This is a genomic window from Gemmatimonas phototrophica (assembly GCF_000695095.2).
Classification (GTDB): domain Bacteria; phylum Gemmatimonadota; class Gemmatimonadetes; order Gemmatimonadales; family Gemmatimonadaceae; genus Gemmatimonas; species Gemmatimonas phototrophica.
On record NZ_CP011454.1, the window covers coordinates 745,432 to 860,774 of the forward strand.

82 protein-coding genes and 1 pseudogene (2 of these 83 only partly in view) are annotated in these 115,343 nt (G+C 62.9%); 39 read left to right on the top strand and 44 right to left on the bottom strand.

The features are described from left to right. Positions 1-1,022 carry the 5' portion of an ABC transporter substrate-binding protein gene (locus tag GEMMAAP_RS03225; protein WP_026849399.1) on the bottom strand. Its footprint begins 46 nt before the window's first position, so only the first 1,022 of its 1,068 coding nucleotides appear in the window; it begins with the start codon at positions 1,020-1,022; the stop codon falls past the left edge of the window. A gap of 489 nt (positions 1,023-1,511) precedes the next feature. Here GEMMAAP_RS03225 and coxB point away from each other — a divergent pair, with 489 nt between their 5' ends. The 9 genes from coxB to dacB all read left to right on the top strand — a co-directional run bounded on the left by coxB (position 1,512) and on the right by dacB (position 11,617). Next, entirely contained in the window at positions 1,512-2,801 is a 1,290-nt protein-coding gene (coxB, locus tag GEMMAAP_RS03230) for a cytochrome c oxidase subunit II (protein WP_075071398.1), read from the top strand. Positions 2,802-2,841: 40 nt separating this feature from the next. Next, positions 2,842-4,725, top strand: a complete 1,884-nt coding sequence (ctaD, locus tag GEMMAAP_RS03235) for a cytochrome c oxidase subunit I (protein WP_026849400.1) — start codon at positions 2,842-2,844, stop codon at positions 4,723-4,725. Position 4,726: 1 nt separating this feature from the next. Beyond that, positions 4,727-5,416, top strand: a complete 690-nt coding sequence (locus GEMMAAP_RS03240; protein ID WP_026849401.1) for a cytochrome c oxidase subunit 3 — start codon at positions 4,727-4,729, stop codon at positions 5,414-5,416. A gap of 7 nt (positions 5,417-5,423) precedes the next feature. Further along, positions 5,424-5,747, top strand: a complete 324-nt coding sequence (locus tag GEMMAAP_RS03245) for a cytochrome C oxidase subunit IV family protein (RefSeq protein WP_053334009.1) — start codon at positions 5,424-5,426, stop codon at positions 5,745-5,747. A 220-nt stretch (positions 5,748-5,967) separates the two neighbouring features. After that, entirely contained in the window at positions 5,968-6,873 is a 906-nt protein-coding gene (locus GEMMAAP_RS03250) for a cytochrome c oxidase assembly protein (protein WP_053334010.1), read from the top strand. Continuing rightward, positions 6,870-7,778 (top strand): SRPBCC family protein, encoded by a 909-nt coding sequence (locus GEMMAAP_RS03255; RefSeq protein ID WP_145978973.1) that lies wholly within the window; start codon positions 6,870-6,872, stop codon positions 7,776-7,778. Before GEMMAAP_RS03250 ends, GEMMAAP_RS03255 begins: the two co-directional genes overlap by 4 nt. 401 nt (positions 7,779-8,179) lie before the next feature. Next, positions 8,180-8,755 carry a hypothetical protein gene (locus GEMMAAP_RS03260; protein ID WP_026849403.1) on the top strand — a complete coding sequence of 192 codons (576 nt, stop codon included), beginning with the start codon at positions 8,180-8,182 and terminating at the stop codon, positions 8,753-8,755. Then, on the top strand, positions 8,752-9,948 hold the full coding sequence (locus tag GEMMAAP_RS03265) for an acyltransferase family protein (protein ID WP_043580209.1): 1,197 nt from the start codon (positions 8,752-8,754) through the stop codon (positions 9,946-9,948). The genes GEMMAAP_RS03260 and GEMMAAP_RS03265 overlap by 4 nt, the downstream gene beginning before the upstream one ends. 4 nt (positions 9,949-9,952) lie before the next feature. Continuing rightward, positions 9,953-11,617 (top strand): D-alanyl-D-alanine carboxypeptidase/D-alanyl-D-alanine endopeptidase, encoded by a 1,665-nt coding sequence (gene dacB / locus GEMMAAP_RS03270; protein ID WP_082821016.1) that lies wholly within the window; start codon positions 9,953-9,955, stop codon positions 11,615-11,617. 347 nt (positions 11,618-11,964) lie between these two features. Here dacB and GEMMAAP_RS03275 read toward each other — a convergent pair whose 3' ends face one another. From GEMMAAP_RS03275 to GEMMAAP_RS03285, 3 genes are all read right to left on the bottom strand, one after another. Continuing rightward, positions 11,965-15,720, bottom strand: a complete 3,756-nt coding sequence (locus GEMMAAP_RS03275; RefSeq protein WP_158514708.1) for a beta strand repeat-containing protein — start codon at positions 15,718-15,720, stop codon at positions 11,965-11,967. 222 nt (positions 15,721-15,942) lie between these two features. After that, positions 15,943-18,861 carry an Ig-like domain-containing protein gene (locus tag GEMMAAP_RS03280; RefSeq protein WP_026849406.1) on the bottom strand — a complete coding sequence of 973 codons (2,919 nt, stop codon included), beginning with the start codon at positions 18,859-18,861 and terminating at the stop codon, positions 15,943-15,945. A gap of 31 nt (positions 18,862-18,892) precedes the next feature. Further along, positions 18,893-20,797, bottom strand: a complete 1,905-nt coding sequence (locus GEMMAAP_RS03285) for an aspartate ammonia-lyase (RefSeq protein WP_082821017.1) — start codon at positions 20,795-20,797, stop codon at positions 18,893-18,895. A gap of 297 nt (positions 20,798-21,094) precedes the next feature. Here GEMMAAP_RS03285 and GEMMAAP_RS03290 point away from each other — a divergent pair, with 297 nt between their 5' ends. The 6 genes from GEMMAAP_RS03290 to GEMMAAP_RS03315 all read left to right on the top strand — a co-directional run bounded on the left by GEMMAAP_RS03290 (position 21,095) and on the right by GEMMAAP_RS03315 (position 33,059). Then, entirely contained in the window at positions 21,095-22,138 is a 1,044-nt protein-coding gene (locus GEMMAAP_RS03290; RefSeq protein WP_026849407.1) for a glycosylasparaginase, read from the top strand. Between the two features lie 294 nt (positions 22,139-22,432). Beyond that, complete coding sequence (gene leuS, locus GEMMAAP_RS03295; protein ID WP_053334014.1) at positions 22,433-24,865, top strand: leucine--tRNA ligase; 2,433 nt, start codon at positions 22,433-22,435, stop codon at positions 24,863-24,865. A 25-nt stretch (positions 24,866-24,890) separates the two neighbouring features. Then, positions 24,891-26,780, top strand: a complete 1,890-nt coding sequence (locus tag GEMMAAP_RS03300; RefSeq protein ID WP_158514709.1) for a hybrid sensor histidine kinase/response regulator — start codon at positions 24,891-24,893, stop codon at positions 26,778-26,780. Between the two features lie 392 nt (positions 26,781-27,172). Further along, positions 27,173-28,372 carry a PDZ domain-containing protein gene (locus GEMMAAP_RS03305; RefSeq protein WP_026849410.1) on the top strand — a complete coding sequence of 400 codons (1,200 nt, stop codon included), beginning with the start codon at positions 27,173-27,175 and terminating at the stop codon, positions 28,370-28,372. Positions 28,373-28,716: 344 nt separating this feature from the next. Then, the gene (locus GEMMAAP_RS03310; protein WP_053334015.1) at positions 28,717-29,886 is read left to right on the top strand and encodes an efflux RND transporter periplasmic adaptor subunit; all 1,170 of its coding nucleotides are present in this window, start codon (positions 28,717-28,719) and stop codon (positions 29,884-29,886) included. Continuing rightward, on the top strand, positions 29,883-33,059 hold the full coding sequence (locus GEMMAAP_RS03315) for an efflux RND transporter permease subunit (RefSeq protein WP_082821019.1): 3,177 nt from the start codon (positions 29,883-29,885) through the stop codon (positions 33,057-33,059). Before GEMMAAP_RS03310 ends, GEMMAAP_RS03315 begins: the two co-directional genes overlap by 4 nt. 553 nt (positions 33,060-33,612) lie before the next feature. Here GEMMAAP_RS03315 and GEMMAAP_RS03320 read toward each other — a convergent pair. Further along, entirely contained in the window at positions 33,613-35,532 is a 1,920-nt protein-coding gene (locus GEMMAAP_RS03320) for a PAS domain-containing hybrid sensor histidine kinase/response regulator (protein WP_158514710.1), read from the bottom strand. 230 nt (positions 35,533-35,762) lie between these two features. Then, positions 35,763-37,895, bottom strand: coding sequence for a potassium transporter Kup (locus tag GEMMAAP_RS03325; RefSeq protein ID WP_238588178.1), 2,133 nt, complete (start codon positions 37,893-37,895; stop codon positions 35,763-35,765). Between the two features lie 94 nt (positions 37,896-37,989). Here GEMMAAP_RS03325 and GEMMAAP_RS03330 point away from each other — a divergent pair, with 94 nt between their 5' ends. Next, positions 37,990-39,108 carry an outer membrane beta-barrel protein gene (locus GEMMAAP_RS03330; RefSeq protein ID WP_158514711.1) on the top strand — a complete coding sequence of 373 codons (1,119 nt, stop codon included), beginning with the start codon at positions 37,990-37,992 and terminating at the stop codon, positions 39,106-39,108. A gap of 154 nt (positions 39,109-39,262) precedes the next feature. Here GEMMAAP_RS03330 and GEMMAAP_RS03335 read toward each other — a convergent pair whose 3' ends face one another. The 16 genes from GEMMAAP_RS03335 to GEMMAAP_RS03410 form a co-directional block, all read right to left on the bottom strand. Next, positions 39,263-40,609 carry a TolC family protein gene (locus tag GEMMAAP_RS03335; RefSeq protein WP_158514712.1) on the bottom strand — a complete coding sequence of 449 codons (1,347 nt, stop codon included), beginning with the start codon at positions 40,607-40,609 and terminating at the stop codon, positions 39,263-39,265. A gap of 17 nt (positions 40,610-40,626) precedes the next feature. Continuing rightward, positions 40,627-41,022 (bottom strand): hypothetical protein, encoded by a 396-nt coding sequence (locus GEMMAAP_RS03340; protein WP_026849414.1) that lies wholly within the window; start codon positions 41,020-41,022, stop codon positions 40,627-40,629. A 12-nt stretch (positions 41,023-41,034) separates the two neighbouring features. Beyond that, a complete protein-coding gene (locus GEMMAAP_RS03345) occupies positions 41,035-41,421 on the bottom strand; it encodes a hypothetical protein (RefSeq protein ID WP_145978975.1) in 387 nt (128 codons plus the stop codon). Between the two features lie 47 nt (positions 41,422-41,468). Beyond that, entirely contained in the window at positions 41,469-42,032 is a 564-nt protein-coding gene (locus tag GEMMAAP_RS03350; RefSeq protein ID WP_082821022.1) for an RNA polymerase sigma factor, read from the bottom strand. An 80-nt stretch (positions 42,033-42,112) separates the two neighbouring features. Continuing rightward, positions 42,113-42,733, bottom strand: a complete 621-nt coding sequence (locus GEMMAAP_RS03355) for an HDIG domain-containing metalloprotein (protein ID WP_026849416.1) — start codon at positions 42,731-42,733, stop codon at positions 42,113-42,115. A gap of 78 nt (positions 42,734-42,811) precedes the next feature. After that, positions 42,812-44,443, bottom strand: a complete 1,632-nt coding sequence (locus GEMMAAP_RS03360) for a DHA2 family efflux MFS transporter permease subunit (protein ID WP_145978976.1) — start codon at positions 44,441-44,443, stop codon at positions 42,812-42,814. A gap of 12 nt (positions 44,444-44,455) precedes the next feature. Continuing rightward, complete coding sequence (locus tag GEMMAAP_RS03365) at positions 44,456-45,487, bottom strand: HlyD family secretion protein (RefSeq protein WP_026849418.1); 1,032 nt, start codon at positions 45,485-45,487, stop codon at positions 44,456-44,458. A gap of 165 nt (positions 45,488-45,652) precedes the next feature. After that, positions 45,653-46,996: a TolC family protein gene (locus tag GEMMAAP_RS03370; RefSeq protein ID WP_026849419.1), complete on the bottom strand. Its 1,344-nt coding sequence runs from the start codon at positions 46,994-46,996 to the stop codon at positions 45,653-45,655. Continuing rightward, the gene (locus GEMMAAP_RS03375) at positions 46,996-47,646 is read right to left on the bottom strand and encodes a TetR/AcrR family transcriptional regulator (protein WP_053334019.1); all 651 of its coding nucleotides are present in this window, start codon (positions 47,644-47,646) and stop codon (positions 46,996-46,998) included. Before GEMMAAP_RS03375 ends, GEMMAAP_RS03370 begins: the two co-directional genes overlap by 1 nt. Positions 47,647-47,740: 94 nt before the next feature. After that, the gene (locus tag GEMMAAP_RS03380; RefSeq protein ID WP_026849420.1) at positions 47,741-47,926 is read right to left on the bottom strand and encodes a hypothetical protein; all 186 of its coding nucleotides are present in this window, start codon (positions 47,924-47,926) and stop codon (positions 47,741-47,743) included. Between the two features lie 36 nt (positions 47,927-47,962). Beyond that, positions 47,963-48,424 (bottom strand): peptidylprolyl isomerase, encoded by a 462-nt coding sequence (locus GEMMAAP_RS03385; RefSeq protein WP_026849421.1) that lies wholly within the window; start codon positions 48,422-48,424, stop codon positions 47,963-47,965. A 480-nt stretch (positions 48,425-48,904) separates the two neighbouring features. Then, a complete protein-coding gene (locus GEMMAAP_RS03390; RefSeq protein ID WP_053334020.1) occupies positions 48,905-49,603 on the bottom strand; it encodes a sugar transferase in 699 nt (232 codons plus the stop codon). A 187-nt stretch (positions 49,604-49,790) separates the two neighbouring features. Beyond that, positions 49,791-50,618, bottom strand: a complete 828-nt coding sequence (gene nth, locus GEMMAAP_RS03395) for an endonuclease III (RefSeq protein WP_202969184.1) — start codon at positions 50,616-50,618, stop codon at positions 49,791-49,793. Positions 50,619-50,822: 204 nt separating this feature from the next. Then, the gene (locus GEMMAAP_RS03400; RefSeq protein WP_053334021.1) at positions 50,823-52,604 is read right to left on the bottom strand and encodes a PHP domain-containing protein; all 1,782 of its coding nucleotides are present in this window, start codon (positions 52,602-52,604) and stop codon (positions 50,823-50,825) included. A 913-nt stretch (positions 52,605-53,517) separates the two neighbouring features. Beyond that, positions 53,518-53,973 carry a hypothetical protein gene (locus GEMMAAP_RS03405; RefSeq protein WP_026850234.1) on the bottom strand — a complete coding sequence of 152 codons (456 nt, stop codon included), beginning with the start codon at positions 53,971-53,973 and terminating at the stop codon, positions 53,518-53,520. Positions 53,974-53,988: 15 nt separating this feature from the next. Continuing rightward, positions 53,989-54,858: an alpha/beta fold hydrolase gene (locus tag GEMMAAP_RS03410; protein ID WP_026850233.1), complete on the bottom strand. Its 870-nt coding sequence runs from the start codon at positions 54,856-54,858 to the stop codon at positions 53,989-53,991. Between the two features lie 70 nt (positions 54,859-54,928). Here GEMMAAP_RS03410 and GEMMAAP_RS03415 point away from each other — a divergent pair, with 70 nt between their 5' ends. Continuing rightward, positions 54,929-56,581, top strand: coding sequence for a HEAT repeat domain-containing protein (locus tag GEMMAAP_RS03415; protein WP_082821024.1), 1,653 nt, complete (start codon positions 54,929-54,931; stop codon positions 56,579-56,581). A 355-nt stretch (positions 56,582-56,936) separates the two neighbouring features. Here the strand turns inward: GEMMAAP_RS03415 and GEMMAAP_RS03420 are convergent, their stop codons facing one another. After that, positions 56,937-58,010, bottom strand: a complete 1,074-nt coding sequence (locus GEMMAAP_RS03420) for a M42 family metallopeptidase (protein WP_026850231.1) — start codon at positions 58,008-58,010, stop codon at positions 56,937-56,939. 29 nt (positions 58,011-58,039) lie between these two features. Between GEMMAAP_RS03420 and GEMMAAP_RS03425 the strand changes: the two genes are divergently transcribed. Next, complete coding sequence (locus GEMMAAP_RS03425) at positions 58,040-58,396, top strand: sulfite exporter TauE/SafE family protein (RefSeq protein ID WP_026850230.1); 357 nt, start codon at positions 58,040-58,042, stop codon at positions 58,394-58,396. A gap of 252 nt (positions 58,397-58,648) precedes the next feature. On the opposite strand, the gene GEMMAAP_RS03430 is transcribed toward GEMMAAP_RS03425, so the two are convergent. Further along, a complete protein-coding gene (locus tag GEMMAAP_RS03430; protein ID WP_053334309.1) occupies positions 58,649-59,554 on the bottom strand; it encodes an ABC transporter substrate-binding protein in 906 nt (301 codons plus the stop codon). Positions 59,555-59,915: 361 nt separating this feature from the next. Here GEMMAAP_RS03430 and GEMMAAP_RS03435 point away from each other — a divergent pair, with 361 nt between their 5' ends. Continuing rightward, positions 59,916-60,644, top strand: a complete 729-nt coding sequence (locus GEMMAAP_RS03435; RefSeq protein WP_158514713.1) for a PEP-CTERM sorting domain-containing protein — start codon at positions 59,916-59,918, stop codon at positions 60,642-60,644. A gap of 217 nt (positions 60,645-60,861) precedes the next feature. On the opposite strand, the gene GEMMAAP_RS03440 is transcribed toward GEMMAAP_RS03435, so the two are convergent. Continuing rightward, the gene (locus GEMMAAP_RS03440; RefSeq protein ID WP_026850228.1) at positions 60,862-62,541 is read right to left on the bottom strand and encodes an amidohydrolase; all 1,680 of its coding nucleotides are present in this window, start codon (positions 62,539-62,541) and stop codon (positions 60,862-60,864) included. A 924-nt stretch (positions 62,542-63,465) separates the two neighbouring features. Here GEMMAAP_RS03440 and GEMMAAP_RS03445 point away from each other — a divergent pair. Beyond that, on the top strand, positions 63,466-63,834 hold the full coding sequence (locus GEMMAAP_RS03445) for a GxxExxY protein (protein ID WP_053334308.1): 369 nt from the start codon (positions 63,466-63,468) through the stop codon (positions 63,832-63,834). Positions 63,835-63,988: 154 nt separating this feature from the next. Here the strand turns inward: GEMMAAP_RS03445 and GEMMAAP_RS03450 are convergent, their stop codons facing one another. The 5 genes from GEMMAAP_RS03450 to GEMMAAP_RS19925 form a co-directional block, all read right to left on the bottom strand. Continuing rightward, entirely contained in the window at positions 63,989-66,142 is a 2,154-nt protein-coding gene (locus GEMMAAP_RS03450; RefSeq protein ID WP_053334307.1) for a hybrid sensor histidine kinase/response regulator, read from the bottom strand. Then, entirely contained in the window at positions 66,139-67,008 is an 870-nt protein-coding gene (locus GEMMAAP_RS03455; RefSeq protein ID WP_053334306.1) for a transporter substrate-binding domain-containing protein, read from the bottom strand. The genes GEMMAAP_RS03450 and GEMMAAP_RS03455 overlap by 4 nt, the downstream gene beginning before the upstream one ends. A 156-nt stretch (positions 67,009-67,164) precedes the next feature. After that, a complete protein-coding gene (locus GEMMAAP_RS03460; RefSeq protein WP_026850227.1) occupies positions 67,165-67,653 on the bottom strand; it encodes a fasciclin domain-containing protein in 489 nt (162 codons plus the stop codon). A 422-nt stretch (positions 67,654-68,075) separates the two neighbouring features. Next, positions 68,076-69,290 carry an endonuclease/exonuclease/phosphatase family protein gene (locus GEMMAAP_RS03465; protein WP_158514714.1) on the bottom strand — a complete coding sequence of 405 codons (1,215 nt, stop codon included), beginning with the start codon at positions 69,288-69,290 and terminating at the stop codon, positions 68,076-68,078. A gap of 210 nt (positions 69,291-69,500) precedes the next feature. Then, positions 69,501-70,097, bottom strand: coding sequence for a YggT family protein (locus tag GEMMAAP_RS19925; RefSeq protein ID WP_053334305.1), 597 nt, complete (start codon positions 70,095-70,097; stop codon positions 69,501-69,503). A gap of 345 nt (positions 70,098-70,442) precedes the next feature. On the opposite strand from GEMMAAP_RS19925, the gene GEMMAAP_RS03475 reads away from it, so the two are divergent. Next, complete coding sequence (locus GEMMAAP_RS03475; protein ID WP_082821027.1) at positions 70,443-72,074, top strand: amino acid adenylation domain-containing protein; 1,632 nt, start codon at positions 70,443-70,445, stop codon at positions 72,072-72,074. Positions 72,075-72,076: 2 nt separating this feature from the next. Beyond that, entirely contained in the window at positions 72,077-72,307 is a 231-nt protein-coding gene (locus tag GEMMAAP_RS03480; RefSeq protein ID WP_043581113.1) for an acyl carrier protein, read from the top strand. A 627-nt stretch (positions 72,308-72,934) separates the two neighbouring features. On the opposite strand, the gene GEMMAAP_RS21195 is transcribed toward GEMMAAP_RS03480, so the two are convergent. The 4 genes from GEMMAAP_RS21195 to GEMMAAP_RS03500 all read right to left on the bottom strand — a co-directional run bounded on the left by GEMMAAP_RS21195 (position 72,935) and on the right by GEMMAAP_RS03500 (position 77,912). Next, positions 72,935-74,050, bottom strand: a complete 1,116-nt coding sequence (locus GEMMAAP_RS21195) for a serine hydrolase domain-containing protein (protein WP_075071399.1) — start codon at positions 74,048-74,050, stop codon at positions 72,935-72,937. Positions 74,051-74,064: 14 nt separating this feature from the next. After that, the gene (locus GEMMAAP_RS03490; protein WP_026850224.1) at positions 74,065-75,369 is read right to left on the bottom strand and encodes a UDP-glucose dehydrogenase family protein; all 1,305 of its coding nucleotides are present in this window, start codon (positions 75,367-75,369) and stop codon (positions 74,065-74,067) included. An 18-nt stretch (positions 75,370-75,387) separates the two neighbouring features. Then, positions 75,388-76,671, bottom strand: a complete 1,284-nt coding sequence (locus tag GEMMAAP_RS03495; RefSeq protein ID WP_053334303.1) for a VanZ family protein — start codon at positions 76,669-76,671, stop codon at positions 75,388-75,390. Positions 76,672-76,742: 71 nt separating this feature from the next. Then, the gene (locus GEMMAAP_RS03500) at positions 76,743-77,912 is read right to left on the bottom strand and encodes an acyl-CoA dehydrogenase family protein (RefSeq protein WP_026850223.1); all 1,170 of its coding nucleotides are present in this window, start codon (positions 77,910-77,912) and stop codon (positions 76,743-76,745) included. A gap of 311 nt (positions 77,913-78,223) precedes the next feature. On the opposite strand from GEMMAAP_RS03500, the gene GEMMAAP_RS03505 reads away from it, so the two are divergent. Next, entirely contained in the window at positions 78,224-80,218 is a 1,995-nt protein-coding gene (locus GEMMAAP_RS03505) for a M30 family metallopeptidase (RefSeq protein WP_026850222.1), read from the top strand. A gap of 287 nt (positions 80,219-80,505) precedes the next feature. Next, complete coding sequence (locus tag GEMMAAP_RS03510) at positions 80,506-82,422, top strand: formyltransferase family protein (protein ID WP_053334302.1); 1,917 nt, start codon at positions 80,506-80,508, stop codon at positions 82,420-82,422. On the opposite strand, the gene GEMMAAP_RS03515 is transcribed toward GEMMAAP_RS03510, so the two are convergent. After that, positions 82,417-83,511: a glycosyltransferase gene (locus tag GEMMAAP_RS03515; protein ID WP_026850221.1), complete on the bottom strand. Its 1,095-nt coding sequence runs from the start codon at positions 83,509-83,511 to the stop codon at positions 82,417-82,419. The genes GEMMAAP_RS03510 and GEMMAAP_RS03515 overlap by 6 nt on opposite strands. An 8-nt stretch (positions 83,512-83,519) precedes the next feature. Between GEMMAAP_RS03515 and GEMMAAP_RS20245 the strand changes: the two genes are divergently transcribed. Then, entirely contained in the window at positions 83,520-84,791 is a 1,272-nt protein-coding gene (locus GEMMAAP_RS20245; RefSeq protein WP_238588224.1) for a glycosyltransferase family 4 protein, read from the top strand. 25 nt (positions 84,792-84,816) lie between these two features. Beyond that, complete coding sequence (locus tag GEMMAAP_RS03525) at positions 84,817-87,174, top strand: outer membrane protein assembly factor BamB family protein (RefSeq protein ID WP_026850219.1); 2,358 nt, start codon at positions 84,817-84,819, stop codon at positions 87,172-87,174. 11 nt (positions 87,175-87,185) lie between these two features. On the opposite strand, the gene GEMMAAP_RS03530 is transcribed toward GEMMAAP_RS03525, so the two are convergent. Both GEMMAAP_RS03530 and GEMMAAP_RS03535 read right to left on the bottom strand, forming a co-directional pair. Next, complete coding sequence (locus tag GEMMAAP_RS03530) at positions 87,186-89,315, bottom strand: NAD-dependent epimerase/dehydratase family protein (RefSeq protein WP_082821030.1); 2,130 nt, start codon at positions 89,313-89,315, stop codon at positions 87,186-87,188. A gap of 47 nt (positions 89,316-89,362) precedes the next feature. After that, positions 89,363-91,672, bottom strand: coding sequence for a hypothetical protein (locus tag GEMMAAP_RS03535; RefSeq protein WP_075071401.1), 2,310 nt, complete (start codon positions 91,670-91,672; stop codon positions 89,363-89,365). A gap of 235 nt (positions 91,673-91,907) precedes the next feature. Between GEMMAAP_RS03535 and GEMMAAP_RS03545 the strand changes: the two genes are divergently transcribed. Beyond that, positions 91,908-92,957 (top strand): glycosyltransferase, encoded by a 1,050-nt coding sequence (locus tag GEMMAAP_RS03545; RefSeq protein ID WP_158514718.1) that lies wholly within the window; start codon positions 91,908-91,910, stop codon positions 92,955-92,957. Between the two features lie 36 nt (positions 92,958-92,993). Here the strand turns inward: GEMMAAP_RS03545 and GEMMAAP_RS03550 are convergent, their stop codons facing one another. The 3 genes from GEMMAAP_RS03550 to metH form a co-directional block, all read right to left on the bottom strand. Then, on the bottom strand, positions 92,994-93,662 hold the full coding sequence (locus GEMMAAP_RS03550; RefSeq protein WP_026850216.1) for an exosortase C-terminal domain/associated protein EpsI: 669 nt from the start codon (positions 93,660-93,662) through the stop codon (positions 92,994-92,996). Then, the gene (locus GEMMAAP_RS03555) at positions 93,663-94,625 is read right to left on the bottom strand and encodes an exosortase/archaeosortase family protein (RefSeq protein ID WP_026850215.1); all 963 of its coding nucleotides are present in this window, start codon (positions 94,623-94,625) and stop codon (positions 93,663-93,665) included. Between the two features lie 120 nt (positions 94,626-94,745). Further along, positions 94,746-98,444 (bottom strand): methionine synthase, encoded by a 3,699-nt coding sequence (gene metH / locus GEMMAAP_RS03560; RefSeq protein WP_026850214.1) that lies wholly within the window; start codon positions 98,442-98,444, stop codon positions 94,746-94,748. Between the two features lie 16 nt (positions 98,445-98,460). Here metH and GEMMAAP_RS03565 point away from each other — a divergent pair, with 16 nt between their 5' ends. The 10 genes from GEMMAAP_RS03565 to GEMMAAP_RS03610 are packed head-to-tail and all read left to right on the top strand — an operon-like array spanning position 98,461 to position 109,246. Further along, positions 98,461-100,365, top strand: coding sequence for a bifunctional homocysteine S-methyltransferase/methylenetetrahydrofolate reductase (locus tag GEMMAAP_RS03565; RefSeq protein ID WP_053334300.1), 1,905 nt, complete (start codon positions 98,461-98,463; stop codon positions 100,363-100,365). Positions 100,366-100,375: 10 nt separating this feature from the next. Then, positions 100,376-101,536, top strand: coding sequence for a carboxylate--amine ligase (locus GEMMAAP_RS20250; protein ID WP_145978979.1), 1,161 nt, complete (start codon positions 100,376-100,378; stop codon positions 101,534-101,536). Then, positions 101,536-102,234: a PHP domain-containing protein gene (locus GEMMAAP_RS21200; RefSeq protein ID WP_053334299.1), complete on the top strand. Its 699-nt coding sequence runs from the start codon at positions 101,536-101,538 to the stop codon at positions 102,232-102,234. The genes GEMMAAP_RS20250 and GEMMAAP_RS21200 overlap by 1 nt, the downstream gene beginning before the upstream one ends. Continuing rightward, entirely contained in the window at positions 102,234-103,391 is a 1,158-nt protein-coding gene (locus GEMMAAP_RS03580; protein WP_082821032.1) for a glycosyltransferase family 4 protein, read from the top strand. Before GEMMAAP_RS21200 ends, GEMMAAP_RS03580 begins: the two co-directional genes overlap by 1 nt. A gap of 24 nt (positions 103,392-103,415) precedes the next feature. Next, positions 103,416-104,369, top strand: coding sequence for a glycosyltransferase family 2 protein (locus tag GEMMAAP_RS03585; RefSeq protein WP_075071405.1), 954 nt, complete (start codon positions 103,416-103,418; stop codon positions 104,367-104,369). A 12-nt stretch (positions 104,370-104,381) separates the two neighbouring features. Next, positions 104,382-105,290: a glycosyltransferase family 2 protein gene (locus tag GEMMAAP_RS03590; RefSeq protein ID WP_026850208.1), complete on the top strand. Its 909-nt coding sequence runs from the start codon at positions 104,382-104,384 to the stop codon at positions 105,288-105,290. Then, complete coding sequence (locus GEMMAAP_RS03595) at positions 105,287-106,162, top strand: XrtA system polysaccharide deacetylase (protein WP_026850207.1); 876 nt, start codon at positions 105,287-105,289, stop codon at positions 106,160-106,162. The genes GEMMAAP_RS03590 and GEMMAAP_RS03595 overlap by 4 nt, the downstream gene beginning before the upstream one ends. After that, on the top strand, positions 106,155-107,186 hold the full coding sequence (locus GEMMAAP_RS03600; protein ID WP_043581108.1) for a FemAB family XrtA/PEP-CTERM system-associated protein: 1,032 nt from the start codon (positions 106,155-106,157) through the stop codon (positions 107,184-107,186). Before GEMMAAP_RS03595 ends, GEMMAAP_RS03600 begins: the two co-directional genes overlap by 8 nt. A gap of 10 nt (positions 107,187-107,196) precedes the next feature. Continuing rightward, positions 107,197-108,369, top strand: coding sequence for a DegT/DnrJ/EryC1/StrS family aminotransferase (locus GEMMAAP_RS03605; protein ID WP_043581107.1), 1,173 nt, complete (start codon positions 107,197-107,199; stop codon positions 108,367-108,369). Between the two features lie 16 nt (positions 108,370-108,385). After that, the gene (locus tag GEMMAAP_RS03610) at positions 108,386-109,246 is read left to right on the top strand and encodes a hypothetical protein (RefSeq protein WP_043581105.1); all 861 of its coding nucleotides are present in this window, start codon (positions 108,386-108,388) and stop codon (positions 109,244-109,246) included. A gap of 7 nt (positions 109,247-109,253) precedes the next feature. Here GEMMAAP_RS03610 and GEMMAAP_RS19940 read toward each other — a convergent pair whose 3' ends face one another. The 3 genes and pseudogenes from GEMMAAP_RS19940 to GEMMAAP_RS03625 all read right to left on the bottom strand — a co-directional run. Further along, positions 109,254-110,594, bottom strand: a complete 1,341-nt coding sequence (locus GEMMAAP_RS19940) for an O-antigen ligase family protein (RefSeq protein ID WP_145978980.1) — start codon at positions 110,592-110,594, stop codon at positions 109,254-109,256. After that, positions 110,591-111,988 carry a glycosyltransferase gene (locus GEMMAAP_RS03620; protein ID WP_026850203.1) on the bottom strand — a complete coding sequence of 466 codons (1,398 nt, stop codon included), beginning with the start codon at positions 111,986-111,988 and terminating at the stop codon, positions 110,591-110,593. The genes GEMMAAP_RS19940 and GEMMAAP_RS03620 overlap by 4 nt, the downstream gene beginning before the upstream one ends. A gap of 208 nt (positions 111,989-112,196) precedes the next feature. Further along, positions 112,197-112,992 (bottom strand): annotated as a pseudogene (locus tag GEMMAAP_RS03625) (IS3 family transposase); the annotation flags it as partial. 140 nt (positions 112,993-113,132) lie between these two features. Between GEMMAAP_RS03625 and istA the strand changes: the two are divergent. Together istA and istB are read left to right on the top strand one after the other, a co-directional pair. Continuing rightward, the gene (gene istA, locus GEMMAAP_RS03635; protein WP_075071409.1) at positions 113,133-114,143 is read left to right on the top strand and encodes an IS21 family transposase; all 1,011 of its coding nucleotides are present in this window, start codon (positions 113,133-113,135) and stop codon (positions 114,141-114,143) included. After that, positions 114,140-114,964: an IS21-like element helper ATPase IstB gene (gene istB / locus GEMMAAP_RS03640; protein WP_026850202.1), complete on the top strand. Its 825-nt coding sequence runs from the start codon at positions 114,140-114,142 to the stop codon at positions 114,962-114,964. The genes istA and istB overlap by 4 nt, the downstream gene beginning before the upstream one ends. Positions 114,965-115,104: 140 nt before the next feature. Here the strand turns inward: istB and GEMMAAP_RS03645 are convergent, their stop codons facing one another. Beyond that, positions 115,105-115,343, bottom strand: partial view of a transposase gene (locus GEMMAAP_RS03645; RefSeq protein ID WP_145978982.1) — the 3' portion only. The gene runs 133 nt beyond the window's last position; only the last 239 of its 372 coding nucleotides appear in the window; its start codon lies off the right edge, out of view; the stop codon is at positions 115,105-115,107.

Genomic DNA, 115,343 nt, shown 5'->3' on the forward strand with positions numbered 1-115,343 from the left:
CCGGGCACCCGGGTAATGACCACCGTGCGTCCCTTGATGTCATGGTTCTTCTCGAAGGCAATGCGGCCCACGACGCCATCCACCGACGGCGCCCCGTTGCCAACTTGCTCCAGCGCGAGCCGCAACGCCGCCCGCGTACGCACCCCATTCGCCACGGTGCGCCCAACCACGATCGCGGCGTCGTAGGCCAGCGCCGCAAACATGTCGGGGGCGCGGCCAAAACGGGCCTTGTACGCGGGCAGGAAATACTGGGCTTCTTTGCTGGAGGCCCGGGACTCATCGAAGAAGGCCACGTAGCGCGCACCGGCGGCATCGCCGTCCTCTTTCATGTTCTCCGTGCCATCGCCTCCAATGAAGGGCACCGTGATGCCTTTGCGGCGCAACGCGCGCATGAGTTCCAGAGCATCAGCGCCGTCACCGGGAAAGAGCAGCACATCGGGGGCGAGCGACGCAATGAGCGCCGCGTAGGCGTCAAACTCCACGACGCCGGTGAGGTACGGGTCACGCATGACCACCGCGCCCCGCCCCTGTTCGAACGTCTGGGCGAAGGTGGCGGCCCAGTCGCGGCCGTAGGAATCGTTGCGATACACGATGGCCGCACGGCGGGCACGCAACGTGTCGAGCACCCACTGAGCGGTGTACATCGCGGCGTTGGCGTCCGAGGGCGATACCCGGAAGAACCACGGGCTGATCCCGCTCAGGCGCGGCGACGACGAGGTGGGGGAGATGGCGACCACGCCGTTGGCGCCGTCGTGTTCGGTGTCGGCGTACACCGGAATCGCTTCGAGCGTATTGCCGCTTTCGGGGTGTCCCACCACGGCAATCACGGAGGGATCTTCGCGCAGTTGCTGGGCGACCCGCACTGCACTGTTGGCGGTGGAGTCTGGCAGGCGCACGCGAAACCGCGGGCCACCGCCCTGTTCATTAAGCCGGGCGACCGCGACTTCGACCCCGTGCACCACCTGGATGTAGTTCGGCGATCCGGGAATGGCACCCACGCCAATCGCGAGCGGGCCGGACATGGCACCGTCGTCTGCCCGCCGACAGCCGGCGCTGGCAAGGGTGAGCGCCCAGGACGCCAGCAGCGCTAGGGGAACTCGACCGCAGTGGGGACGGCGCGCTACCGCGGCGAAGGGCGTCGGGGGCCCGGAGGGGCGGGAAGGTGGCACGGAGGATTTCACACCGAAAAGACGATCCGGACGGCCCCCCGGAAACGGCATATAAATCTCCGATTTTTAGCCGTTTTCGACCGGTTCATTAGGACCGCTTTCGGACTGAAAAACCCTCTAAAAATTGTTTAGAAAGTTATGGACTCAAGAAAAGTCTGACAAACCCCGAAAAGACTCAAAGAATTGCTTGCGAGGTTTTGAAACCACGGTTTAGCTTCGCTTCAGTAGTCCCACCACCCCTCCCTTTGCCTCGTGCCCGGTTCCTCAAAAACCGCGCACGGGGTGAAGGGATCCCACACTCCCTCAGGAACCGGCATGGTTGGCACGTTCCGCCCGCGGCGAATGGCTTCCGCTGCGCTGCTGGGCGCTCTGGCCCTCGGGCTCGCAGCCTGCGGCGGCGAGTATCCGAATTCGACGTTCAATCACAACACCGACTTCAACGCGGACATCGACGCGTTGTGGGACAAGCTCCTGTTCTGGGGCACGATTGTCTTTGTCGGCGTTGAGGCTGCTCTCGTCTACACGATTTTCCGTTTCCGTCGTCGCCCTGGTGCGCCGACGCCCAAGCAGGTGCATGGGAACACGGTGCTGGAGATCACCTGGACGGCCATTCCCGCCGTCATCCTGATCTTCATCGCCATCCCCACCGTCCGCACGATCTTCAAGACACAGGCGAAGGCCGCTCCGGACGCATTGCAGGTCGAAGTCATCGGCCATCAGTGGTGGTGGGAGTTCAAGTATCCCCAGCTGGGCATCACGACGGCCAACGAGCTGTATCTGCCCAATGGGCGGACGGTGAACTTCCAGCTCAAGACGATCGACGTGCTGCACTCCTTCTGGATTCCCCAGATGGGCGGCAAGCGCGATTTGATCTCGAACCGCACCAACTACCTCTGGTTCACGCCGAACAAGGACCTGCCGTCGTCGGCGTGGAACGGGTTCTGTGCCGAGTTCTGCGGCCCGTCGCACGCGAACATGAAGTTCCGCGTGTACACGGTGACGCCGCAGGAATTCGACCAGTGGTCGGCGCACCAGAAGCAGAACGCGATCTTCCCGACAGTGGCAGCGGCACCGGCACCGGCTGCCGTGGCTCCGGTCCCGTCGGGAACGGGTGCGACCCCGGTGTTGCTCGCCTCCGTGCAGGGCGCGCAGCCGGTGGCGGCCGATTCGGCCGCTCCCGCCGCGGCTCCTGTCCCGGTGTGGGCATTCCCCCGCGAGAAGTTGGAGTCGGAATTCAAGTACACCATTCCGACGGCCAAAATTCCGGTCTCGGTCACCTTCGATGAGTCGCTGCTGGCCAAGGGCGACGCCGAGAAGGGGCGTCAGCTGTACAGCAAGTCGACCTGCATCGGCTGCCATGCCATTGGTGGCACGCCGTTCAACATGGCGAACGTGGGCCCGAATCTGACGCATGTCGGGACGCGCTACACGATTGCTGGTGGTCTCTACCCGAACGACGCGAAACATCTCGCCTACTGGATCAAGAACGCTCCGGCGCTCAAGCCGGGCAGCCTCATGCCCACGCTCGGCAAGGGGCTGACCGATCCGAAGACGAAGATGGTCGTGACGATGGGCGGTCTTACCGACGCCGACATCGCGGACATCGTGGCGTACCTGCAGGCGCTCAAGTAAGACGCCGTCACCGACTCACGCTTACCTGACTCTCGACACGATGGCTACCATCGCTGCTGCGCCCCCATACACCCAGGCCAAGGCCGCACCCGTTGATACCGGGTTGTGGTCCTGGCTCACGACGGTGGACCACAAGCGCATCGGGGCGCTCTATCTCATTACGGGGTTGTTCTTCTTCGTCGTCGGTGGCCTCGAGGCCGCCGTCATTCGTGCACAGCTGGCGGTTCCGAACGGCACGCTCGTGTCGGCGGACATGTACAACCAGCTGTTCACGATGCACGGCACGACGATGATCTTCCTCGCCGTCATGCCGCTCTCCGCGGCCTTCTTCAACTTCCTCATCCCCCTGCAGGTCGGGGCTCGTGACGTCGCCTTTCCACGACTGAACGCGTTCTCCTACTGGATCTACCTGCTGGGCGGCATCTTCATCACGGTGCCGATCTTCTTCTCGGTGGCACCGGACGGCGGCTGGTTTGGCTACGCGCCGCTCAGCACCAAGGCGTACTCGCCGCAGATCAACATGGATTTCTGGGTCATCGGCCTGCAGATCCTGGGTATCTCGTCGCTGGCCGCCGGCTTCAACTTCATCACCACGATCATCAACATGCGGGCGCCCGGCATGTCGCTCATGCGCATGCCGATCTTCACGTGGATGTCGTTCGTGGTGCAGTTCCTGGTGGTGCTGGCCTTCCCCGTCATCACCATCGCGCTCGTGTTCCTGCAGTTCGACCGCTTCTTCGGTACGAACTTCTACACGGTCGCCAAGGGCGCCGACCCGTTGCTCTGGCAGCACCTGTTCTGGGTGTTCGGCCACCCCGAGGTGTACATCCTCATTCTGCCGGCCTTCGGTCTCGTCTCCGAAGTGCTGCCCACGTTCTCGCGCAAGCCGCTCTTCGGTTACCCGGTCATGGTGTACTCGGGTATCCTCATCGGCTTCCTCGGCTTCGGCGTCTGGGCGCACCATATGTTCTCGGTGGGCATGGGGCCCATTGCCGACTCGGTCTTCTCGCTCGCGACGATGCTCATCGCGATCCCGACCGGCGTGAAGATCTTCAACTGGATGGCCACCATGTGGGGCGGTCAGATCCGCTTCACCGTCGCCATGAAGTTCGCCGTCGCGCTCGTCGCGCTGTTCACGGTGGGTGGTATCTCGGGCGTCATGCACTCCTCGCCCCCGGCCGACCTGCAGCAGACCGACACCTACTTCATCGTCGCGCACTTCCACTACGTGCTCTACGGCGGTTCGGTGTTCGGCATCTTCGCCGGCACGTACTACTACTTCCCGAAGATCACGGGCCGCTTCCTTTCGGAGAAGCTCGGCAACTGGCACTTCTGGATCTCGCTCATCGGCATGAACCTCACGTTCTTCCCGATGCACTTCAGCGGGCTCCTCGGCATGCCGCGCCGCTACTACCAGTACGACGCGGGGCAGGGCTTCGAGATCTTCAACCTGATGTCCACCGTCGGCACGCTGATCCTCATGATCGGTACGCTCTTCGGGCTCATCAACATCTGGAAGAGCTGGAAGGGTGGTGAGATGGCGTCGAGCAACCCCTGGGGTGCCGCCACCATCGAATGGTCCATTCCGTCGCCGCCGCCCGACTACAACTTTGCGGAGCTGCCGCAGATCAAGTCGCGCTATCCCATGTGGAATACGAAGGAAGGCGCGGAGCTGGTGCACGAAACCACGTACGAAGAGGAGAAGGGGCGTCACATCCCCACGTCGCAGGAGTTGGGCATCACCATGCCGAATCCTTCGATCTGGCCCCTGATCACTGCGGCCGGCATCATCACGATGTTCTGCGGCCTGCTCTTCCTGGAAAAGAGCACGACCACTGGCGTTGCGATCATGCTGATCGGCACGCTCTGGTGGGTGGGCTCACTCTACAAGTGGCTGCTGACGCCGCTCGAGGACCATCACTGAGATGAGTGCCACTACTGTTTCCGCTTCCCACGGGGATGGCCACGCGCACGCGGGCGGCCATCACACCTCGCTGGGGCTCGACAACCGCAAGATCGCCATCTGGGCCTTCATTGGCTCAGAATGCATGCTCTTCGCCTCGCTGATCTCCACGTACCTCATCTACAAGGGACGCAGCCCGCAGGGGCCCTTCCCGCATGAGCCGTGGACCAATCCGGCGACCGGCGAAGTCATGAAGCCGATCCTCGACATCCCGGTCACCTCGGCGTCCACCTTCGTGCTGCTGATGTCGTCGGTGGCCATGGTAATGGCGCTGAACGCCGTGCAGACGAAGCACGAGCCCAAGGTCTCCACGTGGGACAAGATCAAGGGCTCGTCCAAGCTGTGGCTGTGGATGACTGCCGGCCTCGGCACGGTGTTCCTTGGCTTCCAGGCGTACGAGTTCACGTCGTTCATCAACGAAGGGCTGACCATCCGCACGAACCTGTTCGGGTCCAGCTTCTTCACGCTCACCGGCTTCCACGGCGCGCACGTGACGGTGGGTGTGCTGTGGCTCTTCACGCTGCTGGCCATTGACTACAAGCGCGGGTTGCAGCCCAAGGATGCCCTGCTGGTGGACATCGCGGCGCTGTACTGGCACTTCGTTGACGTGGTCTGGATCGTGATTTTCCCGCTCATTTACCTGATCAAGTGAGGCGCTGATGTCCGGACATTCCGAAGCTCACGCGCACCCCTCGGTCGGCACGTACGGCAAGATCGCCCTGATCCTCACGATCATCACGGTCTTTGAGGTCTCGGCGTACTACATCCCGGCGTGGGAATCGAGCGCGATCTACGTGCCCAGCATGTTGAGCATGTCGGCGGTGAAGTTCTTCCTGGTTGTCGCCTACTACATGCACCTCAAATACGATCACAAGCTGTTCCGGGCGCTGTTCACCGGACCGTTTCTGGTCGCCGGCCTCACGCTGATCGGCTTGCTGTTCCTGTTCAGCAAGCTGGTCATCCGGTTGGGGCTGCTGAGCTAAACAGCTCGTCGAACGTTTGACCCGGAACCCGAACGCGCGATTCAGAACTGATCAGTTCTGGGTCATGAGTTCGGGTTTTGAGTTTTGGGTTGGACTGCGGTTCAACCGTCGACCCGAAACTCGAACCCAGAACCCAGAACCCAAAACTGATCAGTTCCGGGTTGTGAGTTCGGGTGTTGAGTTTTGAGTTGCTCATCCGTTGCCTGATTAGATTTCGCCTATGTATCTGCTTCATCCTGTCGCCCGCCTGTCGCTTACGGAGTTCTCGGTCCACCCGAGCACAACGATTGGCATTGCCCTCTTTGCCGCGGCGTATATCTGGCGCGCGAAACAGGGGCCCAGTGCGGCGGACCGGTTCCCCGTTGGTGTGACCGCCGACAGCGCGGACGCCAATCAGCTGGACGCTGCGGCGGCGCCAGCGGGGCCAACGCCCATGCAACGGCTTGCCTACTTCTCGTCGCTGGTGCTGCTGTTCTTTACGCTGAACGGGCCGCTGCACGACCTGAGCGATTTCTATCTGTTCAGCGGGCACATGGTGCAGCACCTCATTCTCACGCTGGTCGTGCCGCCGCTCATGATTGCCGGTACGCCGGGATGGATGCTGCGTCCCATGTTGCGCCGCGCCGCGCTGTTCCCGGTGGCGCGCAAGCTCACCAGCACGGCGTCGAGTTTCGTGATCTTCAACGTGGTGCTGGCCTTGTGGCATTTGCCGCCCATGTACAATCTCGCGCTGGCCAACCACGGCGTGCACATCCTGCAGCACCTCATGTTCATCGCGGCGTCGGTGCTCATGTGGTGGCCGCTCATGTCGCCGCTGCCGGAATTGCCGCGGGCCGCCTATCCGGCGCAGATGCTGTACTGCTTCCTCATGGTCATCCCCATGTCGATCATTTCGATCTACATCGCCATGGCGGATTCCCTCTTGTATCCCGCGTATGCGGTGGCGCCGCGTATTCTGGGCATCACGCCATTGCAGGATCAGCAGTACGGTGGGCTGATCATGTGGATCCCGGGCGGCGTGTTCTTCTATGCGGTCATGACCGTGGTGTTCTTCAAGTGGTCGGCCCGCGGGGAAGATTCCGAAGAAAGTGCGCAGGTGGGGTGGGTGCCGCGGACGCAGCCATGAAGCGTCCGGTGAAGGGCAAGACCAGTGGTCGTGGGGGCAAGCCGCTCCGTCGCGGCGCCAAAGCCAACGCCGCTCAGGACGCGGCCGAGGAACCGCGCGAGGTACGGGCCGGCACGCAGGCGGGCTACCACGCTCCCACCCGCGCGGCCCATCGCAAAGGTCTCTCCAAAAAGCTGGTCGAGAAGGAGCGCGAAGAAGCCCCCGCGCGCGAGCAGCGGGAGCGGGAACAGCGCGAGTACGAACGTCGGCAACGCGAGATGCGCGAGCAGGAGCGGCGCGACCAGGAACTGCGGGACCAGCCGAAGCGGGAGCCTGCACCGCGCGCGCGCGGGGCGAGCATCGCACCGCGTGGGTCATCCACTCAAGGCGCCCGGCGGAATGGCCCCCTGAGCACGTCTGCGGCCGGCAAGGGGGCGCCACACACCAAGGCGCCGCACGCCAGGACGCCAGACGCCAGGACGCCAGACGCCAGGACGCCGCACACCAAGACGCCAAACGCCAAGACGCCGCGCCCGAAAGCACCGAGTGCGGCGCCGGTGGTTCGCCCGCCAGTGCCTGCCGACGTGCCCAGCGCGCCTGACAGCGGACTCACGGTGCGCGTCTCGCGCATTCTCAACGTGCCCGCCAGCGCCGTGTTTCGCGCGGTCAACGATCCCGACAAACGTAGGTGGGCGCCCACGCAGCTCTTTCGCATCGTGAGCGTCCTCGCGCCGCGATTCATTCGACTGGCCTTCCCCGACGGCACCCTCGTGGCCATGTCCGTCGCCCGGCAAGGGAACGCCCGCTGCACGGTGAGCCTCGAACTCACCAAACTGCCCGTTGGCACCGACGAGCGCATGGTGAAGGCCACGTGGGACGAAGCCCTGTCGGGACTCCAGGAACAGCTGGACGCCAGCTGGGACTGACCGCGGCACGGGTGACGGAGAGGTGAGATGTCTGATGGCGGATGTCAGATGTCTGAGGGTGAGCTGGAAACTGCGTTATGGGTTAGCGGGTTACCGAGTAACAGCGGAACTGCAGTTACGACCGCTGTTCCCCACGTGAGTGAGGGGCAGGTACGCGCCGATGCCAGCACTCGCACCTCTCACCTCGCTTTCATCGCGCCTCTCACCTTCGATATCCATCGCACCTCGCGATTCGCAACGCTCTCTCCTCTACGTCGCGACTCGCAACGCTCTCACCTCCACGTCGCGACTGGGCGGCCCCTATCTCGCGATCGTCGCCCCTCGACAAACTCCGTTGGTGTAGCGACACTCCGACAGATCGCTCCCGCGCCCATCGACCACGCCCTTCGCCCAATCGCCTCATGTCTCCGCGCCCCCGACTTGCCGCGTCGCTGACGCTGGCTGCGCCGCTTGCCCTGCTGCTCGCCGCCTGTGGTGACGGGTCCGGGGCCAAAGACTCATCCGTCAGTGGCAACAAGCAGGCCGCGGCGGTTCCCCAGTGCGCCAATGCCGATACCACGGCGCTCCGTCGTGCAGTGCTCGACTACATCACCACCGCCGATCCACTGCCGCAGCGGTTCCTAAGCGCCTTTGGGACCGATTCGGCGCTCCCGGAAGACGGCTTCAAGGCGCTGCAGGACAAGGGCCCCACGTACTTCTACAACGACAACCCCAAGAATCAGGCGCAGGTGCGCCAAAAGCTGGCCGATGCCGGGCCGTACACCTCCATGCTGGTGGTCTACAAGGGGCGTACCGAAAGCGATAACGGCAACACCGTCACCTTCTCGCTGGGTGGCCACTACATCGGCGGCGAGCACGAAGGAAAGGTCTCCCCGGTGCGACAGATCATGGTGCGCTGCGACAGCACCGGGGCCTGGCGGTTGCCGAAGCCGACCACCGCGCCGGCTGCTGCCAGCCCCGCGGACGCCAGCAAATGACAGGGTCCCTGAAGACGGAGCGACTCGTCTCGCTTGACGTCTTCCGTGGCATGACCGTCGCCGGGATGTTGCTGGTCAACAATCCCGGCACCTGGTCGGCGATCTATCCGCCGCTGCAGCACGCGCCGTGGCACGGCTGGACACCCACCGATCTCATCTTCCCGTTCTTCCTCTTCATCGTCGGCATCACCACGGAGCTGTCGCTGCGGGTGCGGCGGGCACGGGGCGACGATGACCAGGCCATCCTGCGACAGATTCTCCGTCGCGGGGCGCTCATTTTTCTCTTCGGCTTCCTGCTCTCCGGCTTTCCGTTTTTCACCTGGTCGTCGTCGCTCGACGGCGCGTCCTTCGGGGCCCGGGTGCTGGATCGCATTGAGCATTGGCGCGTCATGGGCGTGCTGCAGCGCATTGGATTGGCCTACATCGTGGGCGGGCTGCTCACCTGGCGCACGTCGGTCAAACAGCAGGTGGCCATCTTGGCGGCGTTGCTGCTGAGCTACTGGGCCCTCATGACGCTGGTGCCGGTGCCGGATACCGGCGTGCCGGGCCGCTTTGTGCTCGATAAACCGGACCAGCTGCTGAGTGCGTGGCTCGACCGCGTGGTGTTGGGCACCAACCATCTGTGGGTGGGGGGCAAAACGTGGGACCCCGAAGGGCTGCTCAGCACGCTCCCCGCGGTCGGGACCATGATCTGCGGGACCTTTGCTGGCAAATGGATTGGCGAGCAGCAGCGTCCGCTCGCGGAGCGTCTCGCCGGCCTCTTTGCCGTGGGCGCGCTGGCCATGATGCTCGGCGCCATCTGGCATTGGGTGTTCCCCATCAACAAGAACATCTGGACGAGCTCGTACGTGGTGTTCACGGCCGGGATCGGGGCCGTCTCGCTGGCTACCTGCATGTGGCTCATCGATGTGCAGCAGCTGCGACGCTGGACCCATCCGTTCGTCATTTATGGGACGAATCCGATGCTGGCCTTTCTGGGCTCCGGATTGATGGCCCGTTGCATCTCGTCCATTTGGACGTGGGAAACGCAAAACGGAACGCGGACCTCGGCTCAGGGGTTTGCCTTCACTACGATGTTTGCTTCTTGGCTTCCGCCGCGGGAAGCGTCGTTTGCTTACGCCGTCAGCTTCGTGGCCCTCTGGTATCTGATCCTGTGGGCGGCATGGAAGCGCGGATTCGTACTCAAGGTCTGACGTCATGAACCGTTGCATTTGCTGGTGTGCACGTTCGTCGCTCGTTTCGGTGTGCACACTGGCCCTGTCCGCTCTGGTGGTCACTCCGGTGGTTCCGCGTGCGGCGCTGGCCGCACCGGTTTTCGCGCCGGTGTCAGCCAACACGGTGGCTGCGGCCGGCGTGCAGCAGGTGCGCGAGCGTCAACCCAAGCGCACCACCACCAAGAAGACTCCCGCCCGCTCCAAGCGCACCACGTCTGCCCCCAAGCGTCGCGCGCCGGTCATTCCGGTCCTGCGCCACACCACCCCGCGGGGGGCCGAGGCTCTTACCGCGGATCTGGGCGTGCTGCTGGGCAGTCGCACCCGGAACGGCGACTGGGGCGCCATGGTGGTGAGCATTACGCGCGGCGACACGCTGTTTGCGCACGGCGCTGGCAGTCGGTTGGTCCCGGCCAGTACCATGAAGCTGTTTACCGCGGCCATTGCGCTGGAGAAGCTGGGGGCCGAACACACCTTCAGCACCGACGTCCTGCGCGACGGTGCGCTGGCTCCTGATGGCACCCTGACCGGGAACCTCGTGTTGCGCGGCGACGGCGATCCGTCGCTCTCGCCCCGCTTTGTGCGCGGCGGTCCAGGTGCGTCCATGGCGCTGCTGGCGCAATTTGTCGCTGGCGCCGGCATCCGCCGAGTGACCGGCGATGTGGTGGCCGACGCCAGCGGTTTTGAAAGCCGGCGCATTCCTGAGGGCTGGTTGACGCGCTACGCCGGGGCGGGATATGCCGCCCCCTTCTCCGCCCTCACGCTCAACGAGAACATCGTCATTGTCGGGGTCACACCGGGCAAGGCGGGGGGCGCCGGACAGGTGTTTCTGGAGCCCGCCACGGCGGGGCTGACCATCACCAACACCGTGCGTACGGTTGCGGGGGGGGGTACCCGCATCAGTGCCCGTCGCATTGGTGATGATCGCGTCGTGGTGTCGGGCACCATTGGCGCCCGGGCCGGCACGTCGCGCTATCAGCTCGTGGTCGGCGACCCGGTCACCTTCACCGCCGGCGCCTTCAAGACGGCGCTGGAGGCGCATGGCGTAAAGGTGGACGGGACGCTTCGCGTGGGGCGCACCCCCGACAACGCCGCCATGGTGACCAGTCTCCCGTCGCCACCGCTGGCCCGGCTGGTCAGTGTGATGAATCGCGAGAGCATCAACATCTTCGCGGAATTGCTCTTCCGGAACGCCGCGCGTGGGCTCGAGAAAACGAACATCGGGTCCGCCGAAATGGCATCGCAAACACTGCAGCAGTTTCTCACCCGTCAGGTGGGCGCATCGCCCGATGCGGTCAGTGTCACCGACGGCAGTGGACTCTCCGTACTCGATCGCGTCACGCCACGCGCGTTGGTCCAGTTGCTTGATCATGCGCACCAGGCCTCGTGGGGGAGCGCCTTTCACGCGTCGCTGCCCGTGGCGGGTGAATCGGAGCTGTTACGCAATCGCATGCGCGCCACGCCGGCCCAGGGGAACCTGCACGCCAAGACCGGCACGACGAACGATGTGATTGGCCTCTCGGGCTACGTCACGGCGGAGAACGGCGAGATTTTGGCCTTTGCCTTTCTGTACAACGGCAAGGACCGCTGGCACGCGCGCGAAACCATCGACGCGATGGGCCCAACCATGGCGGCCTTCTCGCGGGACTAAGGGGAGGCGTTGTTCGACCAGTTCCGGGCCGTCAACCCAAACATGGGGGTCAGTCGCGAGCGGGGTTGGAACGGCCTTACGAGGACTGCTCCGTGCGGGTGGAGAGAGCGTCTTGTCGAAGACTGGCCCCGGCATGAGTCGAGCGGCGTAGTGCAGCCGCACGGTTGTTCATTTTTTGAATGATTGAATGCCAGGAGGTGGAGAGTGGCTGTCGCTTCCACCGTCGCCGTCCTCGTTTGAACGCCGTGTCACAACACACGGACCAGTCCTCGTAAGGCAGTTGTGCGGTGCCGGCCCACACACCAGTGCCGGTTGCGGCACCGCCGCCCTGCTGCCGGCTCCCCGATTTACCGCCCGCGGCGATGCTTGCGGGCTTTACCCGTTGGCAGCGCACCGCGCACCAGTTTGGCGCCCGCACGTGGGTCGAGTTCCATACCACGCGCGGTCGTGAGGGCGCGATATCCCGCCACTCCAAAGCCGCCGGTGCTGGTGGCCGCCACGACCGTGCTGTTGTAGCCCACCGCGAAGCCGCCGCCGTTGCCCGCCGGGGCGCCCGTCACCGCCCACAGCAGGTCGGTGGAGCCGGAGGTCATGCTGCTCCAGCTGGTGCCGTTCCAGCGCAGAATCGTGCCCGTTTCACCGGTGGCGTACACATCGTTCTGATTGGCGCCCCAGACAGATGTGAGCACACTCGATACCGGCATGCTCATTGCGCTCCAGGTGGTGCCGTTATGACGATAGGCAATGCCACCAGTCCCGCTCGAGTTGGCACCGACGGACAGCACCGTGGCCGGGCCGGCCGACCAGATACCCGCCATCGTCCCGGCGGTCGGCGCGTTCATCGTGTTCCACGATGTGCCGTTGAAGCGCAGCGTGGTTCCGTTCTCGCCCGCCGCGTACACATCGTTGGCAGACGACCCGTACACCACCCACAGCGCGGAGCTGGACGTGGCCACGATGCTCCAGCTGGTGCCGTTGAAGCGCAGCACTTCGCCGCTCGAGGTGACCGCGTAGACACTGTTCGACGCCGATCCCCAGAGGCCGTACACACTGCCCGTGGAGGGGAACGACATGGCGGTCCAGCTGGAGCCATTCCAGCGCAGCATCGTGCCGTCATCACCACCGGCAAACGCTTCGGTGGTGCTCGTACCCCACACCGCGTTCAGTGTCGTGGTCGTGGGCGTGCTCTGCCGCGACCAGGTGCTGCCGTTCCAGCGATAGATGAAGCCAAACTCGCCCACCGCCCACGCATTGCTGGTGGCGGTGCTCCAGGCGTCAATCAGATCGGGGGCCAGATTCACCGTTTCCCAGGTGGTACCGGAGAGGCGCATTACACTGCCGCGCTGCCCGCTGGTCCACACATTGCCGCTGGCGTCAATCGACGTCCCAAAGAGGCGCGGCGCGTACGGCGTGGTCACCAGCTGCACGCTGTTGTTGTTGAGCGAGTACAGCCCGTTGTCGCTCGCGATGTAATAGCGATTGCTGTTGGCCGTGCTCCCCGACACACTGTACAGGTCTGCCGTGACATTGCCGCCGTTCACGGTGCTCCAGGACGTTCCGTTGAAGCGCAGCACGGTCCCGAAGGTGCCCACGGCTACCACGTCCGACCCGCTGATGCCGGTGACACCATACAGCGTTTCGCTGGTGCCCGAGGTCTGACGCGTCCACGTGCTGCCATTCCAGCGCAGCACTTCGCCCGACGTGCCTACTGCCACCGCGACACTCCCGGCGACCCACACGCTGTTGAGCGTCTGCGTGGAGCCCGTCGTGGTGCTGCTCCAGCTGCCGCCGTTCAGACGCAGCGCCACGCCGCCAGCACCCACCGCAAAGCCCGACGTGGGGCCATCCAGATGCACGCCGTTCAGCGTCTGCGTTACGCCGCTGCTCATGGCCGACCACGCAGTTCCGTCAAAGCGGGCGATGACGCCATTGGTCCCCACGGCCACGGCTGCGCTCACCCCTGTGGCGCTCACCGCGAGGAATTGCGTGCTGAAGGTGGTGCCGCGTGTGGCGAGGCTCCACACGCCACCCACCATACGGAACACATCTCCCTTGGAGTTCACCGCAAAGGCGGAATTGGCATCGATGCCATCAAACGACACCACATCTTCGTGCAGCGCGCCGCCAAGGCGTGAGGCTGTCCACGCCGTGGCCAGTTGCGTTGGCGTTGCGGAGACCGTAATGGCCGCCGTGGCCGTCTTGCTGGGGTCGGCCGTAGACGCCACGGTAATGGTGGCACTGCCGTTCGCCATGGCCGTTACGAGGCCGGTGAAATTCACGCTGGCCACCGAAGGATTGTCGCTGCGGTACGTCACGCCGGCCGACGCACCCCCCGTGACCTGCACGGTGGGCACGAGCTGCACGGTCTGGCTGCTCTGCAGCGAAATGGCGGCGGGGCTCACGCTGAGCGAGCGCACACCCGGGGCCGAGGATACCGTAATGGCCGAGGACGCGCGACGGGTGGTATCGGCTACCGACACCGCTGTAATCGTGGCCGATCCCAAAGCAATACCGGTAATCTGCCCGGCGCCCGAAACCGTAACCACGGCGGCGTCGCTGGTGCGCCAGGTCACGCTGGTGTTCACACCGGCGTCGGCCTGCACACTGGCCCCCAGGTAGGCCACTTCACCCGGCTCAATCGTGAGACTCGTGGGCGTCATTGTCACCGTGGGCGCGTTGCGCACCGTAATGAGTGACGTGGACTGCCGTGTGGTATCCGAGACGGACACCGCGGTAATCATGGTGGTCCCGGCGGCCACGCCGGTTACCAGCCCGGTGGCACTCACCGTGGCAACCGCCGGGTTCCCGGTGCGCCATGTGACTTCCTGCGACGCGCCCGGATCACCCGTGAGCGTGACACCGAGCTGCCGAGTGTCCCCGGCTGCGATGGATACCGCGGAGGGCTGAACCTCAACGTCGCGCACCAGCGGCACGATGTTGATGGTGGCCGTACCGCGTCGGGTGGTATCGGCGTTCAACACGGCCGTCACCGTCGCGGTGCCCTGCGAGACGGCAGTGACCAGTCCACTGGACGCCACCATGGCCACCGATGGGTTGGACGAACGCCACGAGACTGCGGACGGGAATCCTTCCTCGGCCTGCACCTGCGCGCTCAGTTGACGCGTCTGCCCAAGGCCCATCGTGGACGAGGAGGGCGACACCGTGACGAAGCGCGGAACGCGCACCTGCAGCACCACCGAGTCCTTCATGTTCGTGAAGGCGGTGGACTGCACACGAATGATGGCCGTACCAAGGCCAATGGCAATCACCCGGCCACTGCTCGTGACCGTGGCAACGGACGGCGCGCCGCTGCTCCACTCAATGGCGCGCGATTCGTTGCCATCAACGTCCACCACGGCGGTGAACTGACGATCTTCGCCCAGGAACAGCTCCTCGGGCACATTCGAAATGACGACACTGCGCGGACCGGTGACGGTCAGCGCCGTGGTCGCCGTGATGCGCGAATCGCCAATGGCGCTTACGCGAATGGTGGTGGTGCCCAGACTCACACCGGTCACGACGCCACTCGCCACATTGGCGATGGTGGGATCGGCACTTTCCCAGCGCAGCGCCGTGGCCGCACCCTGTTCGGCGTCGAGCGTGGGCGTCAGAATCATGCTGCCGCCAGCGCGCACCTGCGATGATGCGGGGAGCGTAATGCCGCGAATGATGCTGACCGTGACGGCGAGGTCCTGCGTGACCGCGCCCGACGTGGCGCGAATGGTCGTGCGTCCCGGCGCGCGGGCGGTAATCGTGGCCGTGTTTCCGGAGCCCGACACATCGGCCACCGTGATATCCGCACTGGACCAGCTCACCGTGGCTGACGACAGCAAATTGCCGCTGCCGTCTCTCACCAGTGCCGTGACATTCTCCGACGCGCCCACCGCGCCCAGTCCAACGGCGCTGGCTGACAGATCAATGCGACTGGCCACCGGCGTAACCGGCGGACCACCACCACCCGTGCCCGGGCCCGTGGCATCACCGCCGCCACCACAGGCCGTGAGCAGGGCGAATCCCAGCATGGTGATGACTCGCGGCAACACGCGAACCCCGACAGCGCGGGAGCACGGTGCAGCAACAACGCGCGAGCCCGAAAATTTCATGGTCGTGAACATAGGAGCGGCCTTTGGGAACCCACATGACTTCCGTCACAAAGACGAGTAAGTCATGGTCTCGGCACGCCCCGGCACGGGGAGCCTCACAACCGTCACACCACGGGCACAAACGTTACGGAGAGGGCAGAGGGGCCTGGGCCTCTCTGCCCTCTCCGGTCTGGGATTTGCGATTTGAGACCGCCGAGTCGGGCTTCGGCGGTCTCGCGTCTGTCAGCGCTTCCGCTGCCGGCTCACACCGTCTGCGGCTTTCGCGCGTCGCCAGCTCGCGCGGGTCCCCGGCTCCAGATCGCGCGCGGTCTCTCTTCTCATCGCGGCACGGAATGCGCCGTTGGTGCCGGCGACCACGGTGCCGTTTTGCCCCACGGCAAAAGCGGCCCCATTGGCGTTGGGTGCGGCCGATAGCGCCCACAGCAGATCGAGTGTGCCCGTGGTGAGCGTGCTCCACGTATTGCCGTTGTAGCGCAGCAGCAGACCGGCCGCGCCCGTGACATACAGGTCGTTCACGCTGGGGCCCCACACCGACGTCAGCACGCGCGTGCTCCCCACCTGCAGTGAATTCCACGCGTTGTTGGAGAACTGGTACGCCGCCCCCGCCGATCCCGAGCCGTTGCCACCAACGGTAAACACGTTGCCAATGCCCGTCAGCCACACGCCCGACAGTGTCCCGCTCCCGGCGGGGATGGCCAGCGGTGTCCAGGTGGCTCCGTTCCAGCGCAACACCGTCCCGTTCTCTCCTGTGGCTACGATCTCGCTGTTCGAGGCGCCAAAAATGGACCACAGGGGATTCGCGATACTCGCCACAAGGCTCCACGTGGTGCCGTTCCAGCGCGCCACTTCACCTGCCCGCGTGGTGGCATAGACGTTGTTGCTGGCGTTCCCCCAGAGCGCGTAAATGCTGCTGGTGCTGGGGAAGGTCGTGGTCAGCCACGCCGATCCGTTCCAGCGCAGCATCGTCCCGTTTTCACCGGCGGCAAAGGCTTCAGCCGCTGAGAACGCCCAGACCGTGTTGAGGTGCGCCGTGGTGGGGGTGACCAGTCGGGTCCACGTGCTGCCATCCCACCGCCAGGTGAATCCGTACTCGCCCACGGCAAAGGCCGACGTGGGTGAGGCACTCCATACATCGAGCAGATCCGGAGCAATGTTGTTGGTGGTCCACGGTGTGCCACTGCGCACCACAATGCCCCGCTGTCCGCTGGCCCACACCCCGCCACTGCCATCGACGGTGACGCCATACAGTTTGGGCGCATAGGGGGTGGCCACAGCTGTCAGCGTGTTGCCATCGAGCTGTGCCACGCCGGCATCACCGACCAGAAAGCGGCGCCCTGCGTTGGCGGCACTCCCGGCAATCTGGTAGAAGCTTCCCGTGATGCCGGCCGGAGGCACCAGGCCCCACGCGGTGCCATTGAAGCGCAACAGGGTGCCCGAGGCACCAACGGCGACCACATCGTTGGCGGTCACCCCGTGCACGCCAAAGAGATCTTCGTTGCTTGGCACCGTGACCGTGCTCCACACCGCACCGGTGCGGCGCAGTACCGTGCCTTCACCGCCCACGGCATACGCCACATTGTCGCCAGCCCACACGGCGTTGAGCGCCTGCGTGCTTCCGGAGGGTTCCGTGCTCCATGCCGTGCCGTTCCAGCGCAGCACCGTGCCGTTGGCGCCCGTGGCATACGCGGTGGTGCCGTTCTCCATCCACACGGCATACAGGTCACGCGTACTCCCCGAGGTCATGGCGCTCCACGACGTGCCGTCGAAGCGCACAATGCGTCCTCCCAGACCAACGGCGATCACGTTGTTCGCCGCCGCCGCGTGGACCGCGTAGAACGTGGTGCCATGCGTGCTTCCCAGCGTGCTCAGCGCCCATGTCGTGCCATTCCAGCGATACACATCGCCTACCGAGTTCACCGCGAAGGCCACGCCGACCTGCGGCGACACAATGGAAATCACGTCTTCGTACAACGCGCCGGTGAGTCGCGACGCATTCCAGGTGCTGGCGAGGCGAGGCACCACGTTCACGGTAACCGTGTCGCGGCGCGTGGGATCCGCTACGAGCGACGCCGTGATCAGCGTGCTGCCCAACGTCACCCCGGTAACCACGCCCTGTGCATTCACGGTGGCCACTTGAGGGGCGCTTGAGTTCCACTGCAGAGCGGTGTTCACACCGGGGTCGGCTACCACCGTCGCGGTGAGCGTGGTGCTCGTGCCCGGATTGACCGCCACGCCTCGTTGCCCAATGGAGACCGCCGTGGTGCGGGGCGCCACGGTGATCGTACTCGTTGCCCGTCGGGTGGTATCGGCGGTGGACAGGACCGTGACCACGCTGGTCCCTACCGCGAGGGCGGTGACCAGTCCGGTGCTGCTCACCGACGCCACCGTCGGAGTGGCTGATCGCCAGGTAACCGTGGTGGGGAGCCCCGCATCGGCCGTCACGGTGGCGACCAGCTGCCGCGTGTCGTTGATATTCAGCGTGGCGGTGGTTGGCGTAACGGTCACCGCACGTACCACCTGCACGACGTTGACGGTGGCGCTCGCCCGCAACGTGGTGTCCACGGTGGAGAGCACCGTGATCTGGGCCGAGCCCTGCGCGACACCCGTGACGACCCCGGAGGCGGAGACGGTAACAATGTTGGTCGCGCTGCTGCGCCACGTGACGGTCGTGGCGAGCCCCGGATCGATGACCAGGGTGGCCGTCATGGGCGCGGATTGCCCTGTGCCGATATTCACCACGGTAGGGGAAATGGCAATGGTGCGCGCCGGCTGCACCACCACCAAGGCGGTCCCGCTGACCGCGCTGTTGGCGGTACTGGTGGCGCGAATCGTGGCGGTGCCACTGCCCACACCGGTCACCACCCCGGTGCTGCTGACATTCGCGACGGCTGGCAGATCCGAACTCCAGGTCACGGTGGTGGCCGCACCCGCGGCGGCGTCCACCAGCGCACTCAGCGTCTGCGTTTCTCCCACCCGCACCGTCGCGGTGCTCGGCGTAATCGTCACGCTCCGTACGGTGGGGGGCGGTGGCGGGGTGACCCCGCCTCCGTCACCACCACCACCACAGGCGCTTACACCAACGGACAGTACGGCACAGGCACACACAACGGCCCAACGGAACCGCGGGGAGGACGGGACCATGACCAGATCGTGAAATGAGAAAGCGGGTCGGTCAGGCCGGCGGCCCCACCGTTGAAAACTCCTGCGTGACGTTTCGCGGCGCCGTCATGGCCGCCGGATTGAGAATGTCATCGAGCTGGGCACGGGTCAGCAACCCCCGCTCCAACACGATCTCAAAGACCCCGCGTCCGCTGGCCAGCGCCGTGCGCGCTACGTCTGTTGCTGCTTCATAACCAATCACCGGCACCAGCGCTGTCACGATGCCGATGGAATGCTCCACAAAGTGACGCATCCGGTCCGCATTGGCTGTGATCCCGGTGACACATCGTTCCCGTAATACCAGGCAGGCGTTGCGCAACATGTCGATGCCGCGCAACAGACGATAGGCAATGATCGGTTCAAAGGCGTTGAGCTGCAGCTGTCCCGCCTCCGCCGCCATCGTGACGGTCACGTCGCCGCCGATCACTTCAAAGCACACCTGATTGACCACCTCCGGAATCACCGGATTCACCTTGCCGGGCATGATCGACGACCCGGGCTGCATGGCCGGCAGGTTGATTTCGCCAAACCCGGCCCGCGGGCCCGACGACAACAGGCGCAGGTCGTTACAGATCTTGGAGAGCTTGGTGGCGGTCCGCTTCATGACGCCGGAGAGCTGCACAAACGCGCCGGTATCGCTGGTGGCTTCCACGAGATCGGGCGCCGTGAGCACCGGGACTTCGGAAATGCGGGTGAGATGTGCTGCCACCAGCTCGGCGTATCCTGGCGGCGCGTTGATGCCGGTCCCGATGGCGGTGGCGCCCAGATTGATCTCACGAATGAGCAGCTGCGCCTCGGCGAGCCGGTCCACGTCTTCGCGCAGGGTGTGCGCGAAGGCCATGAACTCCTGCCCCAGCGTCATGGGCACGGCGTCCTGCATCTGGGTACGCCCCATCTTGATGAGCGGCGCGAACTCCACCCCCTTCACCTCGAACGCATCACTCAGGCGACTCAGTTCGGCGCGAAAGGTGGCGAGGCTCTTGTGCAACGCCACCCGCACGGCCGTGGGATACACGTCGTTGGTGGACTGACTGAGATTCACATGATCGTTGGGGCCGATGACCTCGTAGTCGCCGCGTGACGCGTTGCACAGCTCCAGCGCCCGATTGGCAATGACTTCGTTGGCGTTCATGTTGGTGCTTGTCCCGGCACCACCCTGAATCATGTCCACCAGGAAGTGCTCGTGATGCCGGCCGGCACGGATCTCCCGGGCGGCGCGCACAATGACGTCGCACTTGTCCTGCTCCAGCAGCCCCAGTTCCTGATTGGTGACCGCAGCGGCTTCCTTGACGGCCGCGAGCGCTTCAATGAGCACCGGGAATTCGCGCAGCGGGATACCGGTAATGGGGAAGTTCTCGAGCGCCCGCAGCGTCTGCACGCCGTAGAGTGCTTCAAAGGGGACGTCCCGTTCGCCCAGCAGGTCATGTTCCTTGCGGGTGCGATTTCCGCCAAACCCGAGGGTGCGTCCGCGTCCTACCAGTGTGGCATCGGCGCGGCGGAGCCGGGCGGAGATGGCGCGGGCGGCCTTGGCCACGAGTGCGGCGTAGAGTTGCGGGGCTTCGCGGGTAATGTCGTCGAGCTGCGCGCGGGTGAGCATCACGCAGGAGCCCGGCATGATGACACGTGCCGTGGTGCCGTGATTGCTGTCGTCGAGCAGGAGCCCTTCGCCCACGGCTTCCCCCGGGCCGAGGGTCACGAGACGGGTGGAACGTCCGTCGGCGGCCTTTTCAATGGCCACCGCCCCACTCAGCAGGATGGCGAAACGCTGCCGGCTGTCCCCCTCGTTGAAAATGGTCTCGTCCGCGGCGAGCTCCTGCGGCGTGACGTGGCGGGCGAGCTTCCAAAGATGCGCGTCAGTGAATCCCTCGAGAAACGAGGTCTCGCGCAGCTGATCGGCGATTTTGGCCGGAAGGGGCATAGGTGGGGTGGTGGGGACGGGGTACGGCAGGGGACAGCGTGGTGGGGCGGGGAATGATGGCAGATGGCAGCCACACAGATGGCAGTTGGCAGGAACAGCAGTGTATTGCTCCCTGCCGTCTGGGTGGCTGCCGTCTGCCTCCTGCAGTTACCGGTCCATCAGCAGGCACAAGAACTATCCACTCAACTATCCACTGAATAGACGTCCCTGCCGCCCCACTCGCCACAGCGCCAATTGTTCGGTATCGTCGGAGGTCCTCATACCACCACGCCAACCGTCCCAGTTCCGGAATTGCTCATGACCGTGTCCCGTCGCGATTTCCTTGAACGCTCCGCCCTGCTGGCGGCGGCCGGTTTTGTCCCGCGGTCGTTGGAGGCCGAGACGGTGGCATCGGTGGCGGCGCCGGTGGGGGCCCCGTTTCGCGGGCGCCCCTGCGTGGTCTCGTCCTCGAACGGCATTCGCGGCGTGAAGGTGGCCTACGACAAGATGCTCGCGGGTGAGGATCCGCTGGACGCCGCCATTGCAGGGGTGAATATCCAGGAGCTCGACCCCAACGATCAATCGGTGGGGCTGGGTGGGTTGCCCAATGAGGAGGGGGTGGTGCAGCTCGACGCCTCCTGCATGCACGGCCCCACGAAGCGGGCGGGGAGCGTGGCGTGCATTGAAGGCATTGCCACCCCGTCGCTGGTGGCCAAGGCGGTCATGGACTACACCGACCACGTCATGCTCGTGGGGGAGGGGGCCACACGCTTTGCCCGCGCCATGGGCTTCAAGGAGCAGAACCTGCTCACGGAAAAGTCCCGGCAGGACTGGATGCGATGGAAGTCGCGCCTCAACGCCAGCGATGCCTGGCTCGACCACAACGACGACATCAAGATCAAGTTCACCACGGGCACGATCAACATGAACGCGGTGACCGCGGCCGGCGACCTGGGCTCGGTGACGACCACCAGTGGTATGGCCTGGAAGGTGCCGGGGCGCATTGGCGATTCGCCTATTGTCGGGGCCGGGCAGTACTGCGACAACACGGTCGGGGCGGCGGGGAGCACGGGGCGGGGTGAGGCCAATATCAAGACCTGCGCGTCGTTCCTCATTGTGGAGTTCATGCGCCAGGGGATGGCGCCGCAGGCGGCCTGCCTCAAGGCCCTGGAGCGGGTGGTGGCCATGACCGAGACCCGCCTCCTGGGGCCGGGTGGGCGCCCACGCTTTGACCTCGAGTTCTACGCCCTCACCAAGAGCGGCGACTTCGGGGGCGCGACGCTGTACTCCGGCGGCAAGTTCGCGGTGTGCGACGAACGCGGGGCGCGACTGGAGACGGCGGCGTACCTGTACCAGCGCTGACCGTCGGTGCGCGGGTCGGCCGGCCGCGGGACGCGGCCCGCCTCCGGTGGCACCGGGATGAGAGGTGAGAGGTGGACGTGAGAGCGTTGCGAGCCCCGAGGTGCGATGGATATCGACGGTGAGCGGCGAGATGACCACGACGATGAGAGGTGCGGGTGCTGGCGTCCGCCGAACTGCACGAGCGGATCGGGTCCGAGTGAGCCGGCGCCGGCCGACGCGCCGGGGCTCTGCCCGGGCCGGGCCGCCGAGCCACGAAGCCGCCAGTCCACCGTCGAGACTGATTAAATTGCCGGAATGTCCGAAATCGACGCCCCCACGCCGTACCTCCCGTCTGCCGTTGAGCCCAAGTGGCAGGCGCGCTGGACCGAACGCGGCACCAATACCGCCAAGCTCGACGCGCCCGCAAATCCGTTCTACGCGCTCATGATGTTCCCCTACCCCAGCGCCGAAGGGCTGCATGTGGGGAACCTCTTCGCGTTCACCGGGAGCGACATCTCCGCCCGCTTCCACCGGCTGCTCGGCCACGACGTCTTCCAGCCGCTTGGCTTCGATGCCTTTGGCATTCACTCGGAGAACTACGCGCTCAAGGTGGGGGCCCACCCCATGGAGCTCACGCCCAAGAACGTCGCCAACTTCACGCGACAGCTTGGACGCGCCGGCTTCATGGTGGACTGGAACCAGAAAGTCGATACCTCGCGCCCCGACTACTACAAGTGGACGCAGTGGGTCTTCCTGCAGCTGCACAAGCAGGGACTCGCGTACAAGAAAGCCGCCGCCGTGAACTGGTGCCCCACCGACAAGACGGTGCTCGCCAACGAACAGGTGGAGAACGGACTTTGCGAACGGTGTGGCACGGCGGTGGAGCAGCGCTTCCTCGAGCAGTGGTTCTTCCGCATCTCCGAGTACGCGCCGCGCCTGCTGGCCAACCTCGATTGGCTCGACTGGTCGCACGTGACGCGCCAGGCGCAGCGCAACTGGATTGGCAAGTCGGAAGGCGCCGAGCTCACCTTCAGTATTGCCGGACACGATGCGTCGGTGACGGTGTTTACGACGCGCGCTGATACGATTTACGGCGCCACGTATCTCGTGCTCGCACCAGAGCATCCGCTTGTGGGCGCGCTCACGAGCGATGCGCAGCGCGACGCAGTGGCGCAGTACGTCGATGCCACCAAGAAGCAGGACCTCATTTCGCGCAAGAGCAGCAAGGAGAAGACCGGCGTCTTCACCGGCGCGTACGCCGTGAATCCGGCAACGGGACAGAATATTCCCGTGTGGATTGCCGACTACGTGCTCATGGAGTACGGCACCGGCGCCATCATGGCCGTGCCGGGACACGACGAGCGCGACTTCGAATTCGCGCAGGTATTCAACCTGCCCATCGTGCGTGTCGTGGCGGGTCCCGACGATCACGCCGACACGCCGCTCGGCGACAGCGCCTTCACCGACGATGAGCAGGGCCGGCTGGTGAACTCGGGCGAGTTCGACGGACTCGCGGTGCAGGACGCCAAGCGCACCGTTACCACGTGGCTCGAAGGCCAGCAGCATGCGAAGGCGGTAACGAACTTTCGCCTGCACGACTGGTGCATCTCGCGGCAGCGCTACTGGGGCCCCCCCATTCCCATCATCTACTGCGATGACTGCGGCGCCGTGCCGGTGCCCGAGTCACAGCTGCCGGTGGAATTGCCGTTCATTCCCGACTTCAAGCCGGATGACAGCGGCATCTCGCCGCTCGCCCGTCACGAAGAGTGGTACCGCGTGCCCTGTCCCACCTGCAGCAAGCCGGCCCGCCGCGAAACCGACGTGAGCGATACGTTCCTCGATAGCGCCTGGTACTTCCTGCGCTATCCGAGTGCCAACAACAGTGACGTGCCGTTCGATGCCGCCCGCACCCAGACGTGGCTGCCGGTCAACTCGTACATTGGCGGCAACGAACATGCCGTGCTGCACCTGTTGTACTCGCGCTTCATCACCATGGTGCTGAAGGACGGCGGCTTCATTGATTTCGAAGAGCCGTTCACACGCTTTCGCGCGCACGGCATGATCATCCGTGAAGGCGCGAAGATGTCGAAGTCGAAAGGCAACGTCATCAACCCCGACGTGTACATGGAAGAGTGGGGCGCCGATGCGTTCCGCATGTATCTCATGTTCCTCGGCCCGTACGAGGAAGGCGGCGATTTCCGCGATCAGGGCATCAGTGGCGTGCGTCGCTACCTCGACCGCCTCTGGACGTCTGTGCGTGACGCCACCACCGAGGGTGCCCCCGATGCGGACGTGTTGCGCAAGCTGCATCGCACCATCAAAAAGGTAGGCGAAGACACGGCCAATCTGGCCTACAACACCGCCATCGCCGCCATGATGGAGTATCTCAACGCGGTACGGCGCAGCGACCGGGTGCCGCATCGTGATGAGGTGTTGTCGCTGGTGCAGCTCACCGCCGCGTATGCGCCGCACCTGGCCGAGGAATGCTGGGAGCAGCTCGGGCACATCGGGAGCGTCTTCGACGCCGGCTGGCCCACGTTCGATCCGGCCATGCTGCTGGACAACGAAGTGGACCTCGTGGTGCAGGTCAACGGCAAGGTTCGTGGCAAGATCCGCGTGGCGGTGGAAATTACGCAGGACGCGGCGATGGCTCTCGCCTTGGCTGACGAGGGCGTCGCGCGCTTTGTGACCAGCGAGATCAAGAAGGTGATTTTCGTCCCCAAGCGCTTGTTGAATATCGTCGTGTGACCTTCGCCCTCCACCGATGAACGTGATGTTCATTATCGCCGTCGTCAGCCTTACGCTGCAATTCTCGACGACGGCGTTGCTCTCGATTCTCGGTCGGGCCCCGCGCTGGCGCCGTGTGCGCTGGTTCGGGGCAGTCACGTTGACGGCGGGTCTTTACAGTACGGTCGATGCCTTCGCGGCCCTGCGGGCAGCGGAGTCGGTGAATACCAGTTGGAGTCTGCAGTTCAATCTGGTCTTTGCCACTCTCCACGGAGCGGCGTGGCTGGTGTTCACGTATATGGGGCCCAACGGACGGTGGGATTCGTTGCCGCCGTGGGTTCGCCGCATCACCATAGGGGGAACGCTCGTCGCCCTGATCGCCTCCATCAGCGGCGAGGTTGCCTCGGCGGAAACCTCCATGCTCGTGGTGCCGGCGTTCGATGTGAACTTCCAGCGCAGCACCCTCTCGCTGCTGGGCAATATGCTCGCGCTGGTCCCGTTTGGATTTCTGGCGCTGAGCATGTATCGCACCTGGCAGCTGCGTATGCTGGGTGAGCCGGGGACCACCGCCGTCTTCATCGGTTTTACGCTCTATCTGCTGGCTGGCATCGAAGAATTCCTCGTCGCGGCCGGCGTGGTGCAGTTCATCTTTCTGGGTGACCTCGGCTATGTCTGCGTCGTGGTGCCGGTCACCTTGCAGCTCTTCCGGCGCTTCCGGGATGATGCCGACCAGCTGGATCTGCTCACGGACCATCTGGCAGACGAAATACGCCGGCGCACGGATGAGCGCGATCGCGCGCGTGAGCAGATGCTCGAACAGCAGCGCCTGGCGGCGCTTGGCCGTCTGGCCGCCGGCGTGGGGCACGAAATCAACAACCCGCTGCAGTATCTGCAGTTCACGCTCGAGGAACTGCGGGAGTGCGCGCGCGGGATGGAGAACGCGGACGCCCTCACCATGATCGAGCAGTCGTTTGAGGGGGTCGATCGCATCAAGCAGGTGGTGGAAGACCTGCGTACCTACGTGCGCCCCAGTGACATTGAACTGGGGCCACTCGATCTGCGCGAGGTGGTACGGGCCGCATTACGCGTGGGGGCTCCGCAGTGGCGGCAGGGGATTACGATCACCACCGAACTCGAACCGGTGCCATTGGTGCTGGGACATGAAGGACGATTGGTGCAGGTCGTGCTCAATCCGCTGGTGAACGGCATGCAGAGCATGCTGCATGCGAATGATCCCAAGGCGACGTCCATGCAGGTGCGCACCGGCACGACCTCGCGCGGCTGGGCCCAGATTACGATTACCGATCAGGGCCCCGGCTTTGACGGCGATGTGGTGTCCCGATTGGGGGAGCCCTATGTCACCACGAAGTCGTTGCAGGGGGGCACCGGGCTGGGCCTGTTCGTGTCACGCGGTATTGTGGAAGCGCACGGCGGGACGATGCACTTCGCCAATGCCCCGAGCGGCGGCGCGGTGGTGTGTATTGAGTTGCCGCCCCTCGATGACGAACGCGTGTTGCCGTTGTCAACGAGCACCGCGGTCACCGCCGAGCCACCACAGGCAACCACTGTGTCGCTCCGGGTGCTCATGGTGGAAGACGATGAGCAGGCGCTGCGCGCTCTGCTGCGCGGGCTGGAAGCGGAGCAGCTGCAGGCGACAGGCTTTACGCATGGCGCCGACGCGCTGGCATGGCTTGACCAGCACGAGGTCGATGTGGTGGTCACCGACCTCATGATGCCCGGCATGTCCGGCTGGGAATTCGCTGCTGCCCTCGCGCAGCGGCATCCCTTACTCCGCGAACGCCTCGTGGTACTCACCGGCGGGGCCTCCACCAGTGAAGCCCAAGCCTTCGTCGAAGACGCCACGCTGTTGGTACTCGAGAAGCCCATTGGGCGCGCGGAACTGGCAACAGCATTGAGACATCGCGCGCGCTCTTGATCAGATCTGAGAATCAGCGGTGAGAGCGTTGCGAGTTCCGAGGTGCGATGGATATCGAATGTGAGAATGCCAGACAACTACGACAATGCGAAGTTCGAGTGCTTACGTCCGCACTTTCTTGCCCCCCCGGACGCCGCTGGCACAGCGGCCCTCCCCGCCGTTACCCCAAGCCCGTGTGGGGCACGGAAGCGCAGACGCCAGCACTCGGACCCCTCACCTCGCTGTCATCGCGCCTCTCACACTCGATATCCATCGCACCGCTCGACTCGCAACGCTCTCCCTTCTCCGTCCCACCTCGGTAGGCGCCGTTGCCGGAAGGGGCGCCTGCCTGTCCCGGAAACCCTCCGCCGTTACCCCGTGTCAGATGGTCAAACGTCTTACACGAGGCTTTCATGGTTCTGTATGGTCTTCGTCCGCGCGGGGTCGCGGGCTATCTGGTCGTGGCGGTTGGCGCGGTATCGCTGGGTGCGGCGCTTGCGCCGTGCCGTGCGCAGGGCATGCAGGAGCGCGAGGTCCGGATCATGCGCGCACCTGGTGGCGTGACCATCATGCGTGGCGGGCCGGCCAATCGTGCCGTGCTCGGCGTGATGCTGGGCGAGGGCTCGGCGGCGGATACGGCTGGCGTGAAGCTGGAGTCTGTGGATGCCAACAGCCCCGCCGCCAAGGCGGGGCTCAAGGCCGGTGATGTGATCACGGCCATCAACGGCGTGAGCCTCAAGGTGGCTCGTGAGGATGCGGAGGATCTGGCCCTGACCGGATTGGCCCAGCGGCGATTGCAGCGGGTCATGGCCAAGGCCAAGCCGGGTGACGAGGTCACGCTGCAGGTGCGGAGCGGCGCCAGCAATCGCACCGTGACCGTGAAAGCTGTCGCGCCGGACGAATTGAACGGCGAAAACGAACGGGTGGTGGAACGGGTCATCACGCGCGGCCCCGATGGGCAGATCACCGAGCGCCGCACGGGTGCCCCGCGCGGCATGGTGGGCGTGAGCATTGGTGGTGCCGGTAATAAGCGCGATACGCTGGGCTTGTTCATCAACAGCGTGGTGAGCGGCGGCCCCGCCGAGAAGGCCGGCATTGTGGAGGGCGAGCGCATCGCGGCCGTGAATGGTGTGGATGTGCGGGTGCCACGTGAGGACACCGACGACGAACAGGCTGCTGCGGCGCGCGTGGATCGGTTCGTCCGTGAGGTCCGGAAAGTAGAGCCCGGCAAGACGCTCTCCCTGCGCGTGTACAGCGGTGGTCGCTACCGCGAGGTCACCGTCACCGCCGCTGCGGCAACGGACCTTCCGCAGGAAGGGATGCAAATTCGCATGGGCGACGGTGAATTCCGCGTGCGGGCTCCGCGCGCGCCCATGCCGCCGGCGTCACCGCGTCAGCCACGGATCTTTGAGTTCAACAGCGACGGCCCGCGCGCCAGGATTCGTGTGGACGGCGAGGCGCTTGAACTGGACGGTCTGCACCTCGAAGAGATGATGGAAACCATGGGACGGACGCTGCGGGAACGCATCCGGGGGATGGAATTGGAGCTACGCGAGGCGCCGGGACGGTCGGGGGTGGTGCGGCGAACGGGAGGGAGGGCGGCCGCGATCTAAGGCGGCTGTGATCCAGGGCGTCTAGTGCCGTTTCGACGCTCAACCAGGGAGCAGGGAGCAGGACGCAGGGGGCAGGGAGCAGAATCAACATCTGCCTCCTGTCCCCTGCGTCGTGCTTCCTGCCCCCTTCCCCGTGATCCTCTCTCCGACTGCCCAGCCCGCCTCGGCAACACTCCCCCCCTCTCTGGCGTAGACTACATAGTCCATTCCTCGTAAACCCTTCCTGTTGGTGGGGTTTCCGTGCCTACAGCCCTGCGTTCGCCCCGCGAATGACCCCGATTGTCACACCGACGCTGTCTTCGCGTTGGTTCTCCATACAGCCAGTTCCCGTTGCCCTTTCGTGTGTGGCCCTTTTCACGCTCAGCGCGTGCAAAGAGAAGCCAACGCCGCAACGTCCCACGCCCACCGTCACCGTCATCACGGTGGCCAAGGCGCCCCTTCCGTACATCATCTCCGGCAACGGACAGGTCGAGCCCAACCGCACGGTCGCGGTGCAGTCACTTGTCTCCGGCCAACTCACGCGCGTCGCCATCGCCGAAGGCGATGAGGTGCGCGAGGGTCAGGTGCTTTTTCAGATTGATCCGCGTCCCTTCCGCGCCGAGGTGGAGCGCACGCAGGCGACGCTGGCGCGCGATGAAGCCACACTCGTGCGGGCCCGCGCCGACTCGGCGCGCTTCGCCACGCTCGCCAAAGACGGCTACATCACCAAGCAGCAGCTTGATCAGGCGTTCTCCGAAGCCTCGGCGCTGGCGGCGACCGTGTCTGCCGGTCGCGCGACGCTGCAGCGGGCGCGATTGGATCTCGAGAACACCACCGTGAAGGCGCCCATTTCGGGACGCACCGGCCAGCTGCTCTACAAGGCCGGTTCTCTGGTGCGCGCGTCGGCCGATCAGTTGGTCACCATCAACGAAGTGCGCCCCGTGCTCGTGCGCTTCCCGGTCCCCGAGAAGGACTTCGAGCAGATGCGCGAGCGCGCCGGCCTCGATAAGGCGCTGGCCGTGCAGGTCATGCCCGGCGGGGACTCCAGCAAAGTGGTGAGCGGCGTGCTCACCTTCGTGGATAATCAGGTGGATCGTGCCACGGGCTCCGTGCTGCTCAAGGCGCGTGTGGCCAACGAAGATCGCGCGCTCTGGCCAGGCCAGTTTGTGAATGTGGCGCTGCAGCTGAGCGTGGATGAAGACGCCATTACAGTGCCGTCGGAAGCGGTGGTCACGGCCGGGACGAACACCTTTGTGTACACCATGGAAGACGGCAAGGCCAAGCGTACCACGGTCAAGGTCGGGCGAACCGCCGGCACCAAGGTGAAAATCGACAGCGGTCTCGTGGGTGGCGAGCAGGTCATTACCGAAGGGCAGGCGCGCCTGCGTGACGGCGCGTCGGTGCAGTTGCGGAAGCCGGCTGGCGCAGGGCGCCCTGGTGGCGCACGTGGTGGACAAAACGGTGCCGCCGGTGCGCCGTCACCAAACGCAGAAGCGGGCAACGGCCGTGGAGGCCAGGGAGGCGCATCCCGATGAGTCAGAACGTGCCGCAGCAGCTTCCTCCCAACGACGTGCCGCCCGAGACGGTCGGCAACAGCAACATGAGCGAGATCTGGATTCGCCGACCCATCATGACCACACTGGTCATGACGGCGATCCTGATTTTCGGGGCGGTGGCGTACAACAGGCTGGCCGTGAGCGACCTGCCCACCATCGACTATCCCACCATCACGGTGTCGGCCGGTCTCCCGGGGGCAAGTCCGGAAGTCATGGCCACGTCGGTTGCCACGCCGCTCGAACAGCAGTTCGCCACCATCTCCGGCATCGACAACATCACGTCGTCGAGCTCGCAGGGCAACACGAACGTCACCATTCAGTTCAACCTGGATCGTGACATCGACAAGGCGGCTGCCGACGTGCAGTCGGCCATTTCCAAGACGCTGCGTCAACTGCCGCAGGGGATCAATCCGCCGTCGTACAACAAAGCCAACGCGGCCGATTCGCCCATCATGATGTTCTCGCTCACCTCCGACGTGATGTCGCGCGCGGAGTTGAACGAATACGCGGAAACGTTCATCGGCCAGAAGCTCAGCACCGTGGCCGGTGTGGCGCAGGTGCAGATCTACGGCGCGGCCAAGTACGCCGTGCGTGTGCAGCTCGATCCCGGCGCGCTCGCCCAGCGCGGCATTGGCATTGACGAAGTGCAGCAGGCCATCAACCAGGGGAACTCCAACTCCCCCGCTGGCGTGCTCATGGGACCTACCCAGTCGTTCACGCTGCAGGCCACCGGGCAGCTCAAGAACGCCGCCGAGTTCCGCCAGCTGGTCGTCGCCAATCGCAACGGGTTGCCAGTGCGCCTTGGTGACCTTGGCAACGTCTACGACGGGTTGCAGAACCTGCGTGGCTTCAGCGAAATCAACGGCGTCAGCAACATCTCACTCGCCATCATCCGCCAGCCCGGCGTGAACACGGTGGCCACGGCCAACGCCGTGGAGCGTGAAATGGAGCAGCTCGTCGAGCAGCTCCCGCCGGGGGTGAAGGCGTACACGGTCTTCAGCCGCGCTGAGACCATCGAAGAAGCCGTGAACGATGTGAAGTTCACCCTGGTGCTCACCGTGGCGCTGGTGGTGCTGGTGATCTTCCTGTTCCTGCGCAATGCACGCGCCACGATCATCCCGTCCCTTGCGCTGCCGTTCTCCATTATCGGCACCTGCATTGTGATGTGGGCGCTGGATTACAGCCTCAACAACCTCACGCTCATGGCGCTTACGCTCGCCGTGGGCTTCGTGGTGGACGACGCCATCGTGATGCTCGAGAACATCGTGCGTCACATGGAAATGGGGAAGTCGCCCATGCGGGCGGCGCTTGACGGCAGCAAGGAAATCAGCTTCACCATTCTTTCCATGACGCTGTCGCTGGTGGCGGTGTTCATTCCGCTGCTGTTCATGCCGGGCATCGTGGGGCGGCTCTTCCGCGAATTTGCAGTCACCATTGGCGTGTCCATTCTCGTGTCCGGCTTCGTGTCGCTCACGCTCACGCCCATGCTCGCGGCCAAGTTTCTCAAGGGCGGTGAAGGGCATGAAGAGCCCAAGGGCGCCTGGCGCTCGGTGGAGCGGATCTATCAGGCCTCTGAGGGGGCGTACGTTTCCTCGCTCAATTGGGTCATGCGCCACCGTGGGCTCACCATGCTCTTCAGCGCCTTCACGCTGGCGGCCACGGTCGTCCTGTTCATGATCATCCCCAAGGGCTTCCTCCCCTCCGAAGATACCGGACGTCTGCAAGGGTCGGTGGAAGGGCCGGAAGGCATTGGCTACGAAGCGCTGTCCGCCAAGGGCCGCGAGGTGGGCAAGATCATCGAGCAGAGCCCGTACGTGGAACGCGTGAGTGTCTCCATTGGCGGCGGACCCGGCGGCGGCAGCAACAGCGCGCGCCTCATGCTCACGCTCAAACCGCGCGATACGCGTCCGCACGTGGATGTCATCATGCGCGAAATCACCCGCGCCACGTCAAACGTGCCCGGCGTGCAGGTGTTTCTGCGCAATCCGCCCCCCATCAACATTGGCGGCCGTCGCGGTAACAGTGCGTATCAGGTGTCGCTGCAGGGCGCCGACATTGCGGAGCTCTACACCAGTGCGCGCGCGCTGGAACAGCGCATGCGAGAGCTGCCGGAACTCGAAAACATCTCGAGCGACCTGCAGGTGGGCAATCCGCAGGTGGGTATCGTGATCGACCGCGAGCGCGCCTCCGCACTCGGGGTGAGCGCCAGCCAGATCGAAAACGCGCTCTACAATGCCTATGGCTCGCGCCAGGTGTCCACCATCTACACGCAGGTCAACCAGTACCAGGTCATTCTGGAGCTCAAGGAAGATTTCCAGAAGGATCCGGCCGCGCTGAGCCAGCTGTTCATCCGCTCCAACACGGGCAGCCTCGTGGCACTCGGCTCCGTCGCCTCCTTTACCAAGGGGGTGGGGCCGGTGTCGGTGCAGCACAACGGGCAGCAGCCCGCCGTCTCCATCTCGTTCAACACGCGCCCCAACGTGGCGCTTGGCACTGCGGTTGACGCCGTGCAGCGGGAAGCGGCGGCGGTGCTGCCGGTGGGTGTCACGAGTGCCCTGAGCGGCGACACGCAGGCGTTTGCCGAAGCGCAGGGTGGCCTGCTCGCGCTGCTCCTGGTGGCCATCTTTGTGATTTACGTGGTGCTGGGCATTCTGTACGAGAGCTACATCCACCCGATCACCATTCTTTCCGGCCTGCCGTTTGCGGCGGTTGGCGCGCTGGCCACGCTCATGATCTTCAATAAAGATCTGAGTGTTTACGCGTACGTGGGCATCATCATGCTCATCGGCCTCGTGAAGAAGAACGCGATCATGATGATCGACTTCGCCACGGAAGCCGAGCGCAAGGACGGCATGTCACCACACGATGCCATTCTCGAAGCGGCGCGCGTGCGTTTCCGTCCCATCATGATGACCACCATGGCGGCCCTCATGGGCACGTTGCCCATCGCCATTGGCTTCGGGGCCGGCGGTGAGTCACGTCAGCCGCTCGGCCTTGCCGTGGTGGGCGGGCTGGCGTTCTCGCAGCTGGTCACGCTGTACGTCACGCCGGTGGTGTACACGCTGCTCGACCAGCTCGTACACTCGCGCAAAATCAAAACGAAGGCCGTGCAGAGTGGGGCGTTCGACGCCATTCCGCTGGCAGGGGATTGATGTAGCGGCCAACCGCCATACGGCAGGCAGCAGCCACACAGACGGCAGCATTGCAGGACGTGAAAAGGGCCCCGGCGCAACGCACCGGGGCATTTTCATGACCTGCGTTCAAGAATGCAAAAACGAACAGCCCCGAGGCAACTGTACGCCGCCCGACTCATGCCGGAGGCCGTCCTCGTCTGGACGCCCCATCCGCCCACACGGAGCAGTCCTCGTTCAGCAGTTCCAGCCCCACTCGCCCCCCGCACTGGCGTGAGGGCCAGCAAACAGCAACGGCCTTACGAGGACTGTCCCGTGGCAGCCGACAGGGAGTCTGACCGAGGACTGCGACGATGTGTGCGACGAGCACTCTCCACCTCCTCAAAATCCAAAATCGAAAAAATGGACAACGTCGCGGCTGCAGTACGCTGCCCGACTCATGCCGGAGCCAGTCCTCGGTTGGACGCTCCGTCCGCCCACACGGAGCAGTCCTCGGAATGCAGTTCCAGCCCCACTCGCGACAGGCACTCTCCACCAGCTTGAGATTCACGACAACTCTGTCCTATTGCACGGCTTATGCAATCAGCGCTCTCACTGCCTCGTAAAGCTCATCCGCGTTGAACGGCTTCTGCAGAAATCCCACCTGGTGTCCCACGTTCCGCTTCACGTCGCTCTCGTTGTAGCCACTCATCATGAGCACCGGCACACTCGGACGCACTGCACGGAGCGCTGGGAGGGTTTGCTCGCCGTTCATTACGGGCATAGTCAAGTCGAGCATCACCAGCGACCACTGATCGGGCTGCGCGGAAAAGCGCGCGAGCCCGTCCGCACCGTCCACCGCTTCCGTAACGCGGAAGCCGCGTTTGCGAAGCAGGGCTGAGGCCACGTTGCGAACGCTGGCTTCATCGTCAATGAGCAACACGTGCCCATCGTGACGCCAGCCATGTACCGGGGCGTTGGATGTTGGTCCCGCGTCGCGGGCGGGAAAGAGCAGCTTGACGGTGGTGCCCACGCCTAGCTCACTGTACACCCGGATCGCTCCGCGGTGTGCTCGCAATATGCCCATGGCGGCCGCGAGCCCGAGGCCACGGCCGGTGAACTTGGTGGAGAAGAACGGTTCAAACATGCGCCGAATGGTGACGGCATCCATGCCGCTCCCGGAGTCACGCACCTCCACGAAGACATACGGACCCGGCGTGGCCACTGAACCCGGCACACAGGTGGCGAGATACTCTGGTGTCACCTGCTGCCGACCCGTGATGATCTGTACCGTGCCCACCTGTTCCTGCAGCGCGTCGGACGCGTTGGTGACCAGGCTCAGGACCACCTGACGGAACTGGTTGAGGTCCACATCAATGCGAGGCAGCTCCGGCGAGAGCGCCATTTCCAGCTCCGCGCTTCGGGCAATGGCGCTGCGCAGGAGGGCGCTCATCTCCTTGATGGACGACGTGACATCGGCTGCTTCAATGACGTAGCGCCCCTTCCCCGCATAGGCGAGCAATTGACGGGTCAACTCTGCCGCCCGCTGGGCGGCGTGCTCAATTTCAAGCAAACTCTCGCGCGCCGCCGGGTTGTCGTGCACTTCGAGTTGCGCCAACGAAGCGTTGCCCAGAATGCCTACCAGCAGATTGTTGAAGTCGTGCGCAATACCGCCGGCCAGCACGCCAAGGGACTCCAGCTTCTGCGCCTGCTGCATCTGCGCGTCTTGGCGCTGGTGCTCCAGCTCAGCGGCCACCTGATCGGAAATGTCCAGCGACGTGCCAACCACGCGGGCGGGGACACCATCCTCATCCCGGACCAGCATGATATGCGTCAAGAGATGCCGCTCGGCGCCATCACTCCGACGAATCCGGTGCTTGAGCCGTTGCGTCTCCCCCGTGGTGATCGCCGTGCGCCACGCCTCGCGCAGGAGCGGGGAATCCTCCGGGTGCACAAAATCGAGACGCGGCGTCTGGCGGATACGTGCCTGGTCAAAGTGCGCCGGATCCAACCCGCAAATGCGAATGAGCTGATCGGACCAGAACGCCTCGTCGGTTCGCAGGTCAAGATGAAAGCTGCCAAGGTTGGCCGCTTCCTGCGCGAGGCGGAGTGTTTCCTCACTGTCGCGCAGGCGCTCCACATTCCGCCGCTGCTCGGTCACGTCTTCCAGCACCGCAATGACCCCGTCGTCGGCGGGATAGGCATACACCGACTCCCAGCGGTCACTCGTCAGATCATGGCGTTCAAAGCGCGCCGGCGTACCGGTATCAAGCACGCGCTGATAGGCCTGATGGAAGATGGAATCGCGCAACGTCGGATAGCAGTCCCAGACGTTGAGCCCAACCAGTGCCTCGCGATCAATGCTCGCGTACGCAGCGGTGGCACGATTCACAAAGCGAATCCGAAACTGACGGTCGAGGACCAGTTTGGGATTCGGACTCAATTCAAGCATCTCGACCTGCTCCGGCGTCATGGGCCGGAACGGCGGAATTCCCGCGTCGTCGGACGCGGTCACTGGTCTGTTCATCACTGTCTGCCCGCTGATCGCCACGGCAATGGCGATGTCATTTCTGGTCTGAGTCCGGCGTCGGACTCCTGACCATTTCCATATTTCGGAGAGCTGGCGCGGGAATCATAGAACCGCCCGTTCCACCCTACAAGGGCACGGCGGTGCTGTAGCCGCAAAAAGGGAGTAGCCGTGTGGCTACTCCCCTCAAATTCTCATGCTGCATGTGGGACGAACCGCTAGAACTCGATCTGCGTCCCCAATTCCACCACGCGGTTGGGTGGGATGCAGAAGAACTCTGTGGCCGAGCGGGCGTTCCGCGACATGATGGCAAAGATGATTTTGCGCCACCGCGACAGCACGATGCGGTCGCCGGGTTTTGCCCCAACGGGGATAAGGCGCTCGCGCCCCAGGAAGTAGCTGGTCTCCATGGGCTTGCAGCGAATACCCATCTGGTCCACCACTTCGAGGACGTTGGGCACGTTGGGCGTTTGCATGAACCCGTACGACGCCACGACCCGCCAGAAGCCGTGCCCCAGCGAGGTCACGCGCACCCGTTCCGACGCATTGGTTTCCGGCACATCGGCGGTTTTCACCGACACCAGCAACACCCGCTCGTGCAGCACCTTGTTGTGCTTGAGGTGGTGCAGCAGCACCGGCGGCACGCCATCGTCGCTGCCCGTCATGAACACGGCCGTGCCCGCCACGCGGTGCACCTTCGACTTCTCCACGCCATCGAGGAACAGGCCAATGGGCATGGTGCCATCGGTCAGGCGGTCGGACAACAGGCGACGTCCACGCTTCCACGTGAGCATGAGCATGAACAACACCACGCCCAGGGCCATGGGTACCCAGCCGCCGTTCAGCAGCTTCACGATGTTCGCGCTGAAGAAGAACAGATCCACCGTCACGAAGACTGACACCAGCAGCATGGCCTTCCACGGTTCCCACCGGAAGCGGAGCCGCGCCACCATGTAAAAGAGCACACTCGTAATGAGCATCGTGCCCGTGACGGCAATGCCGTACGCTGCGCCCAGCGCCGAGGTATTCTGGAACGACACCACGATGATGAGACAGCCAATCGCGATGAACCAGTTGACCTCGGGGATATAGATCTGCCCTTCTTCTTCCACCGACGTATGCCGGATCTCCATACGGGGAATGAAGCCCAGGGCAATGCCCTGACGCGTCGTGGAGAAGGCGCCGGAGATCATGGCCTGTGACGCCACAATGGCGGCCAGGGTGGCGATGATCAGCAGCGGAATGAGAAACCAGTCGGGCGCGAGCAGAAAGAAGGGGTTCTCCGACGCTGAAGGATTCTCCAGCAGCAGCGCCCCCTGACCGAAGTAGTTCAGCAGCAGCGACGGAAAGACGAGCAACACCCAGGCGTAACGAATCGGCTTGCGGCCAAAATGTCCCATGTCGGCGTAGAGGGCCTCACCGCCGGTGATGACCAGCACCACCGAGCCCAGCACGAAAAACGCCATCGTTCCATGCGCGCGCACGAACGCGACGGCGTACATGGGGTTCACCGCGGCCAGAATGGACGGCTGCTGCAGAATCTCGTGCAACCCCAGCACCGCAATGGTGATGAACCACACCAGAGTAATCGGACCGAACGCCTTGCCTACCAGGTCGGTCCCAAAGCGCTGCACCGCGAACAGCGTACTGAGAATCACCACCGTAATGGGGACGATATACGCCTTCAGCGATGGCACGGCATACTCAAGTCCTTCCATGGCGCCCAGCACCGACATGGCCGGCGTAATGATGCCGTCGCCGTACAGCAGCGCGGTGCCGAAGAGGGCCAGCGCGACAAAAATGCCCCCCTTTGTAAAGCTTTGCGGCGTGCCGCGCGGAAAGATCAGCGCGAGCAGGGCGAATTGGCCGCCTTCACCACGATTGTCGGCGCGCAGGACGAAACTGATGTACTTGACGCTGATGACCAGCGTGAGTGCCCAGACAATCAGCGAGAGAATGCCAAACACGTTCTCTCGCGTGGGGGTCAGCCCGTAGGCGTGACCAAATATCTCCTTGACCGAGTACAGCGGACTGGTGCCGATGTCGCCGTACACGACCCCAAGGGCGGTCAGCGTCAGAATTGCCAGCCGTTTCCCGGTGGGATTCTGTTCCTTGTGGTGCCCGCCGGCGTGCGACTGGACGGGAAACATGCCGGTATGGGCATGGAGCTCGTCGCCTGGCTGTGCTGATAGCGCATCGACCTTCCCCGGCTCAGCAATCGGGCCGGTGGGGTGCCGAAGCGGCTCCCCATTGGTAGAAGGGGGCTCTTCGGTCGCCTGCACGTCCTTGGCGGATTCTGAAACGGCCTCGGATTTTTCAACCGAGGCCGGGATCTTCTGGTCGTCGGACATGGGGTTGTTTCGGGAAGCCTCAATCTACCGTAATGACGACAAAAACGTAGGGAAGCTACAGGTGCTAACCTTCCACCGTTCCCTCAACCTTGTCATGCGACGACGTGCACTCCTCGCGGCCGCAGCGCTCCTGACGGCCGCCCCCGGCTCCTTCCTGGCCCAAGCGGTCTCCCCGCCGCCTGCGGATTCCACCCTACGGGTGTCGATGGGCGGCTTTCTCGACACGTATCTGGCATGGGACACCGGCCGGCCCCGCTCCCTCGACCGTGGCTATACCACGCAGGCGGTACGGCACGGCGAGTTCAACGTGAACCTCGCCTTTCTCGACGCCACCCTGACCGCGCCACGGGTACGGGGCCGTCTTGCGCTGCAGGCCGGCACCTCGGTGCAGGCCAACTACGCCGGTGAACCGCGTACTGGTCAGGTGAGCGGGCCGGAGCTGGCCCGCCTCCTCCAGGAAGCCTACGCCGGGTTTGCCGTGCGCCCCGATCTGTGGGTTGATGCCGGGGTCTTTTACTCCAATGTCGGCATGGAAGGGTGGGTGTCGCGTGACAATCTCACGTACACCCGCTCGCTGGTGGCAGACTTCTCCCCCTACTACTCCGCCGGCCTGCGGGCCACGTGGCAGGCCACCAGCCGCCTCACCGCTCGCATCGATCTGATCAACGGCTGGCAGATCATTTCGGAAAACAACGAGGCCAAGACCCTCGGCGCCCGTCTTGATTACGCCCTCTCGCCCGCCTCAAAGGTGAGCTGGTATGCGCTGGCGGGCCATGAGCCCGGCGTGGGGCTGCGCGCCTTCAATGGACTGGGGTTCAGCACCCGTCGTGCCAACGGACTGGAACTCAGCGGTCAGGTTGATCTGGGCACACAACAGCGCGACGACTCCATCACGATGGCTCCGCAGCGCAACCGCTGGTATGGCACCATGCTCACGGCGCGCCTGCCCATCAACCGCTCCGTCAGCCTCACCGGTCGCGTCGAGCGCTTTGTCGATGAAGAGCAGGCGGTCGTCGTAACGCCCGTTACCCAGGGCATGCGCGCCAACGGCGCGTCCGTTGGTCTCGATGCGCGCCTCGCGTCGCTCCTCATGTGGCGGAGCGAGGCCCGGTTGCTGCGCGCTGATGCCGACATCTTCCCCGATCGGCGCGCCGCCAATGAGCGGTCACGAAACAACGCACTGCTGGTCACGTCGCTGGCGGTGACGTTTTAGTCACAGCAGCCCCTGCCAACGGCCATCTGTGTGGCTGCCGTCTGCCGTCTTGCGGTTTCGCACAAACCCAACACCCAAAACACAAACCCACGACCCAAAACTGATCAGTTCCGGGTCGTGGGTTCGAGTTACGGGTCGTGAGTATTCGTAAGCCCTACAATTCCCGCCCGATCAATGCACTCAGCTGCGCCCGCGCAATGCGCCCGTCAAAACGCGCCTGAATGAGCGCCTGACGCGCCTGATTCAGCTGCGTCTGTGACGTGAGCAGATCGAGCAGCGTGCTCGCGCCCAGCGCGTAGCGCTGCTGCTGCACCCGCAGATCTTCTTCGGCCGCGGCAATGGCCGCCATCTGCACCTGCACGCGCGCCTGCGCATTGTTCAGCGCGCGCAGCTGCTGCGTAAGATTCTGCCGCGCCCCCAATCGCGCATCGCGCAACTGCGCTTCGGCGTTGCGCATGGCCACATCGCTCTGCACCGTCTGCTGTTCACGAATGAGCCCGTTGAACAGCGGATAGCTGAAATTGAAATTCAGCTGCTGCCGATTGGGGTTACCCCCCGAGAAGAGCCACAAATCGCTGCTCGAAAATTTCGAACTCGTTTGCGTGTACGAGTAGTTGTACGACATGGTGAGCGACGGCAGATACGCCGACCGCTGTGACTTGCGGCTGGCCCGGGCCGCCATGAGGCTGGCCTCCGACTGCATCACCGCCGGGCTCCGGCCAATGAGGGCTTCCAGCTCGGGCTCGGTGGGCAGCTCGGCCAGCGTGTCCGTGCTGTCTTCGAGAGCCGGCGTTACCAGCAGCTGCGACCCGATCACGCGCGTCAGCGCGGCATTGGCCACCCGCAAGTCGTTCTGCGACGTCAGCACGGCCAGCTGGGCGTTCCCCAGCTGAATGGCCGAACGCAGCGAGTCGGATTTGGTGGCCACCCCCGCAGCAAAGCGCGCCGACGAGGCCTTGAGCTGCTGTTCGGCCTGCTCCAGCTGGGCCCGCGCCGCGGCCTCGCTTTCGCGCGCCGCCAGCGCGGCGTAGAACTGCTGCTTGGTCTGCAGCGCGGCATCGAAGCGGGCCTGAATGGTGGCCGCATCCGCCGCATCGGCGGTGGCACGTGTGCGCGACAGTTCGTACCAGCGCTGGTTGCCATCGAACAGCTGCAGCGTGGCGGCCAGCCCGTTGTTGTAGTTCCACGGGTCACCGCGCAGCGGTACGAGGGTACCCTGGAAGAACTGCACACCCTGCGAGCGTGCACTGCCGGCGTTCATGGTGAGCGTGGGAATGTACGCCGCCACGGCCGACCGACCGGCCGCTGCAGCGGTACGCTCCTGTCCCCGTGCCGCCACAACCGCGGGGGCGTTCCGCTGGGCCTGTTCAATGGCCTCGCGCAGCCGAATGGGGCGCGCCTCTTCCTCTGAGCGCGTCTGCGCCCCGGAAGACAACGGGGCGGCCAACAGCACCGCCCCTGCCAACGCGACTGCCCTGCGGTACATCGATTGATCCATCATGCGAAACATCGGACCGGTCACCTGGGGGTCCCGCGCGCCTTCGCCGCACTGTCGGCGATGCGCTGGTTGCGTTCAATGAGCCGACGAAAGCTGTCCTTCTGTGCTTCATCCAGCGGCGTCATCATGAGCACGCGTGCACTGTCACGCACGGAATCGAGCGCGGGGCGCACGATGGCCATGATTTCGCGGGAGCGCGCCCGACGCCACTCCCAGGCCGAGTCCACGACCGCCTTCTGGTCGGCGGTGAGCTGCAACTCCCGGGCGAGTTCCTCACGCACCGATTTGTCGTCGTTGAGCATGACTACCGGCTTGCTCACTACACGAGCCGCCGCAAACCCCAGCGCACTGCCGGTCAGCAGCGCGCCGAGGATGAACATCATGGCCAGCGATTTGGGACGGGGGGTGGTAGACATCTCGCGAGCCGCTTAGTAGTCGAGCGGATTCAGAAACCGTTCCGGCGCATCAGGGGAGAGATGCCGGCGCCCGCCCGTGAGCGTGGTGCCTTCAAGCGGTAGCGGCATAGCGGTTTCCACCGCCGCCCGTGCCGCCATTTCCTGCGCCTTGGCGTTGTCCTGCTGGTCGCGCACGAACGAGGCCCCGGCCGCCAGCAGCGCCAGCGTGGCGGCGATCATACCCGCCGCGCGAATTTCCGCGCCGCGCAGTTCGGCAAAACCACTCCACCACGACGGCCGCAGCTCACGCACCACCCCGCTGGTGGCCAGCGAGATGCGCTGCATGATGCTGTGCTCCATCCCTTCCCAATACGCTTCGCTGCGTGGCGCCGCATAGTGCGCCGACAACGAGGCAGTCACTTGAGGATCCGCGCCTGGGCTGCGCCCGTCGTCGTTCCGTGTGACAGTCATGATTCACTCCGAAGATTGCTCAGCTGGCGCCGCAAGTGCGCCCGGGCATGATGCAGGTCCGACCGGGCCGTACCCTCGGGAATTCCGAGAAGGGCACCGATCTCCGCGTGCTTGTATCCCTCGACGTCATGCAGCACAATCACCGCGCGCTGCCGTTCGCCGAGCGTATTCAGCGCGCGCGACAGTCGCGCACGCAGTTCATCTGCTTCAGCCGGATCCTTGTGCGGACTCGACAAGGTTTCCGGTAACTCATCGGCATCGCGCACCTTCCGACGGCGTGCAATGTCCAACGCGGCGTTCGCCACAATTCGGTGCAGCCACGCCCCGAACGCCTGCTCAGGACGAAACCGTTCGAGCGCGCGGAAGGCATGCAGAAACCCTTCCTGCACCGCATCCTCGGCATCGTCATGGGATAAGACGATTGCGCGGGCCACAGCGTAAGCACGCCGCTGGTGACGGCGCACCAGCCCCGCAAACGCCACGTTGTCCCCCGCCTGAGCCGAGAGCACCAGCTCCCGCTCCTCGAGCGCCTCGGCCGTCATGGGTCGCTCAGGACCCATACGGAGAGTTCCCTCGAGGGGAACAGCAAAAGGCGTTGGAAGTGGGATGGCAGTCACGGGATCGGGTGGGTTCACCCGAATTACGCATCGCTGGAAATCGTCGTTGAAGCCGAGGCTGCCGGCGGGACCCCGCCAAGCCCCAAGGCCTCGGCGTTTTCCTGCATGGCGGCCAGCACAATGCCGATATGCTCGTCCAGCGGCACGCCCAGCGCCTCGGCCCCCTGCACGATATCGTCCCGGTTTACCCCGCGGGCGAAGGCCTTGTCCTTCATTTTCTTCCGGACGCCAGCCACATCCACGTCCCGCACCGCCTTGGACGGCTTCACCAGCGCCGAGGCGGTGATGAGCCCGGTGAGCTCGTCTACCGCAAAGAGCGCCTTGGCCATGGTGCTGACCCGCGGGACCCCGGTGTAATGGGCGTGCCCCAGCACCGCCTCGCAGATGGCCTCCGGCCACCCGAGCGACCGCAGGTGGCGCACCCCTTCGGCCGGATGCTCCGCGTCCGCTGCCTGTGCTTCGTTGGGAAAGCGCTCGTAGTCGAAGTCGTGGATGAGCCCGGCAACGCCCCAGCTCTCCTGATCTTCACCCAGCTTCAGGGCGTACGCCCGCATGGCCGTTTCCACGGCCAGCATGTGTTTCCGCAAAGACTCGGACTGGGTCCACTCGTGGACCAGCGACAAAGCATCGGCGCGCGTGGGCATTCGTGCATTCTGGTGGAATGGGGGCGGGAGGGCAACCACGGAACCATACGACCGGCACCCCCCCGCCGCGGTACTGGCTCAGTGCGCGTCCACCTTGACCGGAACAGTTCGCCCCGTTCTCCAGAGCAGCAGCAACGGCAGCGCACTCACCAGCAGCACACCGGAGATGAGGTAAATGCGTGAGAACGCCATCACGCTGGCCTGCGCGCCCATCTGGCGGTCCATCACCATGAGCGCCTGTTGTTTGGCCGTGGCCACATCAAAGCCGCGCGCCACCATGCCACGGGTAAGGCCGCCCAGCCGCTCCATGGTGGCCGGGTCGTAGCTGCCCACATGCTCCGCCAGCAGCGCCTTGTGCACCTTGGTCTGGTGCGAAAGCATCGTGGCCATGACGGCAATGCCCAGGGAGCCGCCCAACTGCCGCATAAGATTGAACATGCCGGTGCCCTGTCCCAGCTTCTGCATGGGCAGGCCGGCCATACTCGCACCCGTGAGGGGGACAAAGAGGAGTCCCAGTCCCACGCCGCGCAAAATGAGCGGCCAGAACATGTCGTCCGGCCCCGCATCGAGGGTGAGCTGGGACAACGTGTACATGGACGCCAGAAAGAGCAGGGCACCCACCACAATGAGCGGGCGCGCGTCAATCTTTGACGCCGCACGACCCATAATGCCCATGCTTACCGCACTGGCAATCGCCCCCGGCAGAATGACCATCCCCGTTTGCTGCGCGGTGTAACCGTGCAGCGTTTGCAGGAACACCGGCAGGACAAACACCGAGCCGTACAGCGCCACCCCGAGGAAGGCCGCAAAGGCCACCCCCGGCGCCAGCTGCCGCGACTTGAGGACGCGGAAATCGATGATGGGTTCGTCGATGGTGAGCTCGCGCCACACCAGCAACACTGCCGATACCACCGACACGATGGCCAGCATGGTCACGAAGCGCGATTCAAACCAGTCGAACCGTTCGCCGCGCTCCAGCATCCACTGCAGTGAGCCCACCGCGAGCGTCAGCAGCACAATGCCCAGCACATCCACCGAACTTGCGCGTACCTGGTGCGCCGCATCCTTCACGTAGGCCCACACCATCAGGCCGGCAATGATTCCCAACGGTACGTTGATGTAAAAAATCCACGGCCACGCGTACGCATCCACAATGAAGCCGCCCAACGTGGGCCCCAGCGTAGGCCCCACCATGACGCCCACGCCGAAGATGGCCTGCCCAATGCCCCGCTCCTGCGGCGGGAACGCCTCAAAGAGCGTGGTTTGCGCGGTACTCAGCAGCGCGCCGCCCCCCAGCCCCTGCAGCACGCGCCAGAACACCAGCCCCCACAGCGAGGTGGCCGCGCCGCAGAAAAAACTGGCCACCACAAAAATGGCAATCGAGCCCGTGAGATACCGTTGCCGGCCAAAGTAGGCCGACAGCCAGCTCGACATGGGAATCACGATGACGTTCGCAATGATGTAGCTCGTGCTCACCCACGCGATCTCGTCGAGCGTCGCGCCCAGCGTTCCCATCATGTGCGGAATGGCCACGTTCACGATGCTCGTATCCACCAGTTCGAGCACCGCGGCCAGCGTCACCGCAATCGCAATGAGATACTTGTGCTTGTACTGATCATCCGGCAGCGCTCCGGTTCGCTCGTGTGCATCCGCTTCAGCCGCGGCTTTCAGCTGCTCCACGTGCAACGTGCGCATCACATCGGTACTCACCACGCGCTCCGCTTATTGCACGATGATGTTGGCCAGCACCGACATGCCGGGGCGCAACGGGCGGTCCTTGTCCAGCGCCTTGGTAATGCGAATGCGCACCGGCACCCGCTGTACCACCTTGGTGAAATTGCCGGTGGCGTTATCCGGCGGTAGCAGCGCGAACTTGGCGCCGGTGGCCGACGCAATGCTCTCCACCACGCCTTCCACCGTGGCGCCCGCGTAAGCATCCACTTCCAGCTCCACCTTCTGCCCGGCCCGTACACGCGCCAGCTGCGTTTCCTTCACGTTGGCCGTGACGTACACCCCCGAGTCGGCCACAATGCTCATGAGCGTCTGGCCGGCCTGCACCAGCTGCCCCACTTCCACCTGCTTGCGTGACACGGTGCCCGACAGCGGCGTGGTGATGCTGGTGTACGACAGCTGCAGCGCCGCATTCTCTCGCGCCGCCTCGGCCGCCGCCAACCGCGCCTGCGCCAACCGCACACCCGCTTCCGCGTTGGCAATGCCACTCGTGGCTGCCGACACCTGACGCGACATCGCCTCCAATTGCGCCTCGGCGGCCGTGGCCATGGCCTGCGCCGCATCCAGCTGCGCGAGACTGATGATCTGCTTGGCCGCCAGTTCCTTGGCGCGCGCCAAGTCACTCTGCGCCTTGGTGAGCTGCGCTTGTGCTGCTGCCACCTGCGCCGACCCAACGTCGCGCTGACTCGATGCGGTGCGCACCATGGTCGCTGCCTGCCCATCAACCCCGCGTCCGCCAGCCGTTGCGCGCGCTGCCGCCAGATCCGCGTCGGCCTGCGCCAGCTTCACCGCATACTCCCGATCATCGAGCCGCACGAGTTCGGCGTTGGGTGCGACCGTGGCATTCTCGTCGACCTTCACCGACTGCACATAACCACCCACCTTGGCCACGATGGGCACAATGTGCCCCTCAACCTGCGCGTTGTCGGTGGATTCATGCGTCCGACCATACGACCACTTGGTATACCCCCACCCACCAACACCAACCACCACCGCCCCCAACACGATCAGCCTGATATTCATATATGCGTTAGTAGAAACTGAAAACTCAAAACTCCAACTGAAAACTCAAAACTCCAACTGAAAACTCAAAAGTGATCAGTTGCCGCTTTTGCAACCCAAACCCAAGACTCGAAACTGATCAGTTCCGGGTTCTGGGTTCGAGTAATGAGTCGTGAGTCAACAGCCTCACGGTATCCGGCGGACTTGCCCCATCGCTTTCGCCAGCGCAACCCGGGCGCCCTGGTACGTGGCCAGCGCATCGTTGCGGAGCGTGCGCGCCTGATTGAGCGACAGCAGTGCCGCAATCACATCGCCGTTGCCGGCCACGCCGGCGCGGAATCGCTCCTGCGCCTGCGACACTTCCTGTTCTGCCAACTGCAGTCGTTCGCGCACCGCGTCCACCTGTTCACCGGCCGACGCGAGATCGAGCAGCGCCGTACGCACCTCGAGCGTCCCCTGCGCGCGCAAATCCTTGAGACGCGCATCGGTCTCGCGTGCCACCGCCAACTGTTCTTCCAGTCGCGACTCACGGCGGAAGCCATCAAAAATCCCGACCGACAGCTGCACACCCCACGAATACGTGGGGAGCAACCGCTCGTAGTTGCGCCCAATCACCCCGTGCTCCACCACCGCCGACAGCTGTGGTGTACGTTCCCAGCGAATGGCCTTCGCGGCCTGCTGCTGGGCGCTTTCCTGTGCCTTGAGCGCCCGCACATCGGGGCGCGCGTCCATGGCCGCGGTGAGTGCGTCGCGCTCCGAGGGGAGCGAAGGCTCAAAGGGGAGTGCGGCCAGAGAGTCAGCCAGCTCAAGTGGCCCATCACTGGGCATGCCGGTCACGCGACGCAACTCCAGCATGGTGCGATCGCGTTCGTTGCGCGCCTGAATGATCTGGGCGCGAACACTCGACAGCTGTGATTGCGCGCGCGTGACATCGAGCGCGATGCCTACCCCGGCCTGCAACTGATCCTGCGCAATGCGCACCAGATCGGCCGCGAGGGCACTGTCGGCCCTTCGGGCGCTGAGCTGCGCCTCCGCCCGCGCCGCGCGCACATAGGTGGCCGCTGCCACTGCTGCGGCCCCTTCGGCCTGCGCCTCCAGCTCCGCGCCTGCGGCTCCCGCTGCCCCCTGCGACGCCCGCCACAGCTGATACTTGCCGAGGTCGATGAGCGGCGCCTGCACGCGGTAGCGCAGGTCGATGGTGGGCACCGGACCAAGCAGTTCGCCGTCGGGGCGCAGCAGAGGCTGTCCCGTGACCGGATTGGCAAACGAGAATCCGAATGTTGCCGAATTGAGGGTGCGTTCGGCTTGCTGCACCGCGGCCGCCAGATCGGGGTAGAGCGCGCCGCGTCGCTGCGTCACACGGGCGTTGGCCTGTGCAATGCGTGCCTTGGCCACGTCCACCGCGCCACTCTGTTTGCTGGCGAGGCGTGCGGCATCGCCGAGCGAGAGGCGAGTCTGCGCGTGCAAGGGAGTGGAGAGACCCGCGAGCGCTGCCGCCGCAGCAATGGGTGCAAGAAGACGATGCCGCATCAGCTGGCCGTTGGTTTCAGGGAATGCAGATAGAAATCGAGCATTTGCTCGAGCACCTGGTAGTCGGTCCCCAGGGCAGGGTGCAGGTCGCGATTGGCGGCCCAGGTGGCGTGCGACATCCAGATGGCCGAGTACATGCGGGCGGCAATGGTGGCATCTACCGGGCGGAACTCGCCGCGCTCCACGCCGCGCGCGATGATGGCCGAGACCAGTCGGCGCCCGCGGGCAATGACTTCGTTGGCGTAGAACGCCACGAGATCCGGAAACTGCTTGAGTTCGGCCATGACCAGTCGATGCAGCGTCATGACGCGCTCGGTGCGCAGGAACTCCCACCACGCGGTCCCCAGGAGTCGCAGCAGCGATTCGGCGGAGTCGTTGGGGCCCCACTCGTCGCGTTGCGCTTCACCGGTGGCAATGGCGGTCACGATGGTGCTGTGCACCATCTCCCGAAACAGCGCTTCCTTGTTGGGGAAGTAGAGGTAGATGGTGCCCTTGGCCACACCGGCGCGCTTGGCGATGTCGTCGAGGCGAGCGCCGGCGAGCCCGCGCTCCCCGAATTCATGGAAGGCGGCGTCGAGGATCTGCTGGGGGCGCGCCTCCGGATCCCGCCGGCGCGTGAGCGTTTCGGTACTGACTGGCTGGTCAGTCATACTTTAAATGAAACAAAACTGGATACAAAAGACAACGGGTCCGGCATCGGCCGGACCCGTGTTGACCCCGAAGGGTCGTTCCAACAGAAGGAGCTCAGACGACCGTGGGGGCCACGACCGAGATGGAGGCCTTCTTTTCCGCCTTGTGGTGCTCTGCGAAGCGCGCGTTGGTCCAGAGCACAATGCCGTACAGGATTGCGCCAATGACGATCGCGCCAACAATCAGCCCGGTAAAGGCCGGGCCGATGTCGGGATTGGTGTCGTGCTGATGACCAGCCATGGTGGGTTCGCCTGGGGAGTGATGGTCCGCGACTGCTTACTCGGCGTCGGCCACGCGGACCGATACCATGTGATCATTCTGTGCGATGGACGGCAACAGGTCCAGTCCCGACGTGATCTGGCCGAACACGGTGTGCACGCCATTGAGGTGGCGGGTGTTGGACTCGCTGAGCACCATGAAGAACTGGCTGCCGCCCGTGTCCTTGCCGGCGTGCGCCATGGAGAGCGCGCCCACCTTGTGCTTGTGCGGATTGCCAGCGGTTTCGCACTTGATGCGCCACCCCGGGCCGCCCGTACCCACCGGACCCTTGCCATCCTTGGTGTGCGGGCAGCCTCCCTGCACCACAAAGTCGGCAATCACGCGGTGAAACTTGATGCCATCATAGAAGCCGCTATTGGCCAGCTTCTCAAAGTTCTCAACCGTAATGGGCGCCTCGCCGGCAAACAGCTCGGCGACAATGGTGCCCTTGTTCGTCTCAAAAGTTGCCAACTTGGCCACGGGATATCTCGGTTAGAGGTTCCCGAAAAGTAAACTTTGGGGGGGGAGACGCGCGACTGCCGAGATGAGAATCCGAGGTGAGAGCGTTGAGACTCTCGAGGTGCGATGGATATCGAGTGTGAGAGGCGAGATAACTACGACGATGAGAGGTCCGAGTAGTTGCCTCCGCCCGTGTGTGCCCCCCACTGGCTTGGGGTAACTGCGGGGACGGCCGCCGTGCCGGCGGCGTCCGGGGGGGGCGCTTCGCGCCTCCCCGGGGCGGACGCAAGCACTCGCACCTCCCCGGGCGGACGCAAGCACTCGCACCTCTCAGATCGCTTTCATCTGGCCTCTCACCCTCGATATCCATCGCACCTCGATAGTCTCAACGCTCTCACCTCTTATTCCCGCCTCGGCGGTCTCAGATCTCAGACCCCAAACGACCGAACCCGCCGGCGCTGGGCGCCGGCGGGCTCGATTTCAGATCTCAGATTTCAGATCTCAGTTCGCCCCGAACCGCTTGAGGATGACCGGGACTGTGCGGGCCAGGATCTTGATGTCCGTGCTCAGGGCCCGCTGGTTGAGATAGGTGAGGTCAAAACTCACTTTCCGACGCACGTCGTCCACATTGCTGTCGTATGCCTGCGACACCTGGGCCAGCCCGGTAATGCCGGGGCGCACGCGGTGGCGCAGGGTGTACCCGTCCACCTCGTCCTTGAGCATCATCACGATGCTCGGGCGCTCCGGGCGCGGACCCACCAGGTTCATGTCCCCGCGCAGCACGTTCCACAGCTGCGGCAGCTCATCAATACGGGTCGCCCGCAGGAACGACCCGACCGGTGTGATGCGCGGATCGTTCGAGGTGGCCCACACCGCGCCGGTCCCCTGTTCCGCGTCCACGACCATCGTGCGCAGCTTGTAAATCGTGAAGGGACGGCCACCTATGTTCTCACCACGACGGCATTCCGACTGGTTGCCTCGCGTGCGCCGGTCCAGCCCAACCCGCACCTGCCGGTAAATCACCGGCCCACGTGACGTGAGACGCACGGCCAGCATGGCCAGCAGCAACACGGGCAGTGTGAGCACCATGAGCGCTCCCGCGAACGCCACGTTTGCGGCCCGGACAAGGTCCGGATTTACCCCCACTTCACGCACCGACACGTCCTGATCAATAAATGGAGCGTCCCAAAGGCGCAGCATCGCATTCCTCTCGGTATTCATGAGCAAACCAGTATCTGTTCTCATACCATTTCCTGAGAGCAGAAATCATACCATGAAGTAAAATGCATCTTTAGAAATGTGAAGATCTACCAATTTCCCCACCGGTGGTGTACCAAAATCCTCCATTCCACCATCAGGGATACCTTTCTTTAACTGATCCCAGGGGCTACTCCGCCACCCCGGCGCTCGGGCAGACATCGTGCACCACGCACCGCCCGCACTCCGGCTTGCGGGCAAAACAGGTCCGGCGGCCGTGCCAGATCAGCAAATGGCTCAGTAGCGCCCAGTCCTGCTGCGGAAAAAGCGGCATCAGCTCTTTCTCAATCCCAATGGGGTCGGGCTCACGGGTCAGCCCAAGCCGCCGAGACAGCCGCTGCACGTGGGTGTCCACCACCACGCCTTCGTTGATGTCAAAGGCGTTCCCCAGAATCACGTTGGCCGTCTTCCGCCCCACCCCCGGCAACGGCACCAGCTCGGCGATGGTCCGCGGCACCTCCCCGCAGTGCTTGTCCACCAGCCGGTTGGCCATCCCCACCAGGCTCTTGGCCTTGGCCCGGAAGAACCCGGTGGTGCGCACCAGCGCCTCCACATGCTCAATGGGCGCCACACTCAGCGCCTCCGCCGTGGGGTACGCAGCAAACAATGCCGGGGTCACCATGTTCACCCGGACGTCGGTGCACTGCGCCGACAGAATGGTGGCGCACAACAGCTCAAAGGCATTGGTGTGATCGAGCTCGCAGTGCGCATCGGGATACTCGGCCTTGAGCCGCTCCAGCACCACCGCCGCCACCTGCTTTTTGTCCGCCTTGGTGCGCGGGCTCTTCGCCACCGGCGCCGCCCGCTGCGACGGCTTGAGGCCGTACGTCTTTGACGTCTTGCGTGTCTTTGGCACCACCGGCGCCGCCTTGCTCGGCCCCTTCGACTTCGTCGCCGCCTTGGCCGGCTTCTTCACGCTGAGCGGCTGACGGGGACTGCTGTTTGATGCACGGGCCATTGCTTGTAAGTCAGAGTCCGAAGTGCCGGAACGATGGAGGTGAAGAGCTGAGGAGCTGAGGAGAAAAACCGCAAAAGATTATGTGGTCCTCCCCACCTCATATCCTCCCCACCTCCACCCATCAGGCACAACCCAGCTGTCAGGCACAACCCAGCTGTCAGGCACAAACCCGCTGTCAGGCACAAACCAGCTGGCCACCGCCCTCTACACCACCCGCAGTCGCGCCGGGCTCAACGACGTCACACCGGCACCACTGCGCCGCGCCGCCGCAAAGGCCATGACCTCTTCGGCAGACCGGGTATTGAGCACGTTTGTCGCCGAGAGCCAGCCTTTGCGCGCAACGGCCACGCCGAGTTCGAGGTTGTCGAACCCCTGCGGCGAATGGGCGTCGGGACCGATGCTTACCATCGCGCCCTTTTCGGCGGCAATGCGGCAGGCGCGCCAATCAATGTCGAGTCGATGCGGGTCGGCGTTGAGCTCAATCGCCACCCCCACCTGCGCCGCCTTCTCCATAATAGGCTCGAGGTTGATGGCGTACGGCTCACGCGTGAGCAGCAGCCGCCCCGTGGGGTGTCCCAAAATGGTGAGATGCGGATCGTCGAGCGCCTTGAGTACGCGGTTGGTCATCTGCTCCGCGTTCATGCCGTAGCGCGTGTGCACCGACCCGATCACGAAATCAAAGTGATCGAGAAACGCCGCGTCGTAGTCCACGCGCCCGCAGGGGAGAATGTCGGCCTCGATCCCCTTGAGCACTCGGAATGCCAACCCTTCAGCGGCGAACGACGCGTTCAGTGCATCGATTTCGGCGTGCTGCTCCAGAATACGATCGCGCGACAGACCGCCGGCGTAAGTGTTGGACTGCGAGTGATCGCTCACCCCCAGATAGCGCAGACCGCGCGCATACGCGGCGCGCGACATCTGCTCAATGGTGGCCGCCCCGTCGCTGTACTGCGAATGACAGTGCAACGCCCCGCGCAAATCGTGCTCCTGCACCAGCAGGGGCAGGGCCCCACGCGCCGCCGCCTCCACTTCACCCGCTGCCTCGCGCTGCTCGGGGGGCACGTAGCTCATGTTCAGCTGTTCGTACAGCGCCTGTTCGGTGGCAATGCTCACCACCGCACCATCGGCGTCGCGCAGTTCGTCGTTGGTGAGCGTAAAGCCCAACGTGGCGGCGCGCTCGGTGACCTGCTTTACGTGCGCCATGCTCCCGGTCGCGCGCCAGAGCGCCAGCGCAAACTGTTCGGGCCGCACACAGGCCAGGTCTACCCGCACACCATTGTCGAGCCGCAACGCCAGCGAACGTCCGCCGCCGCCAAACACTTCCTTCACGCCACGCAGCTGCGCCAGCGACGCCGCCACAATGCTGGGGGACCCGCGCACCGCCGCCACGATATCCACGTCGCGCACAATCTCCATGCGGCGACGAATACTGCCGGCAATGGCGAGCTCCAGCACATCGGCATGGTCGCGCAGCGCATCGGCCACACGCTCGGCTTCCGCGCGCGCATGCTGCCAGAGCACATACGCGCCCGTGGCCCGCAAATCGGCCAACCCCTTGAGCACCTTGTCGGCCGTACGCGCCCCGAACTTGGGGAGCGCCGCCAACCGGCCGTCCTGCGCCGCCTGCTCGAGCTCCTGCAGCGAATCAATGTGCAGATTGTCGTGAATGGAGCGAATGCGCGCCGGGCCCAACCCCGGCACCCGCAGCATCTCCATGAGCCCTTCCGGAGTCTCCTCCTGCAAGCGCTCCAGCAGCGACGAGCTGTTGCTCTCGGCGAGGTCACGCAGCACCTCCAGCGCCGCCGGCGCGAGGGCATCGGGCCCGGCCAGCTCCCGCCGCAGCGCCTCCGGCAATTCGCGCTCACCCAGCGCCGCCGTAGACCGCGCCGCCAACTGCATGGCCTTCACGGTAAACGTGTCTTCGCCGTGCAACTCGAGAAGCACGGCAATCTGATTCAACGCGTGACCAGCGGAGCGGCAATCCATGTCCCAAATCTACCTGAAGCCACGCACATCTGGGAGCGCAACCACTCGTGTCGAGGTCAGCCACATGGACCAGTGTCGCGGCTGGCAAACAGCAACAGCTTTACGAGGACTGGCCCGTGTAGCTGGACAGGGCGTCCAAACAAGGACTGTGACGGTGAAGGCGACCAAGACTCTCCACCTCCTCACGATCCAAAATCCCAAAAATGAATCACCTCGCCGAAGCGGTACGCCGCTGGAATCATGCCGGCGCCAGTCCTCGTCTGGACGCCCTGTCCGCCCCATCGGAACAGTCCTCGTAAGGCAGTTCCACTCCAGCTCGCGACTCCCACCGGTGCATGGATTGGCACCGATCAACTGCATGACGAGGACTGCCCCGTGCAATTGGACAGGGCGTCCAAACGAGGACTGTGACGGTGAAGGCGACCAAGACTCTCCACCTCCTCACGATCCAAAATCCCAAAAATGAATCACCTCGCCGAAGCGGTACGCCGCTGGAATCATGCCGGAGCCAGTCCTCGTTTGAACGCCCTGTCCGCTCAAACGGAGCAGTCCTCGTAAGGCAGTTCCACTCCAGCTCGCGACTCGCACCGGTGCATGGATTGGCACCGATCAACTGCATGACGAGGACTACCCCGTGCAATTGGACAGGGCGTCCAAACGAGGACTGTGACGGTGAAGGCGACCAAGACTCTCCACCTCCTCACGATCCAAAATCCCAAAAATGAATCACCTCGCCGAAGCGGTACGCCGCTGGAGTCATGCCGGAGCCAGTCCTCGTCTGGACGCCCCGTCCGCCCAACCGGAGCAGTCCTCGTAAGGCAGTTGCGGTTCAACCCAAGCCGGCCTACGGAGCGGTCTTCGTGATGCCGTTTCGACGCGGCCAACCACCAATGCCGCCGTCGAGGATGCACGCCTAGTTCTCGACCCCCGCCAGGTGCTTCATTTGCACGACCAGTTCCAGCATTTGCGCTTCCGTCAGTTCCATTTCCTGGTGCGCCGCTTCGGCGTCGAGCAGTCCTGTGCGCATGCTCACGCCCACCTGGTTCATGTAGCGCACTTTGGCCAGCACTTCGAGCGTGATCTGCCGCAGCCCGTGGTAACGACGCTTTTCGGCGTTGGCGCGGCGGTAGCGCTGCGCCAGCTCCTCCGGTTGCAGATCTCTTACCAGTCCCAGCACGTCATCAATGGATCGGCCGGGGAAATTGGCGCGGTCGGGAATGCCGCTGTTGCTCCATCCGCTTTCGGCAAAGAACAGTCGCCCCACAAACTCAATGCCATCGTGCGCCGTGTGCAGCGTGACGCGCACATCGCGCCCATCCACCGTGATGGTTGAGAGTGGCGTCAGGGTAACGGGGCCGAAAGGAACCATGAGTGCGTGCGGTTGTTACGGGCGGCGATCAAGAAACCGTTCAATGGCGTCGAAGAGCGGGGCCGGGCTCTCGATGTAGGGCACATGCCCGCAATCGTCGAACACCACCAGCTCCCCGTCCAACGCCTCCGCTGCCGCCTGCGCCGACGCCAACGGGATGGGGTCCTGCCTTCCATGGAGGACGAGCGTAGGCACATGCACGGCACGCAGCGACTCGGTGAGATCGAAATCCCCCAGCGACTGCCACACCGCCTGCTGCACTTTGCCAGTGACCCGGAACGGCGTCAGCGAGACGGCCCGCGACGGATTGGCGAAATAGCCGGCCACACTCAACTCAAAGGCCCGCTGCCGATACGCCGTCGGGTCCGACTCCCGCAGCCCCGATGCCTGCAGTGCCTCGCGCAACGCCATGATGGCGTCGCTTCGTCCCCGTTCGGCCAGCGCCGCCTCAAACTCGTCGCGCCACCCCCGGGTAATGGGCGCCGGTGACACCAGCACCAGCCGCGCCGGTGCCACCAGCGAGGGGTCCACCGTGCACTGCACGGCGTACAGCATCGCGAGCAGCGCGCCCCACGAGTACCCCACCAGCGTGGGCCCCATCATGGCGGGGGGCACCAGCCCGCACTCACGGATCACCTGCGCGAGATCCGCCACCTGCGTCTGCCACGTGATAGGCGCGCTGTCTCCCGTTTTCGACTGTCCGCCGCCGCGCTGATCGTACGTGATCACGCGATGCCGCTCCGCCAGCGCCAGCATCTGCGGATACAGGTAGTCGTGGTGCGCCCCCGGCCCACCGTGCAGCAGCAGCAGCGGATCGCCCTGTGGCGGGCCATCCTCGCGCAAAAAGAGCGGGACCGGGGTGGTGGTGGTAAAACGGGATTCCATACGGACGAGGGAAAAGGGGACAGTCGCTCAACGCGAGTGGCAATCCGCGAGCTGCAGTTATCTTACCACGATGCCCCCCCTCGGTTACCGTCGCTCTACCCCCTCGTCGTCTCCCGCCGTCTCCGGTGTGCAGGCGGCGATCCCCGACGGGCGCGCCGCGCGCGGCACCCTGCGCTCGCTGGCGCTGCTGGTGGATCGCATGGCCACCCTGGGAGTGAGCACCCCCGGCGCCCTCAACGACCCGGCGGTCGCGGTGGCCGTGCGTGACGCACTGCGGCAGTTCACCTCTCGCATTCGCGATAGCGCCATGATCTGCAAGGTGGTGGAGGGGCAGTTCGTGCTGGGTGCAGACCCCGTGGATCGTGGCCTTACGCGCGATGACCCCCTGCTGGGCACGCTGCTCTTCCGCTGCCTCTCACTGGGAATTGGGAGTATTACCGTGCGACAGGGCGCCGCCCCCGGCGAACTGCTCACGCTGGCCTCGCTGCTTTCGCAGCCGCGTACCGCGGGCACCCCGGTGGCCACCAACGAGACGCCCACGTCGCTCAGTGCGCTCAGCGATCATCAGCCGTCGCGCGAACTGCTGCGGTCGTGGAGTGTGCAGGTGGCGCCCGCCGAGCTCATGACCAGTCGGCTCGAAACGCCGGCGGCGGGAAATCCGGCGTTCTCCGAGGCGTCTGACGAGAGCGCCTTCAGCGACGCGTCAGAGCGTGACGGACTGCTGCACCAGGCGGTGACAGCCTTTGCGCGCTTCGCCAACGCGCACGACGACCTCACCGCCAGCAAGGCGGCCGATGCGCTGCTGGAGGTGCTGGACACCGCCGAGTTCCGCGGTGATGCCCGGGTGCTGGAGGGGATCGCCGTGGCCACCGTGACCCATCAGCACACCGTGAGTACCGGCCCCGGACGGCTGGCGGTGGAGCGGGTGTTTCGCCGTCTGCAGCACCGCAGCAGCCTCGACCTGCTCGCGTCGCGCATTCCGCTGCTCCCCGATCGCACGCTGCTGTTGGAGCTGCTCTCACGCGCCGGTGAAACGGCGGTGGATGTGCTGGTCAAGCAGCTCATGAACGCCAATGATGCGGCCTCGCGTCGCGCCTATTTCGACAGTGTGGTTGCCCTCGACCTTGGCGGCACCGTGCTCTTTGAGCTGGTGCGCGACTCGCGGTGGTACGTGGTGCGCAACGCCGTGGCGCTGCTGGGGGAAATGGGGGTGGAGCAGTCCGACAGCGCCATGCTCCCCCTGCTGCAGCACGAGGACGAACGCATTCGGGTGGCTGCCGCGCGCGCGCTGGTGCGGCTGGGCACGGCCAAGGCGCTGCACGGGCTGCACGCCGGTGTGGACGATCCCAACGCCGAAGTGCGCCGCATGGCCGCCGTGAGCTACGGCCTCGCGCCCACCGCCGCCGGTGGGATGCGCCCCCCCGCCGCCCGTCTGGCCATGGCCCTCGAAAAGGAAACCGACGAGGACGTGGCCCTCGAAATGCTCGCCTCACTCGGCAAACTGGGCAGCGCCGACGCCATTCAGCGTCTGCTGCGCATCACCATGGCCCAGCAAAGTCAGGCCGGCGAAGCTCCCGACAAACCCCGCGAAGCCTGGCTCCGCATTGCCGCCCTCGAAGCGCTGGTGAAAGCCCGCGGCAACGCCGTCATGCCGTATGTGGACCAACTGGTGAACGACGCGGACCCGGAAGTAGCGCAGGCGGCCTTCCGCTTGCGGGGCTGAGGGCCGGCATCGCTTGTGGGGCCAGCTTGCGATGTCAGAATCAGAAGTCAGATGGGCGACGATCGAGATTGCGATGGATATCGACTGTGAGAGGGTCGAGATAACCACGACAATGAGCGGTCCGAGCACTTCATCCTCTCGGGGAGTGCCCCACACGGGCTTCTGGTAACGGCGGGGACGACCGCTGTTCCAGCGGCGTCCGTGGGGGGCACATCCGTGCGGAGGCAACTACTCGGACCTCTCAACTCGCTTTCATCGGGCCTCTCACATTCGATATCCATCGCACATTCGGGCATCACACCTCTGATTCTCAACTCAGAAGTCTGATGCCCGATGCCCGCTACCCGCTGCCTGTCTATCGCGCCGTAAAGTCCGTCGCTGCGGTCACGCGTCTGCACGTCTCGGCAATGAGTTCCGCCGCGCGGTCGAGGTCTTCCAGCGACACCATCTCGTTGGGCGAGTGCATGTAGCGGTTGGGGATGCTCACCAGGGCCGTGGCCACGCCGTTGCGCGCCAGGTGCATGGCGTCGGCGTCGGTACTGGTGAAGCGCCCCGCGGCGTGAATGCTATAGGGGATCTCCAGCGCCTTGGCGGTATCGGCGAGCAGGCGATACACCACCGGCGACACCACGGACCCGCGGGTGAGCACGGGGCCGCCGCCCATGGTGTGCTCGCCGATCTCTTCCTTCTTCATACCGGGGTGATCGGTGGCGAAGGTCACGTCCACGGCAATGGCCATCGTGGCGTCGAGCGACTGCGCCGCCACGCGCGCGCCGCCGCCGCTGTAGCCAATCTCTTCCTGGGCCGTGGCCGCGGCCACAACCCGTGCCGCGCCGGGCTTGGCCGCGTATCGGCGCAGCGCCTCCAGCACCACGAACGCCCCTATGCGATCGTCGATGCTGCGCGAGACAATGCGGCCGTTCGGCATCTCCAGCGTACGCGAATCAATGACCCCCGCGTCGCCTACCTCGAGATGCTCCAACGCTTCCGCCTTGTTCTTCACCCCGATGTCCACCCACAGATCAGTGATCTTCGAGGCCTTCTCGCGCTCGTCCGGCTTCATGAGGTGAATGGGCTTCTTGCCAATTACCCCCAGCACGTCGCCATTGCGCCCCAGAAAGCGGATGCGCTGCGCCACCAGCACCTGCGGGTCCCAGCCGCCAATCGGCTCGAAGTAGATGTAGCCGTTGTCGTCGATATGCGTGATGATGATGCCGATCTCGTCGATGTGACCGGCCAGCAGAATCGTGGGGCCCGTGCCGTCGCCTTCGACGGTAGCCAGAGAGTTACCAACCACGTCGGCACTGATATGCGCCGCAAAGGTGGCCGCTTCGGTGCGCCAGACGCGCGCCGGCGCGCCTTCGAAGCCCGACGGACCGGGCGTATCGAGCAGGCGCTTGAGAAAGGCGATGGAGGATTCGGAAAGCATGCAGCAAATATAGGTGCTATTCTCAAGGCATGACCCTCCTGCTTCTCGCCATCGGACTCGGCGCCGGCATCCTGTCGGGCGTCTTCGGCATCGGCGGCGGCATCATCATCGTGCCGGCGCTGGTCTACCTCGCCAAGATGTCCCCGCAGCAGGCCGCGGGCACGTCACTCGCCGCGCTCGTCCTCCCCCTCGGCGCCGCCGTGGGCGCCTGGACGTACTACAAGGCCGGCCACCTCGATCCCAAATACGCCCTCCTCATCGCCCTCGGCATGGCCGTAGGCGCATTCGGCGGCAGCTGGATCGCCACCAACATCGACGGCGACCTGCTGCGCAAGGCGTTCGCGGTGCTGATGGTGATCATGGCCGTCAAAATGTGGGTGGGGTAGGAGACGCCAGACGTTCCGACCGGAGAGGTCGGACGACGAGGTCAGAGCGTTGCGAGTCGCGAGGTGCGATGGATATCGAATGTGAGAGTGTCGAGATACCTATGACGATGAGAGGTCCGAGTAGGTGCCTCCGCACGTCTGTACCCCTCACGGATGCCGCTGGCCGCAGTCTCCGCCGTTACTCGGTAACCCGATAACCCATAACCCATAACGCCGTTTCCATCGCAACTCGCAACGCTCAGATCTCAGATCTCAACTCTCAACTTTCACCGCGTGGTGTGTCTCTACTGGCGAGAACAGCGTCGGCGCAAAGATCGACGCCATCGCTTCTATGCCGTCAACCACGCGCGGTCCCGGTCGTGACGTGAGGCCGTTCGCGTCGAGCGCCCACACTTGTTTGCCGGCCATCCAGCTCCACTCCGGCAACGTGAGGCAGCGCTTCGCTTCCGCAGTCGCCGCTGCGAGCGAATAGCCGCAGGGCGCAAAGAGTACGATGTCCGGATCGCCCGCGCGCAGGGCGTCCATGTCGATGGGCGACGAGTGTGTGCCCGCCACGCCCAGCACATCGAGGCCGCCGGCGCGCGCGATCTGCTCCGGGCCCCAGTGCCCCGCGACGTACAGTGGGTCGGTCCACTCCACCAGCGCCACGCGCGGACGCGGGGCCTGCGCGCCCTTGAGCGTGAGATGCACATGCTTTACGCGGTCCCGCAATCCGGCCAGCAGTTCATCGGCTTCGTCGCGCATGTCCACCGCATCGGCGACGGCCTGGATATCGCCGTAAATGCCGTCGAGTGTTTCGCCCTTGAGCGTCACGACTACCGGCGCCGGCGTGATCTTCGCGGCCAGTGCCCGCACATCGGTCTCACTCACGGCGCACACATCGCACAGCGCCTGCGTGAGAATCACCGTGGGGTGCAGTGCGGTAATGCGCTTCTCGTCGAGCGTGAAGAGCGCGATGCCCTGATGGTTGTGCTCACGCACCGCCGCATCAATCGCAGCCGGGTCGTGGGTGTCGGGAATGGCGCTCTTGGTAACCCGCGCCCGCGACCCCACCACATCGGGGTAGTCGCACTCGTGGGTAATGCCCACGAGATGATCCGTAGCGCCCAGCAGGGCCACAATCTCCGTGGCGGCGGGCAGGAGGGAGACGATTCGCATGCCCGAGTATGCAGTCGCGCGTGTGCTTGCGGAACCGCCCGCGAGGGGCCGGACACCCCCTTCGCGCGTTGCTTCGGGGACGGCCGAGCGCTGGCGCGCCGGCGTCGCCCCCTCAGAGACGCGCGGCGGCGGGTCCGGCCCCTCGTGGGCTGGCCGTGACCCGCGGGACTGAGAACTCAGCGCTCAGACTCCAAACGCAAAACCCGAACGCACAACCCGGAACTGATCAGTTCCGATTGGTGAGTCAGGGTTTCGAGTCTTGGGTTGAGGCGGCCTCATGTGCTACATGAAACATTGCTCATATATGAACAATACTTTATATACGCGCGGGTATCTCTCAGTCCCCCCCAACTCCCCCGCAATGAAACGATCGCTCGTTCCTGCTCTGGCCTTGCTGATGGCCGGTGTCGCCACCCCACTCACGGCTCAGTCCGCCTGCACGACCTCCTTCACCGGGTTCCCCGCCGCCACCTTTGGCGGCAGTGGCATTCCCAACAATCCGGTGCAGGTCACGCAGTGCCAGCAGTTGGGTCTCACGCTCGTGCTGGGCGCGTCGCAGCGCTTCAGCAATCCGCCGCTCACGAACGACGGCAACGGCACCTATACCGCCCTGGCGGGCATCGACAACAATCCGCCCAGCCCCGCCGATCCGTATGCCCGTTGGAATTTCAACTGGTACATCGGTGGCACGAACGCGCGGAACTACAATTACCGACTCTTCTACGATTTCAATCCCGCCGCCAGTAACGGTGGCCTCGGGTGGGTGCGCACCGTTGGTTCGTTTGCGCTCCCCAACCCGTCGCAGGGCTCGTGGAACCTCGGCATGGATTTCCTCGACCCCATCATCGACATCCCTTTCGTGATCGATGATCCCAACTACCCCACGTTCGATCCGAACGCGGTGGGTGCCTATTCTTTCCGTCTCGCGGCGTACGAAAAAGATGGAGCATTGGGACTGCGTGACGGCAATCGTATCGCGATGGCCAGCATCATGGTGAACACCACCACCGTGCCAGAGCCCTCCACGGTCGCCCTCATGGCCGCCGGTATCCTCGGCCTGGCCGCCGCCGCCCGCCGTCGTCGCGCCTAACCAACTGGTGCCCCGCGTAAACAAAGCGCCCGGCATCTGCCGGGCGCTTTGTGCAACGAGCCACAGGGAGAGGCGGTGTCAGCCCCGAGCCGATCATCACCCCGCTGCGCGTCTCTGAGGGGGCGGTCGGGACACGCGTGGCTGGCATCTCAATACTCAAACTCACAGCTCACGGCTTGAGCTTTGAGCTGTGAGTGCGAGTTTTGAGTAATGAGTATTACTTGGCGTACACCAATCGCCCGCCCAGGTAAGTCGCCAGCACGGAGGTGCGCAGCACCATCTCCGCCGGCACCTTCATGATGTCCTGATCGAGAATCACGAAGTCCGCGTACTTCCCCGGCGTAATGCTCCCCATCTCCTGCTCCTGAAAGCCCGCGTACGCCGGCCACAGCGTCATGCTGCGTAGCGCGTCTTCGCGCGACATGCGTTCGGCGGGAAACCAGCCCCCCATGGGCCAGTCGCGCGCGTCCTGCCGGGCAATGCTGGCGTGGAACGAGATGAGCGGGTTCACCTCTTCCACCGGGAAATCCGAACCGTTGGGAATCACCACCCCCGTCTGCAGCAGCGACTGCCACGCGTAGGCGCCGTAGAGCCGAGTGGGCCCCAGCCGCTTGCCAATCCAGTACATGTCGCTCGTCTGGTGGCTGGCCTGCATGCTGGGAATGACGCCCAGCTGCGCGAAGCGCGGGATGTCGTCCTGATGCAGAATCTGGGCGTGCTCCACGCGGAAGCGATGGTTCGCCATCGGCGTCTTGTCCAACGCCTTTTCGTACGCGTCGAGCACCACGCGGTTGCCACGATCGCCAATGGCGTGCGTGTTGATCTGGAAGCCCGCCTTGAGCCCGGCTTCGGCCACTTCTTGAATGTGCGCCGGCGCCGAGAGCAGCAGGCCGGTGTTGTTGGCGTCGTCGCTGTAGGGCTCCAGCAGTGCGGCACCGCGCGAGCCCATGGCGCCGTCGGCGTACAGCTTCACGGCGCGCACCCACACTTGCCCGTCGTAGAGCGCCGAGCGTGGGCCCATGCCGAAGTAGTGCGTGAGGGCGGCCGCGTTGTCGGAGATCATGATGTAGAGGCGCAGGTCGAGCTCTTTCTGCTTGGCCATGTCCTCGTAGAGCTCAATCATTTCGCGCGACGCGCCGGCGTCGTGCATGCCCACCAGCCCCCAGCGGTGCATGAGCTTCACGGCGTCCTTGTGCATGGCGCGCCACTCTTGAATGGAGGGGGTGGGCACCTTGCTGCTCACAATGCCTTCGGCGTTGTCCACCAGTACGCCAGTGGGCACGCCCTTGGCATCGCGTACGATCTTGCCGCCGCTCGGCTCCTTCGTGGCGGCCGTGAGCCCGGCCACCTTCATGGCCGCCATGTTGGCCAGCTGCGCGTGTCCGTCAATGCGTTCCAGCAGCACCGGGTGGTCGGGGAGCGCGGCGGTGAGTGCGTCGTGTGTGGGGAAGGCGGTGCTCCCCCAGGCGTTCTGGTCCCAGCCGCGCCCAATGATCCACTGCCCCTTGGGGGTGGTTTTGGCGCGCTCCACCACGCGGGCAATGACCTCGTCGTAGCTCCTGGTGCCTACGAGGTCTACGCTGCGCAGCTTTTTGGCGAGGTTGTTGAAGTGGGCGTGTCCGTCCACCATGCCCGGAATGATCGTGCGCCCGCCGGCGTCCACCACCTTGGTGTTGGCGCCCTTGAGGGACGCCGCTTCGCGCGCCGAGCCGGTAAAGACAATGCGCCCGTTGCGCACGGCGAACGCCTCCACGAGGGGGCGGCTGTCGTCGACGGTATAGACCCGGGCGTTGGTGACAATGAGGTCGGCCGGGGTCTGCTGGGCCGTGGCGGGCTGGGCCAGCGAGGCGAGGGCAGCGACGGCGAGGGCCGCGGCGCGTGGGGCAGGAGCAAGCATCGGAGCAGTGGGGCCGGAGGGCAGCGCCGCGGTCGGGTGACCGGCGCACTCCGATGCTATGGCCAGTGATGGGGAAAGTCTACCGGTTTGAGCTGACGTGCTCGGCCTCTCATTGGCCCGGGCTCGTAGGCTGGCACCGCTGAACTGCATGACGAGGACTGTGACGGTGCGGGCGACACACACTCCCCACCTCCGCGAGATCAAAAATCAAAAAAATGAACAACCTCTCGGCAGCAGTACGCCGCCCGCCTATGCCGGAGCCAGTCCTCGTTTGGACGCCCTGTCCGCCCAATCGGAGCAGTCCTCGTAAGGCAGTTCCTACGGTGTCGGCCACTGGCACCAGAGCAAGGGCTGGCACCGCTGAACTGCATGACGAGGACTGGGACGAGGACTGGCCCGTGGAGTCGGAGAGGTCGTCCATACGAGGACTGCGACGGTGAGGGCGACACACACTCCCCACCTCCGCGAGATCAAAAATCAAAAGAATGAACAACCTCTCGGCAGCAGTACGCCGCCCGCCCATGCCGGAACCAGTCCTCGTTTGGACGCCCCGTCCGCCCAATCGGAGCAGTCCTCGTAAGGCAGTTCCTACGGTGTCGGCCACTGGCACCAGAGCAAGGGCTGGATCGCTGAACCGCATGACGAGGACTGCTCCGTGGAGTCGGACAGGGCGTCCAGACGAGGACTGTGACGGTGTGGGCGACACACACTCCCCACCTCCGCGAGATCAAAAATCAAAAGAATGAACAACCTCTCGGCAGCAGTACGCCGCCCGCCCATGCCGGAGCCAGTCCTCGTTTGGACGCCCCGTCCGCCCAATCGGAGCAGTCCTCGTTATGCAGTTCCAACCCAAGCCAGCCCCTAACACCAGTCTCGCCGAAGCAGGTGACAAGCAACTGACACGATGCCAGCACACTTGGCACCATGGAGCTCGCTGAAACCACCAGGGTCATTCTGGCCGCGTTCTTCGACGTCTATCGGCATTTCAATAACCGACTGCCCGAGCCGCATTGCTCCAAAGCCATCGCCATCTGGCTGGAGGACCATGGCGTGCCCGCCGAGCGCGAGGTGCCGGTTGAGGTGCACTACCGCGGACGCCTGCTCACCACCATGCGCATGGATCTCGTGGTGAACCAGCAGGTAGTTGTCGAGTGCAAACGCCTCCCGCGCCTGCTCGACACCCACCGACTCCAGCTGCTCGGCTACCTCCGAGGGACACCCTATGAACACGGACTATTGCTGAACTTCGGCCCGTCACCCGATCACCGGCGCGTGGTGTCGCGCAAGCAGTGAGATGGCGGTGGGCCGCTGGCACCGGTGTTGGAGGCCGTTGGTCGCCCGCCCATGCCGGAGCCAGTCCTCGTTCGGACGCGCTCTCCGCCCGCACGGAGCAGTCCTCGTAAAGCCGTGCCAACCCAGCCAACCCAATACACTGGCGCCAGCCGCGCTACGTTGCCGGCGCCAGCAACTGGTCCACCGCCGCCACCAGATCGCGCATATCAAAGGGCTTGGCCAGCATGGGGGTGCCGTCGTCCACGTCGCGTACCAGCTGCTCACTGGCCGAAAAGCCGGTCACGTACAGCACCGCAACCTCGGGACAGCGGGCGCGCAACCAGCGCACCAGCGTCGGTCCTGATGCGCCCGGCAACACGACGTCGGTCACCACGACATTGATCTGGCCGCTCCGGGCCTCGAACAGCTGTTGCGCCTCGGGTACGTCACCCGCTTCGAGCACCGTGTAACGCGCGTCGCGCAGCGCTCGCGCGACCACGTGGCGCAACGGTGTGTTGTCTTCCACCAGCAGCACAACACCGCCCGTCGTACTGCCCCGTGGCCCGGCGCCGGGCGTCTGCACCTGAGGTGGGGCCGGTGCGCTCGCGGGCAGAAAGATCCGAAAGGTGGAGCCGGTGCCCACCGTACTTTCTACCGTGACCGCCCCCCGCATCTGTGCTGCCAACGACTGCACCATGGCCAATCCAAGCCCGGTGCCCTCCCCCGGGTCTTTCGTGGTAAAGAACGGCTCGAACACATGCGGCAGGACCTCGGCGGAAATCCCGCTGCCGCTGTCTTGCACCGTGATGACCACCCACGCCCCATCGTGCGCGGCCACGACCCCAGGGCCCTCCGTGCCAGCCGCTGCTGCCAGTCGGAGGGTACCACCGGAGGGCATCGCATCACGCGCGTTCAGCGCCAGGTTGAGCAGCATTTGCTCAATGGCACCGCCGTCGGCACTGGCCGTGAGATCGGACTCCGGCAGTTGCAGCGAGACGCCAATGTGTTCGCCCAACACACGCCGCAGCAGCGCCGTGGTGCGGGTCAGCACGTCGCCCACCGGAATGCTGGCCACGTGAATCCGTTGCTGCCGGCTTAGGGCAAGCAGCTGTCTCGTGAGCGTGCGGGCCCGCTCCGACGCGTCGTGCACTTCGGCCAGATCCTGCCGCAATTCCTCGGGAAGCCGCGCATCGGTTAGCAGGAGTTCCGTAATGCCGCCAATCACCGTGAGCAGGTTGTTGAAGTCGTGGGCCACACCACCGGCCAGCCGCCCAACGGCTTCCATTTTCTGCGACTGTACGAGCTGCGTCTCGAGGGCCCGCCGATCGGTGACATCCTCCATGACCCCAATGGCTGTTCGCACGTGCCCCTGTGCATCACGCAGGTAGCGGGCGCGTAGTACGACCTCACGCACCGCGCTGTCGCTGCCACGACAAATGCGGAACATGAACGCGGCGTCGTCCACACCGCTCAGCCGTGCGGCGGTGCGCTCCTCCTGGAGACGTTCGCGATCAAGGGGGTGCACGAAATGAATCCAGCCGTCGCCACGCAGCTGCTCGCGCGGCGCATCGTACATGCGCTCCATTGTGCTGTTGATGAACTCCACTTCGCCGGTGCTGGCGGTGCGGAATACCCCCACGGGGATCTGGTCCGTGAGCAGACGCAGCTGCCGTTCGCTTTCGACCAACGCCCGCTGGGCTTCCGCTCCTTCGCGGTCGGCCACATTCCATCGGGCCCAGAGCACTCCGAACAGGAGCCCGAGTAGCACAATGGTGCCCGACAGAATGGTGAGCGACCAGCGATTCCGCAGATCGTCACGCTGCAGCGCCTCGCTCCCGCCGCGCGCCACCAGCAGATCCACGCTGTCGCACAGGGCCGTGACGTCGGCGTACGCCGAGCGCAAACGCACATTGGTGCCCGGCGCCGCCGGCTGCTGGAGCAGGGTGGAGAAGCGCCCCACCGACTGAGCGAGACGCTCCACGGCATCACGGAGCGGAGAACCCAGCGGCAGGGCGACGACCGGAAGGACCCCCCGTGACCCTTCACGCCCCCGCTGCCAGTCGTTGAGCAGCAGTTGTGCCCGTTGAATGGCGCCCGTAATGAGGATGGTGTCCACCGAAGCGTCGCCCCCTTCCGCCCGCGATCGCAGCAGGAAGGCAGACGATACCTGCATGCGCACGCCACTCGCCAACCGCGCGGATGACGACACGCGTTGCAGCTCGCTCCGTGACGCGAGGTGACGCCATTGCAAGGCCGCCGCGGCGGCGATGGCGGCCATGAAGATCACCGCCACGATAGGCCAGGCGATCCGACGAAAATTGAGGTTCATGGCAAGGGGGCCGACGGTGGCCGCTGGCTATTGGTTGGTTCGTCAAACGTGCTGTCGAACTCGAACCGCTGCTGGACGGCGCGGTGACGCGGGGTACCGAGCACCCGGCCAAGCGCGCGATCAATGGCGGACCGCAACGTGATGTCGTCCAGTCGCACCGCATAGGCGGGCTGGCCAAGCGCGATGTCGTGCAGCTGTGGATCGTTTGGAAAGGAGAGAGGCACCACCTTCAAAGCGGTGCTGTCCGGATGGGTGCGACGGAGCAGCGACAGCGAGACGGTGGACAAGGCGAAGGCATCCGCTTCGCCCGAAATGACGGCCGCGCGCCCCGTGGTGGGATCGGGCACGGGGCGCAGTTGGCTTGGTGAAAGACCGGCGGCGAGGGCGAGTCGTTCCTCGGCCGCCCCTGCGATGATGGCCAACCGCGCGGCACGGTTTCGCGCGACGTCGGCCAGCGTGGTCAGGCGAGCCGAATCCGTGGCCCGGATGAGTAACGCGGTGGGGTCACGCAGGGTGGGGCGCGAGAACAGGACCGCGCGGGCGCGATCGGGGGTGATGTACATCCCCGCTGCGATGACGTCGAAGTCTCCTTGCTGGAGCTCCAGGATGAGCGACCCGAAGCGGGTGCCTACCCACTCAATACTGTCGACCCCCAACTCGGCCATGACCAGCCGGAGCAGTTCCGGGCTTTCCCCGGACACCCGTCCGGTTGAATCGACCAAGGCAAACGGCGGCTCCACCGCATATCCGACGCGCACAATCCCGGTACGTTGCACGCGGTCCCAGGTGTCGCGTGTCGCGGGTGATGAACACGCCGCACTGCCGAATACCAACAGCAGCGCGGTAAAAGCGAGGTGTGGCCGCAAGGGATTCTACCGTCCAAAAACTGGAAAATGTGCGGTCGACGAACAAAAATAAGTTAAATCATCCGGAATCACAGCAACGGTTTTCGCACGCATTTCCCGAAAAAAACCGCCGCACTCCCGGAGGAGTGCGGCGGTTCCTGCCAAAAACCGAGGGGCTTACTTGGCGGGCGGCAGGATCACCGCGTCGATCACGTGGATCACGCCATTGCTGGCCGCAATGTCCGTCTTCACGATGTGGGCCTGGTTGATCATGGGGGTGCTGCCCATGACGCTGATCTTGGCTTCCGAGCCTTCCACCATCTTGGCGCTCTTGCCGGCGAGCTTGAGGGCGTCGGCGGCCATGACCTTGCCAGCGACCACATGGTACAGCAGCACGGCCTTGAGCTTGGCCTTATCGGCGGCGAGGGCCTGAAGCGTGGCGGCCGGGACCTTGGCGAAGGCTTCGTCGGTCGGGGCAAACACGGTGAACGGGCCGGGGCCCTGGAGCGTTTCTACGAGACCGGCATCGCCGAGCAGCTTGGCGAGGGTCTTGAACGAGCCCGCGGCGACCGCGACCTCGACAATGTTCTTGTCCTGCGCCTGAGCCACGGTCGGGGCGGCGAAGGCCATCACGGCAGCAGCGGCGAGCAGGGAAAGCTTGCGCATCGGTTACAGCTCCATGTAAGCGGGTTCCAGTAGATATAGGACCACCCGGTCCTAACAATGCGTTGAACACGCCTCTGTGGTACCCGGTTCCGGGCAATTTGATCTGTTACAGTCCGAACAGGTGAGTCCGATCCGCCCGGTTCAGGTATGGGCGCTGGCGGTGAGGAACTGCTTTACGAGGACTGGCCCGCGGCGGCGGAAAGGACGTCAAAACGAGGACTGCGACGGTGCAGGCGACGGGCACTCTCCACCTCCTGATTTTCAATGATTCTTGAAATGAACAGCTTCGCCGCAGCGGTACGGCGCCCGCCCATGCCGGAGCCAGTCCTCGTTTGCACGCCCTATCTGCTCACACGGAGCAGTCCTCGAAATGCAGTTCAAACGAGGCCAGCCTAGTAATCGAGCCCGGCCGTCGCGCCCCCTCAGCGACTGAACCGCAAATCGGCCACCACCGGCCGGTGGTCCGACCCCACATCGGGCGCCACCCAGACGCGATCTACGGCGAAGGTGCCGGGGAGGGTGAGGATATGGTCAATGCGAACCCGCAGCAGCCGCCCCTCGAACTTGGTGTAGCCAAAGCCAAAGCCGCGCGATTCGAAGGCGTTGTTGTACGCGCCCCAGTACCGTCGGTAAATCGTGCTCTCCACCGGCTGGTTGAAGTCACCGGTGACAATGAGCGGGCCGCGGTCGGAGGTGCGGGCCGCCCACACTGAGGCGCGCTCAGATTCGCGCAGACGGATTTCGGCGTTGAGGTCCACGCCATCGAGCGCCTGCTGGCTGGGCATCGCGTTCGACATATCGCCGTTGTCGGGAATCAATCCGTCGTTCCCCACCAACCGCTGCAATCCCTTGCGGGGGGTTTCGAGGTGCAGGTTAACCACCTGAAACGGAGTTGTGGGGTGAGCGATGGCGTGACGCACCACCAGCCCCGTGCCACCATAGCCGTATTGTGCTACCCGCTCAAACGCAGCGCGCGGCATGGAGTCGGAGTACACAATGGGCCACTGGCTCGCCGTGCACAGGTTGCGGTGGCGTACCACGTGATACCCCCCGCGTGCCTCGAGCGCCGCGGCCAGTGTTTCTGAACACTCCTGCACATTGATCACCGAGGGCGACAACGCCAGCAGCTGACCGATACGTGGCGTGACCATGGCGCCGCCCTGTGCATTCAGCGTCACCATGCGAATGACCCCGGCTTCCGCGGGAGCGGCCGTGGTGGCGCTGGGCCATCCGAAACGAAACCCCATGACGCTGTGCACGGCCCACAGCACGGCCACGGTAGCCACCACCGCCGAACGGCGGGCAAATACCAGCCCCAGTGGCAGCAGCAGCAGTGCTGGCAGCAGCACTACAAAACGCGGGCCATAAGCCAGCAAGGTGGCCGGGAGCCAGTCTTCCGAACTCAGTATGAGTAGCAGCCAGGTCGCTACCAGCGCGACCGCGTACCCCAACAGGGCAATGCATGTATACCGTCGCAGCGCCATGGGACTGCGCAATTCCCGGCCAATGCCGTCCAGCAGCAGCAATACCGATTGGCCTGCCCGTCCTACCACTCGGCGCCACGCGCCACTCCCCGATGATCCGCTGCGCGCAGACTTTGCCGACGGTTCACCCCGCGAGCGGCGCTGTCGTCCCATGACAAATGCATCGGGCACCGCCGCCGGTGAGGCCGACGCGCTTCGTGCTTTCTGCTCGGGTGGGCTTACCTTGGGTCGTTCAATGCGCACCGGCCTTCCACACAGGCAACGGATTGTTCGCCCAATATGCGCTCTGCTCGTGTGGATGACCTCTCCACACGAGCAGCACACGTCAAACTGATCAGACGTACCCGAGCTGCTCACAGCACGTTACCGCAACGCGCTCAGCACCACCGTCTCAATGATCCCCAGCCCGAAATAGGCCACCAGCACCGAGATGTCGATCATGCCAATGGTGGGAATCACGCTGCGCAGCGGGGCCAGGAACCACTCGGTGAGCACGTACGACCAGCGCCACCACTTGGAGTAGGGACCGCCACCCACCCAGCTGGAAATGACCCGCGCAAAGAGGGCAATACGCAGCACGCTGAAGGTCCAGCGCACCAGCAGCATGGCCAGCCCCGCGCCACTTTGCGACGCGTAGGAGAGCATGATGAACTGGTCGCGCAAAAACTGAATGGCGCTGAGCAACAGCAACCCGCCCAGAATGACCACCGCCAGCCCCCACCAGGGTGCCGCGTAGGGCGTACCGCCCGCTCGCAACAGGCGCTTCTCCATGGGCGCCACCAAAATGGGGTCAATACGGTCGCGCACGAACCGCGCGAACGGAGAAAAGGGGGAAATGCGTCGGGTGCGAACTGCCCACGACGTGATAGCCCCAACGCCCGCTACCAACCCCGCACCAAATACCACGGGGCGCAGCAGAGCCAGAATGGTGTTCAGTACACCGGCAACCGTTTCGATCATGAGCGAAAAGTACCTATCCTCACAAAAGACGCCGGAGTCGCCTCAGCAAGCAGTGTACCCGGCAAGGTTCGAAGGTTTCCTCAGCGGCAAAGGATGCCTAGGCAATTCGTGTTGAAACCACCTACAATCTAGCGAACTGAAGAATGAAGCGGACTTTAGGGGGCGCGGTAAAGTGCGCAAGCACAGGGGAACACCGTCTCGGCATTTGTTGCCAACGTGCTGTGGCATTCCAAACAGCGAAACGGTGACTTTCCGGTGACTGTCACGCTCCCGGTCGTTGCTCTACCGGAGGCAGTTCGTCTACCATTCGTCCATTGCCCCACGCCATGTGCTTTCTGTCACATCATGTGCCCTCACTGCATTCCCCGAACGATCCCTGCCCCGCCGCCGTCGGCCCAACTCGCGCCAGCCACCCTGGCGCAGGTTGTTGAGGCTACAGCAGCCGAACATGGGGACCGACCGGCGATACAGCTTGGCACGCGCATAATCGGCTATGCAGAACTGACCGACTTAGCTTCTCGTTGGGCACATGCACTGTGCGATCGAGCGCCGGGGGCACGACGAATAGGAGTCTTGGGGAGCCGATCCGTTGAGAGCTACGCCGGTGCTTTGGCGGCGTCATGGGCTGGCGCGTGTTTTGTGCCGCTCAACCCACGCCTCCATCGTGAGCGACTCGCGCGGGTCATTCGGCTAGCACAATTGGACGCCGTGATCGTGGAGCCGGAGTGGGAAGGACTGCTAAATAACCTTCGCGCCGAACTGATGCCCGCGCTCCCCGTGTTGTGGCCCTCCGATGCGATGGAATACCACCCTATCCCGGCGGCTACGGCCGAATCGTCAGATCTGGCATACCTTCTCTTCACCTCAGGTACGACTGGTGCCCCCAAAGGGGTGGGAGTCACCAACGCCAACGTATTGGCTTATCTGGCAAACGCCCGCGCGCGGTACCCGTTTGCGTCCAATGATCGCTTCTCTCAGATGTTTGAGCAGTCGTTTGATGTGTCCATTTTCGACCTGTTCGTGGCTTGGTCTTGCGGCGCCTGCGTAGTAGGAATCCCGGCTGAACAGCTCATCGCACCGGCATCCTACATTGAAAACGAGGCACTTACAGTCTTTTCGGCGGTTCCGTCGGTGCTGTCGCTAATGCGTCGGCGGCGTGCATTACGGCCCGGGCGCTTTCCTGCCGTTCGCTACTCAATGTTTATCGGTGAGGCCTTGTCGGTTGAAAATGCGGAGGTCTGGGCCGCTGCAACGCCAAACAGCCTCGTTGAGAATCATTACGGCCCAACCGAAGTAACGGTCATCTGCTTTGCTCACGTGTGGCGTTCTGCTAATCCCACCTGGCCCGGTCGAATCGTTCCAATTGGGGCGCCCTTCCCGGGGAATTATGTGACGGTGGTAAATGAAAGAGGGCTTGCAGTAACTCCCGGCGACGCAGGGGAGTTGTGGATTGCCGGTAGCCAGACCGTCCCAGGGTATTGGAACGATGAGGAGCTTACGGAACGGAAGTTCGTGACCCAGCGCTGCAGCGATGGCGTTGATCGTCTTTTCTATCGGACTGGCGATCTGGTCAAGGAGCTACCTGGCGGAGAACTCGCGTTCCTGAGCCGCGTGGATGATCAGCTCAAAGTGATGGGGCGCCGAATAGAGCCTGGTGAAATTGAGGCCGTTCTGCGAACTATTCCGGGAGTAACGGATGCCGTCGTTGTTGGCTGGCCAATCGAGGACGGACAACCGGTAGCCTTGACGGCTTTCGTTTGCAACGAAGCATCAGAACATGGTCGCGCGTTATCAGCGGCGGATATCATGACGGCCTCCGCTGCACGACTCGAAGCCGTGTTTGTCCCCCGGTACGTACTCTTTGTGGAAAGCTTCCCGCTCAATGCAAACGGAAAGGTTGACAGGAACGCCTTATTCTCCACGTTATCAGGCAGCGTTGGTCGTGCGGGTAGTTCCCCCATTCCACAGAGTAGCTGAACATGCAGCCCGTTATTGAACAGGTAATTGCCGACGCCTTGCGTGTGCCGGTGGATGTTGTGGTCGACACACTCCACTACCAGAAGCACCCTCAATGGGACTCAGCCAATCATGTTGCGCTTATCGGTGCCCTCGAAGATGCCTATGGTTTCTTCATCGAGGATACCGACATTCCAACGCTCCATTCCGTGGCAGCAATACGTAACTATGTCGAGCGAAACTCTCTACGCTGAGGCCGCGAGTGCGGCTACGGTTCGCGCTCGCGACTTGCCTGTTGCCAGCAAGGTACTGATAGCACTTCGGCATCCCTACCGTGCGGCCAACGTCGTAGTGGCGATCGCCAGAGGCGCAAGCTTTCGCCTGTGGTGCAGACTGTTTCGTCCGCGTGTCGAAATTGCCCCCGGCCTCCGCTTGTATGGTCGGCTCATCATTCGAGGTCCTGGCCGCGTTACGATTGGGCGGAATGTGGAAGTGCATGGACGGGTGACTCCATGGACCAACGAGCGTGATGCCCATATCTCGATTGGAGATGAGACCACGCTCGATGGAACCCGGTTCGGATGCGTGCGTCGAATTGCCGTCGGAAGTCATTGTTTGCTGTCGACTGCGAGGGTGCTCGACTCGTCGTTCCATTCCCTTGATCGACACTCCGCCAGACTGGACATATTTACTGCTCCGGTCACCATTCATGACGGCGTTTGGCTCTCCCCTGATTGTGCGATTCTTCCTGGCACTGAAATCGGGGCCTACTCTGTCGTTTCGCTCGGAGCTATTTGCAAAGGGCAATACCCAGACCATTCGTTGCTCTTCGGAAACCCGGCGCGAGTAGCGGCTAAGCTGCCAACTGGGTAACGGACAAGTCAGGGCTGAGGCGTTGCATTCATCGCCAGTCGTCCAAAGGTCGGACCATATCTGAACAACCAGCCAGTTGCGGTATACCGAGTGCCAGCCATCGCCCAAACGCGTTTGGCCTCCGGATCGCACCACACAAGTACACCACTCGTTCCAACGTGCCCGAACGATTGCGGGGACGCCTCTCTCGGAGCCCAGTGAGGTGCCTTCGACCCCCGCAACTCTGGCCCGAGTCCCCACGGACACTCCAGCCACTCAACCGAGGCTGAATGAGCAATACCCAGATGCGCGCCAACCTCGCAAAGTCCTCCGCTAAGTTGACCTCCGTCAGGGTCCTGTAAAGCTAGGATCCGCACCTTCGGAGATAGCATTGCCCCAGCACTCGAAAACTGAAGCGCGACGGTCATGATATCGTCAAGGGTGCCAAATACGCCAGCCCAAGGAAGCGCCAAGTTGCGCCAAAACTGGGAGTTTATCGGTGCCAGCTCATCGCTTACAACGGTGGCATTCACGCCCACGACACGAACGACGCGTGATGAATCTGCCTTCTCCATCACAAGAGTAGTGCCGAGCAGAGAATTGATACGCGTCTGAATTACTGACTCAAATGTATCTTCCCATTTCGCCTCCACTATTAATGCCAGCAAGCCGTACCCCACATCGCTATAGTTTACTCGGTCAGAAGGCGCACTATGCACGTGAAGGCAGGCAGCCCTAATTCTCTCGTGGGATAGCCGCTCATCGTAGGGCAGTTGGTTTTCAGTAAGGGCTTGTGGAAGTCCTCCGCGGTGTGATAGCAACTGAGCAATAGTGACTGCCTTAAGTGATTCGGAGCAACTTGGCAGGACATCCGATAGGGTAGACTCAGGTGAAAGTCTTCCCAGATCAATTAATTCAAGTATCAGCAAAGCTACCACCAGCTTCGACGCAGAAGAAAGACAGAACAGCGAGTCGAATCCCAGTCGAGTTCCCCGGTTATCAGTCCCGGAATGAATTGCTATGCTTTTCCCTTCGAATGTCCGAATGCCAAGCGAAACACCCGGCATCCCGAATGGTTGCTCAGGCTTCGCGGTCATCCGCTGCGCGAGACTGGAGAACTCGTTGACAGGAAGAAGTGCCGACATTATCCGGTACGGCGTTACTGGCGTCCGATACTGCGATACACGAAGCCTTGCTCACGCATTGCACTCGGTCCATATACGTTACGCAGATCCACAAAGATCTTTTGTGTCATGACGCCACCCAGCCGTTCCAAATCGAGTCCGCGGAATTCGTTCCACTCTGTTATCAATGCTACCGCATCCGCCCCTTTGGCGGCCTCGTAGGCGTTCCCACACCATGTAACGCCCGGCAGCAGTGGCTCCGCTTCGTGCATGGCCGCGGGATCATACGCCCTTACCGTAGCCCCGGCATCCTGCAATGCTGGAACAATGGATAGACTGGGTGCATCACGCATGTCGTCGGTGTTGGGCTTGAAGGCTACCCCTAGCACGCCAATGGTCTTGCCGCGCACGCTGCCGCCGCAGGCGGCCATGATGCGCCCCGCCATGGCGCCCTTCCGTCGATCGTTGATCTGCACCACCGTTTCCACCAGCCGCACCGGCGACCCGGCCTCTTGCGCCGTACGCGCGAGGGCCAGCGTGTCCTTGGGGAAACAGCTCCCGCCGTAGCCCGGGCCCGCGTGCAGGAACTTCTTGCCAATGCGCCCGTCCAACCCCATGCCACGTGCCACGTCACCCACATCGGCGCCCAGCTTTTCACAGAGGTCGGCCACCTCGTTGATGAACGTGATCTTGGTGGCCAGAAACGCGTTGGCGGCGTACTTGGTGAGCTCCGCCGTCTCCAGGCTGGTCATCACAATGGGCGTTTCCAGCAAAAACAGCGGGCGATACAGCTCGCGTAGCACCTCACGCGCGCGATCGGTTTCGCAGCCAATCACCACCCGGTCCGGGCGCATGAAGTCGCCAATGGCCGAGCCTTCCCGCAGGAACTCCGGGTTGGAGGCCACATCAAAATCTGCCTGCGGGTTGGTTTCCTTGATGAGATCCGCCACTCGGCGCCCCGTACCCACCGGCACCGTGCTCTTGGTGACCACGACCGTGTAGCCACGCAGCGCCCGCGCCACGTCCATGGCTGCGGCCTCCACGAAGCGCAGATCGGCATGACCGTCACCACGGCGACTGGGGGTGCCCACCGCCAGGAACACCGCATCGGCCTCGCCAACGGCCTCCGGCAGATTGGTGGTAAAGCGTAGGCGGCCGCTCTTGATCCCCTTCTGCACCAGATCGTCCAGTCCCGGCTCGTAAATGGGGATTTCCCCGCGCAGCAGGCGCTCAATCTTCTCGGCGTTCAGATCAACACAGGTGACCGTGGATCCGAACTCGGCAAAGCAGGCGCCAGATACCAGTCCAACGTATCCGGTGCCGATCATGGCGATGTTCATGGGGCAGTGTCTCGGTAATCAATGAACGGCAGCGGGACTCTCGCGTCGAGCCCCGTGCGAAAGCTGCCGTTTACGATGTAACAAAGCAAGCAACGCTCCGGCTCCCATGCAGCTGCACACGAGTAACAGCTCTGCCACTGTGAGCGCGTGTACCTGCTTCCACCACGGCAGGGCCACGAGCGACCCTAACACGGCGAGGCATGCGCTTGCGCCCATCCAGCGCCGTTCCGATTTCACGCTCCACCAGCCAACAGGCGCCAGCAGCGCAAACAGCCAGCCGGCCAGCAGCGCAGGCGCCAACGGAGACTGCACGGTTACGATTGTCTGAATCAGCGCCCAGCCTAGGATGGGCGAAAGACGTACCGTGCCCGAGCCGGCAAATGCTCCGCGTGATTCAATTCGCAACGCATCGCTGGTGGCCGTTGCGATAAACGAAAGCGGTCGCGGATCTTTCAGAGACCGGTTGGCGAATGCATTTGGTACATCCGCCACCGGAAATGCCAGCCCCCAGTCCCACGCGCGACGGCTGACCAGCAATTGTGCATTGTTGCCATGTTTGGCAATCATGAGCAGTGCTGCGCTGTCGTTTGGCAAATGCACAAACAACAAGGGCGTGCGCTCCCACGACGGGTCAGTCTGTCGTACCGTGACCCCAGCGTGCAGCGGGGTGAGCTCGCGGTTCACCTGCGAAATGAACGGACCGCTCCATCCTTTTGTGAAGTGCGCGGTGTCCACAAACGCCGAATCATTGATCCCCTCGTACCATGGATGCCCGGGGACATGCTCAAAGGGGCTGACTGACGTGGCAAAGGCGTCGGTGGTGTTTGGCGTACTCTCGCGAGGGCCGAGTGCCAGCGTGGTGAGCGTGAAGACCGTAATGGTCAGTACCGTCCAGCCAATGCTTAGCCGGGCTGCCGAAACTGAGGTCAGCTCACGTTGCGCACGCCACCCATTCAGAAGTGGGACACCCAGCAATCCGCCGAGTGTGTTGGTAATGAGATCGGCCACCGCCGCCGATCGCCCCGGTGGAAGCCCAATCGCCTGCATGCTCTCCACGAATACCGAGCCAATCAGTGCTGCGAGCGCCACCCGCCACCAACGCCATCCGCGCAACGCCAGCGCAATACCCAAGGGCACAAACAACACCACATTGCTGATGGCATCGGTCAGCCATAGTCCACCACAGCGCACACACCACCGCGGCGGAATCAGCGCCGCCGGCATCCCCCCAAACGGCAACAGCGTGGCCACGATAATCATGACCACGCCGAAAATGAGGGTCAGTCTCTGAACATTCTTCACGGAAGAACTGACAACTGAAAACTCAAACTGACAGCTGACAACTCAAACTGAAAACTCACAACTCACCACCCTCACCGCAGCACCGCCTTCGCAATCGTCTGCAACTGCATATTGCTCGTCCCTTCGTAAATCGTGCCAATTTTCGCGTCCCGGTAGAACTTCTCCACCGGATACTCGCGCGTGTAGCCGTAGCCACCAAAGAGCTCCACGCACAACGACGTCGCGCGCTCCGCCATCTGCGACGAATACAGCTTGGCCATGGCGCCTTCGCGCGCAATATCCTGACCCGCATCCTTGAGGCGCGCGGCGTTGTACACCATGAGACGCGCGGCCTCCAGCTCCGTGGCCGCCTGCGCCACCTGAAACTGGATGCCCTGAAACTCCGCCAGCGCTCGGCCAAACTGCTTGCGCTCCTTGAGATGTGCCACGGCCGCCGAGAGAGCACCCTGGGCCACGCCAATCATCTGTGCCCCAATGCCAATGCGCCCTTCGTTCAGCGTCTCAATGGCAATCTTGTACCCGGTGCCCACTTCGCCCAGCACGTTTGCATCACTCACGAACGTATTCTCGAAGTGCAGCGACGTGGTGCTCGAGGCGCAGATGCCCAGCTTGTGCTCCTTCTTGCCTACGGTAAAGCCGGCTGCGCCGCGCTCCACAATGAATGCGGTAATGCCCTTGTAGCCCATGTCGGGGCGGGTGTTGGCAAACACCACAAATACTTCCGCTTCACCGCCGTTGGTGATCCACGCCTTCGACCCGTTCAGCAGCCAACCACCATCGGTCTTCTCGGCGCGCGTGGCCAAGCCAAACGCATCGGAGCCAGAGCCCGGCTCTGACAACGCGTAGGCACCAATGGCGCCCGCGGCCATGCGCGGCAGAATGCGCGCGCGCTGTTCGGCGTTGCCGTAGCGGTACAGCGGGTAGTTCACGAGCGTGTTCTGCACGTCCACCTGAATGGCGGCGCTCGCATCCACCTTGCTGAGCTCTTCCACCGCAATGGCCACCATCATGAGTGAGCCGCCGGCGCCGCCATGTTCTTCGGGGAGCTCAATGCCCATGAGGCCGAGCTCCACGAATTTCGCGGTCAGGGCGGGATCTATTCGGCCCGCGTCCTCCATGGCACGAACACGTGGCCGCACTTCCGTTTCCGCCAGATCGGCCACGGCCGCGCGGAACAGCTCTTCCTCTTCGGAGAGCAGGGTGAGCGGGGGACGGGAGAGCTCGAAATTGGGCGCGGTCATCGCTTCGCCAGTTGGTCGGAGGGCACGGGAGGCACGGGGAGTGCTACCAGTGATTTAAGGAAGCGCAGCGGCGGGGAAAAGACTGCGGAGGAGAATGCCTGGGGAGAATGTTGGCAAATACGGCGCAATAGCCGAGTTCGGCACAGTGGTTGCCCTGATCCTTGCGTGTGACAGAAGTGCCGCTCACGTGACGGATTCTCGCCTTCAGCTGCCGAAAAATGTCAAACTGTTCGCCTGTAACCACTTACAAGCTGCCGTGCCGCAGTGTTCGCCGCCTGTCCCGGGCGGCGTTGCTGGCATGCGGTTTGGGGGTGTTGCACGCGTGCAGCGGCGCCGATGCACTGTCGCCTGAAGTCGGCAATCCCTCGGCACCCACACCGGTCCCGTCGGACCCGGTTCGTATTGTGGCCGTTGGTCCGGACACCCTCGTTGCCGGCAGCCTGCTTGTGGTAGAAGGGGAGAACATTCCCGCCGACGCCGCAGTGACCGTCACGGTGGGCGGCCAGGCATTGCCCATCCGCGCCCAATCGGCCACCCGTTTTGAAGCCCTGTTGCCGGTAGGCGCTTTTCCCTGTGGGGCCACGGCCGCTCACACGGTGCAGGTGCAGGTGGGGGCGACCGTATTCGAAGCCCGGCGCCCGCTGCGAACGGCCCAGCGGGTGGCGCTGGAGGCAGGGCAGAGCATCAGCCTGCTGGATGCGCAGCCCTCTCGCTGTGTTGAGCTGGCCCCGGCGGCCGTCGGTGAGAACGCCCGCTATGTGGTGGCAGTGGTGAATACCTCTACCACGGCCGGAAATGTGGCCAGCTTTGAGCTGCGTGGCATGAGCGCCGCGGCCTCAGGCGCTCCAGCCAGCGGCTTCATTGGCGGAGCGACCAGCGGGTTGCTGGCCACCCCGTCCATTCCGCTCTCCACGCCGGCACTCACGGCGGCACGCCGAGTGCTTGAGCAGATGCCGGCCGCTGAAGCGGCCCACGGTGCGCGGTTGGGCGCACAGCGCTCACGCCTCACGCAGGCTGGCAGCGCGGTGTCAGCCTGGCAACTGGCGCGTAGCCGCTCTTCGCTGCTGCTGGGGGGAGGCGCCTCAGCCGCCGCCCAGCGGTTTGCCATGGTAGGCGATACGCTCACCCTCATGGCGTCGGCCAGCAGTTGCAATACCGGCAAGGCCGTTCGCGCGCGGGTGGTGTACGCCGGCAGCAAGGCGGTGGTACTGGAAGACATCACTGCCATGCGTGCCGGCACCATGGATGGGCAGTACCGCAAAATTGGTGGCGAGTTTGACAGCGTGGTGTACCCGCTGTTGCAGCAGAATATTGGCGACCCGCTGGCCATGAACGCGCAGCTGAGCGGCGATGGCCGGGTGACCATGTTGTTCACGCGTTTTGTGAACGACTCGCTCCCAGGCACGGCGGCGTTTGTGAACGCCTGCAATTTTTACCCGCGCAGCACCTTTGCCGCGAGCAACCAGGACGAAGTGTTCTACGCCCGGGTGCCCGGTGCGTGGGAGACGCCCGAGGAATGGCGCCGGGCCATTCGCGCCAGTGTGGTGCACGAGGCCAAGCATCTGGCCAGCTTTGCCGAGCGCATGTCGCGCGGCGTGCAGTTTGAGGAGCCGTGGCTGGAGGAAGCCACGGCGCGCATTGCCGAGGAGTTGTATGCCCGCACGTTTCCAGGGGGCGGGAGTTGGAAGGGCAATACCGGCTTTGCCAGCAGTGTAGGGTGCGAGCTCACGCAGTGTGACGACCGGCCGCTGATCATGTGGAAGCACTTCTCAGTGCTGCATCAGTATTTGCGGGGGGCGGATACGTTGTCGCCGCTGGCTCCTACGGGCGCCAACGACAACACGTATTACGCCAGTGGCTGGTCGCTGGTGCGGTGGATGGTCGATACGTACGCGTCGAACGAATCCACTTGGCTCAAGGCTCTGGTGCGCGGAGATGGTGGCCTGGTTGGAATGCCTGGCCTTGTGCAGCGTACCGGGGCATCGGTACCAGCGCTAACCGTTGGCTGGGCGGTGGCCAACCTGCAGGCGTCACAGCGTGAAACCCCAGGGCAGGTCAATTCGCAGAGTTGGAACCTGGCCGATCACTGGACGGGTATGTCCACGGTTTTCCCGGGGGCGTTTAGCTCGGAACCCATACGAAAAATTACCCCCCCCGTTCTAGGCGAAGGTGGTATAGTCGTCCGCCAAATCGCACTAGGGGTCAGCTTCTTTGGGGTAACTGCCACAGCATCGGAACCGCTGGTTCTGGGGATTCATGGAAGAGAGAGCTACGCCCCCTCATTCGCCATAATACGCAGTCGGTAGTGCTCGGTATCTCTCAAAGATTTGCTTGGTGGCAGGTAGTATTGGCCACCCTATATGCTTCATCTTTATTATTGGAACGTTGAGCCGGCTACCATTCTGTGCGCCTAGTATTCAATTAGGCAGCCGATAAAGCATTTGAGGATAGTCAGATGATCCAAAGAATTAAGCCAATCGCCAGAGTCCTGCGCGATACCGGGTTCTTGCGGTCCGGAAATGCATCACTCCTGCTGAATCAAGTGGTTGGCATCAGGCGCTATCAGGGTCGGGATATTGACTATGGTGTACATATGCGCGCCGCTGCTGCGTGGCTTGAGCGCGCGCAGGATGCCACGTCTGATGGCGGCATTGTCGGGCGATACAGCCTCCGCAATGGATGGTCGTCATCGTATCCTGAAACGACGGGATATCTGGTACCTACACTCTTGGCGCTGGCCACATCGCTCAATGCGCCTCGATTTGTGGAACGCGCCAAGCGCGCCATTGATTTCCTGCTGACGGTCCAGCTGCCAAGCGGTGCGTTCCCTGGCGGAGAGGTCCACGAGAACACCAGCGTGCCATCGGTCTTCAATACCGGGCAGATTCTCAATGGCTTACAGGCATGGCACGCGCACTCGCACGACCAACGTGTGCTGGATGCGGCAATACGTGCGGCAGAGTGGCTTTGTACGGTGCAGGATACTGACGGCGCCTGGCGGCAGCATATCTACAATGGCCTGGTCACCACTTACACGACACACGCCTCCTGCTGGCTCGCGGAGTTTGGCCAATACACGGCCGAGCCGAGATATGTGCGTGCTGCGGAGCGGCACATGGATTGGGCGCTCAGTCATCAGGACGCTGAGACCGGATGGATTGATCTCATGGGGTTCTCACCGGACGACCATCGTGCAAGGCAAGGGGTCACGCACACGATTGCCTACACGTTATGGGGGGTGCTGGCAACGGCGGAAGTCTGTGGCCGCACCGATGCCATTGCTGCTGTTACCAAGGCCGCTGAGGGCATCCTGCGTCGTGTCGAGCTGTCCGGGACATTGCCCGGCATTCTGAACCGTAATTGGCGTAAGGCGTCTGATTTCACATGCCTGACAGGTAACGCGCAGATGGCACTGATCTTTCTGCGTCTCTATAGCGGCGACAATGATCCAAGAAAACTCAACGTGGCCTTGCGACTCATCGATGCCGTCTGCGGGGCACAGCAGCTTGACCATGGCAATCCCGGTGTCCGCGGCGGAATCGCAGGGTCGTTCCCTGTCTGGGGCAGCTATATCTACGCGTCGCTGCCAAACTGGGCAGCCAAATTTTTCATTGATGCCGTGCTCATGGCCGAGCGTGCGCTGGCAAAGGTGCCCAACAGAGAGCCGTCGCCCGTCGAAATCCCAGAACACATTCCACGCGCGCTACCCGAGGTGGTGGCTGCGACGGGGAGCGCGCCACTGCGAATGGTGATGTTGGCATCGCCGTATGTGCACAAGGTGACGCAAATGGTGGAAACGTGGCGCTCGCTGGGTATTCGCCCCGTTGCCGTGCTCATTGAAGCACCCGCAGCCAAGAGTCGGCAGGAGCGGCTGCTCACGCGTGCTCGTGACGATGGCTTTGAGCCAATACTCGCACGCCTGCGTGGAAAGTCAGGGCCATCGTGGCCGCTAGGTGATGCGGAAGATTGGGAAACGGATGTGAAAGCCTACTGTACCCGCGAGGACATCCCATTTACTACCGTATCGTCATTGTCGGAGCCGGAGGCATTGCAGTTCATTCGCTCCCAAACTCCCGATGTGCTTGTCCATGCGGGCGCGGGGCTCTTGCGCGCTCCCCTTTTGGAAATCCCCCGCTTGGGCACCATCAATGCCCACATGGGGCAACTCCCGTGGTTCAGGGGCATGAACGTCACGGAGTGGGCCATATTCTCCAAGGCGCAGGTGGGCTGCACGGTGCATCTCATAGATCCCGGTATTGATACGGGCGACATTCTGTGCGTGCGTAATGTGGACGTGCAGGGGGCACGCTCTCTCGCGGATGCCCGGAAGCGTGTCGACGCGGCGCAGGTGCAACTGCTTGGAGAGGTACTCGCGTTTACTGCGCGGTCCGGTATGCTCCCTCCCCGCTTTTCTCAGCAGGTAGCGCAGGGCCGCCAGTACTTCCGCATGCACCCCAAGCTGCGTGCGATCATGGACGCGGAAATGCGCACGGTGGTAACGTCGTCATAGGCCAAGAAAGCGGTCGTAGAGTCGCTCGTAATCGCGCACCATGCGCCGTATGCCAAACACAGTTTCCACTCGCGTGCGGCCAGCTGTCCCCATCTCGATACGTCGGGTGGGGTCCCTGTGTAGCCGGAGCATGGCCGCCGCCAGTGCCTCGTGGTCATTGGCGGGTACCAGCAATCCCGATTCGTTGTCGGCAATGACTTCCACGTTGCCACCGACAGCAGTGGCAATGGTGGGAATGCCACATGACATCGCTTCAAGCAACGCGACCGAGACCCCCTCGCGGGTAGAGGGCAGAATCATCATGCCAGCCGTGCGCAGGAGAGCGGGTACGTCTTCAGTCCAGCCAAGGAAAGTTACGTACTGGTCGAGTGCCAGCTCCGAGCACATGCGCTTCAACATGGCTACCCGGTCCAACGGGCCATCGCCGGCAATGACCAACCGGAAGTCGGGGGCCTCGCGAACTATACGTTGTGTGGCCCTGAGCAGGCTTTCGGTGTTCTTGTCCGGGCGCAGGCAGCTCACCGAAACAGCAGGTCCGGATGCCACGGTGTCAGCCGGTGCGGTGGCGAACCGGCTGGTGTCGATACCATTGTACACGGTGAACAGCCGCTTGTCGCCAATGCCCTCCAGCAGGGCCTCGCGCCGGCTATCCTCAGACACGCAACACACCGCATTCACCAGCGGGCTGATTCTGGCTGCCATGCGTACTTCCTGCTGCTGGTTGGGCGGCAGTCGACCATGGTGGCGCGTATGAACCACCGTACCAACACCGGCCAGTCGCGCGGCAATGCTCCCATAAATCATGGGGGAATTGTCGTGAGTATGCAGCACCTGGGCACCGAGTCGCTTCAAGACCCGCGCCAGTGTGGCAATCATCCGAAGGCTGAATCCGGAAGGCTTGTTGAGGGCAATAACTTCGCGTCCCTGCTCCTCGAGCCATTCTCCCGCGCGGCCGGAGCGGGTGAGCGCCACAAATGCCAGCGAATACCGGGAATCGGCGTGACGGGAAAATTCCCGCTGCAGGGATTCCGCTCCTCCGGAATCGAGCTGATACGAGAGGTGAACAACGCGTATTGGGAGATTCGCCATTGGGAACGGTGCTGGTCAACTGGCGGGTGGCCAGTGTGCCGGAAGGAGCACGATATTGCTGTCCGAAGCGTTTCAATATACAGAATGGGTCACACAATGGCAGCTTCAGCGCGTGTCTCTGCTTACCAATTTCCCCTCTCCAGACGGTGCTTCCGTTGAACCATTCAGCAGTGGCTGACAAAAAGGCCAAGGTTGCCGTGCTGGTGCAACTGGCGCCCCGAAAGCTCGGTTCCATGGAGGACTGGCTGCTTGAGTTCGTGACACGGTTGGCACGCGACCACCAGGTAGCAGTCGCCACCTATGCCCCCTGTCATCCGCAGGTCGAACTTCGGATCGCCCAATGTGGAGCAAGCTGGCATGACCTGTCTCTGGTTGAACGCACTGTCACAAGCGCACGCAAGTGGCTCGCGCAGCATGCGCATGTCGCGCACTTCAGCCTGTTTGCCCCGCGCTCGCGGGCGGTGGTTGCTGCCTGGAGCATTCCGTCCGTTCGTGTGGTGTTTCAGGACTGCTATTCGTCGCCGTCGGCAGCATACCGGCAGTCGGCACTCTCACGTCTGCTCGATCGGGTCACTTTTGCCCGGACAGACAAGGTCGTGGCGGTTTCCGAGTACGTGGCGCAGCGCAATCAGCAACGGTTTGGCGTACGCCCGCCGCAGCTTGAGGTGGTGTACAATGGAGTCGATACGGAGCGCTTTGCCGTGCCCGCTCCTCCCTCAATGTCCAGTCGAACCGTGTGCGTTGCCGCGCTGATTCCGGACAAGGGTGTCGATGTACTGGTACGTGCCTTTGCTGACTCGCGCCTGAAAAAGGCGACCCTCACCATTGCTGGAGACGGCCCACAGCGGCCAGCGCTTGAGTTGCTGGCGGCGCAGCTGGGTATTGCGGATCGCATTGAATTTCTGGGCATCCGCGATGACGTCCAGCAAATTGTTGGTAACGCTGCCGTGGTGGTGCATCCCGCCATCTGGGGTGAGGCCTTTGGACTAACCATCGCCGAAGCCATGTCGGCGGGAAGGCCGGTGATCGGTTGCAGCGTTGGCGCCGTGCCCGAACTCGTTACCAATGGCATGGCGGGAATCATTATTCCGCCGGGTGACGCCACGGCCATGGCGACCGCCCTTTCACAGTTGCTTGACGATGCGGCGCTGCGTGACCGCCTGGGGGGCAACGCACGCGCGCGAGTTGAACACAATTTCACGATGCGCAACTGGGTGGACCAGCATGTGCGAATTGTTGCCGGCCTTTCGAGGGCCGCACGCCCAACTGGTCGATTATAGTGCCGTCGTTTACCCCAACCAGCCAATGACCCGTAAGAACGCCATTCGCGCCGTCGCGCTGTCTATTGCCGGCGCCACCGTTTTGGTGAGCGCCGCCATGCTCATGCCACGCACCCGTGCGGTGATTGACAAGATGCGTGATATTGGTGTTCGAAGCGCGGTGACCAAGGGATGGAACCGTGTTCGTCGGTATGGAGTCACTGCGACGTTTAAGGGAGCAATAGGGGCGCCGGTTGATGCCGCGCCCACCGGAGCGTCAACTCTGCAATACTCGCTCTTCGATCTGCAGCAAAGGCCACCAGTAGACGACTCGGCCGCGCGCCACGCACTTCCAGAGTATGTCGAAATCCCGGCGGTCAATCTGTCGAGCCTGCCACCAAGTCGCCCCGGCAATCGTCGCTTTGATACGTGGCACCGCAGTGGCGGCGATGACATGTCCACCAAGTATTCCTCGCTCAATCAGATTACCACGCAGAACGTACGCTTTCTCCAGCCGGCGTGGAGCTATTCCTCCGGGAGCGATCTTGGTGATTCCACAAAGACCGGGGGCACCACCGTCGAAACCAATCCGATTGTCGTGGGGAACCGGATGTTTCTCACGGGCCTCGATGGGGACCTGCTGTCCCTTGACGCTGAGACGGGCCGCGAAATCTGGCGTGTGGTGCTGCCCGCTCCTGTTGCCCGTCGCGGATTGATCTGGGAGCCCAACAACAGTTTTGCCAGTTCGCGTCTGTTCGTGCCAAGCAGCAAGGGCGTGTTTGCCATCAATGCGGCAACTGGCACAGTTCAGAAAACCTTTGGCAATAACGGCGTAGTCGGGTCGGGCACGTCGCTCATCGCTCCGCTTATCGTCAAAGACCGACTTGTCATTGCTACCCTCGCACCGGCTCTTGAGGCCTACGACCTCACAACTGGTACGCTTGTTTGGAGCAGATCCTTGTTGCAGCAGCCCGATGGAGCAGCAGGCAGTCTCGCCGGTGGAGCCCCCTGGGGCGGCATGTCGGCTGACGTAGATCGCCACATGGCGTATGTCACCACTGGCAATCCTCGCCCGGCCCTTATTGGCACCAATCGACCGGGGAAGAACAATTACACGTGCAGCGTTGTTGCGGTGGATACCAGAACCGGAGCCGTGCGCTGGGCTTTTCAGGAAGTTGAACATGATCTCTGGGATTTTGATCTGACCGCGGCACCAGTGCTCACCACCATCACCCGAGAGGGGCGACCGGTTGATGTGGTAGCGGTACTCACCAAGCGCGGCAATACATTGCTGCTTGATCGGGACCGGGGACAACCAATATTCGGCTACCGGTTGAAGCGGGCGCCCGTATCCAAAATTCCCGGCGAGCGGACGGCTCCGTACCAGCCGGTGTTTGACTTGCCAGAACCGTTTTCACGGCAGGTATTCACCCCCGATCAGATTACGGATCTGTCAGTTTCGGCGCGTCGCACGGTGGAACAAAAACTTCGGGGGGCCATCTACGGGTTCTTTGAGCCGCCGGTTATTGGCGGCAAGATTGCCTTATATGGTGTGCATGGGGGTGCCGAGTGGTTTGGCGGTGCGGTGGACCCCACAAAGGCCATTCTCTATGTACCGTCCAACGAATTGCCATGGGTGATAAGGACGCAGTACACCGACATCAAGGCCACGGCCACCACCGGCGCCGATCTGCCCGGGCACGATGTGTACAACCGCATGTGTGCCCAATGTCATGGTGTCTCGCGTCGTGGCTCCTTTGAATGGGAGGGCGCGGGCGATGCGTACCTGCCGGCATTGTCAGGCATTACGGCGTTACGACGCCGGGAGCAGTTGGAGTCGCAGGCATACTTTCGTGAACAGCACGCCGGTACCACGGTGTCAATCGTACCAACAGGGCCGCAGTTGCAAACACTGTATGCGTACTTTTCCGCGCTGGACAAGCGGAGTGATGCACAGCGCTCCTTTGCCCTGAGTGCCTTCTGGCAGTTGGTTCTCGACGAGCGGGGAAACCCTGGAGGCAAGGCTCCCTGGGGCTTGCTCACCGCTCTCGATCTGAACACCGGGAAAAAGATCTGGCAGGTACCCTTTGGGCAGCTGAATGGCTTGCGTTCAAACGGCACGTCGGTTCTTGGACTACAGAACATGGGTGGAGTGGCCGTGACGGCGGGCGGCTTGCTCTTTGCTACTGGCACAACGGACAACAAGGTGCGCGCATACGCCGCCGCAGACGGGCGGGAACTTTGGTCCTACCAGCTGCCCGCCGCGGGGTCTACCATACCGACGGTCTATTCGGTCAACGGAACACAGTATCTGGTCGTGGTCGCAACGGGAGGCGTGTTTCGCGGATTCTCTGGGCGTTCTGATCGCGTGATAGCCTTCAAGCTTCTGAGCTCCCGCCGTTAGCTGCGCATTACTCAGTTGCGAGTGCTGCCAAACGTTCGTGCCAAACCCTCATTGGCTCCCACTCGGGGCGTCCAGTTCAGGAGGCGCTGCGCCAAGCTGACGTCAACGGGATGCAGTGGACGTAGCGCGCGGACCCGATAACGAGAGAGAGGAAGCGAGCGTTTGGCGATCTTTGACAGCACATCAACCATACCTCCCACAGCCAGCAAGACCCACTCCGGTACACGGCGGATCTTGGCAGTTCCGAGAAATGGTCGGGCAGCGGCAAGAAACTGATTCTGATCTACCTTCGCGGGATCGATGATGTTGATGGCGTGGCCAACAGCCGCATCAGCGGTTGCTGCGCTCAGTAAGGCGTCCACTACATCATCCACGTAAACAAGGGGAAGGGCACGACCGCCGTTTCCGGAAATCACCAGGTTGCTGCCAAGTCTGATGACGCCATTGGGTGTCGTACCTTCGGTGCCAGGGCCGAAAATTTGTCCGGGTCGAATGACGACGACCTTCAGTCCACGCTCCCTAGCGGCATCAAGCACGATCTTTTCCGCTTCCAGTTTGGCACCGCTGTATACGCCCCGTAGATCCGGGCGTGGTTCAAACGCAGAGTTTTCCGTGACGGGAACCTTCTGGTCACGTCCCGCGTGATCGAAAATTCCGCACGAACTGACATAGACCAAACGTTCTACACCGTGGCGTATGCAGGCGTCCACCACGTTCTGCGTTCCGATAACGGTGCCAGCCTGAAACTCGAGCGCTCCCCCCTTCATCGCGGCACCGACATGATACACGGTCCGCACGCCGGCAATGGCGCGGTCTACAACATCTGGCTCTCCCAAGCTGCCAATAACCGCGTTTAGCCCAAAGGCGGGTGAGGATGCACTCGCCGGCCGCCGCAACAGTACCCTGGGATGTTCCCCAGAATCACGCAGTCGGTGAAGGAGGGCACTCCCCAGGAAGCCGCTCGCACCGGTAACGAGAATTTCCGCAGCCGTAACAGGTGCAGTTTTACGAGCGTGCTCAAGAGCGGACTTTGCTTCGTCTGCAGACTGGGAATAGCGGGTTACCAGATCCACGGCGCGGCGCGCCGCATCATGCGCGACTGGCGGCGGCGCCTTGGTCGCCAATGCTTCGTAGAAGGCGTGTACCGCGTAGTAGATGCCCGCCGAGGGTTTGGACCGTCCCGAGACGACACTCAGAACATTCGCGGGAATGCCGGCTACACGGCGAATGGCGTGGCGAAAACCATTGATGGCGGCCTGGAGCTGCGCTGGCCCCGGATACGTCGCGTGAAACTCACAACGATTAAGGAATCCGTCAACGTGGAGGGCCCCTTTAGTACCGTGTACCCAGAACTCGTTTCGAATGGGGCGCATGTTCCATGACAACAGCACGTTGGCCGTAGCCTTCCCGCACCGAGCGGAAAGACGCCACTCATCGAACGTGAGCATGGGATCCTTGCCACTGGAATGATGCTCAACATTCATGCTGTCAATTGGCCCAAGACACTCTTCAATAAGGTACAGGGCATGTACGCCGAGGTCCCTGAAGGGATACGAGCCTTGGGAGTGCACGGCGGTTGGAGGTCCGCCCGCGTACGCTGGATAATCAGACCCGCGGAAGTAGGTAAGGCTGACAATTTCTCCACAGTCCCCTCGCTTGAGACGCGCAATAGCGTCGGCAAACAGCGGGTCAAAAATCATTGAGTGGTTCACCGACAGAAGCTTGCCAACAGATTGAGCACGCGCAATCATGCGGTCGCACTCCTCAACTGATTCTGCCATGGGCTTCTCCACAAAAACATGGCAGCCCATGTCCAACGCTTTGAGTGTTTGCTCACAATGACTTGCCGGTGGAGTCAGAATATGAATGACGTCCAGCTTCAGCTTCACGAACTCATCAATGCCACTCACTGCGTTCGGAATGTTGAATGTGCCAGCCATTGCCACGGCGCGCGCTACGTCTGGATCACAGATGCCGATGACTGAAACGTGTGGCAAGTCGCGTAAGGCAATGAGGTGACGGGAGGCGACATAGCCAGCGCCAACCACCCCGACCCTCAAATTACGAGTAACTTCGGAACTCAAAGGAAGAATCTCACAAGAAGAGAATGTTGACGTCGAAATGAGGAAGTGCCACTGCATCGATTGAGAGCAGTGGCATTTTGTTTGATTTCTCGTAGGTGGAAGGCCTATCTTGAGCCAAGCCACCGCCAAGACATTTGGTACTGCTGGTTGAACTGTTTGCCCCAGTTGACAAAGGCCTTCTCCGCCCCGCCTTGGAAAACGGCATCTCCGTAACTTCTGAGCTGAGGATTACGCGTACGTCGATGTAGCCAGCCAATACCATCAAGAAATAGGCCGTTGAGATCCGGTGCAGCGCTAGGTCCACCGTGCCCCGTACAAGTACCTGAGTAATAATTGAAGGATCGGTCGGACGTACGCCACTGACTCGCGAAAAGAAAATCCACTGCTTTCTGAACCGATGGCTGAATCCGAACGTCGGGACTCACGTTGTCATGATATTGGCCTAAAACACCGATCAGGAGTCCGATGGTGTAGTTGGACGCCTCCCCGCATTGGCTTTTGAAACGCCATGATCCATCGGTTCGCTGCATGGAAAGCATGTCGCGGAGGTTATTCGCGGCCGCTACCTTGATATCAGCGATGCCAGGTGAGTTCGACGTAGCAAGGGTAGATGTCGCTCCAAGCATGATCGAGAGCACTTTTGTCATTAGGACACGAGCATAAACACGGGCGTCCATCCAAGGATGGTCAGGGTTGGTGATACGGACAGTTGTACCTCGATAGAACTCGATGTTTGATGCTACTCGAAGAATGGTGTTCCGTGTTGAGTCATCACCAGTCAACCAATAATGAACAGCCATGCCATCGATTCCTGCCTGCCACTCGGGAAGTCCGTAGTTGTTTGGGACGACATATTCATCCCGAAAGCGCCTTGTTAAAAGCGACGCGCGGGCAAACAAGATAGGGTTCCCGGTACGCGCCCAAAAACCATAAAGGGCGAGAATGCGGTCGTAGAAGTTCGTGCTATACGACGGTTCAGTGCTGGCCGAGTGAATAGCCTCGAACGTGTCAAACTTGCTTTCATATGTCGTAAAAAAGGTCGGCGAAGTAGGCGACGCACTGCGCGGCAACGTTGGCCCCACAATGCCTGTCGCAATCAACTCCGGCAGAGATTCATAGCGCACAATGGCATCGGGCACTGCCGTAACGGGCGCCTTGGGCAACGAGCCTGCGGTCCGTCCCGAAAACTCCAGTAAGACGGGCGCGGTGGCCGCAGTTGCGGGCACGGTGAACTGAAGCAAAACCGAGCGCAGTGAGCCATCGGGGTGGGTACCGAGCAGCGCCGAGGCGTGACGTGGTATTTCCGTGCCATTCACCAGCAGTCGCAGCGAACCTACGTCGGCGGCCCGCAGCCGCCCCGGCGCCATGGGTACGCCGGCCGACACATTAATGGTGGCGGGTACCGTCGCGGTGAGCACATTCACCCGCAGATTGATCCCTGACTGGCTCCCTGGGGTCGTGACCAGCACGGTCTGCTTGGCCGTAACCGCACCACAGGTGGCCTGCAACTCTCCGCTCCCTGCCGTACCGCCGGTGACCGTGACCGTCGCGCTGGTGGAACTTCCCAGCAGCAGTACACCCGCCGGCTGCGCCGACCACACAATGGTGGCACAGGGAATGGCCGCCCCCTGACTATCCCGGAAGCTGGCTGTTGCCTGGCTCCCCTGTCCATTCACCAGAGAGGCCGGCAGCCCCGTTATCGTGCCGGTGGACGCAACCGAGCGCACCACCAGTCGGTGCACGGTGGTACGGCCAAGGGTGGCCACGGAAATGTCTGCCGTTCCGGCGCTCGTAGCCGTTAACGTCCCTTCGGAATACGACGCTACGGCACCGTTGCTGGTGCTCCAGAGCCCACGCTTGGTGGTCAACCGGCCAAACCGGGCGCTGTTCACCGCTGCCGAGAGCGCGAATCGCTGCCCTACCAGTACCGTGTCCGGGAGCCCTTCAATGCGCATACTGCTGATGCTGTCGGGATGCAGCACCCACACCGGGCTCGAACGCGTGCCGGTCGTGGACGATACGAGTAGCTGGTCGGACGACTGCACCGCCCGTGACGCCACCAGCACACTGTCCCCATTGCGTGACGCCCGCACAGCAAACGACCCGGCCGCACTGGCCGCCCGGCCGCGCGCCAGCAGCAGTTTGTCGGTACCGTTCAACAGCACCGTAGCCGCACTGCGGGTGAGCAGAATGACGCTGTCGCCCAAAGCAGCCGGCGGATCAACCGACAGCAGCTGCGCGCCGGCCGGAAAATCGGCGTAGCTGTCAACGTCATCATTGGCCACGGTGGCCACGGTGTCTGCACCGCACCCCGCCAGCACCAATGCAATGATGGTCGCACGTGCCATGTGACTGAATCCCGATCTAGACGTCTTGGCGCACAGGCCACCGTTCACGACGCGCAGGCTGAACATCAGATACTTCCGGTCTGGGGTGCCAACTGCTTGCTCATGAGATAGACGAGGTCTACTGCATGGGGCAACTGGCGTCCTGTGACGGTTGATACCATTTGGGCCACTATTTTCGTAACATGGGTGAATTCCCCCGTCACGTGAAGAAGAAGTGTGACGGATCCTGCAAACTTCCTCAGGCGCAATGAACGCTCCCCCGCATGTGGGTCTGGTTCTTCCATGGTTGGAAATTGGTGGCATGGAGCGGTTCGTCATCTCCCTCGCCGCCGCGCTTTCCTCACGCGGGTGGAGGACCACCATTTACTGCACCCAGCGGGGCGGGCCGCTGCTCGCCGCGGCAGCAGACCTCAATATCGAAGCTAAAGTACTGCCTTTCGAAACCAAGTGGGATAATCTGGCGCCGCGTCGGCTCATTCGGGAAATGCGTGCCGACGGCATACAGCTGGTGCACTCCCAAAACGGCAACTGGCTCGCGGCGGCTGTGGCTGCCAGGTGGCTCAATATCCCTCTGCTTCACACCGAACACGGGTTGGAAGGACCGCGGGAGCACTGGAAGTTGGTGCTCCAGAAGCGGGCTGCTGCCGCTCTCACGGGCCGACTGGTGGCCGTGTCGCAGAGCCTGCAGCGCCAGCTCAAGGATCAGCTTGGGCTTTCGCTCAGTCGTATTCAGGTCATTCCCAACGGCATCGACACCGCCGTTTACAGGCCGGATGCTGCCGCCCGCCAGAGTCTGCGGCAGGAACTGGGGATAGGCCCCGACACCGTGCTCATTGGTGCACTGGCCCGCTTGCATCCGCTCAAGGGCATTGATGTGTTGGCCGAAGCGGCGGCACTCATTCCGGCAGAGACGCCGGTGGCCATTGTCGTGGCCGGTGACGGTGATGAGCGGACCCGAGTGGAGGCCATTGCCGCCCGAAGTGCCGTGCCATTCAAGCTGCTGGGCATGCGCAGTGACATCGCCCGGTTATTGCAGGGGTTCGACGCGCTGGTGCTCCCCTCTCGCTCCGAGGCACTTCCCATTGCCCTGCTGGAAGGCATGGCGAGCCGCCGACCCATTATTGCCACCTCGGTGGGCGAGATGCCACACATTGTACAGGCCGGTGCGGGCCTGGTGGTACCACCACAGAACCCCGCCGCTCTGGCGAAGGCCATTGTTGAAATGGTACAACAACACGAACGCCGTGCTGCGTTTGGCAGCACGGCGTCGGCAATTGCAGAAGAGCGGTTTGGCATTACCGCCATGGTCGATTCCTACATCCAAGCGTACCACGACCTGCTGAACCGTTAGCGCGCCCACTACGCCAATGGCCGGGACTTACTCAGCTCAGCTGCGGGGAGACGCCGGCATTACGGCATCCACCGCCGGAATGAGGCGGGCGGCCACCGACATGGCCACCGAATCCGCTCGCTGCACCACGGCCTCGTCGCCCTGGGCAATGTCTTTGGGGGTGCTCAGCGGTACCACAATGCGCACCAGCGCTTCTTCCGTACGTCCGTACGACGCCGCATCGCGCAGCAAGTCCCACTTGACCTTGTACTCGTTCGATTCAATACGACCGCGCCCCTGATACCAGTAATACACCAGCGCCCGGCTCCCCTTGTTGGCGAGCATGACACGGTTCATGGTTTCCCCGGCGCGACCGGAGGGCGCCGCTACCGGCGCCGTGTTGAGAATCTCCCAGCCGGCGCCCGGCAGGCAGTTCTTGGGCGAGTGAATGGACTTGCCCTGCACCTGACGGTCGTAATATCCCACGTACGCCGTAAAGAGCGCACTCGAATCCATCTCATACGAGCGCAGCATGTAGTCGGACATGCCGGCCACACGGCGCTCTTCGTCGGCCACCACGATATCGCGCGCGGTATAGCCGGGAATGTCCATGGACACGTTGTTCATGGGCGCCTTGGATTCCACCGCGTACTGCTCGCGCATGCCCGATACGAGCAGTACACCCAGCCCGAGCGCCGCTGTTGGCACAAACACCGAGATGCGCATTCAGAGAGCTCCTGTAGCCGTTGGACGCCGCAGCACCAGCCGTTCACCCTGTCCTAGTAACCATGCGGCAATCGACGTGAAAAAGAACGCCGCCCCAAACATCAGCATCCCTTCACTGGTGTGCATGAAACCCTGACCCATTTCCGGGCTTACGAACAGCACCAGGAAGCCCGTGAGGAATACCCGGAACCCGTTGATCAGAATGGCAATGGGAATGGCGATGAGCACCAGCAGCACCCGTGTAGGCCACTTCTCCAGAAACATCGCGCCCAGCAGCACGCCGAGGCTGAGCAACGCGGTCAGTGACCGCAACCCACTGCACGCTTCAGCCACGAACAGCTCCTGGCCGGGAATGCGAATCACGTTGCCGCTCATCATGACCGGAATCTCCCGCCATTCCAACAGCGATGCCCCAATCTTGGAGGCCGTAAACTGCAGCGGCAGCGCCACCGTGTTCAGAATGACTTCCGGAATGGGGATGCTGAGCGACACCAGCGTAAACGGCAGCCACCAATGCAACAGCTGCTTGAAGCCGGCGTGCCACACCACCAGGCCACCCAGCGCCATGACCATGCTACCGCGCATCACGAACAGCTCGGCCGCCAAATCAGCGGCGTAGCGGAACAGCACCGCCGCGACAATCATGGAAATGCCCAACGCCCTGTTGGGTGAGGTGTTCTTGGCCGAGCCACTCTTGTAGGCAAACCACAACGACAACGGAGCCAGCAGCAGCCCGTGCCCTGAATTGGGGTCGTTCCACCAGGCGTCCAGCAACAGGTTGAACGGCTTGGCAAAGAGCAGCGCAAACATGACCGCCGTAAGCACATGCGCCGCCAGCTCGGCGGGGGCCAGCGCCTTGGCGTTCGCCACCAAGGCGCGCAGGTCCCGCAGCACCTCGTCCAGCGCCGAGGGCGCGCTGGGTGAGCTGCTGGAGGCGGGGGCAGTCGTGGCGGGACTCGTCACGGGGTACTCGGCAAAAGGGGCATACTTGGGAGCTTACGCATTTTTTGAGTCTTCATGCAGGGACGCCCAACGTGAGCGCCCTGTCACAGTGCCGGAAAGCTACCGTACCCCGTGGTTGGGTCAGGTAGCCACCAACGTGGCGGTAAAACGCGGGTCGTTTACGGTATGACCGGCCCGGGTGGCGTAATCGGCCAACTGGTCGGGGAGTACCTTCCCTACCCCGAAGTAGACACTTTCGGGGCGCCAGAAGTACCACCCGCTCACGCTGGCCGCCGGATACATGGAAAAACTCTCGGTGAGGGTCATCCCGGTCCGGTCTTCGACCTCTGCTACAGCAAAGAGAGTGCCCTTCTCCCGGTGGTCCGGGCAGGCCGGGTACCCCGGTGCCGGGCGAATGCCCTGGTACGTCTCCTTGATGAGGCTGTCGTTGTCCAACTGCTCCCCGGTGGCATACCCCCAGAACTCCGTCCGAACCCGTTGGTGCAGCCGCTCGGCAAACGCCTCGGCAAGCCGGTCGGCCAGCGCCTTGGCCATAATGCTGCCGTAGTCGTCGTGCGCCGCCTCAAACTCCGCCACCAGGCTTTCCAACCCGTGGCCGGTGGTCACCGCAAAGGCGCCCATATAGTCGAGCACGCCACTGTCACGCGGGGCGACAAAGTCGGCCAGGCAATGATTCGGACGACCGTCACCCTTCTTGTCGAGCTGCTGCCGCAGCATGTGTAGCGTTGCTGCAACAGTCTCGCGGCTGTCGTCGGTATACAACACGATGTCGTCGCCCACCGCGTTGGCCGGCCAGAAGCCAAAGGCGGCCCGGGCCTCTATGCGCTTCTCGCGCTGCATACGCCCCAGCAGCTCCTGCGCGTCGGCAAAAAGGCTGCGCGCAGTGGCCCCCACCACCGGGTCTTCCAAAATGGCGGGGTAATGCCCCGCCAGCTCCCAGGTCTGGAAGAACGGCGTCCAGTCGATGTACGGCACCAGGTCTTCCAGCGGATACGGCGCCAGCGTGCGCGGGCCGGTAAAGGTGGGCACCGGCACCGGCACACTGAGGTCAATTTTTGCCTTGTTGGCGCGTGCGGCTTCAATTGGAATGAGACGCTCCGCCCCCCCACGTGCCGCCCGCGCCTCACGAATGTTGGCGTATTCGGCGCGCACGCCCTCCACATACGCGCCCCGGCGTTCGTCGGATAGCAGACTGCTGGTAACGCCCACCGCGCGCGAGGCATCGAGCACGTGCACCACTGGGCCGCTGTATACCGGCTCAATCTTGAGGGCGGTGTGGGCCTTGCTGGTGGTGGCGCCGCCAATGAGCAGCGGAATGGTGAAGCCCTGTCGCTCCATTTCACTGGCCACAAAGCTCATCTCTTCGAGGCTGGGCGTAATGAGGCCGCTCAGGCCAATCACGTCGGCGTTCACCTCACGGGCCTTATCCAGAATGGCCGCGCACGACTGCATGACGCCCATGTCCACCACTTCGTAGCCGTTACACTGCAGCACTACGCCCACGATGTTCTTGCCAATGTCGTGTACGTCGCCCTTTACCGTGGCCATGAGCACACGCCCCACCGGCTTGGTATCGGCGGTCTTGAGTGCCTCAATGAACGGAATGAGATGCGCCACGGCCTTTTTCATGACGCGCGCACTCTTCACCACCTGCGGCAGGAACAGCTTGCCGGCGCCAAAGAGGTCACCCACCACGTTCATGCCACGCATGAGCGGCCCTTCAATGACCTCAATGGGGTGGTTCACCGTGGCCCGCGCCTCTTCGGTGTCTTCCACCACGAAGGCGTCAATGCCGTGCACCAGTGCGTGTGTGAGCCGTTCGTCTACCGGGAGCCGGCGCCACGCCACGTCTTCTACCGCCTTGGCGCGCCCCTTTACCTGGTCGGCCACGTCCATGAGCCGTTCGGTGGCATCGGGGCGGCGGTTGAGCACCAAGTCTTCCACCCGCTCGCGCAGGTCGGCAGGAATGTCTTCGTACGGGACCAGCTGGCCGGCGTTCACAATGCCCATATCCATACCAGCCTTCACGGCATGGTACAGGAACACGGCGTGAATGGCTTCGCGCAGCGGGTTGTTGCCGCGGAAGGAGAAGCTCACGTTGCTTACACCACCGCTGATCTTTGCGTACGGAAGCGTGGCCTTTATTTGCCGAGTGGCTTCAAAGAAGGCGTTGGCATAGTCGGCGTGTTCTTCAATGCCGGTGCCAATGGCAAAAATATTGGGGTCAAAAATGATGTCCTGCGGCGGGAAGCCCACCCGCTGCGTGAGCAGGTGGTAGGCGCGTGTACAGATCTCCACTTTGCGCGCTACCGTGTCGGCCTGCCCCTGCTCGTCAAAGGCCATCACAATCACCGCCGCCCCATACTGCCGCACCAGCCGGGCCTGCCGCAGGAACTCCCCTTCGCCTTCCTTGAGCGATATGGAGTTCACAATGCCCTTGCCCTGCAGGCACTTGAGCCCCGCCTCAATGACGCTCCACTTGCTGGAGTCCACCATGATGGGCACGCGCGAGATATCGGGCTCGCTGGCCACCAGGTTCAAAAAGGTGACCATGGCGTGTTGGGCGTCGAGCAGCCCCTCGTCCATGTTCACGTCAATAATCTGGGCGCCGCTCTCCACCTGCTGGCGGGCTACCACCAGCGCCTCGCTGTAGTTGCCCTCCAGAATGAGCTTGGCGAAGCGCGCCGAACCGGTCACGTTGGTGCGCTCACCCACATTCACGAAGTTCGTGGTGGGGCCTACGGTAAACGGCTCGAGGCCGCTGAGGCGCAGCAGCGGGTCTACGGTGGGAATGACTCGGGGGTCTACGCCCTCCACGGCCCGGGCAATGGCGCCAATATGCTCGGGGGTGGTGCCGCAGCAGCCGCCCACGATGTTCAGCAGTCCACTGCGCGCCCACTCGGCAATGTGCTCGGCCATCATCTCCGGCGACTCGTCGTAGCCCCCGAAGGCGTTGGGGAGCCCGGCGTTGGGATGGGCGCTGATGTGGCAGTCGGCAATGCGGCTGAGCTCCTGCACATAGCCGCGCAGCTGGGCCGCGCCGAGGGCGCAGTTGAGGCCAATGGAGACCGGGCGCACATGGGCCATGGAGGCCCAGAACGCCTCGGCCGTCTGCCCCGAGAGGGTGCGGCCGGAGGCGTCGGTAATGGTGCCCGAAATCATGACCGGGAACCGGGCGCCCGTTTGTTCGAAGTACGTCTCGACCGCGAACAGCGCCGCCTTGGCGTTCAGCGTATCGAAGATCGTTTCTACCATGAGAATGTCGGCGCCACCGTCTACGAGGCCCCGGGTGGCCTCGAGGTAGGCGTTGACCAGTTCGTCAAAGGTCACATTGCGGGCGCCCGGGTTCTCCACTTCGGGGGAGATGGAGGCGGTGCGGTTGGTGGGGCCCAGTACGCCGGCCACCCAGCGGGGGCGGGCGGGGTTCTGGGCCTCAAACTCGTCGCACACCCGGCGGGCGAGGGCGGCCCCGGCCACGTTGAGCTCGTAGGAGAGCGCCTCCATGCCGTAGTCGGCCATGGAGATGGCGTTGGCATTGAAGGTGTTGGTTTCCAGGATGTCGGCCCCGGCCGCCAGGTACTCCCGGTGCACGCCGGCCACGAGCTCCGGTTGCGTGAGGACGAGGAGATCGTTGTTGCCTTTGAGATCCCGGTGCCAATCGGCAAAGCGAGTGCCCCGGTAGTCGGCCTCGGTAAGGCGGTGGCGCTGGAGCATGGTGCCCATGGCGCCGTCGAGGACGAGGATGCGGGTGGCGAGGGCGGCGGAAAGCTGTGCCGCGCGCGCGTGATTGGTCAGTACGTCAGAGGCGGTATTCGACATATCTTGAAAGCTATCTATGACTACCGTTTCTGAGCAGCACATTGCCGCGAATTCCCTGGCCGAGGATTCCCCTCGCGCCGCCTTACTCACGCGCCTGCTCGACCCGGAGCAGGTGGTGATGTTTGATGGCGCCATGGGCACCATGCTGTACGCCAGGGGCGTATTCATCAATCAGTGCTACGACGAACTGGTACTGCGCAGTCCGGACCTGGTGCGTGAAGTGCACGCCGCGTACGTGAAGGCGGGTGCCGAGGTGGTGGAGACCAACACCTTTGGCGCCAACCGCACCAAGCTGGCGCAGTACGGGTTAGAGGGGCAGGTGGTGGCCATCAACCAGCGTGCGGCGCAGGTGGCGCGCGAGGCGGCTGGCGAGGCGCGGCTGGTAGCGGGCGCGGTGGGTCCGCTGGGCGTACGGCTAGAACCCTATGGCCCTACCAGCCGTGATGAGGCGCGTGGGCTATTCCGTGAGCAGATGCAGGCGCTGGCCAGCGGCGGTGCCGATTGTTTTGTGCTGGAGACGTTCGCCGACCTCGATGAGCTGGAACAGGCCGTGCTGGCCGCGCGCGAGGTGAACGCCGCCATGCCGGTGATTGCGCAGGCCACCGTAGGGCCGGAACTACGTACGGCCTTTGGCGCCACACCGGAAGACGTGGCGCGGGTGCTGGACAAGTGGGGCGTGGACGTGATCGGGCTGAACTGCTCAGTGGGTCCGCAAACCATTTTGGAGGCCATTGAACGCATGGCCGCGGTGACCCACAAGAAGCTCAGCGCCCAGCCCAACGCCGGTATGCCGCGCGATGTGGGCGGGCGCACCATGTACATGGCCAGCCCGGAGTACATGGCGTCGTACGCGCGCCACCTCATTCAGGCGGGAGCCAAGATCATTGGCGGCTGCTGCGGTACCACCCCTGAGCATGTGAAGGCCATGGTGGAGGGGGTGCGCCCACTGTCACCGCGCACACGCGTGCAGGTGGGGGCAACGCGCGAAGCGGAGGTGAGCGGCGAACCGGACAAGAGCCGCGAGCCGGTACCTCTCGCGCAGCGCTCACGCTTTGGCGCCAAGCTGGCGGCCGGGCAGTTCGTAACCAGCGTGGAGATTGTTCCGCCGCGTGGGGTGGACACTGTAAAGCTGGAGCATGACGCAGCTGCACTGGCCAAAGCGGGCGTGGACGCCATCAACGTGCCCGACGGACCACGGGCGCAGAGCCGTATGGGGGCCATTGCCACCAGTCTCATTATTGAGCGGCATGGCATTGAGGCGGTTACCCACTACGCCTGTCGTGACCGCAACTTGCTGGGGATGCTGAGCGACCTGCTGGGCGCGTCGGCGCTGGGGCTGCGCAACCTGCTGCTGGTAACTGGTGACCCGCCCAAGATGGGGCCGTATCCTGATGCCACGGCGGTCTTTGACATTGACGCCATTGGGCTCACGAACCTGGTGCGGAACCTCAACCGCGGCATGGACCCGGGAAACAACCCCATTGGCGACCCGACGCGCTTTGTAATTGGCGTGGGGGTTAACCCGGTGGCCATTGATCCGGCGCATGAGCTCAAGCGATTCCACTGGAAGGTGGAGGCGGGGGCGGAGTACGCCATTACCCAGCCCGTTTTTGACCCGGCGCAGCTGGAGTCATTCCTGGAAAGCATTCACGATGTGCGTATTCCCGTGGTGGCGGGCATTTGGCCGCTGGTGAGCGCGCGCAACGCGGAGTTCCTTGCCAACGAAGTGCCGGGGGTGACAGTGCCTCAGGAGATTCTGGATCGTATGCGCCGGGCCAACGAGAAGAGCAAGGAGCATGCGCTCGCCGAGGGAATTGCGATTGCCCGTGAGGCGCTGGATCGTGTGCGCGGATCAGTGCAAGGCGTACAGGTGAGCGCGCCGTTCGGGAAGATCGAATACGCACTCGAAGTATTCGGTTAATGTCCAGCTAATGACACATCGACCGTCGGTGCTGATAACAGACTCCAATCTTCGAACGGCACTGTATACGATTCGAAGTCTTGGTCGCAGCGGCTATCGCGTGATTGCGATGTCTCCTTCAAGCGCGCGCGAAGATGACCTCGGCGGCTGTTCTCGGTACCTTGCCGAACGCATCGTTTGTCCGAGCGTAGTTACAGACCCCGAGGCATTTACTGAGGTGCTTATTCGTGAGGCAAGGCGGGCAGATGTAATATTCCCAATTGGAATGCACTCGATTCGTGTAGTCGCGGCACACCTCCCGGAGTTTGCGTCCGCTAAAACACTGCTCCCTGACCTGAAAACGATTGACCGGGCAGACTATGCACAGCAGTTGCTTCCTTTTGCTGCTTCGATAGGGATTCCCCAGCCACTTCAGTACAATTTTGAGGATCTAACGGGGGCACGAGCTGGTGCGGAGGTTGTTCGCTATCCCGTTATCGTAAAGGCTGGTATAGAAGGCGCGATCGCTCCAAGTGCCCGCTACCGGATCGTCGACAATATGTCAGACTTCGTGAGTGCATTCGAAACGATTGCGCAAATCAGCCCACGACCAATCGTGCAAGAAATCGTATCGGGTCGTGTGTATGGCTACGAGGCGTTGTATCAGGGAGGGCGGATGGTTCGTCAATTCTGTCACCGCCGATTACGTCAGTATCCTCTCAAAGGGGGGCCAAGCACCTATTGCGAAAGCGTAAGGCACCCAGAAGTCATCCGTTTGGGGCGAACACTGTTGGATGCGTTAGCGTGGGACGGACTGGCGATGGTGGAGTTTATGGTCGATGAATCCACCGGCGCGATCAATTTGATGGAGATTAATCCGCGACCATGGGGGTCCATGGCCCTTCCAATCGTTGCCGGTATCGATTTCCCTGTATTGTGGGTTCGGGCGGCGATGGGTGAGTTTCTAGAGCAGGTCGAGGAGTTCCCCGCCGGCGTGCGCATGCGGTTGCTCATGAATGATCTCCAGGCCGTCGCCAGTCTTGTCCCAGGTGAATCGTCATGGGCCAATCGTTTCGCGCTCCTTGCAAGCGTCTGTGACCCTCGTGTGCATGACGGGATCCTCTCGTGGAGTGACCCCGTACCCTCATGGCAGTATGTCGTAAAGGCTCTACGACGCGTTGGGCGCTCCTGATGATCAAGGTCGATCTCCATCTCCATACCAGCTGTTCGTACGATTCGGTGCTTCCCCCACGTAGACTCGTAGAACTTGCGCTGCGCAATGACTTCGATGTTATCGCGGTTACGGATCACGATACGATTCTGGGCGCGCTCAGAACGAGAGACGCGGCAAAGGGGCGCATTCCCGTTATCGTCGGAAGCGAGGTCAAGTCGACAGGCGGAGACATCATCGGACTGTTCCTTACCCAAGAGATCAATTCGCGAGAGCCACTCGACGTAATCAATGAGATAGAATCTCAGGGTGGGATCGCCGTACTTCCCCACCCATTGCAAGGGCACCGCAACTTGCCAAAGGAGTGTCTAGGGCGTTTCTCCGCGTATGAGGCCATTAACGGACGCTCGGGTTTATTCAGCCCGGAGACAGCATCGGGTTATGGACTCCCCTGGGGAAAGCTATCTGGCGCCACTGCACTCGGCGGTAGCGATACCCATCTCGCCAATGACTTTGGTCGGGTCTGGTCGCTTATGGATGCTGAACCCACGGAGGAGGCCGTTAGGGACGCCCTTAGTGCGGGACGCTCGCAGGCAATGGGGAAGGTAGGCCCCCGGCGGAACTTCCTGATAAGTCAGGGCATAAAGGCCATTAAGACCCGTGATGTTGGGTTGATGTTCAGGGGTGTGCGGCGTGTGCTAGCCGGGAGACTTCGCTGATGTCTCACCCCATTCGAGTGGTGGCTTTGATTGAATCCGACTTCGTTACGGGGCCAGCAAAGAACCTTATAGAATTTGCCAAACGGGCGAGAGTTCGCACTCGTCCTATAGAGCTGACCATCGTTACCTATATCCGTGGAAAAAATCAGACTGGGAATGCCTTTACGGCAGCCGTTGAAACGGCCGGGATTCCACTTTTTATTCTGAAGGAGTCGCGTCGATACGATCGGTCCGTAATTCCGCAATTACGGGCTGTCCTCAAGACCGTTGGGCCAGACCTCGTCCAAACACACAATTCTAAATCGCACTTTCTTTCCAGAATCAGTGGAGTCGCAGCGAAGTATCCGTGGATTGCCTTCCATCACGGGTATACTACCACTGATTTCAAGATGCGTGTGTATCACCAGTTGGATCGCTGGAGTTTGCGGGGGGCACGGCACTTGGTGACAGTATGCGAGCCGTTCCGTGAGCACTTGGCAACCTTTGGGATTGACCCTGCTATTATCACCGTGCGTCACAATGCCGTTGACCCGTTTATTTCGGCGGCCGATGAATTGGTGGAGAAGGTTCGGCAATTTGCGGCATGGAAACCCGGAAATCTTATTGCCGTAAGCATTGGCCGTCTCTCTCGTGAAAAGGGCCACCAAACGTTGATCGATGCTGTGAAATGCCTTCCAGCAGAAGTACGAAGCCAGTTGACTTTAATCCTTGTAGGAGATGGACCGGAACGAGAGGCAATTAAGACCTCGATTGGAAACGCAAGTCTTGAGGGCGTCGTCTACCTCGCAGGGCATCAAGACTTTACGCAACCATACCTGTCAGCAGCTGACTTCCTTGTGTTACCCTCAAACTCCGAAGGTTCGCCAAACGTGCTTTTGGAAGGCATGGCCGCAGGTCTGCCATGTATTGCTACGAAAGTTGGCGGAGTGCCAGAATTAACCACCGACATGGAAGACGCCTTGCTGATTCCACCAGGCAACGCCCAGGCCATGTCGCTCGCGATCGAGAAAATCATGGGTGATCAGGTGCTTCGTAGCGCCCTAGGGAGTGCGGCCCATGAAAGAAGCCGGACATTCAACCGTGAGCATTACGTTGACGAACTCAGCGTGATGTATGAGCAGATCTTTGAGCAGTATTGCTCCTGTACTGGTCATTAGCAGTTGATGCCAGAGATTTCTGTCGTGGTCCCTTTGTATAACAAGGCAGCGTATATAGACCGCTGCCTAACTTCTATTTTGGGACAAACCGGTGTGAATTTTGAGGTGCTCGTTGTAGATGATGGCTCGTCAGATAACGGAGCCTCTCTTGTCCTTGAGCATCGGGATCCTCGAATACGCCTGATTCGACAGGAGAATGCGGGGCCTGGTCGGGCCAGAAATAGGGGGGCAGAGGAAGCGCGAGCGCCGTATCTCGCTTTTCTCGACGCTGATGACGTATGGCATTCTAACTTTCTCTCTGAGAGCTTGGCTTTCGTGCGCGTGCATCCTACTGTTGCGGCGCTCACTTGGGGGCTGCAACTTGAGCCGCGTGGAGTTACTACTGAGCGACAATGGAAGGGCAGTGGTATTCCTGAAGGACCCTTTCGGGCCGGTCCAAATACCAGTGCCGCCGTAATCGTGAGTATGCTCACCGTTATGCTGCCGTCGTGCACCGTACATGAACGTCGTTCATTCCTTGCGGCAGGTGGATTCTACGATAAGAATCGATGCCTGTTTTCGGAAGATGCCTATCTCTACCTAAGGCTCCTCATGCAGCATTCAGTGGCGTTTCAGCCACGACCGCTCGCTATACGGTATGAGGATGCGTCCGAGCTTGCTGTGCAACGCGATGGCATGCGGCAGGTGGAACCATTCCTGTTGGACCCTGAAAGTATCTACCGCGATACGCCGGTGCCAATGCGGCATCTGTTGGGTGCTGTTTTGACCCGTCGGGCGCTGAAGACGGCAACGGTCTGTGGCTATTGGGGCAAGTCTGCAATGGCGCGTATGCTGGTCAAGCGATTCATGCAGCCTCAAGACATCATCGCTCGATATGGCATTTCAGCCTTGATGTCATGCGTAGGAGTCACGGCAATTTTGGGCTGGACACATCGAAACGTGCTGCAGTCGTTGCTCCCAAGCGGCGAGCGTGTTTGATGGAGAGAGCTGATGTCCTCTGATACGCCTCTTGTCAGCGTCATTATTCCGTTTCGGAACGATGAGGCTACGATTATTTCCGCGCTCGACTCGGTATTTCAGCAAACTTGGCCCGCTGTTGAGGTTTTGCTTTGCGATGACCGGTCAGACGATCGCTCAGTGGAATTGGTTAGGGAGCGGCTTTCGCAGAACAATCGACATGAGACCCAACTATTGTTGGCCGTTGGGGCGGGAGCGGCTGCTGCTCGAAATACGGCAATTAAAGCCATGCGCGGAGACTATGCTGCATTCCTTGATGCTGATGATCTGTGGTTCCCGCAAAAGTTAGAGCGGTGTATGGCCGAGTTGCTGTCGAGGGAGGTTCAGGTCGTCGGTCATGCCGAAGAATGGCGTCGTGAAGGGCATCCCGTTAAGGTAGTGCGCTATCGTCAGCTGCTAAGCCCGGATGTGCCATTGCCATTGAGCGTGTACCGCCAAAATCCCTTTTCGACGTCGGCCATTGTCGTCCGACGGGAGGCGCTCATGGCCGCAGGATCATTCGACGAAAAGCTGCCAAGCGCCGAAGACTATGACTATTGGCTCCGCCTCGTGCTGGTGCCTGGAGTCCGTGTGTCCATCCTCGATGATGTGCTCGGCGTATACACCCTTCGCGAAGGAAGCGAGAGCTCACGGGTACACGCCAGACACGAGGCCATGCTGACCATTGGGGCACGGTACGCGGCAATTGTCGCCGCCGGAAGGCTATTGCCGAAGTTGGAGCATTGGCGATATCGGTCCCGCGTTCGACTCTCGTCGGGGGTGCGATTTTTTGCGTCGGGGAAAAGAGTGCGGGGCTTGGGACTCGTTGCAGTAGCCTTGTTGCTGTGGCCTTTCCGAGGCGATGTGGTGCGACATCTGCTTGCTAGGTGGCGCAGCGCATGAGCACTTCCTCGTTCGTCCATGCCTTCACGGTAGACGTGGAGGAGTATTTTCACGTCAATGCGTTCGAACCGTTCATTGATCGCTCGGCGTGGGAGACCTTCCCCACTCGAGTCGGAATTGGGATGGATCTGTTGTTGGATATGCTCGCGCGTCACAACGCCACAGCGACCTTTTTTGTGCTGGGGTGGGTGGCCGAACGTCAACCGGCCATTTTGAAGCGCATTGTGGACGGTGGGCACGAGGTTGCCTCGCACGGTTATTGGCACCGCCGTGTGGTAACGGAAACCCCACAGGCGTTTGCCCTGGATGTACGTCGCGCGCGCGACGTCATTGAGCAGATCACTGGAAAGGCCGTTCAGGGCTACCGCGCGCCGAGCTTCTCCATCATTCGGGCCAGTGAATGGGCACTCGATATTTTGGCAGAGACCGGGCATCTCTACGATTCCAGCCAGTTTCCCATTCGGCGGCCGGGCTACGGTTCACCGCATGTGGCCCTCAATGCCCATCTCGTAAATACGGCGTCGGGCCCTCTCATGGAGGTACCGTTAACGGTGTGGGAGCTGTTGGGCATGCGACTCCCGGCCTCTGGCGGCGGGTGGTTTCGGCAATTTCCCGAGTGGGTCACGCTGGCGGCCTTTCGCCATTGTGCGGCCAACGGAAGAGCGGGGAACTTCTACATCCACCCTTGGGAGCTGGACGCGCAGCAGCCCAGGCAACCGGTTTCGCTTGTGACCAGCGTGCGACATTACCGTGGCATTGAGGAAACGCCTGCGCGACTGGAGCGCCTGCTTGGCGCACTCCAATTCCGCAGTATCTGCGAAGTACACAATGCGCTGTTGTCGCAGGTGATGGGAGCGCCGCGGCATGTCTGATAGCCTCACGGTCTCGGTAGCCGGAGTTGCGCCTCAGGATTGGGATGCCTTCATTCACAGCGCTCCCGACGCCAGTCACGCCCACCGGGCGGGTTGGGGTGCCGTGTTCAGGGAGGTCTTTGGCCACGAGACGCAGTACTGGACGGTGCGCGATGCCGACGGCGGCATCGTCGCGGCCTTGCCCATTACCCTTGTGCGCAGCGCCCTTTTTGGGCGGCATGCCGTATCTGTGCCGTTCCTCACCTATGGCGGCCCGGTGGGAAGTACGGTTGGGCAGGCGCTCCTGGTTGAGCGTGCCGCGGCGCAGCTGGCCAAAGAGGGGTACCCCTCCGTGCAGCTCCGTTGTCGAAGAGAAGGCACGCTGCCGTATGTGCCGCACTTTGGGAAAGTCCTGGTCTTGCTGCCTTTACAGCCAGCTCCCGAATTACAGATGAAAGCGTTCCCGGCCAAACTGCGCAGTCAGCTGCGGCGGGCGGCCAAGGAAGGCGCAACGGCTGGTATTGGGTTGGATCGTGTGGATGCGTTCCACGCTGTCTTCGCGGAGCATATGCGAGACCTTGGCACCCCTGCCATGCCACGCCGCTTTTTCGCGGCGGTTGCCCGCACCTTTCCTGAAGAGACGCTGGTGGCCACGGTGGAGCACGAAGGGCTGCCTATTGCCGCCGGGTTTGGTTTCCTGTGGCGCAACGAATTCGAAATCACGTGGGCGTCCTCACTCATGCGATACAAACGCATGGCGCCCAACATGATGCTGTACTGGACGCTGATGGAGTACTGTATCGGGGCTGGCGTACAGATTTTCAATTTTGGCCGTTCAACACCGGAAAGCGGACCGCATCAGTTCAAGCGCCAATGGACGGATGTGGAAGAGCCACTGCCGTGGTACGAGGTGGGCAATTCCTCTGCGGTGGCGCGCCCCCAAAAGGAGTCGCGGCATTTTCAGCTGGCGGCACGTTTGTGGCAAAAACTGCCATTGCCCGTAGCAACGGCGCTTGGGCCGCGTATTGTCCGCGGTATTCCGTAAGCACGTCACTATGCAATTCCCCTGGAGAGCGCTGCCGCCCGCATTTACGCAGGCTCCCGTTTCCGCATTGCTGGGCCTCCTCATTGGCCCGAAGCAACACGCGCACGCCACTTCGGCCTTACCGCAATTACTGTTGCCGCTGCTGGGGGCCAGTCAGGCGGTCTTGTGTGACTCCGGAACATCTGCACTCCGTATTGCGCTGCAGAGCACCGGCCGCGTAGGGGCGGTGGCCATGCCCGGCTTTGGCTGCTTTGATCTTGCTACGGCGGCCATTGGAGCGGGGGTTGCGGTCTGCCTGTATGACATCGACCCTAACACGCTGGCGCCAGATCTGGACTCACTGGAAAGTGTACTCCAAAATGGCGCAAGTACCGTTGTTGCGGCCTCCCTATTTGGCTACGCACCACCAATGCCGGCCATTCGAGCACTGTGCGACCGCTACGGTGCCTTCCTTATTGAGGATATCGCCCAAGGGGCCGGGGCCAGCGTCAATGACATGGTGTTGGGTTCCTGGGGCGATGCGGCCGTGTTGAGCTTTGGGCGAGGTAAGGGAACCGGCGGCGCGGGTGGTGGAGCGGTGGTATTCCGCCAGCCAGTGCATGCCGACAGATATCCGGCGTTGGGAGTGGTGCCCAGCGCAAGAACCGGGTTGGCCGCCTTGGTGGCCCAGCAAGTCCTCAGTCATCCTATGCTCTTCCGTCTTCCGAGCCTCCTGCCGTGGTTGCAGCTGGGGGCCACGGTATATCACGAGCCGTGGCCGCCCACAGGAATTACCGAGGCACAGGCTTGGCTCGCCGAGCAGAGCCTTGAACAGCAAGCCAGATTAACAGCCCAACGGCGGGCAGTCGCCAGCGACATCTTCCGCGCACTGAAAATGTCAGGGAATGAAGAGCAGGCCATTCGCGTGTTGCCGGGAGCTCAACCGGGATATCTGCGATTTGCCCTGCATCTGGAAAGTGAAGGAGTAGAGCAGCTGTGGGCATGGGGGTGTCGGCGTTCGTACCCGGTCGCGCTCTCTCAATTGCCCCCCTTACTGCCCAGCATTACCGGACAGCCCGCCATTCCGGGTGCGCTTGAGGCCGTAAGGTCAATTGCTACTCTGCCAACACATCGCCACGTTTCCCCGGCTGATTTGAAACGTCTGGAGAAGGTGTTGAGTCGCCCCCTTCGCCTTTTCTCGTGATGCAGGTGTTTGCGTGATGGGTATGCCCCCGGCCAAAGATGTACTGCTCGGCAGCACGAAGGTCGACGAACGGCAACTCGCCCGAGAGGAAGAGTTCTTCCGGCGGTTGAAACTGCAGAACGGGACGTATAAAACGACGGCGCGCAATCGTATGCCGGAGCTCGATCTTGCCTGTGCTGAACTGCTGCGTGGTACAGTCGGCGTGCGCATTCTGGATATGGGAGTGTCGTCGGGGGTGACCACGGCAGACCTGCTGCAGGTGATGGCCCAATACACCGACATTGGTGAAATGGTCGCTGCCGACCTGACCGCCCACGCTAGCCTTCGGCAACTGGGCGCTTTGGGCGTGCTCTACGACGAATCGGGGTATGTGCTGCAGGTTGCCGTGGGAGGCAATGCCCGTGGCCGACCGCATGATGCTGGGAAGTCCGTGCAAAGCCAAAGTGTGGACCTTTGCATGCGGGGGGCGGGCCGTTTGCTGCAGTGGCTGGGGGTGCCGCCTGTGCCGCTGCCCCTGATGTCGGCAAGGCTACGGGGCGCTCACGCCGTTCGCTTTGTGTCGCAAGATGTGTTTGTGCGCAACGCTGGGTGGGAGGGCCACTTTGATCTTGTACGGGTAGCCAACCTGCTGAACAGGGCCTACTTCTCCGAAGCGCAACTGCAGCAGGCGCTCGCCCACGCCATTGAGTACGTGAAGCCGATGGGGTACTTGCTGGTCAATCGAAGTACGGATGATGGATTCAATCACGGAACCATTCTGCAGCGACAGCCGCAGGGCCACCTCAGCGTGGTACAGCGCTTTGGCAGCGGATCAGAGGTCGAGGCACTAATGGTCGCTGCAACAGGCGCCGGAGGTGGAAGCTTCGCCCCCCTTTGATCGGCTTTTAACCGCGCAGTTTGGATGTCGTCACTGATATGGTAACGGCCGGTTGTGGTCTCAGGTTGAACCGGTTGCGAACGAAATGGCGACTACGCGGTGCAACACTGCCAGGCATAACGCCATTGCGTCGGTCACGTACAAGGACCTCAAACCCGATTATCAGACTGGCCAGTAGCATGAACGCCGGACTCAGTGCCGCCGTAATAAATGCGGCCCCTACACCAAAGGTGCACAGTGCCAAAAAGAGCGCCGACCCTGCTGCTGCAACCCGTTTATCGGGGTGAGCCTTTGGTAGGCCAACGCCAGCTGTTCTTCTCGTAAACTGAAGTCCACTGCCCAAGAGTGCTAGCAAGGCGCCAACACCAAAAATCCCAAGTTCGGCCGCGCTTTCCACGTACATGCTGTGCGGGGCGGACCACTTCCATCCACGCTCATAACCATTATCCGCACCCCAGCGCCCTTCGGCAACTTGAAATTGCCCAATCCCAACACCTGTGAGTGGACGCTTAGCAAAGTATACGGCACCGCGCTTCCAAATCTCTTGGCGGCCGGAGATTGCGCTGGTGTTGTAGTCTTCTGAGAGCGCGGTGAGTGTGAGTAGACGATCTCTGTATGATTCAGGTGCAAGAACAATGGCGCCTATGAACGCGGGAATCATAGCTAGCCGCAGCCACGCCGGCGCAAAGCTGCGAGTGGCAAGCACCAGCAACGTGAGCATAGTTGCTACGGCTAGAAAACCCCCGCGGGAACCAGTTTTTACGACAACAAACATCCCACCTAAAAGCGCTACAAGTCCAATGGCACGCCAAGCAAAACTACGATCACGAAGCGTCCAAACGCAGAATGGTAGACAGGTTGCTGTCACTATTGCTAAGTCATTCGGGTCGTACGAGCCGCCGAGACTTACGCGAGCGCCCTCTCCGTCGGAAATGTCAGCACCAAACCCCGCAGCAATTAGTACAAACTCTACCAGAACAACAGCGGTAGCGGTACGAAATAGTCGTTCGAGATCCTCAATCTGCCGGATGCTCAGAACCGTAATCATTACAATTGGAATGCTCGCCAGAAAGAACTGCAGCGAAATTTCGATACTTTCAGTGCGGTAATAGCTGAACGGAACAGATAGCAGAATTGCCGCACTGAAAGCGGCTAATGCTTTGGCAGGTTTTGTCGTCCACGCCGTTGCAATTCGAGGCAGAGGGTTAGACATGGCGAGCGCTAGTGCACCAAGAGCCAGCAGTACTTTGGCAACGGGAAGGGAACCCGTAAATGAAGAGAAGGCCTCGTGCAGTCGCCCTACATTGAAGAGCAAAAATGCAACTGCCACAACACGAAGAAGACTCACGAGGCCAACTCCTGTGAGAATGACGTGCAATTCACTGAAGTAGGTTGCGGTATCCGCAGGACAGAATGTTCTACCGCACAGAAGAAGGCCTCTGCTTGCCTCCTTGCAGAAAACTCATCGGCCTGGGCCAGCGGTTTCGGACGAACTCCGGTCCGAAACGCGGCGATCTTTTCTTGCAACACGCGAGCAATTCCAGACACATCATAAGGAAGCACAATATCGGTTCCCGTTGACTCAAGGAGTTGGCGAGTCGCTGTGCCCTCTGGTTCCATCGCGAGTATCCACGCTGGGAAGTGCAGGTATTCGTACACCTTGCTGGGAATGCAGAGGTGAGCGCCCTGCGGCAGGTTCACAAGCAACGCGGCAGAGGCTAACTCCAAATGAAGATTTACCTTGGGCAGGGATGGCAATACCTGAACATATTGTGAGACCCCTGCCAAATCGGCAAGATGTGTAAGCGGGACACTTCCAAATGAATCCACCTCGCCAATGAACTTTAGCTGAAAGTCCGTTGGCTGAAGTTCGAGAGTTTTTACGACCTCCGCAACCGCCGCCAAAAGGGGCCGCGGGTCCCGATCAAGGTAAATGGCGCCAGCATAAGCAGCCACGAACGTCTGCTGAGAATGCCTCGGAAGTACAGGGTCGCCATTGTAGCCATTCCGTACCGTAATGAAATCCGTGTTAGGATAAGAACCACGCATCACTTTTTCGGCCAGTGCGGTATTCATGGCGACAAGAGACGCTGCCGAAATTACGCGCCGTTCCAATCGGCCAGCTAGAATTAACGCAAGTGGAGAGGCCGTATTCTCCTGCATCATATCGATCTGGGCCCACGGATCGCGGAAGTCGACTATAAGCGGCAGGCCGGCCTTTGAAGCAACACGCCTAGCAATCTCAGCCGCAAAGTGCGGCGGCCCCGATGCGATTACTACATCGTATCTGTTCGTCTCAACCAGTGCTCTCGCGGCACGTTCGGCGCGTCGACCCCATGGCAGAATTCCGGTGTAGTACTGGTACGCATAGATGGTGCGCCGAAGGCAGTCCAATGAGAGTTCCCAGCGGATATCCTCACGCCTAACAATTTGCTCGCCGACGGAATTCGAAATGGCAACTCCATCCCTCCCTTGCTCGCCATTCCGGCCAAAGTTGTCGCGAAGCTTCAGTCGAATCAGATGTACAAATCTTCTGACCTGGCTGAACCAGTGATCAGGGTGTGGCACACCAAACACCCGGACCCCTTTGGCGAACTCGTGCTCGGAGGTATCCAGGCAGAAAGAAACAACATCGAATTCCCATCCTCGCTCGCCAGCAAGTTCCGTAAAGTCGGCCCATCGCTGTGCGCCAGCCGTGCGGGCGGGTGGGAAGTGGTAACTGATCAGCAGTGCTCTAAGCACTGAATAGCTCCTGAAGAGATCACAAAATATGGACGATCTGTAGACGACCCGGCAACCTTGTTCTGTACTTGTGAAGTAGTTTATTGCTTATCGAAGGGCGGTCTCGCGAAAAATAAGCTCCTAATCGTGCCTCGAGTGCTCAGGAACACCAGGGTTTACCTTGAAGTTGAACTTCACCCGCTTCAGTAGAGCCATTGAGGTTGGGTTTTTAAGCGGCGATGGGTTGGCCGGCGTGCGCCTGCTCAAAGGCTAGCGGGGACCGCTGGCCAAGTGCGGAGTGCCGCCGGTGCGGGTTGTACCACCCTTCGATGTAGCGGAAGAGCGTGATTCGGGCTTCGGTGTGCGTGGCAAAACGATGTCTCGCGAGGCACTCGACTTCTAGTGTGGCGAAGAAGCTCTCGGCCATTGCGTTGTCGTACGCATCGCCATTTGAGCCCATCGATGGCCGCACGCCGAGGAGTTTACAGCGCTGCCCAAACGCAAACGCGCGATATTGCGAGCCTTGATCCGAGTGATGAATCACGTCAGTCGCGCGACGCTGCGTCGCCGCCATATTCAAGGCGTCAAGGACGATGCCGGCATGCAGCGTGTCGCGCATGCACCATCCCACGATGCGCCGACTGAAGACATCGAGCACGACGGCGAGGTACAGAAAACCCGCCATCGTCGGGACGTACGTGATGTCCGCGACCCAGAGCTGGTTCGGCGCGGTCGCGCGAAACGCCCGTTTAACGAGATCGGGGGCCTGGGGTCTCACGCCGTGGCCGCGTCGGCCCACGCCGCTTGGAGATGCCCTGCAGGCCCTCGGCGCGCAGCAGGCGAGCGATACGCTTCTGGCCCACGTGATGGCCGGCGTCGCGCAGATCGCCGAGCAGGCGTGCCGCGCCGTAGGAGCCGTCAGATCGCGCGTGCGCGGCACGAATGACCATGGTCAGTTCGAGGTCCCGCTTCGCCCGACGGGAGAGCGGGCGCTTCCGCCACGCGTAGTAGCCACTTGTCATCACCAATGTGAAATTGCCCAGAATCACCAAGTAGAATTGCACACTTGGGAGCTTTCCTGCGGGGCCCTCCGCGGGCCTCGTGCCGACGCGACCTTGGTCTCTTCCCGTCGGGGAGGAGACTGGTGTACAGCAGGGATACCCTTGTGTTATTACAGCACTTGTTGGAGCAGGGCCTTGGAAAACGGGCCATTGCCAAGCAGTTAGGGGTGAGCCGCCGGACGGTCCATCATTGGATTGCCACCGGCCAGCTCACGCGGGTGGTGCAGACGGAGGCCCCGCGGACGACCGTGCCGCGCCCGCAGAAGTTGGACCGGTTCAAGCCGCTGATTCAGGAGCGCCTGGCCGCCTATCCCGCGCTGTCCGCGCAGCGACTGCTGGCCGAGTGTCGGGCGGCCGGCTACGTGGGCGGGGCGACGCGGCTGCGGGATTATGTGGCCAGCGTACGACCGCGCCCAGAGCCTGAGCCGATTATTCGCTTCGAGACGGCGCCAGGGCTGCAGGCCCAGTTCGATTTTGCCGAAGTGAAGTTGCCGTGGGGCAAGCGCTACGCGGTCCTTGTGGTGCTCGGGTATTCCCGGAAGCTGTACGTGGAGTTTGTCCCGCGACAAACCGCGCTCACCGTGATGCAGAGCTTGGAGCGCGCGTTTGCCGACTTCGGTGGCGTCCCCCGAGAGATTCTGTTTGATCAGCTGAAGGCGGTGATCATCGAGGATCAGCGACCGGACGGCGGCAAGCTGCTCGAAAATGCGGAGTTCGGGCGCTTCGCCGCCCACTGGGGCTTTCGCATTCGCGCCTGTCGCCCGTATCGCGCGCAGACCAAGGGCAAAGTCGAGAGGCCGGTCAGCTATCTGCGCACGAGCTTTCTGTATGGCCGCGAGTTTCTGGGCGATGCGGACCTCGCCGATCACTGCGCCCGCTGGCTCACGGACGTCGCCAATATGCGGATCCATGGCACGACGGGCAAGCGCCCAGAGGAGCGCTTCGCGCGCGACGAGCAGGCGGCGCTACAGCCGCTCGCCCCGCGGCCGTATCGGTCGCTCGTCCTGGTACCCCCGCGCGATGCGGTGACCACGACGCGCAGCGTACCGCACGTGGCCGTCGAGCGGCGCGCCCTCGCGCACTACGGCGCGCTGCTCGCTGAGGAGGCGTCATGAGCACGCTGCGCGACCGGCTGCGTGCCCAGCTCGCGGAGTGCAAGATGCCCGGGGCGTTAGAAGCGGTCGATGACATTCTGCGGCGCATTGATGCGGGCGAGCTGAGCGCGGGCCCGGCGATGGAAGCGCTGCTCGGCAGCCACATCGCGCTGCGTAATCAGCGGCGGCTGCAGACGGCCATGCGCTGCGCCCGACTGCCGAGTGTGAAAACGCTCGACGACTTCGACTTCACCTTTCAGCCGTCAGTGAAGCGCGATCAGCTCGAGAGCTTGCACACGCTGCAGTTTCTCGAGCGCAAAGAGAATGTCGTCTTCCTCGGGCCGCCCGGCGTCGGCAAAACACACTTGGCGATCAGCCTCGCCGTGCATGCCGCGGAGCGCGGCCGACGCGTGTACTACGCGACGCTGGCCGACTTGATCACATGGCTCGAAGATGCACAGCAGGCCGGCCATCTCACGCGGCGCCTCCGCACGCTCGTCTCGCCCAGCCTGATGGTCGTCGACGAGATCGGCTACTTACCCATTTCCCGGACGGGCGCTCAGCTCTTCTTCCAGCTCATGAGCCGACGCTACGAACACGCGTCGACGGTGCTGACCAGCAACAAGTCCTTCGAGGAATGGGGCGACGTCTTTGGCGACGAGGTGATGGCCGCGGCCCTGATTGATCGCCTGGTCCACCACTGCCACATCGTCAACATCCGGGGCAACAGCTACCGCATGCGGGAACACCGGGCCCTCGCCTCCCGTCTCGCGCCCGCCACGCCGCCGGCGCCCCCCGAAAGCACCAGCCGCCCCCGCCCCCCACGACGCCAGGAGGCCTGACCGAACCGGGCTCATCCCCCGCCCAAAGTGTGCAATTCTTGTTGGTAAAAGTGTGCAATTCTTACTGGTGTTGACACCACTCTCGGACACGCCCAACGCACGACACATCGTGGTCACCGGGGCCATGGCCTGATTCGCGCTCACGAACTCGAAGACTCGGGCGGGATTGTCCCCGATTCTCGCGCGAACCAGGCCGCCGCTTTTCCCAGGATGTCGCGATCGACCTTCAATTGGCGATTCTCGCGACGAAGTCGTTGCAGCTCTGCCCGCTCGTCCGTCGTCAATGTCTCCGGTCGCTCACCATGGTCTGCGCTGTCCTGAAATACCCAGTTGCGAATGGTTTGCTCTGACGGCTCGAACTCTTTCGCCAGCTCTTTCG

Coding starts and splice junctions, on each gene's coding strand:
- coxB (WP_075071398.1), top strand. CDS start 1,512: ATGGCTTCCGCTGCGCTGCTGGGCGCTCTGGCCCTCGGGCTCGCAGCC.
- ctaD (WP_026849400.1), top strand. CDS start 2,842: ATGGCTACCATCGCTGCTGCGCCCCCATACACCCAGGCCAAGGCCGCA.
- GEMMAAP_RS03240 (WP_026849401.1), top strand. CDS start 4,727: ATGAGTGCCACTACTGTTTCCGCTTCCCACGGGGATGGCCACGCGCAC.
- GEMMAAP_RS03245 (WP_053334009.1), top strand. CDS start 5,424: ATGTCCGGACATTCCGAAGCTCACGCGCACCCCTCGGTCGGCACGTAC.
- GEMMAAP_RS03250 (WP_053334010.1), top strand. CDS start 5,968: ATGTATCTGCTTCATCCTGTCGCCCGCCTGTCGCTTACGGAGTTCTCG.
- GEMMAAP_RS03255 (WP_145978973.1), top strand. CDS start 6,870: ATGAAGCGTCCGGTGAAGGGCAAGACCAGTGGTCGTGGGGGCAAGCCG.
- GEMMAAP_RS03260 (WP_026849403.1), top strand. CDS start 8,180: ATGTCTCCGCGCCCCCGACTTGCCGCGTCGCTGACGCTGGCTGCGCCG.
- GEMMAAP_RS03265 (WP_043580209.1), top strand. CDS start 8,752: ATGACAGGGTCCCTGAAGACGGAGCGACTCGTCTCGCTTGACGTCTTC.
- dacB (WP_082821016.1), top strand. CDS start 9,953: ATGAACCGTTGCATTTGCTGGTGTGCACGTTCGTCGCTCGTTTCGGTG.
- GEMMAAP_RS03275 (WP_158514708.1), bottom strand. CDS start 15,720: ATGAAATTTTCGGGCTCGCGCGTTGTTGCTGCACCGTGCTCCCGCGCT.
- GEMMAAP_RS03280 (WP_026849406.1), bottom strand. CDS start 18,861: ATGGTCCCGTCCTCCCCGCGGTTCCGTTGGGCCGTTGTGTGTGCCTGT.
- GEMMAAP_RS03285 (WP_082821017.1), bottom strand. CDS start 20,797: ATGCCCCTTCCGGCCAAAATCGCCGATCAGCTGCGCGAGACCTCGTTT.
- GEMMAAP_RS03290 (WP_026849407.1), top strand. CDS start 21,095: ATGACCGTGTCCCGTCGCGATTTCCTTGAACGCTCCGCCCTGCTGGCG.
- leuS (WP_053334014.1), top strand. CDS start 22,433: ATGTCCGAAATCGACGCCCCCACGCCGTACCTCCCGTCTGCCGTTGAG.
- GEMMAAP_RS03300 (WP_158514709.1), top strand. CDS start 24,891: ATGTTCATTATCGCCGTCGTCAGCCTTACGCTGCAATTCTCGACGACG.
- GEMMAAP_RS03305 (WP_026849410.1), top strand. CDS start 27,173: ATGGTTCTGTATGGTCTTCGTCCGCGCGGGGTCGCGGGCTATCTGGTC.
- GEMMAAP_RS03315 (WP_082821019.1), top strand. CDS start 29,883: ATGAGTCAGAACGTGCCGCAGCAGCTTCCTCCCAACGACGTGCCGCCC.
- GEMMAAP_RS03325 (WP_238588178.1), bottom strand. CDS start 37,895: ATGTCCGACGACCAGAAGATCCCGGCCTCGGTTGAAAAATCCGAGGCC.
- GEMMAAP_RS03330 (WP_158514711.1), top strand. CDS start 37,990: ATGCGACGACGTGCACTCCTCGCGGCCGCAGCGCTCCTGACGGCCGCC.
- GEMMAAP_RS03335 (WP_158514712.1), bottom strand. CDS start 40,609: ATGATGGATCAATCGATGTACCGCAGGGCAGTCGCGTTGGCAGGGGCG.
- GEMMAAP_RS03340 (WP_026849414.1), bottom strand. CDS start 41,022: ATGTCTACCACCCCCCGTCCCAAATCGCTGGCCATGATGTTCATCCTC.
- GEMMAAP_RS03350 (WP_082821022.1), bottom strand. CDS start 42,032: ATGGGTCCTGAGCGACCCATGACGGCCGAGGCGCTCGAGGAGCGGGAG.
- GEMMAAP_RS03355 (WP_026849416.1), bottom strand. CDS start 42,733: ATGCCCACGCGCGCCGATGCTTTGTCGCTGGTCCACGAGTGGACCCAG.
- GEMMAAP_RS03365 (WP_026849418.1), bottom strand. CDS start 45,487: ATGAATATCAGGCTGATCGTGTTGGGGGCGGTGGTGGTTGGTGTTGGT.
- GEMMAAP_RS03370 (WP_026849419.1), bottom strand. CDS start 46,996: ATGCGGCATCGTCTTCTTGCACCCATTGCTGCGGCGGCAGCGCTCGCG.
- GEMMAAP_RS03375 (WP_053334019.1), bottom strand. CDS start 47,646: ATGACTGACCAGCCAGTCAGTACCGAAACGCTCACGCGCCGGCGGGAT.
- GEMMAAP_RS03380 (WP_026849420.1), bottom strand. CDS start 47,926: ATGGCTGGTCATCAGCACGACACCAATCCCGACATCGGCCCGGCCTTT.
- GEMMAAP_RS03390 (WP_053334020.1), bottom strand. CDS start 49,603: ATGCTGCGCCTTTGGGACGCTCCATTTATTGATCAGGACGTGTCGGTG.
- nth (WP_202969184.1), bottom strand. CDS start 50,618: ATGGCCCGTGCATCAAACAGCAGTCCCCGTCAGCCGCTCAGCGTGAAG.
- GEMMAAP_RS03400 (WP_053334021.1), bottom strand. CDS start 52,604: ATGGATTGCCGCTCCGCTGGTCACGCGTTGAATCAGATTGCCGTGCTT.
- GEMMAAP_RS03405 (WP_026850234.1), bottom strand. CDS start 53,973: ATGGTTCCTTTCGGCCCCGTTACCCTGACGCCACTCTCAACCATCACG.
- GEMMAAP_RS03410 (WP_026850233.1), bottom strand. CDS start 54,858: ATGGAATCCCGTTTTACCACCACCACCCCGGTCCCGCTCTTTTTGCGC.
- GEMMAAP_RS03415 (WP_082821024.1), top strand. CDS start 54,929: ATGCCCCCCCTCGGTTACCGTCGCTCTACCCCCTCGTCGTCTCCCGCC.
- GEMMAAP_RS03420 (WP_026850231.1), bottom strand. CDS start 58,010: ATGCTTTCCGAATCCTCCATCGCCTTTCTCAAGCGCCTGCTCGATACG.
- GEMMAAP_RS03425 (WP_026850230.1), top strand. CDS start 58,040: ATGACCCTCCTGCTTCTCGCCATCGGACTCGGCGCCGGCATCCTGTCG.
- GEMMAAP_RS03430 (WP_053334309.1), bottom strand. CDS start 59,554: ATGCGAATCGTCTCCCTCCTGCCCGCCGCCACGGAGATTGTGGCCCTG.
- GEMMAAP_RS03435 (WP_158514713.1), top strand. CDS start 59,916: ATGAAACGATCGCTCGTTCCTGCTCTGGCCTTGCTGATGGCCGGTGTC.
- GEMMAAP_RS03440 (WP_026850228.1), bottom strand. CDS start 62,541: ATGCTTGCTCCTGCCCCACGCGCCGCGGCCCTCGCCGTCGCTGCCCTC.
- GEMMAAP_RS03445 (WP_053334308.1), top strand. CDS start 63,466: ATGGAGCTCGCTGAAACCACCAGGGTCATTCTGGCCGCGTTCTTCGAC.
- GEMMAAP_RS03450 (WP_053334307.1), bottom strand. CDS start 66,142: ATGAACCTCAATTTTCGTCGGATCGCCTGGCCTATCGTGGCGGTGATC.
- GEMMAAP_RS03460 (WP_026850227.1), bottom strand. CDS start 67,653: ATGCGCAAGCTTTCCCTGCTCGCCGCTGCTGCCGTGATGGCCTTCGCC.
- GEMMAAP_RS03465 (WP_158514714.1), bottom strand. CDS start 69,290: ATGGGACGACAGCGCCGCTCGCGGGGTGAACCGTCGGCAAAGTCTGCG.
- GEMMAAP_RS19925 (WP_053334305.1), bottom strand. CDS start 70,097: ATGATCGAAACGGTTGCCGGTGTACTGAACACCATTCTGGCTCTGCTG.
- GEMMAAP_RS03475 (WP_082821027.1), top strand. CDS start 70,443: ATGTGCCCTCACTGCATTCCCCGAACGATCCCTGCCCCGCCGCCGTCG.
- GEMMAAP_RS03480 (WP_043581113.1), top strand. CDS start 72,077: ATGCAGCCCGTTATTGAACAGGTAATTGCCGACGCCTTGCGTGTGCCG.
- GEMMAAP_RS21195 (WP_075071399.1), bottom strand. CDS start 74,050: ATGTCGGCACTTCTTCCTGTCAACGAGTTCTCCAGTCTCGCGCAGCGG.
- GEMMAAP_RS03490 (WP_026850224.1), bottom strand. CDS start 75,369: ATGAACATCGCCATGATCGGCACCGGATACGTTGGACTGGTATCTGGC.
- GEMMAAP_RS03500 (WP_026850223.1), bottom strand. CDS start 77,912: ATGACCGCGCCCAATTTCGAGCTCTCCCGTCCCCCGCTCACCCTGCTC.
- GEMMAAP_RS03510 (WP_053334302.1), top strand. CDS start 80,506: ATGCGCGCCGCTGCTGCGTGGCTTGAGCGCGCGCAGGATGCCACGTCT.
- GEMMAAP_RS03515 (WP_026850221.1), bottom strand. CDS start 83,511: ATGGCGAATCTCCCAATACGCGTTGTTCACCTCTCGTATCAGCTCGAT.
- GEMMAAP_RS03525 (WP_026850219.1), top strand. CDS start 84,817: ATGACCCGTAAGAACGCCATTCGCGCCGTCGCGCTGTCTATTGCCGGC.
- GEMMAAP_RS03530 (WP_082821030.1), bottom strand. CDS start 89,315: ATGCAGTGGCACTTCCTCATTTCGACGTCAACATTCTCTTCTTGTGAG.
- GEMMAAP_RS03535 (WP_075071401.1), bottom strand. CDS start 91,672: ATGTTCAGCCTGCGCGTCGTGAACGGTGGCCTGTGCGCCAAGACGTCT.
- GEMMAAP_RS03545 (WP_158514718.1), top strand. CDS start 91,908: ATGGAGCGGTTCGTCATCTCCCTCGCCGCCGCGCTTTCCTCACGCGGG.
- GEMMAAP_RS03550 (WP_026850216.1), bottom strand. CDS start 93,662: ATGCGCATCTCGGTGTTTGTGCCAACAGCGGCGCTCGGGCTGGGTGTA.
- metH (WP_026850214.1), bottom strand. CDS start 98,444: ATGTCGAATACCGCCTCTGACGTACTGACCAATCACGCGCGCGCGGCA.
- GEMMAAP_RS03565 (WP_053334300.1), top strand. CDS start 98,461: ATGACTACCGTTTCTGAGCAGCACATTGCCGCGAATTCCCTGGCCGAG.
- GEMMAAP_RS20250 (WP_145978979.1), top strand. CDS start 100,376: ATGACACATCGACCGTCGGTGCTGATAACAGACTCCAATCTTCGAACG.
- GEMMAAP_RS21200 (WP_053334299.1), top strand. CDS start 101,536: ATGATCAAGGTCGATCTCCATCTCCATACCAGCTGTTCGTACGATTCG.
- GEMMAAP_RS03580 (WP_082821032.1), top strand. CDS start 102,234: ATGTCTCACCCCATTCGAGTGGTGGCTTTGATTGAATCCGACTTCGTT.
- GEMMAAP_RS03590 (WP_026850208.1), top strand. CDS start 104,382: ATGTCCTCTGATACGCCTCTTGTCAGCGTCATTATTCCGTTTCGGAAC.
- GEMMAAP_RS03595 (WP_026850207.1), top strand. CDS start 105,287: ATGAGCACTTCCTCGTTCGTCCATGCCTTCACGGTAGACGTGGAGGAG.
- GEMMAAP_RS03600 (WP_043581108.1), top strand. CDS start 106,155: ATGTCTGATAGCCTCACGGTCTCGGTAGCCGGAGTTGCGCCTCAGGAT.
- GEMMAAP_RS03605 (WP_043581107.1), top strand. CDS start 107,197: ATGCAATTCCCCTGGAGAGCGCTGCCGCCCGCATTTACGCAGGCTCCC.
- GEMMAAP_RS03610 (WP_043581105.1), top strand. CDS start 108,386: ATGGGTATGCCCCCGGCCAAAGATGTACTGCTCGGCAGCACGAAGGTC.
- istB (WP_026850202.1), top strand. CDS start 114,140: ATGAGCACGCTGCGCGACCGGCTGCGTGCCCAGCTCGCGGAGTGCAAG.